90 protein-coding genes and 3 pseudogenes (2 of these 93 running past the window's edge) are annotated in these 115,343 nt (G+C 72.0%); 40 read left to right on the forward strand and 53 right to left on the reverse strand.

Annotation, left to right across the window (positions count from 1 at the left end; all coding sequences use genetic code 11):
* From ACIQ6R_RS28650 to ACIQ6R_RS28675, 6 genes are all read left to right on the forward strand, one after another.
* A protein-coding gene (locus tag ACIQ6R_RS28650) for a SulP family inorganic anion transporter (protein WP_404224416.1) crosses the window boundary here: on the forward strand, positions 1-603 show its 3' portion. Its footprint begins 888 nt before the window's first position; the window shows 603 of its 1,491 coding nt (coding positions 889-1,491); its start codon lies off the left edge, out of view; it ends in the stop codon at positions 601-603.
* Between the two features lie 106 nt (positions 604-709).
* Complete coding sequence (locus ACIQ6R_RS28655; RefSeq protein WP_404182075.1) at positions 710-1,510, forward strand: slipin family protein; 801 nt, start codon at positions 710-712, stop codon at positions 1,508-1,510.
* Between the two features lie 88 nt (positions 1,511-1,598).
* On the forward strand, positions 1,599-2,990 hold the full coding sequence (locus ACIQ6R_RS28660) for a PhoX family protein (protein ID WP_404224418.1): 1,392 nt from the start codon (positions 1,599-1,601) through the stop codon (positions 2,988-2,990).
* A gap of 64 nt (positions 2,991-3,054) precedes the next feature.
* Positions 3,055-4,590 carry an FAD-dependent oxidoreductase gene (locus ACIQ6R_RS28665; RefSeq protein ID WP_404224420.1) on the forward strand — a complete coding sequence of 512 codons (1,536 nt, stop codon included), beginning with the start codon at positions 3,055-3,057 and terminating at the stop codon, positions 4,588-4,590.
* A gap of 98 nt (positions 4,591-4,688) precedes the next feature.
* The gene (locus ACIQ6R_RS28670; RefSeq protein WP_404224421.1) at positions 4,689-5,546 is read left to right on the forward strand and encodes a polysaccharide deacetylase family protein; all 858 of its coding nucleotides are present in this window, start codon (positions 4,689-4,691) and stop codon (positions 5,544-5,546) included.
* Positions 5,547-5,564: 18 nt separating this feature from the next.
* Positions 5,565-5,762 (forward strand): hypothetical protein, encoded by a 198-nt coding sequence (locus tag ACIQ6R_RS28675; RefSeq protein WP_404182063.1) that lies wholly within the window; start codon positions 5,565-5,567, stop codon positions 5,760-5,762.
* A 44-nt stretch (positions 5,763-5,806) separates the two neighbouring features.
* Here the strand turns inward: ACIQ6R_RS28675 and ACIQ6R_RS28680 are convergent.
* Positions 5,807-6,027: pseudogene (locus ACIQ6R_RS28680) on the reverse strand (ABC transporter ATP-binding protein); the annotation flags it as partial.
* Between the two features lie 61 nt (positions 6,028-6,088).
* On the opposite strand from ACIQ6R_RS28680, the gene ACIQ6R_RS28685 reads away from it, so the two are divergent.
* The 5 genes from ACIQ6R_RS28685 to ACIQ6R_RS28705 all read left to right on the forward strand — a co-directional run bounded on the left by ACIQ6R_RS28685 (position 6,089) and on the right by ACIQ6R_RS28705 (position 11,580).
* Positions 6,089-6,808: a peptidyl-tRNA hydrolase gene (locus tag ACIQ6R_RS28685; protein WP_404182060.1), complete on the forward strand. Its 720-nt coding sequence runs from the start codon at positions 6,089-6,091 to the stop codon at positions 6,806-6,808.
* A gap of 65 nt (positions 6,809-6,873) precedes the next feature.
* A complete protein-coding gene (locus tag ACIQ6R_RS28690) occupies positions 6,874-7,446 on the forward strand; it encodes a GNAT family N-acetyltransferase (protein ID WP_404182057.1) in 573 nt (190 codons plus the stop codon).
* A 122-nt stretch (positions 7,447-7,568) separates the two neighbouring features.
* Positions 7,569-8,936: a DUF692 domain-containing protein gene (locus ACIQ6R_RS28695; RefSeq protein ID WP_404224714.1), complete on the forward strand. Its 1,368-nt coding sequence runs from the start codon at positions 7,569-7,571 to the stop codon at positions 8,934-8,936.
* Positions 8,937-9,053: 117 nt separating this feature from the next.
* Positions 9,054-9,848, forward strand: coding sequence for a TIGR04222 domain-containing membrane protein (locus ACIQ6R_RS28700; RefSeq protein ID WP_404224423.1), 795 nt, complete (start codon positions 9,054-9,056; stop codon positions 9,846-9,848).
* 115 nt (positions 9,849-9,963) lie between these two features.
* Positions 9,964-11,580: an alpha/beta hydrolase gene (locus ACIQ6R_RS28705; RefSeq protein WP_404224425.1), complete on the forward strand. Its 1,617-nt coding sequence runs from the start codon at positions 9,964-9,966 to the stop codon at positions 11,578-11,580.
* A gap of 60 nt (positions 11,581-11,640) precedes the next feature.
* On the opposite strand, the gene hemQ is transcribed toward ACIQ6R_RS28705, so the two are convergent.
* Entirely contained in the window at positions 11,641-12,372 is a 732-nt protein-coding gene (hemQ, locus tag ACIQ6R_RS28710) for a hydrogen peroxide-dependent heme synthase (protein WP_404182048.1), read from the reverse strand.
* A gap of 4 nt (positions 12,373-12,376) precedes the next feature.
* On the reverse strand, positions 12,377-13,855 hold the full coding sequence (hemG, locus tag ACIQ6R_RS28715) for a protoporphyrinogen oxidase (protein ID WP_404224427.1): 1,479 nt from the start codon (positions 13,853-13,855) through the stop codon (positions 12,377-12,379).
* A 188-nt stretch (positions 13,856-14,043) separates the two neighbouring features.
* On the opposite strand from hemG, the gene ACIQ6R_RS28720 reads away from it, so the two are divergent.
* Positions 14,044-15,033, forward strand: coding sequence for a DUF4349 domain-containing protein (locus ACIQ6R_RS28720; protein ID WP_404224429.1), 990 nt, complete (start codon positions 14,044-14,046; stop codon positions 15,031-15,033).
* Positions 15,034-15,060: 27 nt separating this feature from the next.
* Complete coding sequence (locus ACIQ6R_RS28725) at positions 15,061-16,494, forward strand: FAD-dependent oxidoreductase (RefSeq protein ID WP_404224431.1); 1,434 nt, start codon at positions 15,061-15,063, stop codon at positions 16,492-16,494.
* A 33-nt stretch (positions 16,495-16,527) separates the two neighbouring features.
* On the opposite strand, the gene ACIQ6R_RS28730 is transcribed toward ACIQ6R_RS28725, so the two are convergent.
* The gene (locus tag ACIQ6R_RS28730; RefSeq protein WP_404224433.1) at positions 16,528-16,890 is read right to left on the reverse strand and encodes a hypothetical protein; all 363 of its coding nucleotides are present in this window, start codon (positions 16,888-16,890) and stop codon (positions 16,528-16,530) included.
* Positions 16,891-17,024: 134 nt separating this feature from the next.
* On the opposite strand from ACIQ6R_RS28730, the gene ACIQ6R_RS28735 reads away from it, so the two are divergent.
* Entirely contained in the window at positions 17,025-17,843 is an 819-nt protein-coding gene (locus ACIQ6R_RS28735) for a rhomboid family intramembrane serine protease (protein WP_404182033.1), read from the forward strand.
* 18 nt (positions 17,844-17,861) lie between these two features.
* Here ACIQ6R_RS28735 and ACIQ6R_RS28740 read toward each other — a convergent pair whose 3' ends face one another.
* From ACIQ6R_RS28740 to ACIQ6R_RS28760, 5 genes are read right to left on the reverse strand one after another with little or no spacing between them, the layout of a single operon-like run.
* Complete coding sequence (locus tag ACIQ6R_RS28740; RefSeq protein WP_404182030.1) at positions 17,862-19,070, reverse strand: MFS transporter; 1,209 nt, start codon at positions 19,068-19,070, stop codon at positions 17,862-17,864.
* On the reverse strand, positions 19,070-19,639 hold the full coding sequence (locus ACIQ6R_RS28745) for a GNAT family N-acetyltransferase (protein ID WP_404224435.1): 570 nt from the start codon (positions 19,637-19,639) through the stop codon (positions 19,070-19,072). Before ACIQ6R_RS28745 ends, ACIQ6R_RS28740 begins: the two co-directional genes overlap by 1 nt.
* Positions 19,632-20,864: a type III PLP-dependent enzyme gene (locus ACIQ6R_RS28750; protein ID WP_404224437.1), complete on the reverse strand. Its 1,233-nt coding sequence runs from the start codon at positions 20,862-20,864 to the stop codon at positions 19,632-19,634. Before ACIQ6R_RS28750 ends, ACIQ6R_RS28745 begins: the two co-directional genes overlap by 8 nt.
* 8 nt (positions 20,865-20,872) lie before the next feature.
* Positions 20,873-22,198 (reverse strand): DUF6271 family protein, encoded by a 1,326-nt coding sequence (locus ACIQ6R_RS28755; RefSeq protein ID WP_404224439.1) that lies wholly within the window; start codon positions 22,196-22,198, stop codon positions 20,873-20,875.
* Positions 22,180-23,289, reverse strand: coding sequence for a phytanoyl-CoA dioxygenase family protein (locus ACIQ6R_RS28760; protein WP_404224441.1), 1,110 nt, complete (start codon positions 23,287-23,289; stop codon positions 22,180-22,182). Before ACIQ6R_RS28760 ends, ACIQ6R_RS28755 begins: the two co-directional genes overlap by 19 nt.
* A 443-nt stretch (positions 23,290-23,732) precedes the next feature.
* Here ACIQ6R_RS28760 and ACIQ6R_RS28765 point away from each other — a divergent pair.
* Positions 23,733-24,118: pseudogene (locus tag ACIQ6R_RS28765) on the forward strand (glycoside hydrolase family 3 protein); the annotation flags it as partial.
* Positions 24,119-24,270: 152 nt separating this feature from the next.
* Here ACIQ6R_RS28765 and hemE read toward each other — a convergent pair.
* The gene (hemE, locus tag ACIQ6R_RS28770; protein WP_404182015.1) at positions 24,271-25,338 is read right to left on the reverse strand and encodes a uroporphyrinogen decarboxylase; all 1,068 of its coding nucleotides are present in this window, start codon (positions 25,336-25,338) and stop codon (positions 24,271-24,273) included.
* Positions 25,339-25,488: 150 nt separating this feature from the next.
* Here hemE and ACIQ6R_RS28775 point away from each other — a divergent pair, with 150 nt between their 5' ends.
* The 5 genes from ACIQ6R_RS28775 to ACIQ6R_RS28795 all read left to right on the forward strand — a co-directional run bounded on the left by ACIQ6R_RS28775 (position 25,489) and on the right by ACIQ6R_RS28795 (position 32,191).
* Positions 25,489-26,166, forward strand: a complete 678-nt coding sequence (locus ACIQ6R_RS28775; RefSeq protein WP_404182012.1) for a DUF3000 domain-containing protein — start codon at positions 25,489-25,491, stop codon at positions 26,164-26,166.
* A 367-nt stretch (positions 26,167-26,533) separates the two neighbouring features.
* Positions 26,534-27,196, forward strand: a complete 663-nt coding sequence (locus ACIQ6R_RS28780; RefSeq protein WP_003972894.1) for a response regulator transcription factor — start codon at positions 26,534-26,536, stop codon at positions 27,194-27,196.
* 178 nt (positions 27,197-27,374) lie between these two features.
* Positions 27,375-28,661 (forward strand): HRDC domain-containing protein, encoded by a 1,287-nt coding sequence (locus ACIQ6R_RS28785; RefSeq protein WP_404182009.1) that lies wholly within the window; start codon positions 27,375-27,377, stop codon positions 28,659-28,661.
* A gap of 183 nt (positions 28,662-28,844) precedes the next feature.
* Positions 28,845-30,062, forward strand: a complete 1,218-nt coding sequence (locus ACIQ6R_RS28790) for a thiolase family protein (RefSeq protein ID WP_404182006.1) — start codon at positions 28,845-28,847, stop codon at positions 30,060-30,062.
* Positions 30,059-32,191: a 3-hydroxyacyl-CoA dehydrogenase NAD-binding domain-containing protein gene (locus ACIQ6R_RS28795; protein WP_404224444.1), complete on the forward strand. Its 2,133-nt coding sequence runs from the start codon at positions 30,059-30,061 to the stop codon at positions 32,189-32,191. Before ACIQ6R_RS28790 ends, ACIQ6R_RS28795 begins: the two co-directional genes overlap by 4 nt.
* A 119-nt stretch (positions 32,192-32,310) precedes the next feature.
* Here ACIQ6R_RS28795 and ACIQ6R_RS28800 read toward each other — a convergent pair whose 3' ends face one another.
* From ACIQ6R_RS28800 to ACIQ6R_RS28810, 3 genes are read right to left on the reverse strand one after another with little or no spacing between them, the layout of a single operon-like run.
* A complete protein-coding gene (locus tag ACIQ6R_RS28800) occupies positions 32,311-33,819 on the reverse strand; it encodes a hypothetical protein (protein WP_404224446.1) in 1,509 nt (502 codons plus the stop codon).
* Between the two features lie 46 nt (positions 33,820-33,865).
* A complete protein-coding gene (locus ACIQ6R_RS28805) occupies positions 33,866-35,383 on the reverse strand; it encodes a hypothetical protein (protein ID WP_404224448.1) in 1,518 nt (505 codons plus the stop codon).
* A 42-nt stretch (positions 35,384-35,425) separates the two neighbouring features.
* Complete coding sequence (locus tag ACIQ6R_RS28810) at positions 35,426-36,886, reverse strand: hypothetical protein (RefSeq protein WP_404224450.1); 1,461 nt, start codon at positions 36,884-36,886, stop codon at positions 35,426-35,428.
* A gap of 71 nt (positions 36,887-36,957) precedes the next feature.
* Between ACIQ6R_RS28810 and ACIQ6R_RS28815 the strand changes: the two genes are divergently transcribed.
* Positions 36,958-37,866, forward strand: coding sequence for an endonuclease/exonuclease/phosphatase family protein (locus tag ACIQ6R_RS28815; protein ID WP_404224452.1), 909 nt, complete (start codon positions 36,958-36,960; stop codon positions 37,864-37,866).
* A gap of 151 nt (positions 37,867-38,017) precedes the next feature.
* Here the strand turns inward: ACIQ6R_RS28815 and ACIQ6R_RS28820 are convergent, their stop codons facing one another.
* On the reverse strand, positions 38,018-41,974 hold the full coding sequence (locus tag ACIQ6R_RS28820; RefSeq protein WP_404224454.1) for a CDP-glycerol glycerophosphotransferase family protein: 3,957 nt from the start codon (positions 41,972-41,974) through the stop codon (positions 38,018-38,020).
* A gap of 371 nt (positions 41,975-42,345) precedes the next feature.
* Here ACIQ6R_RS28820 and ACIQ6R_RS28825 point away from each other — a divergent pair, with 371 nt between their 5' ends.
* Entirely contained in the window at positions 42,346-43,434 is a 1,089-nt protein-coding gene (locus tag ACIQ6R_RS28825; protein ID WP_404224456.1) for an LCP family protein, read from the forward strand.
* Positions 43,435-43,459: 25 nt separating this feature from the next.
* Here the strand turns inward: ACIQ6R_RS28825 and ACIQ6R_RS28830 are convergent, their stop codons facing one another.
* Complete coding sequence (locus ACIQ6R_RS28830; protein WP_404224458.1) at positions 43,460-44,584, reverse strand: hypothetical protein; 1,125 nt, start codon at positions 44,582-44,584, stop codon at positions 43,460-43,462.
* Positions 44,585-44,704: 120 nt separating this feature from the next.
* Positions 44,705-45,727 (reverse strand): hypothetical protein, encoded by a 1,023-nt coding sequence (locus tag ACIQ6R_RS28835; RefSeq protein ID WP_404181981.1) that lies wholly within the window; start codon positions 45,725-45,727, stop codon positions 44,705-44,707.
* 79 nt (positions 45,728-45,806) lie between these two features.
* Between ACIQ6R_RS28835 and ACIQ6R_RS28840 the strand changes: the two genes are divergently transcribed.
* Positions 45,807-46,199: an NTP pyrophosphohydrolase gene (locus ACIQ6R_RS28840; RefSeq protein WP_404224460.1), complete on the forward strand. Its 393-nt coding sequence runs from the start codon at positions 45,807-45,809 to the stop codon at positions 46,197-46,199.
* A 79-nt stretch (positions 46,200-46,278) separates the two neighbouring features.
* On the opposite strand, the gene ACIQ6R_RS28845 is transcribed toward ACIQ6R_RS28840, so the two are convergent.
* The 9 genes from ACIQ6R_RS28845 to ngcE all read right to left on the reverse strand — a co-directional run bounded on the left by ACIQ6R_RS28845 (position 46,279) and on the right by ngcE (position 58,423).
* Complete coding sequence (locus tag ACIQ6R_RS28845) at positions 46,279-47,820, reverse strand: amino acid permease (RefSeq protein ID WP_404224462.1); 1,542 nt, start codon at positions 47,818-47,820, stop codon at positions 46,279-46,281.
* Positions 47,821-47,957: 137 nt separating this feature from the next.
* Positions 47,958-49,880, reverse strand: a complete 1,923-nt coding sequence (dxs, locus tag ACIQ6R_RS28850; RefSeq protein WP_404181972.1) for a 1-deoxy-D-xylulose-5-phosphate synthase — start codon at positions 49,878-49,880, stop codon at positions 47,958-47,960.
* 268 nt (positions 49,881-50,148) lie between these two features.
* The gene (locus ACIQ6R_RS28855) at positions 50,149-51,441 is read right to left on the reverse strand and encodes a sugar ABC transporter permease (RefSeq protein WP_404181969.1); all 1,293 of its coding nucleotides are present in this window, start codon (positions 51,439-51,441) and stop codon (positions 50,149-50,151) included.
* Positions 51,438-52,229, reverse strand: coding sequence for an ATP-binding cassette domain-containing protein (locus ACIQ6R_RS28860; RefSeq protein WP_055419686.1), 792 nt, complete (start codon positions 52,227-52,229; stop codon positions 51,438-51,440). Before ACIQ6R_RS28860 ends, ACIQ6R_RS28855 begins: the two co-directional genes overlap by 4 nt.
* Before the next feature lie 162 nt (positions 52,230-52,391).
* On the reverse strand, positions 52,392-53,495 hold the full coding sequence (locus ACIQ6R_RS28865; RefSeq protein WP_404182228.1) for a sugar ABC transporter substrate-binding protein: 1,104 nt from the start codon (positions 53,493-53,495) through the stop codon (positions 52,392-52,394).
* A gap of 133 nt (positions 53,496-53,628) precedes the next feature.
* Entirely contained in the window at positions 53,629-54,840 is a 1,212-nt protein-coding gene (locus tag ACIQ6R_RS28870; protein WP_404181966.1) for an ROK family protein, read from the reverse strand.
* 194 nt (positions 54,841-55,034) lie between these two features.
* Positions 55,035-55,958, reverse strand: coding sequence for a carbohydrate ABC transporter permease (locus tag ACIQ6R_RS28875; RefSeq protein ID WP_404224464.1), 924 nt, complete (start codon positions 55,956-55,958; stop codon positions 55,035-55,037).
* A gap of 4 nt (positions 55,959-55,962) precedes the next feature.
* Positions 55,963-56,889 carry a carbohydrate ABC transporter permease gene (locus tag ACIQ6R_RS28880; protein ID WP_404224466.1) on the reverse strand — a complete coding sequence of 309 codons (927 nt, stop codon included), beginning with the start codon at positions 56,887-56,889 and terminating at the stop codon, positions 55,963-55,965.
* Between the two features lie 85 nt (positions 56,890-56,974).
* Complete coding sequence (ngcE, locus tag ACIQ6R_RS28885; RefSeq protein WP_404224469.1) at positions 56,975-58,423, reverse strand: N-acetylglucosamine/diacetylchitobiose ABC transporter substrate-binding protein; 1,449 nt, start codon at positions 58,421-58,423, stop codon at positions 56,975-56,977.
* A 392-nt stretch (positions 58,424-58,815) separates the two neighbouring features.
* Between ngcE and ACIQ6R_RS28890 the strand changes: the two genes are divergently transcribed.
* Together ACIQ6R_RS28890 and ACIQ6R_RS28895 are read left to right on the forward strand one after the other, a co-directional pair.
* The gene (locus ACIQ6R_RS28890; protein ID WP_404224471.1) at positions 58,816-62,622 is read left to right on the forward strand and encodes a GH92 family glycosyl hydrolase; all 3,807 of its coding nucleotides are present in this window, start codon (positions 58,816-58,818) and stop codon (positions 62,620-62,622) included.
* 231 nt (positions 62,623-62,853) lie between these two features.
* A complete protein-coding gene (locus tag ACIQ6R_RS28895; protein ID WP_404224473.1) occupies positions 62,854-63,783 on the forward strand; it encodes an FG-GAP repeat domain-containing protein in 930 nt (309 codons plus the stop codon).
* Between the two features lie 73 nt (positions 63,784-63,856).
* On the opposite strand, the gene acnA is transcribed toward ACIQ6R_RS28895, so the two are convergent.
* A complete protein-coding gene (acnA, locus tag ACIQ6R_RS28900; protein ID WP_404181948.1) occupies positions 63,857-66,574 on the reverse strand; it encodes an aconitate hydratase AcnA in 2,718 nt (905 codons plus the stop codon).
* A 339-nt stretch (positions 66,575-66,913) separates the two neighbouring features.
* On the opposite strand from acnA, the gene ACIQ6R_RS28905 reads away from it, so the two are divergent.
* Positions 66,914-67,111 (forward strand): DUF4236 domain-containing protein, encoded by a 198-nt coding sequence (locus ACIQ6R_RS28905; RefSeq protein ID WP_404181945.1) that lies wholly within the window; start codon positions 66,914-66,916, stop codon positions 67,109-67,111.
* Between the two features lie 75 nt (positions 67,112-67,186).
* Positions 67,187-68,716, forward strand: a complete 1,530-nt coding sequence (locus ACIQ6R_RS28910; protein WP_404224475.1) for a helix-turn-helix domain-containing protein — start codon at positions 67,187-67,189, stop codon at positions 68,714-68,716.
* A 120-nt stretch (positions 68,717-68,836) separates the two neighbouring features.
* Here the strand turns inward: ACIQ6R_RS28910 and ACIQ6R_RS28915 are convergent, their stop codons facing one another.
* Together ACIQ6R_RS28915 and ACIQ6R_RS28920 are read right to left on the reverse strand one after the other, a co-directional pair.
* Positions 68,837-69,295, reverse strand: a complete 459-nt coding sequence (locus tag ACIQ6R_RS28915) for an ArsI/CadI family heavy metal resistance metalloenzyme (protein WP_404224477.1) — start codon at positions 69,293-69,295, stop codon at positions 68,837-68,839.
* A 26-nt stretch (positions 69,296-69,321) separates the two neighbouring features.
* Positions 69,322-70,677 (reverse strand): NAD(P)-binding domain-containing protein, encoded by a 1,356-nt coding sequence (locus ACIQ6R_RS28920; protein ID WP_404224479.1) that lies wholly within the window; start codon positions 70,675-70,677, stop codon positions 69,322-69,324.
* Between the two features lie 482 nt (positions 70,678-71,159).
* Here ACIQ6R_RS28920 and ACIQ6R_RS28925 point away from each other — a divergent pair, with 482 nt between their 5' ends.
* Complete coding sequence (locus ACIQ6R_RS28925; RefSeq protein ID WP_404181900.1) at positions 71,160-71,525, forward strand: ArsR/SmtB family transcription factor; 366 nt, start codon at positions 71,160-71,162, stop codon at positions 71,523-71,525.
* A gap of 51 nt (positions 71,526-71,576) precedes the next feature.
* Here ACIQ6R_RS28925 and ACIQ6R_RS28930 read toward each other — a convergent pair whose 3' ends face one another.
* From ACIQ6R_RS28930 to ACIQ6R_RS28945, 4 genes are read right to left on the reverse strand one after another with little or no spacing between them, the layout of a single operon-like run.
* Positions 71,577-72,638: an ArsO family NAD(P)H-dependent flavin-containing monooxygenase gene (locus ACIQ6R_RS28930; RefSeq protein WP_404224480.1), complete on the reverse strand. Its 1,062-nt coding sequence runs from the start codon at positions 72,636-72,638 to the stop codon at positions 71,577-71,579.
* Complete coding sequence (locus ACIQ6R_RS28935) at positions 72,635-72,805, reverse strand: hypothetical protein (protein WP_404224482.1); 171 nt, start codon at positions 72,803-72,805, stop codon at positions 72,635-72,637. Before ACIQ6R_RS28935 ends, ACIQ6R_RS28930 begins: the two co-directional genes overlap by 4 nt.
* The gene (gene arsB / locus ACIQ6R_RS28940) at positions 72,805-73,914 is read right to left on the reverse strand and encodes an ACR3 family arsenite efflux transporter (protein WP_404224484.1); all 1,110 of its coding nucleotides are present in this window, start codon (positions 73,912-73,914) and stop codon (positions 72,805-72,807) included. Before arsB ends, ACIQ6R_RS28935 begins: the two co-directional genes overlap by 1 nt.
* Entirely contained in the window at positions 73,911-74,219 is a 309-nt protein-coding gene (locus ACIQ6R_RS28945; RefSeq protein ID WP_404181894.1) for an ArsR/SmtB family transcription factor, read from the reverse strand. The genes arsB and ACIQ6R_RS28945 overlap by 4 nt, the downstream gene beginning before the upstream one ends.
* A 92-nt stretch (positions 74,220-74,311) precedes the next feature.
* Between ACIQ6R_RS28945 and ACIQ6R_RS28950 the strand changes: the two genes are divergently transcribed.
* Together ACIQ6R_RS28950 and ACIQ6R_RS28955 are read left to right on the forward strand one after the other, a co-directional pair.
* Positions 74,312-74,725 (forward strand): arsenate reductase ArsC, encoded by a 414-nt coding sequence (locus ACIQ6R_RS28950; protein WP_404224485.1) that lies wholly within the window; start codon positions 74,312-74,314, stop codon positions 74,723-74,725.
* 130 nt (positions 74,726-74,855) lie between these two features.
* Positions 74,856-76,130 carry an APC family permease gene (locus tag ACIQ6R_RS28955; protein WP_404224486.1) on the forward strand — a complete coding sequence of 425 codons (1,275 nt, stop codon included), beginning with the start codon at positions 74,856-74,858 and terminating at the stop codon, positions 76,128-76,130.
* Positions 76,131-76,256: 126 nt separating this feature from the next.
* On the opposite strand, the gene ACIQ6R_RS28960 is transcribed toward ACIQ6R_RS28955, so the two are convergent.
* On the reverse strand, positions 76,257-76,562 hold the full coding sequence (locus tag ACIQ6R_RS28960; RefSeq protein ID WP_404181885.1) for a PadR family transcriptional regulator: 306 nt from the start codon (positions 76,560-76,562) through the stop codon (positions 76,257-76,259).
* 215 nt (positions 76,563-76,777) lie between these two features.
* Positions 76,778-78,280, reverse strand: coding sequence for a SulP family inorganic anion transporter (locus ACIQ6R_RS28965; protein ID WP_404224488.1), 1,503 nt, complete (start codon positions 78,278-78,280; stop codon positions 76,778-76,780).
* A gap of 405 nt (positions 78,281-78,685) precedes the next feature.
* On the opposite strand from ACIQ6R_RS28965, the gene ACIQ6R_RS28970 reads away from it, so the two are divergent.
* From ACIQ6R_RS28970 to ACIQ6R_RS28985, 4 genes are all read left to right on the forward strand, one after another.
* A complete protein-coding gene (locus ACIQ6R_RS28970) occupies positions 78,686-79,108 on the forward strand; it encodes a MerR family transcriptional regulator (RefSeq protein WP_404224490.1) in 423 nt (140 codons plus the stop codon).
* A 67-nt stretch (positions 79,109-79,175) separates the two neighbouring features.
* Positions 79,176-79,511, forward strand: coding sequence for an ArsR/SmtB family transcription factor (locus tag ACIQ6R_RS28975; protein ID WP_404224492.1), 336 nt, complete (start codon positions 79,176-79,178; stop codon positions 79,509-79,511).
* Positions 79,511-80,203 (forward strand): cation transporter, encoded by a 693-nt coding sequence (locus ACIQ6R_RS28980; RefSeq protein ID WP_404224494.1) that lies wholly within the window; start codon positions 79,511-79,513, stop codon positions 80,201-80,203. The genes ACIQ6R_RS28975 and ACIQ6R_RS28980 overlap by 1 nt, the downstream gene beginning before the upstream one ends.
* A gap of 489 nt (positions 80,204-80,692) precedes the next feature.
* Positions 80,693-81,544: a hypothetical protein gene (locus tag ACIQ6R_RS28985; protein ID WP_404224715.1), complete on the forward strand. Its 852-nt coding sequence runs from the start codon at positions 80,693-80,695 to the stop codon at positions 81,542-81,544.
* Between the two features lie 128 nt (positions 81,545-81,672).
* On the opposite strand, the gene ACIQ6R_RS28990 is transcribed toward ACIQ6R_RS28985, so the two are convergent.
* A complete protein-coding gene (locus tag ACIQ6R_RS28990; protein WP_404224496.1) occupies positions 81,673-82,116 on the reverse strand; it encodes a DUF6299 family protein in 444 nt (147 codons plus the stop codon).
* A gap of 239 nt (positions 82,117-82,355) precedes the next feature.
* On the opposite strand from ACIQ6R_RS28990, the gene ACIQ6R_RS28995 reads away from it, so the two are divergent.
* Positions 82,356-82,565 carry a DUF5999 family protein gene (locus tag ACIQ6R_RS28995; RefSeq protein ID WP_404224498.1) on the forward strand — a complete coding sequence of 70 codons (210 nt, stop codon included), beginning with the start codon at positions 82,356-82,358 and terminating at the stop codon, positions 82,563-82,565.
* Between the two features lie 29 nt (positions 82,566-82,594).
* Here ACIQ6R_RS28995 and ACIQ6R_RS29000 read toward each other — a convergent pair.
* The 3 genes and pseudogenes from ACIQ6R_RS29000 to ACIQ6R_RS29010 all read right to left on the reverse strand — a co-directional run bounded on the left by ACIQ6R_RS29000 (position 82,595) and on the right by ACIQ6R_RS29010 (position 85,267).
* Positions 82,595-83,459, reverse strand: a pseudogene (locus ACIQ6R_RS29000) (alpha/beta fold hydrolase).
* 42 nt (positions 83,460-83,501) lie between these two features.
* Positions 83,502-83,900: a RidA family protein gene (locus tag ACIQ6R_RS29005; protein ID WP_404181861.1), complete on the reverse strand. Its 399-nt coding sequence runs from the start codon at positions 83,898-83,900 to the stop codon at positions 83,502-83,504.
* Positions 83,897-85,267, reverse strand: a complete 1,371-nt coding sequence (locus tag ACIQ6R_RS29010; RefSeq protein ID WP_404224499.1) for an acyl-CoA dehydrogenase family protein — start codon at positions 85,265-85,267, stop codon at positions 83,897-83,899. The genes ACIQ6R_RS29005 and ACIQ6R_RS29010 overlap by 4 nt, the downstream gene beginning before the upstream one ends.
* A 77-nt stretch (positions 85,268-85,344) precedes the next feature.
* Between ACIQ6R_RS29010 and ACIQ6R_RS29015 the strand changes: the two genes are divergently transcribed.
* The 3 genes from ACIQ6R_RS29015 to ACIQ6R_RS29025 all read left to right on the forward strand — a co-directional run bounded on the left by ACIQ6R_RS29015 (position 85,345) and on the right by ACIQ6R_RS29025 (position 88,899).
* Positions 85,345-87,051 carry an AMP-binding protein gene (locus ACIQ6R_RS29015; RefSeq protein WP_404224717.1) on the forward strand — a complete coding sequence of 569 codons (1,707 nt, stop codon included), beginning with the start codon at positions 85,345-85,347 and terminating at the stop codon, positions 87,049-87,051.
* A gap of 28 nt (positions 87,052-87,079) precedes the next feature.
* Entirely contained in the window at positions 87,080-87,925 is an 846-nt protein-coding gene (locus ACIQ6R_RS29020) for a PaaX family transcriptional regulator C-terminal domain-containing protein (RefSeq protein WP_404224500.1), read from the forward strand.
* 83 nt (positions 87,926-88,008) lie between these two features.
* Positions 88,009-88,899, forward strand: a complete 891-nt coding sequence (locus ACIQ6R_RS29025) for a sulfotransferase family protein (RefSeq protein WP_404181852.1) — start codon at positions 88,009-88,011, stop codon at positions 88,897-88,899.
* Here ACIQ6R_RS29025 and ACIQ6R_RS29030 read toward each other — a convergent pair.
* The gene (locus ACIQ6R_RS29030; protein WP_404181849.1) at positions 88,887-91,292 is read right to left on the reverse strand and encodes a bifunctional salicylyl-CoA 5-hydroxylase/oxidoreductase; all 2,406 of its coding nucleotides are present in this window, start codon (positions 91,290-91,292) and stop codon (positions 88,887-88,889) included. The two genes, ACIQ6R_RS29025 and ACIQ6R_RS29030, sit on opposite strands and share 13 nt — an antisense overlap.
* Positions 91,293-91,296: 4 nt before the next feature.
* Complete coding sequence (locus ACIQ6R_RS29035) at positions 91,297-92,124, reverse strand: enoyl-CoA hydratase family protein (protein ID WP_404181846.1); 828 nt, start codon at positions 92,122-92,124, stop codon at positions 91,297-91,299.
* A gap of 341 nt (positions 92,125-92,465) precedes the next feature.
* On the opposite strand from ACIQ6R_RS29035, the gene ACIQ6R_RS29040 reads away from it, so the two are divergent.
* Positions 92,466-92,906 (forward strand): ATP-binding protein, encoded by a 441-nt coding sequence (locus tag ACIQ6R_RS29040; protein WP_404181843.1) that lies wholly within the window; start codon positions 92,466-92,468, stop codon positions 92,904-92,906.
* Here ACIQ6R_RS29040 and ACIQ6R_RS29045 read toward each other — a convergent pair.
* The 7 genes from ACIQ6R_RS29045 to ACIQ6R_RS29075 all read right to left on the reverse strand — a co-directional run bounded on the left by ACIQ6R_RS29045 (position 92,863) and on the right by ACIQ6R_RS29075 (position 101,844).
* Positions 92,863-94,305, reverse strand: a complete 1,443-nt coding sequence (locus tag ACIQ6R_RS29045; RefSeq protein WP_404224502.1) for an amino acid permease — start codon at positions 94,303-94,305, stop codon at positions 92,863-92,865. The genes ACIQ6R_RS29040 and ACIQ6R_RS29045 overlap by 44 nt on opposite strands.
* 106 nt (positions 94,306-94,411) lie before the next feature.
* Entirely contained in the window at positions 94,412-95,419 is a 1,008-nt protein-coding gene (gene argF / locus ACIQ6R_RS29050) for an ornithine carbamoyltransferase (RefSeq protein WP_404224503.1), read from the reverse strand.
* A 100-nt stretch (positions 95,420-95,519) separates the two neighbouring features.
* A complete protein-coding gene (locus tag ACIQ6R_RS29055; protein WP_404181834.1) occupies positions 95,520-96,743 on the reverse strand; it encodes an arginine deiminase in 1,224 nt (407 codons plus the stop codon).
* 64 nt (positions 96,744-96,807) lie between these two features.
* Positions 96,808-99,108, reverse strand: a complete 2,301-nt coding sequence (locus ACIQ6R_RS29060) for an aKG-HExxH-type peptide beta-hydroxylase (RefSeq protein WP_404224505.1) — start codon at positions 99,106-99,108, stop codon at positions 96,808-96,810.
* Positions 99,109-99,214: 106 nt separating this feature from the next.
* A complete protein-coding gene (locus ACIQ6R_RS29065) occupies positions 99,215-99,454 on the reverse strand; it encodes a hypothetical protein (RefSeq protein ID WP_404224507.1) in 240 nt (79 codons plus the stop codon).
* A 117-nt stretch (positions 99,455-99,571) separates the two neighbouring features.
* Positions 99,572-100,687 carry a caspase family protein gene (locus ACIQ6R_RS29070; RefSeq protein WP_404224509.1) on the reverse strand — a complete coding sequence of 372 codons (1,116 nt, stop codon included), beginning with the start codon at positions 100,685-100,687 and terminating at the stop codon, positions 99,572-99,574.
* Positions 100,684-101,844, reverse strand: coding sequence for a hypothetical protein (locus ACIQ6R_RS29075; protein ID WP_404224510.1), 1,161 nt, complete (start codon positions 101,842-101,844; stop codon positions 100,684-100,686). The genes ACIQ6R_RS29070 and ACIQ6R_RS29075 overlap by 4 nt, the downstream gene beginning before the upstream one ends.
* Before the next feature lie 178 nt (positions 101,845-102,022).
* On the opposite strand from ACIQ6R_RS29075, the gene ACIQ6R_RS29080 reads away from it, so the two are divergent.
* Positions 102,023-103,342 carry a cation:proton antiporter gene (locus tag ACIQ6R_RS29080; protein WP_404224511.1) on the forward strand — a complete coding sequence of 440 codons (1,320 nt, stop codon included), beginning with the start codon at positions 102,023-102,025 and terminating at the stop codon, positions 103,340-103,342.
* Between the two features lie 154 nt (positions 103,343-103,496).
* Here the strand turns inward: ACIQ6R_RS29080 and fxsT are convergent, their stop codons facing one another.
* From fxsT to ACIQ6R_RS29110, 6 genes are all read right to left on the reverse strand, one after another.
* Positions 103,497-108,155: an FxSxx-COOH system tetratricopeptide repeat protein gene (fxsT, locus tag ACIQ6R_RS29085; protein ID WP_404224512.1), complete on the reverse strand. Its 4,659-nt coding sequence runs from the start codon at positions 108,153-108,155 to the stop codon at positions 103,497-103,499.
* Positions 108,156-109,280 (reverse strand): MoxR family ATPase, encoded by a 1,125-nt coding sequence (locus tag ACIQ6R_RS29090; RefSeq protein ID WP_404224513.1) that lies wholly within the window; start codon positions 109,278-109,280, stop codon positions 108,156-108,158.
* Positions 109,277-110,821 carry a hypothetical protein gene (locus tag ACIQ6R_RS29095; protein ID WP_404224515.1) on the reverse strand — a complete coding sequence of 515 codons (1,545 nt, stop codon included), beginning with the start codon at positions 110,819-110,821 and terminating at the stop codon, positions 109,277-109,279. The genes ACIQ6R_RS29090 and ACIQ6R_RS29095 overlap by 4 nt, the downstream gene beginning before the upstream one ends.
* A gap of 145 nt (positions 110,822-110,966) precedes the next feature.
* Complete coding sequence (locus ACIQ6R_RS29100; protein WP_404224517.1) at positions 110,967-113,570, reverse strand: polynucleotide kinase-phosphatase; 2,604 nt, start codon at positions 113,568-113,570, stop codon at positions 110,967-110,969.
* Positions 113,567-115,036, reverse strand: a complete 1,470-nt coding sequence (locus tag ACIQ6R_RS29105; protein ID WP_404224518.1) for a 3' terminal RNA ribose 2'-O-methyltransferase Hen1 — start codon at positions 115,034-115,036, stop codon at positions 113,567-113,569. Before ACIQ6R_RS29105 ends, ACIQ6R_RS29100 begins: the two co-directional genes overlap by 4 nt.
* Before the next feature lie 159 nt (positions 115,037-115,195).
* Positions 115,196-115,343: the 3' end of an LLM class F420-dependent oxidoreductase gene (locus ACIQ6R_RS29110; protein WP_404224519.1), read on the reverse strand. It continues 776 nt past the right edge of the window; only the last 148 of its 924 coding nucleotides appear in the window; its start codon lies beyond the right edge, outside the window — the gene reads right to left on this strand; the stop codon is at positions 115,196-115,198.

The following is a 115,343-nucleotide window of genomic DNA, read 5'->3' on the forward strand; positions in this document are numbered from 1 at the left end:
GCACTGCCGATGACCGCGGTCATCGTGCGCAGTTCCGCCAACGTGAGCGCGGGCGCGCGGACCAAGGCGTCCCGGGTCATGCACGGGGTGTGGCTGCTGCTGTTCGCCGCGCTGCTGCCGTCCGTGCTGGCCCTGATCCCGCTGCCCGCGCTGGCGGGCATCCTGGTCCACGCGGGCTGGAAGCTGATCCCGTTCCGCAGCATCGTGCCGCTGTGGCGCGATCACCGGGGCGAGGCGCTGATCCTGGTGGTCACGGCCGTGTCGATCGTCGCGGTCAACATGTTCGAAGGCGTGCTGATCGGTCTGGCCCTGTCCGTGGTCAAGACCGCCTGGGAGGCCTCCCACCTCAAGCTGGAGGTCGTCGACAAGGGCGCCGGTCCCGTCCAGGCGCACCTGTCCGGCAACGCGACCTTCCTGCGGCTGCCGAAGATCCTGGAGAGCCTGGAGGCGCTGCCGCAGGACCGCCCGGTCGAGCTGGACCTGTCCGGACTGCACCACCTGGACCACGCCTGCCGCACCGCGCTGGAGAACTGGGCCGAGCGGCACAGCGCCACCGGCACGGACCCGGTGAAGGTCACCGAACCGGCGACGGCGGCGGTGTAGCCCCGTCGATGTGCCGGAGGTCCGGTCCGGGGCATGGCCTCGGACCGGACCTCCGGCATATCGTGGCAGAAGTAGGCGAAACGATCCTCAGGGCGAGGAGGTCGCCATGCTCCAGGAGCTGCTGACCGCGGCTGCCGCCGCCGGAAGCGCCGGGGTGCTGTACGTCGCCTCGGCGGCGCGGATCGTCAAGCAGTACGAGCGCGGGGTCGTCCTCCGGCTCGGCAGGCTCGCCGGTGAGGTGCGACAACCCGGCTTCACCATGATCGTTCCGGTGGTGGACCGGCTGCACAAGGTCAACATGCAGATCGTGACGATGCCGGTGCCCGCCCAGGAAGGCATCACCCGGGACAACGTGACCGTCCGCGTGGACGCGGTCGTCTACTTCAAGGTGGTCGACGCCGCCTACGCGCTCATCCGCGTCGAGGACTACAAATTCGCCGTGTCCCAGATGGCCCAGACATCGCTGCGGTCCATCATCGGCAAGAGCGACCTGGACGACCTGCTGTCCAACCGGGAGAAGCTGAACCAGGGCCTGGAGCTGATGATCGACAGCCCCGCCGTCGGCTGGGGCGTGCAGATAGACCGCGTCGAGATCAAGGACGTGTCGCTGCCCGAGACCATGAAGCGCTCGATGGCCCGGCAGGCCGAGGCGGACCGTGAGCGGCGGGCCCGGGTGATCAACGCCGACGCCGAGCGTCAGGCGTCCAAGGTGCTCGCCGAGGCCGCGCGCGAGATGTCGGAGACGCCGGCCGCGCTGCAACTGCGGCTGCTGCAGACGGTGGTGGCGGTGGCCGCGGAGAAGAACTCGACGCTGGTACTGCCCTTCCCGGTGGAGCTGCTGCGGTTCCTGGAGAACCCGCAGCGGGTGCCGTCGGACCGGCCCCTGGAGCGGCCGGCCGACATGTGACGCGTGTAGCGCGCGTGGTTCCCGGGGAACGTGCCAGGTGATAGACACAGCGGGTCACAGTCCTGTCCGCCAGCAGGAAGGTAACCCCATGTCCGCAACCCGACGCCAGGTACTCGCCCGCACGGGAGCCCTGGGCGCAGGCATCGCGTTCACCGGAGCCCTCTCCGAACTCTTCGCCGGCACCGCCGCCGCGCAGTCCCTGGGCCACACCGGCTACGGCCCGCTGGTCCCCGACCCCGACGGCCTGCTCGACCTGCCCAAAGGATTCCGCTACCGGGTCCTGTCCCGCGAGGGCGACGAGCTGCGCTCCGGTGAGGGCCCGGTCCCGTCCAACCACGACGGCATGGCGGCCTTCGCCGCGCGTTCCCGGGACCGTCATGGGGGCCGCCACGGCGGCGTCCACCTCGTGCGCAACCACGAGAACCGTGCCAACGGCAAGGTCCCCGTCCCCACGGTGAAGGGTCTGACCTACGACCCGGAGGGCAAGGGCGGCTGTACGGCCCTGACCCTGGACTCCCGCAACCACGTCCGGGACGAGCGGGTCGCGATCGCCGGTACGGCGGTGAACTGCGCGGGCGGGCCCACCCCGTGGCACACCTGGCTGACCTGCGAGGAGACCGAGGACAAGGCCGGCACCAACGGCTACACCAAGGACCACGGGTTCATCTTCGAGGTCGACCCCGCCGACCCGCACCGCACCGGCGCGGTGCCGCTGACCGCGATGGGCCGCTTCCAGCACGAGGCGGTCGCCGTGGACCCGAGGCGGGGCGTCGTGTACGAGACGGAGGACGCGTTCGAGCGTCCGTTCGGTCTCTTCTACCGGTTCCTGCCCGAGAAGCCGCTGGGCGGGACCGGCTCGCTGCGGGCCGGCGGCCGGCTCCAGGCGATGCGCGTGCCGGGCGTGCCCGACCTGTCCTCGATCCAGGAGACCGGCGCCTGCTTCGACGGCGTCGAGTGGGTGGACGTACCCGACCCGCTGGCCGCCGAGACCCCCATCCGGCACCAGGACTTCGGCCGGGGCGGCATCACCCACGCGCAGAAGCTGGAGGGCTGCTACTGGGGCGGGCGCAGCGTCTACTTCGTGTCGTCCTTCGCTCGCAGCGCGGAGGGCTCGGCGGGCGACCACTACGGGCAGATCTGGCGCTACGACCCCGAGCGGCGCCGGCTCACCCTGGTGATCGTGTTCGGCCCGGACACCGACGTGCGGCTCCCCGGGGAGTCCCCCGACAACATCTGCCTGGCCCCCAGCGGCGGCCTCATGGTCTGCGAGGACGGCAACGGCGCCCAGCACGTCTACGGCGTGACCAGGCGCGGCGAGGTGTACGCGATGGCCCGCGGCGCCCAGAACATCGGGACGCCCCAGGAACCGGAGTGGGGCGAGTTCGCCGGGGTCACCTTCTCCCCCGACGGCGACACGATGTACGTCAACTGCTACACGCCCGGGACGACGTTCGCGGTGACGGGCCCCTGGCGCGGGTAGCGCCCCTGGGGGCGGGCGCACCGCCCGGTCACTGAAGCCGCGGCTACGGGGTACTCGGGGCCGCATGACGGAGAAACCGCAGGTCAACGGCTCGTACTGGCTTCAGACCGCACCGGGCGGTGCACCACGCCCCGCCCTCGCGGAGGACCTCGACGTCGACGTCGCCGTGATCGGCGCCGGCGTCGCCGGTCTCAGCACCGCCTGGGAACTGGCGCGGGCCGGACGCAGTGTGGCGGTGCTGGAGGCCGGGCGGGTCGCCGCCGGCGTCACCGGCCACACCAGCGCCAAGCTGACCGCCCAGCACACGCTGATCTACGACAAGCTGCGCCGCACCCGCGGCCCCGAGGGCGCCCGCCTGTACGCCCGCTCGCAGTCCGAGGCGATCGAGCACGCCGCCGGGATCGTGGCCGAGCTGGGCATCGACTGCGACTGGGAGACCCGCAGCGCGTACACGTACGTCTGCGACGCGGGCCGCGTGGACGAGCTGCGGGCGGAGGCGGCCGCCGCGAAGGAGGCGGGACTGCCCGCCTCGTTCGTGACGGAGACGGCGCTGCCGTTCCCGGTCGCGGGCGCGGTCGAGGTCACCGGGCAGGCCCAGTTCCATCCGCGCAAGTACCTGCTGGCCCTCGCCGAGGACCTGGAGGCGCACGGCGGGCGGATCTTCGAGAACACCACCGTCCACGGCCTGGACGAGGGCGAGCCGTGCCGCGTGTCGACCGGGGCGGGAGCGAGGGTCACCGCCCGGGACGTGGTGGTCGCCACCCACTATCCGATCTTCGACCGGGCCCTGCTCTTCGCCCGCCTCTCCCCGCGCCGGGAGCTGGTCGTCGCCGGGAGCATCGAGGCGGACCGCGATGTCGACGGCATGTACATCACGCCGGACGAGAACACGCGCTCGGTCCGTACGGCACCCCTGGCCGACGCGGACGACGGCTCGGCCCGCCGGCTGCTCGTCGTCACCGGGGAGCACTTCACGCCCGGCACGGGCGACACCCGGAAGCGCTTCGACCGCCTGTCCGCCTGGGCCGGCGAGCACTTCCCCGGCGTCGACCTCACCCACGCCTGGGCGACGCAGGACATCGACCCGACCGACACCGTGCCGATGGTGGGCCCGCTGCACCAGGGCGCGCACCACACGTACGTCGCCACCGGTTTCGGCGGCTGGGGGCTGAGCGGCGGCATGATGGCGGGCCGGCTGCTCACCGCGCAGATCACCGGCGAGGAGTGCGCGTGGAGCGAGCTGTACGATCCGCGCCGGCTGCGCACGGCGGTGCGTGAGGCGCCGACGTTCCTCAAGACGCAGGCCGAGGTCGCCCGCCACTTCGTCGGCGACCGGCTGCGGCCCGTGCCGCCGGTGGACGCCCTGCCGCCGGGTGAGGGCGCCGTCGTCCGGGCGGGCGGCGACCGGCTCGCGGTCTACCGGGACGAGGCGGGCGCGCTGCACGCCGTCTCACCGCGCTGCACCCATCTCGGCTGTCTGGTCGACTTCAACGCGGCGGAACGCGCCTGGGAGTGCCCCTGCCACGGCTCCCGCTTCGACACGGACGGCAAGGTGATCGAGGGTCCGGCGACGAAGCCCCTGGAGCAGCGGGACATCTGACCGGCGCCGCCGAAGCGTTCTGACCCGAGAGGGTGACCCTCAGGCACGTCACCCCTCATAGTCGTACATACCGAACAACACACTCATACGTTCGTACGGTGATCACTCTCGTACGAAGCGCAACCGCCCTGTGTGTTCTGGGCGCCGCCCTCGCCGCCTGCGGGACCGCCGAGGCCCCGCAGGCCCCGCGCCCGGCACCGACCGCGTCCTCCGCCGCCCCGTCGAAGCCGGCCCCGTCCAGGCCTCCGACGCTCGCCCCCGGCCCCGCGGGCCTGACCCCCGTCTTCGAGCACGGTCCGCGCGCGGACGGCAAGACGGTCGCCCTCACCTTCGACGCCGACATGACCGCCGACCAGGGGCCGCGTGCGGCGGCGGGCGAACGGTTCGACAATCCTCGGCTGATCGCGGCCCTGCGGGAGCTGAAGGTGCCCGCCACGGTGTTCATGACGGGCCGGTGGGCCGAGGAGTACCCGGACGAGGCCCGGTCCATCGGCCGGAACCCGCAGTTCGAGATCGCGAACCACTCGTACAGCCACTACGCCTACACCGACGACTGCTACGGCCTGCCGAACGTGTCCGAGGAGCGGATGCGCTCGGACGTGGAGCGGGCGTACGCGGCCTTCCGCGAGGCCGGGGTGCGGGACGCGATGCCGTACTTCCGTTTCCCCGGCGGCTGTTACGACAAGGCGGCCCTCAGGGAGCTGGCCGCCACCGGCGTCACCGCCGTCCAGTGGGACGTGGTCAGCGGGGACGCCTTCGCGACGGACGCCGACGCGGTGACCCGTCAGGTGCTGGACGGGGTGCGGCCGGGGTCGGTCGTCGTCATGCACTGCACCCGCAGCGCCGCTCCGGTGACCGAAGAGGTGGTGCGGAAGGTCGTGCCCGAGCTGCGCCGCCAGGGCTACCGCTTCGTGAAGGTCTCGGAGCTGATCGGCGCCGCGAACGGCCGCGCCTGACGGGCCTACCCTGGAGAGATGAGCAGCGACGAGGACGCCGGTCCCGACGACTACTGTCTGATCGACGCGACCCGGCCGCCCAAGGCCGACGGCCCGCCGTACGCGGAGTGTGTGCTGTGCCGGGAGCCGACGGAGTACCCCGAGTCGTACAAGGGCATCACCTTCTGCCCGGTCTGCGAGTGGCAGGAGGCCCAGCGCACGGCCTGCTCAGGCTGATCGGCGCGAGCCGAGCGCACAGGCCGCGGCGGCCACGGCCAGTGGAGGGCGGGCGGGAAGCGCCCGGGGACGTACGCCGTGCGCGGGCGGCCGGTGACCCGGCGCTCGGTGGGTGCGTCGGTCCCGGCGGGCAGGCGCAGCAGGGGCGACTTGCCGGTGCCGTTGGTGCCCTCGACGCGGACGAGGTGCCGGGCGTCACGCTCAGGTCGACGCGGCGCAGTGCCCACGGCCCACGCGGACCGTGCCGCCGGCCGGCGCCGTCCAGCCGTAGCTCGGTTGCCCGGGGTCGTCCTCTCGCGTGCCCGGGACTTGGCAGACTGGTGGGCGTGAGCAACGAGCCGACGACTCCCGTCCCCGACAGCCCCTTCCGCCCCGAGCCCGGCGACCGCGACCTCGCGCCGCAGTTCGTGCTGCCGCTGGTCGTCCGCATCGAGCGGGCGGCGCCGCCGCCCCGTACCGACGCGCTGGAGACCGCGGCCCGGGCGGTGCTGGTGATGCTCGGCGACGAGCGGTCGACCGGCGAGGGCGAGTGGGCGCGGGCGATGCGGGACTGGCAGGACGCGCGCATCCGCAAGGTCGTGCGGCGGGCGCGCGGCGCCGAGTGGCGGCGGGCCGAGGCACTGCCCGGCATCACGGTCACCGGCAAGACGGCCGAGGTGCGGGTCTTCCCGCCGGTCCCGCTGGACGGCTGGCCCAAGGACCTGGCCCGCCTCCAGGTCTCCGGCACCGACCTCGACGACCCGGAGCCGCCGGTCGACGCCGACCTCGCCGCGCCGGTGCTGTGGATGAACCCCGACCTGGACATGTCGGCCGGCAAGGCGATGGCCCAGGCCGGACACGGCGCCCAGCTCGCCTGGTGGGAACTGGACGACGCCGCTCGGGCCGCCTGGCGGGACGCGGGCTACCCGCTGGCGGTGCGCAGCCCGGACCCGGCCCGCTGGCGCGGCCTCACGACGAGCGGCCTGCCGGTGGTGCGCGACGCGGGGTACACGGAGATCGCCCCGGGGTCGTGCACGGTGGTGGCGGACCATCCGGCGTTGCGGTAGCCGGCCGGTCCGTCGGGGCGGGCGAACCGGGGGCGTCGGCCTGTGCGCCGTGCCATCGTGGGGCCATGACCATCGACGTTCGCCCGGCCTCGGTCTTCGAGGACGTCCGGACCCTGCTCGGTCCCAAGTCGCCGACGTCCGACGTCTGCTGGTGCCTGAGCTACCGCGTCCCCTCGAAAGTCAACAAGGAGCTGCGCGGCCCGGCCCGGGGTGCCTACGTCGCCGAACTGTGCCGTACGGGACCCCCTCCGGGAGTGCTCGCCTACGACGGTGACGAGCCGGTCGGCTGGGCCGCGGTGGCGCCGCGTGCGGACACCTCCTTCGCGCGCAACCGCAAGATCCCGCACGTGGACGACCTGCCGGTCTGGTCGCTGTGGTGCGTCCGCGTGCGGCCCGGTCACCGGAAGAAGGGGATCTCGCACTCCCTGATCGCCGGGGCGGTCGACTTCGCCCGCTCCCAGGGCGCACCGGCGATCGAGGCGTATCCGCTCGACAACGGGGACACCAGGGTCGACCTGACCATGGCGTACGCCGGGCTCCGGAGGAACTTCGAGCGCGCGGGCTTCGTCCACGCCGCCGACACCACCTCGGTGCTGGCCGGTCATCCCCGGGTGCTGATGCGACTCGACCTGCGCTGACGGTCCGGCGCCGCCGCGAACCTCAGATGTTGCTCTGAACATGCCCGGCCCGGGGTTCGGGCCGGGCCGGGCGGGCGATATCCCCGGCATGTTCGCAGGAGGGGGACGGAACCATGGAGCGAATGACGCGTACGGCGCGGCTGGGGACCGGCATCGGATGGCGTCCGGAGATCGCGGACGTCGTCGAGCGGATGCCCGGCATCGACTGGGTCGAGGCCGTGTCCGAGAACCTCTGCCCCGGGCATCTGCCCGACTCGCTGCTGCGGCTGCGCGAGCGCGGGGTGACCGTCGTGCCGCACGGCGTCTCGCTCGGGCTCGGCGGCGCCGAGCGGCCGGACGCGGGAAGGCTGGCGGCGCTGGCCGAGCGGGCGGAGGCACTGGAGTCGCCGCTGGTCACCGAGCACATCGCGTTCGTCAGGGCGGGCGGGCCGCTGACCGCCTCCCCGCTCCTGGAGGCGGGGCACCTGCTGCCCGTGCCGCGCACCCGCGACGCCCTCGACGTGCTCTGCGAGAACGTGCGCATCGCGCAGGACGCGCTGCCCGTGCCGCTCGCCGTGGAGAACATCGCCGCGCTCGTCTCCTGGCCGGACGAGGAGATGACGGAGGGGCAGTTCCTGTACGAGCTGGCCGACCGGACGGGGGTGCGGCTGCTGATCGACGTGGCGAACCTGCACACCAACCACGTCAATCTCGGTGAGGACCCGGCCGAGGCGCTCGGCGAACTGCCCCTGGAGGCCATCGCGTACGTCCATGTCGCGGGCGGCTTCGAGCGGGACGGCGTCTGGCACGACAGCCACGCCCACCCCGTTCCGCGGCCGGTGCTCGACATCCTGACCGACCTCGCCTCGCGCGTGGCGCCGCCCGGTGTCCTGCTGGAGCGCGACGAGAACTTCCCCGAGGGCGAGGAGCTGGCGGGCGAGGTGGAGGCGATCCGCGACGCCGTCGCGAAAGGGCGAGCGGGTGAGGTGCCCACGGGCACGGGCACGGGCACAGGCACGGACGCGGACACGGACGCGGACGCGGACACGGACGCGGCGACGCGCCGGGCCACGCCCGAGGGGGCCGGCGCCGGCGACACCGAACGGCAGCGGCTCGGCCTCGCGCAGGCCGCGCTGCTGTCCGCGCTGGTCGCCGGGACGCCCGTGCCCGAGGGGTTCGACCGGGCGCGGCTGGGGGTGCAGGCGCGGGCGCTCGCCGGGAAGCGGGCGGACGTGGTCGCGAAGGTCGCGCCCGAGTTGCCGGTGCTCCTCGGCGCGGGGTACCGGCCGGCCTTCCTCTCCTATGCCCAGAGGCGTCCGATGACCGGTGGCTACCGGCGGGACGCCCTCGACTTCGTCGAGCACCTGATGCGGAACGGCCGTCCGCAGGACGCCGGTGTGCGCGGCGCGTTGCGGAAGTGGTGGCTGGAGCGGTCAGGGCCGGTGCCGCGGTCGGAGCGTGCCGGGGCGCGGTGGGCCCGTGCGACCAGGCGTGTTCTGCTGCGCCGCTGAGCCGATCACGACCTCGCCGGGACATCACCAAACGGAACGTCACATACCCACAACACTGCGTCCCGAAATGTGAACAGGGCATGGCGCCGGCGAAAGCCTTTGGCATAGAAGTACGGCATGTTCTGGGTCCTTCTGCTCCTGTCGGCCTGGGCCGTCGCCGGCCTGGCGTGCCTGCGGCTGTGTCTGGCCACCGTGCGCGCGGCGGCCGTCGACGCGCACGCCGTCGGCCGTGCGCACGCGCTCACGTTGTACGAGGCGGCGTTCCTGTCCGGTGGCCCTCGCAGGGTCGCCGACCTGACGCTGGTCTCCATGGCGCGCCAGCGCAGGCTGCTGCTCGCGCACACCGGCTGGGCGACCGTCGTGGACCCGTGCGGGCGGGACGAGATGGAGCGGTCGGTCATAGGGGCGATAGGGCCCGGAGGGCAGTCCCGGATAGCGCCGGTACGGACCACCGCGGCCACCGCGGACGCGGTGCGGAGCCTGGCCGACCGGCTGGTCGGCGCGGGCCTCGCCGTGCCGGACGGCGCCCGCGGCGTCGCCGCCGGAGTGCGGCGGGTGCGGGGCGCCGCGGTGGCCGTGTGCGCGCTGGGCGGCGCCGCCCTGGCGCTGCCCCTTCCCGCGGAGCAGCCACGCCTGCTGATCGCCCTGTGGTTCGCGCTGCCGCTCACTCTGACCCTGGGGTGCCTCGCCATCACGCGGATGGAGGTCCACCCGTACTCGGACTGGGCCTCCCCGGCCGGGCAGCGGCTGATCGGCGCCCTCGTCCGGCACGCCGACGGCTCGGCTGACGACCGTACGTACCTCACCTCGGTCGCCGTACGGGGCGTCCACGCGATCGGCGAACCGGACCTGCGCGCGGCCTTCGCCCACCGCGAGGAGTACGCCGAGGACTACTGGGAGCGCCGGGCCTGACCCGCCGGGGGGCGTACGGAGGCACTCGGCGACGACACCCGCGGGCGGTGCTTGCCCTGCCCTGCGGTCGCACCAAACATCCCTTGTGTCACACCGTGCACCGAAGGGATACGCGATGCGAGCTGCCGTCCTCTACTCGGCCGCCGGGTCCTTGCTGCTGACCACCCTGGCGGCCGCGCCGGCCCCGGGAACTCCGGGCGGCCCCGGGGACGCCGAGGCGCGCGGCACCGCCGTGGCCGCCGAACGCGCGGCGGCGGCCGGCGTCGAGTTCGGCAGCTGCCCGGAGGCGGGGGACCTGCCGGGCGCCATGCGCTGCGGCACGGTCGCCGTGCCCCTGGACTACGCGCACCCCGAGGGGAAGCAGATCCGGCTCACCGTGAGCCGGGTGCGGGCCACGCACAAGGACCCGGACAACAGCAAGCGCAAGGTGCCCCGGCAGGGCGCGCTGCTCTACAACCCGGGCGGTCCGGGAGCCTCCGGTCTGTACTTCCCGCTGGTCGGCATGGTCCCCCAGTGGAAGCGGATCGCGGCAGCGTACGACCTCGTCGGGTACGCCCCGCGCGGGGTCGCGCCCTCCGCGCCGCTGTCCTGCCAGGACCCCGGGGAGTTCTTCAAAGGGCCCCGGCCGGCGCCCACGCGGCCCTCGGACGCGTACAAGAAGGAGCGTGCCGCCGAGGCCGAGGCGTACGCGCGCGGCTGCGCCGAACGGGCCGGGGACGCGCTGCGGCACTACCACTCCCTCAACAACGCCCGTGACCTGGAGGTCGTACGGGCCGCGCTGGGCGAAAGGCGGCTCACGTTCATGGGCGCGTCGTACGGCACCTACCTGGGGGCGCTGTACGCCGAACTGTTCCCGTCGCACGTGCGGCGGATGGTGTTCGACGCGGTGGTGAACCCGGACCCGGACCAGGTCTGGTACCGCAACAACCTGGACCAGTCGGCGGCGTTCGAGGACCGCTGGACGGACTTCAAGGAGTGGATCGCCGAGCACGACGCCGTGTACGGGCTCGGGGACACGCCGCGCGCGGTGCAGAACAGCTACGAGGAGGCGAGCGCGCGGCTCGCGGCGGAGCCCGCGGGCGGGACGGTGGGCCCCGCGCAGTTGCAGGGGGCGTTCCTGAAGGCCGGGTACTACGACGACTACTGGCCGCACCGCGCCGAGGCGCTGTCGGCCTACCTGAAGGGCGATCCGCGGCCGCTGATCGACCAGGCGGGGACGCGGACCGGGGAGGGGGCGGTCGGGGCGGAGAACTCCAACGCCGTGTACACGGCCGTCGAGTGCAACGACGCGTCCTGGCCGACCGACTTCGAGGTCTGGGACCGGGACAACACGCGGCTGGCGCGCCGGGCGCCGTTCGAGACGTGGGACAACGTGTGGACGAACCTGCCGTGCGCCTACTGGCAGGCGCCCCGGCAGCGCCCCCTCGACGTGCGCACCGGTCCGGGTGAGCTGCCGCCGACGCTGCTGCTGGCCGCCGAGCGGGACGCGGCCACTCCGTACGACGGCGCGCTGGAGCTGCACCGGCGGCTGTCGGGCTCGGTGCTGGTGACCGAGCGGGACGCGGGGACGCACGGCATCGCCGGCGGCCCGAACGCATGCGTCAACGGCCACCTGGAGGCGTACCTCCTGGACGGCCGCCTCCCGGCGCGGGACGCGTCGTGCGCCCCCCGCCCGGAGCCGAGGGCGACGGCCGAGCCGCGGGCCGGGTCAGCCGCGGCACCGGCGGCCTGATCGAGCGAGCCCTGATCGAGCAAGGCCTGATCGAGCGAGGCCGGATCAGGCGAGGCCGGATCAGGCGAGCCCGGCCACCAGCTCGCCGATGTCCTTGCGGCGCCCCGTGTAGAACGGGACCTCCTCGCGGACGTGCATGCGGGCTTCGGAGGCGCGGAGGTGACGCATGAGGTCGACGATGCGGTACAGCTCGTCGGCCTCGAAGGCGAGGATCCACTCGTAGTCGCCCAGCGAGAAGGAGGCGACCGTGTTGGCGCGCACGTCCGGGTAGCCGCGGGCCATCTTGCCGTGGTCGGCGAGCATGCGGCGGCGGTCCTCGTCGGGCAGCAGGTACCAGTCGTAGGAGCGCACGAACGGGTAGACGCTGATGTAGTCGCGAGGCGTCTCGTCCGCCAGGAAGGCGGGGATGTGCGCGCGGTTGAACTCGGCGGGGCGGTGCAGCGCCATGTTCGACCAGACCGGCTCCAGCGCGCGACCCAGCCTGGTGCGGCGGAAGAGGTTGTACGCGTCCTGGAGCTGGTCGGCGGTCTCGGCGTGCCACCAGATCATGAGGTCGGCGTCGGCGCGCAGGCCGGACACGTCGTACGTGCCGCGGATCGTCACGTCCTTGGCGGCGAGCTGGTCGAACAGCTCCTGGACCTCGTCGGCGTAGCCCGCGCGGTCCTCGGGGAGCACGTCCTTGAGCTTGAAGACGGACCAGAGCGTGTAGCGGATGACCTCGTTGAGGTCCTTGGCCAGCTTGCCCTTGTTGGGGATCCGGTCGGCAGCGGGGGTGGAGGCGTCGTCACTCATGACCCTATTCTCCCGCTCCGCCGTGCAGGCTCTGCACCGGGTGGGCGGTGAGCTCCTCCACACCCCGCGGGTCACCCCGGAGCTGGTCCACGGCCGCGTACGCGCTCGCGATGCTCGCCGGAATGCCGACGCCGTCGTAGGCGGCGCCGCACACCGCGAGGCCCGGGAGCTTCGCGACGTGTTCGCGTACGCGGGCCACGCGCGCGTGGTGGCCGACGGGGTACTGGGGCAGGCCGTCCTGCCAGCGGGTGACGCGGGTGGCGACGGGCTCGGCGGCCAGGCCGGTGGCCCGGCCGAGGTCGTGCCGGGAGACGGCGACCAGGCCGGCGTCGTCGCGGCCGAGGATCTCGGTCTCGCCGTACCGGCCGACGGAGGTGCGCAGGACGACCAGGTCGGGGTCCTCGTCGGCGATCCAGCCCCACTTGCGGGAGGCGAAGGTGGACGCCTTGATGGTGCGCCCCTCGACCGGCGGTACGAGGAAGCCGCTGCCCTCGGGAAGCGCGGCCGTGTCGGAGCGGCGGTAGGCGAGGGAGATCAGGGCCATGGAGGCGTACTCCACACCGGCCAGCTCGGCCGCGGCGGCCGGGGCCTCGGCGCGCAGCAGCTCGGCGGCGGGGCGGGCGGGGACGGCGACGACGACCGCCCGGGCGTGCAGCTCCCGGTCGCCGGCGACGATCCGCCAGCCGTCCGTGGCCGTGCGGCGCAGCTCCGTCACCGGCGCGTGGGTGACGATCTCGCCGCCCCGCACACGCACCGACTCCGCGACCGCGAGCGGGAGGGTGCCGATGCCGCCCTCGATGCCCATGAACACCGGGCCGGTCGAGGGGGAGGTGGCCGTGCGGCCCTGGAGGGCGCGCACCGCCTCGGTGAGGGAGGTGTGGGTGCGGGCGGCCTCGAAGAGCTGGGGCACGGCCGAGCGCAGGGAGATGCGGTACGCGTCGCCCGCGTAGACGCCGCCCAGCAGTGGTTCGACGAGGCGGTCGACGACCTCGCGGCCGAGGCGCGCCGCCACGTACTCCCCCACGGCCACGTCGTCGCCGACCTCGGTGCGGGGCAGTTCGGCGTCCCGCTCGATGCGGGCGAGGCCCTCCTCGGAGAGGACACCGGTCAGGGCGGCGGCGGTGCCGGGGACGCCCATGACGTGGCCCTTGGGCATGGGGCGCAGGGCGCCGCGGGTCCACAGGGAGGCCGACGCGGTGGACGGCGGCTGGAGGCGGTCGGCGAGACCGACCTCGCGGGCCAGGCCGACGGCCTCGGGGCGGCGGGCCAGCATCGACTCGGCGCCGAGGTCGACGCGTACTCCGGCGATCTCGCCGGGCAGCAGCTTGCCGCCGACGCGGTCGGAGGCCTCCAGCACGGTCACCCGCACGCCGCGCTCCAGCAGCCGGTGGGCGGCGGCCAGTCCGGCGATTCCGGCTCCGATGACGACGACATGCCCCGTGTCCGCGGGAAACTCGCCCGCGGGGCTCTCGCTTGCGCACATGCCCCCAGCGTCTCAGACGGCACCGGCACCGCCGCCGGGCCGGGTGACCCCGGCGGTCGTGCCACGGCGCCCCGGCGGTGCCCCGCGAGTCGAGACCGTGACCTCTTCGGAACCGTTCCGCGCCAACGTCCGCGCCCCTCCCCGCGTCGAAGGAGCGTCAGTCGTCACGAACCCCGGGGGTACCCGCCATGCGCGCACGACGATCAACCCGACGATCGGCACCACGATCGGCACGACGTCCCGCACCGCCCGCCCGCGCCCTGGCCGGCCTGCTGCTGGCCGCGGCCCTCGCCCTCACCGGGTGCACCGGTTCGGGCGGCGGCTCAGACTCGGGAGGCGGCGCCAAGGAGGCCGCGGCCCAGGGCGACTCGCGGGCGGACGGCCCGGCGGCCGAGGACCGGGCCGGTGCCGCGGGCGGCGAGGCCGACGGCGCCAAGGCGACCGCGCCGCCGAAGCTCGCCCCGGCCCACATCATCCGCACCGCCTCCCTGACCGTGCGGGTCGAGGACGCGCCGAAGGCCCTCGACGCGGCCCGCACCGCGACCGAGAACGCGGGCGGATACGTCGGCGAGGAGACCACCACCCGGGACGAGGAGGGCCACGAACGGACCGAGGTCGTCCTGCGCGTGCCCGTGGAGCGCTACGAGGAGGTGCTCGACGAACTGGAGGGCGCCGGGAAGCTCCTCGAACGCAGCGCGAAGGCGCAGGACGTCACCGACCAGGTCGTGGACGTGGACAGCCGCGTCAAGTCGCAGCGCGCCAGCGTGGCCCGCGTCCGCGAACTGATGGACCGGGCGACGAAACTGAGCGACGTGGTGACGCTGGAGGGCGAGCTGAGCACCCGTCAGGCGGAGCTGGAGGCGCTCCTCGCCCGGCAGGCGGCGCTGAAGGACCGCACGAGCCTGGCCACGATCACCCTCTCCCTGTCCGAGGCGCCCGTGGAGCGGGCGGAGGGGGACGACGACCCCGGGTTCACGGACGCGCTGGCGGGCGGCTGGGACGCGTTCCTGACGATGCTGCGCTGGCTGGCGGTGGCGCTCGGCGCGGTGCTGCCGTTCGCCGTGGTGGCGGCGCTGCTGGTGCTGCTGTGGCTGCGGCTGGTACGGCCCCGGCTGCCGCGCCGCCCGGCGGCGGCATGCGCCGAGGAGGCCGCCGAGGAGCCCGGTGGGCAGGACTGAAATGCCCCGCCCCCGTAGCGTGTTCGCATGGGCATGAACGCTGCGAGCGGTGAGAGCGGTACGGGCGGTAAGGGCGGGGCTGAACGGGCGAGAGAACGACTGGTCGTGGTCGGCGGTGACGCCGCGGGGATGTCCGCGGCGTCGCAGGCACGGCGCCTGAAGGGACCGGACGAGCTGGAGATCGTGGCGTTCGAGCGCGGCCACTTCAGTTCGTTCTCGGCGTGCGGCATCCCGTACTGGGTCGGCGGTGACGTGACCGACCGGGACCAGCTGATCGCCCGGACGCCCGAGGAGCACCGGGCCCGTGACATCGACCTGCGGATGCGGACCGAGGTCACGGAGATCGACGTCGCCGGCGGACGGGTACGCGCGCGTGACGTCGATTCGGGGGCGGAGTCCTGGACGTCGTACGACAAGCTCGTGATCGGGACCGGTGCCCGCCCGATCCGTCCGGAACTGCCGGGCATCGACGCGCCCGGCGTGCACGGGGTGCAGACGCTGGACGACGGGCAGGCGCTGCTCGACACGCTGGAACGCACGCGTGGCCGCCGCGCGGTGGTCGTCGGCGCCGGGTACATCGGCGTGGAGATGGCCGAGGCGCTCATCAACCGCGGCTACGAGGTGACCGTCGTCAACCGCGGCCGGGAGCCGATGTCCACGCTCGATCCGGACATGGGCCGCATGGTGCACGAGGCCATGGAGGGCCTCGGCATCACCATGGTGAACGGCGCCGAGGTCACCAAGGTGCTCACCGGGGACGACGGCCGGGTGCGCGCGGTGGCCACCGAGGACGCCGAGTTCCCGGCGGACGTGGTGGTGCTCGGCATCGGGGTACGCCCGGAGACCTCGCTCGCCGAGGCCGCCGGTCTGCCGATCGGCGCCCACGGCGGGCTGCTCACCGACCTGGCCATGCGGGTGCGCGGGCACGAGAACATCTGGGCCGGCGGCGACTGTGTGGAGGTGCTCGACCTGGTCTCCGGGCAGGAGCGGCACATCCCGCTCGGCACCCACGCCAACAAGCACGGGCAGGTCATCGGCACCAACGCGGGCGGCGGTTACGCCACCTTCCCGGGCGTGGTCGGCACGGCGGTCAGCAAGGTCTGCGACCTGGAGATCGCACGGACCGGGCTGCGTGAGAAGGACGCGCTGCGGGCCGGGCTGCGGTTCGTGACGGCCACCATCGAGTCCACCAGCCGCGCGGGCTACTACCCGGGCGCCTCCCCCATGACGGTGAAGATGCTCGCCGAGCAGCGCACCGGACGGCTGCTCGGTGTCCAGATCGTCGGCCGCGAGGGCGCGGGCAAGCGGGTCGACATCGCCGCGGTGGCCCTCACGGCAGGGATGACGGTGGAGCGGATGACGGCCCTGGACCTGGGCTACGCGCCGCCCTTCTCACCGGTGTGGGACCCGGTGCTGGTGGCCGCCCGGAAGGCGGCGAGGGCGGTGGAGCGGCAGGCCTGAACAGGGCCGCCGCACCGCCCGCCACCCCGCCCGCTACGCCGTGCCGTTGATCCGGTCGATGGCCTGCCGTGCCTGCTCGGCCGGGGGCCGCGCCGGCAGGGACGACACCGACGCCGGGGTGGTCACGCGGGCCGGGGCGGCCGCGGTCCCCGGTGCGCTCACCGCGGGCGGCTGCTCACCGGGCGGCTTGGCGTGCGCCGCGCCCCGCGCGGAGCGCAGCCGGTGGCTCACCGCCTCGTCCAGTGTCACCGGCCGCTGCATCTGCGCGGCCAGCCGCCCGGCCTCCTGCCCGAGCCGGGCGACGTCCTCCCACGGCAGGCGCAGCACGAGGGCGACCTCGGCCTCGCCGTCGGGCAGGGCGTGCATCGCCGGAGCCGGTGTGACCCGTTCGTTCATCGCCTGTTCCTCACGTCGTCCCCGCGTCCCGCCTTCCCCGGACCGCGGGCGGTTGAGAGGACATACGCGGACGCCGACGCGGGCGTTCAGGGGACGTACCGATTCACCGTCCGGCGGGCGGGCAGTAGTGTCTCGTGGTCATCCCCGTCCATGACGTGAATCCCGCGCGCCGTACCCCCTGGGTGACGTACGCCCTGATCCTCGCGAACGTCCTGGTCTTCCTGTTCACCCCCGGCGTGGCCGGTTCCGTGACGGGCGAGGCCGGTCTCGCCCAGTTGTGCCGTCTGGAGGCCTTCCTCGACCAGTACGCGGCGGTGCCGCGGGAGTTGCTCCAGCACCGGTTGCCGGGACTGGTGCCGACGGGTGACACCGGGGTCGGGCCGCAGGGGCCGGGCTGCGTGGTCGGGCCGCCGGACTACGACAAGTCCCCCGAGCTGAGCGTCCTGACGGCGATGTTCCTGCACGGCGGCTGGCTGCACCTGCTGGGCAACATGCTCTTCCTCTGGATCTTCGGCAACAACGTCGAGGACCGGCTGGGCCACGTGCGCTACCTGCTCTTCTACGGCGTCTGCGGCTACGCGGCGACCTACGGCTTCGCCCTCCTGAACTTCGGCTCGGGCGCCCCGCTGATCGGCGCGTCGGGCGCGATCGCCGGGGTGCTCGGCGCCTATCTGGTGCTGTATCCGAAGGCCCGCGTCTGGGTCCTCGTCCCCTTTCTCATCTTCTTGCCGCTGCGCCTGCCAGCCTGGATCGTGCTCGGTTTCTGGTTCGGGCTCCAGGCGGTCTACTCGTCCGGCGGGGCCGTCTCCGACGCGGGCACCGTGGCGTACGTGGCCCATGTCGTCGGCTTCGTCGTCGGCATGGTGATCGCCTGGCCGCTGCGACGCGGCACCCCGCCCCCGCCCGAACCACGCGGGCTGCTGTTCGGGCGGCGGGCGCGGCCGGGGTGGTGACCGTCGGCGGGGTCGCCGTCAGGCGTGGGAGGGTTCTCCCGTGGCCGCGGGTTCCGGGGTCCAGCGGATGCGGGTGCTGCACAGCGACACGGCGACCGCCGACGCGGCGACGGCGCCCATGCCCCACGCCAGGTCGCTCGCGCCCGCGATGAAGCCGATGAGCGGCGGGCCGGCCAGCAGACCGGTGGTCCCCATGGCGGCGACCAGGGTCAGCGCGTCCGAGCCCTGCCGCGCGGCGGCGGCGTAGACGCAGGGGGTCACGGCGGCGATGCCCAGCCCCATGCAGGCGAACCCGGCGAGGGCGGGTGCGACGCCGCCGCTGACCAGGGCGACGGCGAGGCCCGCACCGGCCACCGCGCTGCCCAGCAGGACGACCCGGCCGTCTCCCCAGCGGGCCCGCCAGCCGTCGGCGAAGAGGCGGGCGACGACCATCATTCCCGAGACGACGGCGATGCCCAGGGGGGCGAGTTCCGCCGACGCCTCGGCGACGTCCTTCAGGTAGAGGGCGGACCAGTCGTTCATGGCGCCTTCGGCGACCGTGCCGAAGACCATGGCACAGCACATCCACAGGGTCAGGCGGGAGGGGACGGTCCAGCGGCGGCGGCCCGGCCGCTGCTCCGCCCGTTCGGCGGGAGCGGTGGGGTCGGCGGGTGCCTCGTCGTCGAGCAGTCCCGTCCGCGCGGACGCCCCCAGCGCGACGAGGAGGGCGGCGGCCACCCCGAAGTGCGCTCCGACCGACCCGGTCGCGGCGGTCATGCCGGAGGCGAGCAGAGCCGCGAGCAGCGATCCGGCGCTGAACGTCGCGTGCAGCCTGGCCATGGTGTTGCGCTCGTGCCGTGTCTCCAGGGCGGCGCCCTGCGCGTTCATGGCCACGTTCAGGCAGCCCACGAGGACGCCGTCGACGCACATCACCAGCAGGGCCACCGGGTAGTTCGGGGCCGCCGCCAGGGCGAGCAGCAGCAGGGCCAGGCCGAGCTGGGACAGCAGGGCGAGCCGCCGCGAGCCCAGGCGTCGCATCAGCCACGCCACCATGGGGAAGGAGACCGCGGCGCCGACCCCCGCGGCCATCAGGAGCACCCCCACCTCGGCCGCGGTCAGGTCCAGGTCGGACTTGACGGCCGGGATCCGCGCGGCCCAGGTGGCGTACTGGAAGCCGAGGGACAGGAACAGCGCGGCGATCGCCAACTGGCCGCGGAGGAAGGGATCGTGGAGACGGGACACGCGCATCAGCTCACTTCGCGCAGGGACGGGGGCTGGGGTGGGGGCGGGAACGGGCGTCCGGTCCGGTCGGTCGCCGGTACCGGCCTGGACATGTAGACGGCGTCCGCGCCGTAGTCGCCGGCGGCCACCACCCCGGGCCGGGGTACGAAGCCGCGCGCCGACCAGAACCGCTCGGTGCCGCCGACGGCGATCAGGGAGATCCGCTCGTCCCCGCGTGTGCGGGCGACGCCGGTGAGATGGTGCAGGAGGTGCCGCGCCAGCCCTCTGCGGCGCAGGCCGGGCGCCACGACGATGTCGTGCAGATGGAGGTTCCCGGGCGGGAAGGCGGTCGCGGGCTCCTCCGCCCGCTCCAGGTCCGGGTAGCGGTGGAGCGGGTAGGGCAGCGACAGCACGTAGCCGGCCGTGCGGTGGCCGACGTCCAGGACGAAGCACGTGTCCGGCGACGCCGCCGCCCGGGACCGCAGCGCCGCCCGGCCCTCCGACAGGCCCAGTCCGCTGTAGGCGTCCCGTTCCAGCGCCACGACGGCGTCCCAGTCCCCGTCGTCGATACGGCGTACGCGCACGGTGTCATCCATCGGCGGCGCCCCCGTCCGGGCGGTCCGCCCAGGCGTACGGAAGCGGGGCGAAGCCGTTGAAGCCCAGGGTGGTGTAACTGGTCGCGTAGGCGCCGCTGGACAGTACCCAGACCGGGTCGCCCGAGGTCAGCGCCTCGGGCACCGGGACCAGTGCCTCCTCATGGGAGTAGGCGTCGTCGCTGTCGCAGGTGGGTCCGGCGACGACGGCCGCCACCCGTGGTCCGTCCGGGTGGCCCGGGAAGACCAGCCGGTACTGCAGCGCGTCCATCTCGTACAGGCCGTTGAACTTGCCGCAGCTCAGATACAGCCAGTACTGCCGCTCGCCGCCCGCCCCGCGGCGCTCGGTGAGGCGGGCGACGTGCGCGCGGATCGCCCCGTGGTCGGCGACGAGGTGCCGTCCGGGTTCGATGACGAAGTCCAGGGGACCGCCGTGGATCCGGCGCAGTGCGTCCGTCCCCTCGCGGATCACCGCGAAGATCTTGTCCAGCGGTGGATCGAGGGGGGTGCCGTGCCGGTCGCGGTAGCCGAGCGCGGGCAGGCCGCCGCCGAGGTTGACGTGGTCGACGCGGATGCCGCGCCGGCCCAGGGCGCGCAGGGTGTCGCCCAGGTCCTCCAGGGCGGCGTGCCATGCCTCGCCCGTCATCTGCTGGGAGCCGACGTGCACGGACAGCCCCGCCGGGACCAGCCCCGCGTCCCGGGCCCGCTCCATGACGTGGACGGCGTCGCCGGGCGGGCAGCCGAACTTGTGGCTCAGGCCCCATACGGCGCCCGTTCCGCCGGTCGCGACCCGGCAGAAGACGCGGGCGCCGGGGGCGTGGGCGGCCAGGGCGGCCACGTCCTGGAGGCTGTCGGTCGCGAAGGTGCGGATGCCGAGCCGGTGTGCGTCGGCGATGTTCCGGTCGGACTTGACGGTGTTGCCGTAGTGCGTGCGCGCGGCCGGCACCCCGGCCCGCAGCGCCTGCTCCACCTCACCGGGGCTCGCCGCGTCGACACCGGCGCCCCTGCGCGCCAGGGCGCCGAGGACCTCGTCGACCGGGCAGGCCTTCATGGCGAACCGCACCCGCACACCGGGCAGTTCGCGGCACAGGGTGTCGTAGCGCCGCTCGATGCCGGCGAGGTCGTAGACGATCCGGTCGTCCGTCGCGGCGGCGAGGGCGGCGGCCAGGGGCCCGCTGAGCCCCGCGCTGATCTCCGTACGGGTCGCCGTGCTCATCTCCGTACGCATCGCCGCGCTCACCCCGTCCGCCCGGGCGGGAGAGCGAGGGGCGTGGCCTTGGCCGCGCCGATCAGGTCCTCCCACGCCTCCGTCAGCAGCGCGAAGTCCGCCATGTCGCCGCGCGCCTCGTCCAGGAGTCGCTCGCGCCGCGTGGCCAGGAGATCGGCGAAGTCCGCGTACCGGCCGCCGAGTCGCCGGTAGGCGGTGTCGAGGGCGTCGAGCCGGTGGACGTTCTCCGCCGGGTCCAGTCCGGTGCTCCGGCGGGCCAGGGCGGCGACTGCGGCGGGGCGGGCCCGGCCGTGCCGGTCCAGCAGCGTGTCGCCCGCCTCGGCCATGCGGTCGTAGACGAAGTGGAAGTGGAGCATCGACAGGAGGAACTTGGCGAAGCGGTTCTGGTAGGCGAGGAATCCCGGCCCGGTCCTGCGTTCGCCCGTGTGGTAGTTGACGATGTTCCGGTTGTGCAGCACGCCGGGCAGACCGGCGTCGTGCACGAGGTGGATGAGGAAGTAGTCGCTGCCGATGGTGTCCCGGGCGGGCGGCAACGGCACCCGTTCGCTGACGCTGTCGCCGTGGAAGGCGATGTTGCACATGTCCACCCGCATGGGGTCGACCAGCGTCAGCAGCGAGTGGTCGGCGGCGAAGGGGGCGGTGCCCGCGCCGCGGAAGGACTCCTCGACCAGTTCCCGTTTCCGCTCGGCGGACCAGTGTCCCGGCGCCCAGAGGGAGACGACGTCGTGGTAGACGCCGGGGTCGGTGTCGCGGATCCGCGCGATGTCCACGGAGAGTTCGCCCACGAAGGAGCCGCCCACCATGGCGACCCGCCGGTCGGCCAGGGCCGCCGGCAGGGTCGACTCGGTGACGACGGGCACGGCGTCCGCGGCGCGTCTGCCGATCGACAGCAGCTCATGGTGGACGGGGAAGACCGTACGGCCGTCCACGCTCTGGTACCGGCTGTCCGAGTCCCTGCGGTGGACGGACTCGCAGCCGAGCGCCGCCGCGATCAGGAAGGCGCGGTTGGTGCAGGCGCCGTAGGACAGGCCGTCCGGGAGCATCAGGTCGAGGAGCAGGTCGGGCTTGGCACTGCCGGAGTGTGCCGTCACCCGTTCCAGGAAGTCGCGCTGGGCGGCCTCGTCGAGGTGGTGCGCCGTGATCCGGGGGTGTGCGGGCAGGCGCCGTACGGCCTCGGCGTGGGCGGCGTGGGCCGGTGGCGGGCAGGAGTCGAGGACGAGCAGGTGGACCTCGACGTCGAAGTGGTCGGCGGCGTAGGCCGCTTCCGCACCGAGGGCGGCGATGGTGTCCGGGCAGGGCCGGTCGGTGGGGAGGGTCAGGCAGACACTGCGCATGCGGCTTCCCCGGTGGCCTCGTCGGTCGCCTCTTCTGTCGCCACGGTGCTGTCGGCGTCGGCGTCATCACCGGCGTCCGCGTGCCAGGACTTCAGGCCCAGCAGCCTGGCGCCGAGTTCGTTCAGCTCGGCGGGTCCGTAACGCTCGGACTCGTGCCGGTGGACGTCACCGAGGAGCGTGGCGTTCCAGTCGGGGGTGGCGAGGGTGCGCCAGGAGTCGACGCGGGAGTCGCGCAGGGTCCGGTGGGTTTCCAGCGCCGGCATCATCGACAGGTACTGGACGGCGCGCACGCCCTCGCCGGAGACGTTGGGGGCGACACCGTGGGCCAGCAGGCCGTTCCAGATGAGCAGGTCGCCGGCCTCGAGGTCGGGCCGTACGACGGGCATGTCCTCGCGGTCGATCGCGGGGCGGATCGGGTCGCGGTCGTCGGGCTGGAGGGCCTTCCAGCGGTCGAAGCGCCGGAACAGGTCGGGGCAGCACTGGAAGCCGCCGTGGTCCGGCTTGGTGTCGTTGAGGGCGATGATGCCCTGGACCCGCTGGGGCAGGACGCCGAGGGAGGTGTCGACGTCCCAGTGCAGTTCGATGTCGAAGCCGCGGTCCGGCTTGTCGATGAGGGCGCGGTCGCGGTTCCCGGTGTTGGGCGGGTTGAGGTTGAGCCGGTCGAGGGTGACCCACAGCTCCTCGCAGTCCCAGACGTCGACGAAGGCGTCGTAGACGCGCCGGGTCTGTCGGCTGTCCCAGATGAGCTGGTGGTGGTACGCCTCGACGAAGCCGTAGATGTGCAGTTCCCGGTCGAGGTCGGAGCGGTACGGGCGGTCCTGGTACCAGGTGTCGGGGCGGTCCGGGTCGAGCCCCTGGAACTCCCATGCGAAGTCGAGCAGTCGGCGGGCGGAGGCGGCGGGTATCGCCTCCTTCACCACTACGTATCCGTAGGTCTGCCAGTGGGTGAAGTCCTCCTCGGACAGCACCCGCAGCGGACGTGTCTTGCGCAGGTCGCGCAACTGGGTGCGGGCCAGGTAGGTGTCGGCGTCCGCGCTGAAGTAGGGGAGGTCCGACGGGGCTCGGTGGAGGTAGGAATCGGGCGTCGCCATGTGGTGCTCCAGATCCTCGCCGTGGCCTCGTGCGGGCGACGGCGGTGTGCGCGACGGAGGTCGGGCCGTCGCACATGAGGTCGGTGGGGGCAGCGGGTCCGCTCGCGCTCGGGGCGGAGCGGGGCGACGAGGGCGTCTCGGAGGGACGGGGTCGACCCTGGCCAGGGGGTTGCCCGGTCCGCGCCCTCGTCCGGAATGGTCGTCTCGTCCGGGGTGGTCGTCACGGAAGCGGAAGTCGTCCGGCGTGGAAACGGGCGTCACAGGTGCCCCTCGCCGAACTTGGGCCTCACAATGGACTAGACCAAGGGAGGGTGTCAACACCCGTCCTGACAGGCCCAGTTGTTACTTCCGAGTTCGGCGACGCTCCCCTTGACACGTCTGGTTAACCTGAGCGCGTACCCCATTGGTATATACCAAGAGCCACCATGTGAAAGGCGCGGTCGATGGCCTCCAGCAAGCACAGCGGCGAGTCGCGTCGACTCGCGCTCTCCGTCCTGGAACCGGGCTTCGTGGGCACCGAGGCACCCGACCGGGTCCTGCGCGACATCGGGGACGGACCGGCCTCCGGCGTGCTCTTCTCCCGGATGTCGTCACCGTCGAGCAGGTCGCCCGGCTGACCGCGCGACTGCACGACTGCGCGACTGCGCGACTGCGCACGGAGAACCCGGAGTTGGTCGTCGCCATCGGCGAGGAGGCGGGCGACGCCACGCGCATCGAGTCCGCGACCGGGTCGACCCGGCCCGGTGACGTCGCCCTCGGCACCGTCGACGACGCGGAGCCGACCGAGACCGTCGCCGTCGGCCTGGGCCGGCAGTCGCGCCGGTTCGGCGACGTACTGCTCGCCGAGGCGAGGCCCGGCCCGCCCCGGCGCCTACGCCCCTGCCTCGGTACCGCGGGACGCGGAGGCGGCGCCGGGCGTCGGGCGAGACCCCCGGCACCCGTGGGCGCCGGGCGGCCCGGTGGTCGGTGTGTCGGACGCGGTCAGCGTGCGGTCTGGGTGTGCACGTACTCCACGAGGCGGGTCAGCGCGTCCGGGTCGGTGTCGGGCAGGACGCCGTGGCCGAGGTTGAAGACGTGGCCCTCCAGGTCCGCCGCGGCGTCCAGGATCTCACGGGTCTTGGTCTCGACGGCCTGGGGGGTGGAGAAGAGGAGGGCCGGGTCCAGATTGCCCTGGAGCGCCTTGCCGGGGCCGACGCGGCGGGCGGCCTCGTCCATCGGGACGCGCCAGTCGACGCCGACGACGTCCGCGCCGGCCTCGCCCATGAGTCCGAGGAGTTCGCCGGTGCCGACGCCGAAGTGGATGCGCGGCACGCCGTACCCGGCGACGGCCTCGAAGACCTTGCTCGACGCGGGCATCACCGAACGGCGGTAGTCCTCGGGAGACAGCGCGCCGACCCAGGAGTCGAAGAGCTGGACGGCACTCGCGCCCGCCTCGATCTGCACCTTGAGGAAGGCGGCGGTGATGTCGGCGAGCCGGTCCAGCAGGTCGGCCCACAGCTGCGGGTCGCCGTACATGAGCGCCTTGGTGTGCTCGTGGTTGCGGGACGGGCCGCCCTCCACGAGGTAGCTCGCGAGGGTGAACGGCGCACCGGCGAAGCCGATCAGCGGGGTGGCGCCGAGCTCGGCGGTGAGCAGACCGAAGGCCTCGGTGACGTAGGAGACGTCCTCGGGGGTCAGGTCGCGCAGCTGTGCCAGGTCCGCGCGGGTGCGGATCGGGTTCTCGACGACCGGGCCGACGCCCGGCTTGATGTCGAGGTCGACGCCGATGGCCTTGAGCGGGACCACGATGTCGCTGAAGTAGATGGCCGCGTCCACGCCGTGCCGGCGCACCGGCTGGAGGGTGATCTCCGTGACCAGTTCCGGCCGCATGCAGGACTCGAGCATCGGGATGCCCTCGCGCACCTTGCGGTACTCCGGCAGTGAGCGCCCGGCCTGCCGCATGAACCACACGGGGGTGTGCGGCACCGGCTCACGCCTGCACGCCTTGAGGAAAGCGGAGTCGTACGTGGCGGTCGGCTGCTTGCCCGCGGGGCTCTGGTTGGCACTCACACCGGCAAGTCTCGCATGTCGCCGTGACAGCGCCCGACCTCGGGTGGGGCGGCTCCCGCGCGCCCCGCAGGACCGCGTGATCCGGACATCGCGTCCGCACGCGGGTGTCCCTCCCTGCGCCGAGGCGCCGTTCCCCTTAATCTTCCCCGCATGGCTGCGGCTCAGGGACGACTGTCGGACGGCGCTGGCGGAATGGACGAACCGAAGGGTACCGAGGAGGAGGCCCGGCATACGGGGAGTACGGCACCGCCGGCTTTCACGGCCGCCGTGGAGGCGCTCAGGGCCGCGCGGCTGCGGCCGCAGATCGAGGTGGAGGCGGTGCCTGCGCCGAAGCGGCTCGCCCCGTACGCGTACGCCCTGGAGGCCGCGGTCGTCGACGGGGACGAGGACCTGGCGGACGGGCGGCTGGTGCTGCTGCACGACCCGGCCGGGCACGACGCCTGGCACGGCACCTTCCGGCTGGTGACGCTGGTGCGGGCCGAGCTGGAGGCGGAGATGGCCGCCGACCCGCTGCTGCCGGACGTGTGCTGGTCCTGGCTCACCGGCGCGCTCCAGGCGCGCGGGCTGACGTACGGGGAGCCCAGCGGCACGGTCACGCGGGCGAGCTCCCACTATTTCGGGGGGCTCTCGTCGCGCCCGTCCGCCTCGCAGATCGAGATCAGGGCGTCCTGGACGCCGCGCGAAGGGCTGGGCGGTGTCCCGGACACCGCGGCGCACCTCGCCTCGTGGTGCGATCTGCTGGCCCAGGTCGCGGGCCTGCCGCCGGCCGCGCCGGGCGACGCGTCGATCGTGACGCTGCCGCAGCGACGCGGCCCGCAGTCTCGCTGAGCCCAGCCCCTTCCGCTTTCTCTCTCACCGGCGCCCATCCGGTTTCTGTCCCACCGGCACCCATCCGGTTTCTGTCCCACCGGCACCCATCCGGTTTCTGTCCCACCGGCACCCATCCGGCCCGGGAAACGTTCCGTCACTTTGTCGACACGGCCACTTTCGGCCCCGTATCGACAAAGTGCGAAACCGTTCGGTCTTCGAATGATCGACCGCGTGTCCGAATTGCTCGGATTGTTACTCACCAGATCGTGATCATTCTCTAAAGGCGGGCGGCTTCGGTGCCGAAGACGACTGTGACCTTGAAAGCACGGTTCGTCCCGGCTTCACCCCCCACGAGCCGGCCCCGTCCCGCCCCCCAGGAGGCCTGGTGTCCGTTCTCCTCGAGCAGCCTGCAAGCCTGGTCGCCTACCGCCCGAACAAGCCGACCGCCATGGTGGTCGTGGCCGACCCGCGCGTCCGTTCCACCGTCACCCGCCATCTGTGGGCGCTCGGTGTGCGCGACGTCATCGAGGCCTCGTCCGTCGCGGAGGCTCGTCCCCGCATCGGCAACCCCCGCGACATCTGTGTCGCAGACGTCCATCTCCCCGACGGCTCCGGCCTGACCCTGCTGTCGGAGACCCGAGCCGCGGGCTGGCCCAACGGCCTCGCCCTGTCCGCCGCCGACGACATCGGCGCCGTACGCAACGCCCTCGCCGGCGGTGTCAAGGGCTACGTCGTCACCGGCACCCGTACCAACGTCGGGCTTCCCACCCGGCCGGGCGCCGCCCCCATCGGCGCCGCCGCCGCACGCCTGCACCGCCGCCCCCCGGGCGCCCCGAGCCACCCGGGCGGCTACCGCGAGCTCTCCGGCCGCGAGGTGGAGGTGCTCCGACTGGTCGCGGAAGGCCAGTCGAACAAGGCGATCGGCGTCTCGATGGGACTGTCCGCCCTGACCGTGAAGAGTCATCTGGCCCGCATCGCCCGCAAGCTCGGCACCGGCGACCGCGCCGGAATGGTCGCCGTGGCCCTGCGGACCGGCATCATCCACTGACCGCTGCCGATCCCCGACCGCTTCCCCGTCCCTCCCCACCTCCCCCCACCCCTACCCCGACTCTCCCGCCTCCCCCACAGCCGATCTCTCACCGACCTGACTGGTTTACGACCCCCCGGCGCCCGCCGACGGAACGTTCCGTCGGCGGGCGCCGTCGATCCACCGATACCCTTGACAGGTGACCGACGCCCACGAAACCGCAGCAGACCCTTCACTGCGAACCACCGGAGGCGCCCCTCCGGACGACGCCGGATCTTCTGCGAGTCAGGCGCCGACCCCTTTGCTCGAACCACGCGAGGGCATTCCGCAGGTGATCGCCGACGCGGCCGCCCTCGCCGAGGTGACCGCCGCCTTCGCGGCCGGCCGCGGCCCCGTCGCCGTCGACGCCGAGCGCGCCTCCGGCTACCGCTACGGCCAGCGCGCGTATCTGGTGCAGCTGCGCCGGGAGGGCGCCGGGAGCGCGCTGATCGACCCGGTGGCCTGTCCCGACCTGTCCGGCCTGGGTGCGGCGCTCTCCGACGTGGAGTGGGTGCTGCACGCGGCGACCCAGGACCTGCCGTGCCTGCGCGAAATAGGGATGGTGCCCACCCGCATCTTCGACACCGAGCTGGCCGGCCGGCTCGCCGGGTTCCCCCGGGTCGGCCTCGGCGCGATGGTCGAGAACGTGCTGGGCTTCGTCCTGGAGAAGGGCCACTCGGCCGTCGACTGGTCCACCCGCCCGCTGCCCGAGCCGTGGCTGCGCTACGCCGCGCTCGACGTCGAGCTCCTCGTCGACCTGCGCGACGCGCTGGAGAAGGAGCTGGACCGGCAGGGCAAGCTGGAGTGGGCCCGGCAGGAGTTCGACGCGATCGCGTCGGCCCCGCCGCCCGAGCCCCGCAAGGACCCCTGGCGCCGTACGTCCGGCATGCACAAGGTGCGCCGGCGCCGGCAGCTCGCCGTCGTGCGGGAGCTGTGGCAGACCCGGGACCGCATCGCGCAGCGCCGCGACGTCTCCCCCGGCAAGGTGCTCGGGGACGCGGCCATCGTCGAGGCGGCGCTCGCCCTCCCGGTCAACGCGCACGCGCTGGCCGCGCTGAACGGCTTCGGACGGGTCAACCGCAGGCAGCTGGAACAGTGGCAGGTGGCGGTCGACCGGGCCAGGGGCCTGTCCGAGTCGCAGCTGCCGCAGCCCGGCCAGCCGGTGACCGGTCCCCCGCCGCCGCGGGCGTGGGCCGACAAGGACCCGGCCGCCGCGGCCCGGCTCACCGCCGCGCGGGCGGCGGTGACGGCGCTGGCCGAGCGGCTGAACATGCCGCAGGAGAACCTGATCACGCCGGACACGGTGCGCCGGGTCTGCTGGGAGCCGCCGACGCCGGTCGACGCGGAGTCCGTGGGCGCGGCCCTCGCCGGACACGGGGCCCGGCCCTGGCAGGTGGAGCAGGTGACGCCCGCGCTGGTGAAGGCGCTGTCCCAGAGCGTGTCGTAGGAGGGACGGCGGCGAGATCCGGCCAAGATCCAGGGGTGGAGCGGCGACCCGGCGGTGTGACGTTCGCCGCTCCGACCGGGGGGACTGGGCAGCTACGTTACCCACAAGTAGCATGGGCCTGAGCGCGCGCTCAGTACCTGCGTGCCGCAGCAGTGCCATCCCGCACCCTGGAGGAGAGCCATCGTGCCTCGTACCGTCAGGGACGTCGTCTTCGTAGACGGCGTCCGCACCCCGTTCGGCAAGGCGGGCCCGAAGGGCATCTACCACGAAACCCGCGCCGACGACCTGGTCGTGAAGGCGATCCGGGAGCTGCTGCGCCGCAACCCCGGTCTCGACCCCAAGAAGATCGACGAGGTCGCCGTCGCCGCGACCACCCAGATCGGCGACCAGGGCCTGACCATCGGCCGCACCGCCGGCATCCTGGCGGGCCTGCCCACCTCGGTCCCGGGCTACTCGATCGACCGCATGTGCGCGGGCGCCCTGACCGCCGTCACCTCGGTGGCCGGCTCCGTCGCCTTCGGCGCGTACGACGTCGCCGTCGCCGGCGGTGTCGAGCACATGGGCCGGCACCCGATGGGCGAGGGCGTGGACCCGAACCCGCGGTTCGTCAGCGAGAAGCTGGTCGACGAGTCCGCCCTCTTCATGGGCATGACCGCCGAGAACCTGCACGACCGCTACCCGACGATCACCAAGCAGCGTGCCGACGCGTACGCGGTGCGCTCGCAGGAGAAGGCCGCCAAGGCGTACGCCAACGGCAAGATCCAGGCCGACCTGGTGCCGGTCTCGGTGCGCCGCACCAACGAAGAGGCCGGTGAGACGGGCTGGGGTCTGGTCACCGCCGACGAGCCGATGCGTCCGGGCACCACCATGGAGAGCCTGGCGGGCCTGAAGACGCCGTTCCGCGTGCACGGCCGGGTCACCGCGGGCAACGCGGCCGGTCTGAACGACGGCGCCACCGCCTCCCTGATCGCGAGCGAGGACTTCGCCCGCGAGAACAACCTGCCGGTCAAGATGCGCCTCGTCTCGTACTCCTTCGCGGGCGTCGAGCCGGAGGTCATGGGCTACGGCCCGATCCCGGCGACGGAGAAGGCCCTGGCCCAGGCCGGCCTGTCCATCGACGACATCGGCCTGTTCGAGATCAACGAGGCCTTCGCCGTCCAGGTCCTCGCCTTCCTGGAGCACTACGGCATCGCCGACGACGACGCGCGCGTCAACCAGTACGGCGGCGCCATCGCCTTCGGCCACCCGCTCGCCTCGTCGGGCGTCCGCCTGATGACGCAGCTGGCCCGCCAGTTCGAGGAGCAGCCGCACGTCCGCTACGGCCTGACCACCATGTGCGTCGGCTTCGGCATGGGCGCGACGGTCGTCTGGGAGAACCCGCACTTCGAGGGGGACAAGTGAGCACCACCACCGCAGAGCTTCTGAAGGGCGCGGCCGAGCTGTTCCCGGGCGAGGTCGTCACCCAGGCGCACGTACGCCACTTCGACCTCCCCCTCGGTGCCGGGCGCTTCGCCCTGATCACCCTGGACAACGGTCACGACCACACCAAGCCGACCACCCTCGGCCCCCAGTCGCTGGCGAACATCGACGCCGCCATCGACCAGGTCGAGAAGGAGGCCGCGGACGGCGACATCGTCGGCGTCGGCGTCACCGGCAAGCCGTTCATCTTCGCGGTCGGCGCCGACCTCAAGGGCGTCGAGCTGCTCAAGCGGCACGAGGACGCGCTGGCCATCGGCAAGGGCGGCCACGACGTCTTCAAGCGGCTGTCCCAGCTGGCCGTGCCGACCTTCGCTTACTACAACGGTGCCGCGATGGGCGGCGGCGTGGAGATCGGCCTGCACTGCGCGTACCGCACGGTCTCGGCCGCGCTCCCCGCCTTCTCCCTCCCCGAGGTCTTCCTCGGCCTGGTCCCCGGCTGGGGCGGCTGCACCCTGCTGCCGAACCTGATCGGCGCCGACAAGGCCGTCTCGGTCATCATCGAGAACAGCCTCAACCAGAACAAGCAGCTCAAGGGCAAGCAGGTCTACGAGCTCGGCATCGCGGACGCGATCTTCGAGGGCGCGGACTTCCTGGAGCAGTCGCTGATCTGGACGGCGTCCGTCCTCAAGGGCGAGATCGCCGTCGAGCGTCCGGCGATCGACCGCGGCGAGGCCTGGGACCAGGCCGTCGCCAAGGGCCGCTTCGTCGCCGACTCCAAGGTGCACGGCGCCGCCCCGGCCGCCTACCGCGCGCTGGACATCATCGCCGCCGCCAAGAACGGCGACCTCCAGCAGGGCTACGACGCCGAGGACCAGGCGCTCGCCGACCTGATCATGGGCGGCGAGCTGCGCTCCGGCATCTACGCCTTCAACCTGGTGCAGAAGCGCGGCAAGCGCCCCGCGGGCGCCCCGGACAAGTCGCTGGCCCGCCCGGTCACCAAGGTGGGCGTGGTCGGCGCCGGCCTGATGGCCTCCCAGCTCGCGCTGCTGTTCCTGCGCCGCCTGGAGGTGCCGGTCGTCCTGACCGACATCGACCAGGAGCGCGTCGACAAGGGTGTGGGCTACGTCCACGCCGAGATCGACAAGCTGCTCGGCAAGGGCCGCGTCAACCAGGACAAGGCGAACCGGCTGAAGGGCCTGGTCTCCGGCGTCCTGGACAAGGCCGAGGGCTTCGCGGACGCGGACTTCGTCATCGAGGCCGTCTTCGAGGAGATGAGCGTCAAGCAGAAGGTGTTCGCGGAGGTCGAGGCGGTGGCGCCCGCGCACGCGATCCTCGCCACCAACACCTCGTCGCTCTCCGTCTCGGAGATGGCGTCGAAGCTGAAGCACCCCGAGCGGGTCGTCGGCTTCCACTTCTTCAACCCGGTCGCGATCCTCCCGCTCCTGGAGATCGTCCGCGGCGAGCAGACGGACGACGCGTCGCTGGCCACGGCGTTCGGCGTCGCCAAGAAGCTGAAGAAGACCGCGGTCCTCGTCAAGGACGCCCCGGCGTTCGTCGTGAACCGCATCCTGACCCGCTTCATGGGCGAGATCCAGAACGTCATCGACGAGGGCACCCCGGTCGAGGTCGCGGAGAAGGCGGTGGAGCCGCTCGGCCTGCCGATGTCGCCGCTGGTCCTCCTCGAACTGGTCGGCCCGGCGATCGGCCTGCACGTCTCGGAGACCCTCAACCGGGCCTTCCCCGAGCGCTTCACGGTCTCCCCGAACCTCAAGGCGGTCGTCGAGGCGGGCAAGCGCGGCTTCTACGTCTACGACAGCGGCAAGCCCGAGCTGGACCCGGAGGTCGCCGCGCTCCTCAAGCAGGGCGACTCCGTCCTGACCGAGGAGCAGGTCCGCGACCGCGTCCTGGACGCGGTGGCCCAGGAGATCGGCCTCATGCTCGACGAGGGCGTCGTCGCCGAGGCGCAGGACATCGACCTCTGCCTGATCACCGGCGCCGGCTGGCCCTTCCACCTGGGCGGCATCACGCCGTACCTGGACCGCGAGGGCGTCGCCGAGCGGGTGAACGGGAAGCGGTTCCTGGAGACGGGCGTGGCGAGCGTGCCCGCGTAGTCTCCGCCCGCGTCGTCTCCGTACGACGAGGAGAGGGCCCCCGCCGCGCGGCGGGGGCCCTCTCGCGTGCCGTGGGGCGGGACAGTGGCCGTGGGACCGGTCAGTAGCCGTGGGGCCGGTCAGTAGCCGTAGGGCGTCGCGCCCGCCGTCACGTGCGCGACGGCGAAGGGGACCAGCGTGGCGGGGGACTCGTTACCCACCGCGTCCACGGCGAACACCTCCACCGTGTGCCGCCCCTCCTGCCACGGCCAGCCGGAGTCCCAGGCCCAGCGTCCGTCGACCGCGACCGGACTCCCGCCGAGGAGGGTGCCGCCCGCCCTGAACCCCACCTGGGCCGCGCCCTGGGCCAGGCCGGTGAAGCGCACGGCCGACGATCCGATCTGCTCGTACGCCACCGGGGACTGGACCGTCGGCGCCGGCAGGTGACCGCCCAGGGGGGCCGCGTCGAAACGCGCCGTCGGCTGGGCCGGGATCGCGGTACCGGCCGCTGCCGCGGCGCCGGCCACGGTGGTGAACGGGACGAGGACACCCTTGGTGTGGCCTCCGGCGGCGTCCCAGGCGACGGCCTTCACCTGGTGCTTGCCCTTGCTCCAGGGCTTGCTCAGCTTCCAGGACCAGGTGCCGTCCGCGGCCACCGAAGGCGAGCCCAGGAACTTGCCGTGCTCCCACAGGCTCACGCGTACGGCACCGTGGGCGATCCCGGTGAAGTACACACCGTCGGTGGGCAGTTCGGAGTTCGCCACCGGGTGGGTGACCACCGGCAGGGCGAGGGCGGAGGGCTTGTCCCGGGAGGTGTCGGAGAGGTACGCCGTGATGGCCGAGGTGTCGCGGTCGGGTTCCTCGTACCCGTTGCGCACCAGGCCGAGCCGCGGCGGCAGCCCGTCGGCGAGCATGTTGACGAGGCCCATCAGGAAGGGGACGTTGCGCCTGGTGACCTCGGAGTGCTTGGTGATGTAGGGCGACTCGCTGTAGACGAAGTTGAAGTTGTCGTAGCCCTGGAAGAGCCCGATGAACGGCTCGACCTGCTCCGTGTACTGCTCGTCCTGCGGCGAGGAGAGCAGGTAGATGTTGGCCTGCCGGGCGACGCCCGAGCGCACCAGGTCCGGGATGATCGCGTCGAGCGTCCGGACGTGTCGCTCGGGCGTTCCCTCCCCCAGCATGAAGCGGGCGGTCTTCGGGTGGACGGTGCTGATGTAGGTGCCGATGAGGAACTGCGGCACGATGGAGACGATGTTGCCGAACCCGTAGCGCATGCCGAAGTAGAGGGCCGCGCTCCCGCCCTTGGAGCCGCCCCACAGCGTGACGCGGTCCGGGGTCAGGTCGAGGGCGTTCATCACCTTGGAGATGACGCCGATCACGGACTGCTCCAGGGAGAAGTCCATCCCCTCGCACAGGTAGTAGCTCCGCATGCCGTTGAACCGGTCTCGGATCCACAGGATGTTGGCCCGCACCGGGTTGAGGACGCCGTTCGACCAGCCGTAGTCGTCGGTGACGCCGAAGTTGGCGAAGACCACGACGAGATGGCGGTTGCCGCCCTTGGCATGCGTGAAGCGGTACTCGACGGGATAGGCACCGGAGGTGTCGATCCCGTTGATCAGTTCGCGTGCTTGCGACGGTGCTTTGGGCATGTGTGGCTTCCACTCATGAGTTGTTCGGCGGCGGTCGCGGCGGTGGTCAGTACCGCGGCGTGAAGTAGTCGGCCGGTGCGGCCGCGGGGGCGACGGCGAAGGGGACCTGGGCGGGCACGGACTCCGCGCCGTCGGCGTCCACCGCGACGACCTCGACCAGGTGCGGGCCCTGCGGCCACGGGCCGCCCGGCTCCCAGGCCCAGGTCCCGTCCGGCCGGACGCGGTTCGCCCCCAGCAGCACGCCGCCCGCGCGAAAGCGGACCTGCACCGCGCCGGGGGCGATGCCGCGGAAGCCGACCGCCGTCCCTGGCACCTGCTGATGCGCCGCTGGCAGGGACACGACGGGCGGCCGCACGCCCGCGGCCACGGGCCCTGCCGCCGACGCGGCCGGGCCGGGGCCGCCCGGCGTCGGCATGGTGCCGGGCCCGGTGCCGGGCGTCGCCGTGAAGCGGAGCTCCGTCGTCGCCGAGTGGAAGCCCGCCGGGTCCACCGCGAAGATCTTGACGCGGTGCTCGCCCTCGGCCCACGGTCCGGCCGGCGCCCAGGACCAGGTCCCGTCGGCGGCGACCGGCGGCGAGGCCAGGAACTTGCCCTTCTCCCACAGGCTCACCCGTACCGCGCCCGGGGCGAGCCCGGTGAAGGGCGAGCCCGTCCGGGGCAGCTGTCCACCGGCGGCCGGGACGGTCACCACGGGCGGCAGGAACGCCGTGCTCTCCTTGACCTTGGCGGTCGAGCCGAGGAAGTCGTCGATGGCCGACGTGTCCCGCTCCGGCTGCTCGTAGCCGTGCCGGGTCAGACCGAGCCGCGGGGTGATCCCCTCGACCAGCAGGTAGGCGATCCCCATCAGGAGCGGCACGTTCCGCAGGGTCACCTGGTTGTGTTCCCTGATGAACGGGGACTCGCTGTGGAGGTAGTTGAAGTTCGGGTAGCGCCGCAGCAGTTCGAGGAAGGGCTCGACCTGGTCCCGGTACTGCTCGTCCTGCGGCGACGACACGAGGTAGATGTTGGCCTCGGGACTCGCGCCCGCCCTCAGCAGGTCGGGCAGGATCGCGTCCAGGACCCGCGCGTTCTCCTCGGGGAGCCCCTCGCCGAGCATGGAGCGGCCGACCTTGGGATAGACCTCGCGCACGAAGGTGCCGATACGGAACTGGGGCACGCACGCGACGATGTTCCGGAAGCCGTAGCGCAGCCCGAAGTAGAGGGCCGCGCTGGCACCCTTGGAACTGCCCCAGAGCGTCACGTCGTTCGGGGTCAGGCCGAGGGCCGACACGACCTTCGCGATCAGGTCGATGACGGACCGCTCGACGGAGAAGTCCATCTCCCGGCACAGGTAGTACGTCAGTCCACCGTCGAAGCGGTCGCGGATCCAGAGGATGTTGGACCGCAGGTCGTCGAGGGTGCCGGTGGACCAGCCGTAGTCGTCGGGTGCCGCGAGGTTGGCGAAGACGACCGTCAGATGGCGGTTCCCCTTCTTCGCGTGGGTGAAGCGGTACTCGACCGGGCGCGCACCGGACGTGTCGATCCCGGTGACGATCTGACGCGCCTTCGACGCTGCTTTGGGCATGGGCGGCTTTCCACTCGTGGAGTCGTTGTGATCGGCGGGTGCTCAGTACCGCGGCGGCAGGTGGCCGACGGGCACGGACAGGTCCACGACCGTGAAGGCGGCCGGGGCGGGAGCGGACTCCACGCCGTTCGCGTCCACCGCGACGACCTCGACCAGGTGCGGTCCGGCCGGCCACGGCCAGCCCGGGTCCCAGCCCCAGATCCCGTCCGGCGCGACGGCCGCCGCGCCCAGGAGCACGCCGTTCTCCCGGAAGCCCACCTGGGTCGCGCCCGGCGCGGTGCCGTGGAAGGCGACGGACGTCCCCAGTTGCTGCTGCGGGGCCGGCACCGAGACGGCCGGCGGGGCGGGCGCGGCCGGGCCCGCGGCGGGGGCGTCCACCACCGTGAAGGGGACCTCGACCCGGCTGGAGTGGAAGCCCGCCCGGTCCACCGCGAAGATCTTCACCAGGTGGTTCCCCGTGGCCCACGGCTTGGCCGGCTGCCAGGACCAGGTGCCGTCGGCCGCGACCTCCGGGGACGCCAGGAACTTGCCGTCGCGCCACATGCTCACCCGCACCGCGCCCGGGGCGAGCCCGGTGAAGAAGAGACCGGTGGCGGGAGCCTCGCTGTTGAAGCCCGGGGAAGTGACCACCGGCGGCGCGAAGGCGTCGGCGCCCTGGACCTTGGAAGTGGCGGAGAGGTAGGCCTCGATGCCCGACTGGTCGCGGTCGAACTCCTCGGCGGCGTGGCGCACGAACCCAAGGCGGGGGGCGTAGCCGTCGGCCAGCAGGTTCAGCAGGCCGACCAGGGCCGGGACGTTCCGCCGCGTCACCGTGGCGTGGCCGGTGATGGTGGGCGATTCGCTGTACATGAAGTTGAAGTTCTCGTAGCCCTGGAACATGCCGAGGAACGGCTCCACCTGCACGGCGTAGTGCTCGTCCTGCGGCGAGGAGAGCACGTAGATGTTGGCCCCGGGGTTGGCCCGGCTGCGCACCAGGTCCGGCAGGAGCGCGTCCAGGACCCGGGCGTTGTGCGCGGGCGCCCCCTCGCCGAGCATGTAGGCCGAGACCTTCGGGTGCCGCTTCTCCAGGGCGTCGCCGACGAGGAACTGCGGGACGATCCCCACGATGTTCCGGTAGCCGTACCGCAGTCCGAAGTACAGTGCGGCGCTGCCGCCCTTGGAGCCGCCCCAGAGGGTGACCTGGTCCGGGGTGAGCCCCAGCGAGCGCATGACGTTCGAGATGAGGTTCTGCACCGAGTCCGCCAGGCCGAAGTCCATGTTCCGGCACAGGTAGTAGGCGTTCATCCCGTCGAAACGGTCGCGGATCCACAGGATGTTCGCGCGTACGTTGTCGAAGACGCCGTTGGACCAGCCGTAGTCCTCGGGCGCCGAGAAGTTGGCGAACACGACGACGAGGTGGCGGTTGCCGCTCTTGGCGTGGGAGAACCGGTACTCGACCGGGAACGCACCCGACGCCTCGATCCCGTTGAACAGCTTTCGCCCGCTCGAGGGTGCTTTGGACATGTACGGAACTCCAGTTTCGGGGACAGATCGTCGGATTGGCTCCGAATCATCTGATCGGACATGATGTCGTGATGTCTCTCGCGGCCCCTTCGCTCCCGCCCGGCCTTCGCCGGCGTCGCGGGCTGATCGTCTTGGCCTCGGTGCTCGCGCTGTCGGCCGTCCTCGCCGCGGTGCTGGTGCGGGCCGCCACGGGCACGGCCCGGTCCCTGACCGCCGACCGCGCGCTGACGGTGGCGACCTGGAACATGTGCGGCGTCGAGCAGTGGGGCTGCGCGGACACCGGCAGCGCCTCGGCCAAGCGGCTCGCGGTGGAGCGGTTCGTCGACGCCGGGGCCGACGTCGTGCTGCTCCAGGAGGCCTGCGCCACGCACGCCGAGTCGGTGCGCGAGGCGCTCGGCGGTTCCTGGCGGCTGTCCTTCCGGCCCTACACCTGGCGGGACAGCCGCGGGCGCGGCGGAACGATCGACTGTGCGGGAGGCGGCCGGGGCACGGCCGGGCTCGCGGTCCTCTCGGCCCACCCGCTGTCCTCGGTGCGGTCGGTGGCCACGCGCCAGCCCGAGGTGGGACTGCGGCGGGGTGTCCTGTGCGCGACCGTCGCGGCGTTCGACGTCCGGGTGTGCAACGCCCATCTGAGCCTTCCCGGCAGCGACCGGGCGCACCCCGACCGGGAGTACCGCGACGACCAGTTGAAGGCGCTGGTCGCGGCGGTGCCCGGACGGCGCACCGTGTTCGGCGGCGACTTCAACCTGAAGCCGCCGGGTGCCCGCAATCGGTCCGGCTGGGTGTGGCCGTCCGCCGCCTACGGTGCCTTCCGGGAGTGCGACCAGGCTTCCGGCGCCGACCGTTCGGGCCGTCCGACCCATGTGTCCGGTCACAAACTCGACTATCTCTTCACCGGGTTGCCGCGGTCCTCCTGCACGGTGCGCGACACCGGGGTCTCCGACCACCGGGCGCTGCTGATGCGGGTGGACGCCGGCTGAGCCGACGCCGAAGGGGCGCCCGGCTCCCCCACCGCGGACGGGGGGCGGGCCGGGCGCCGGGGAGGCGGACGACGGTGCGGTCATGGGGCGCCGGTGCCTTCCGGCGCGGCCGCGAGCGCCCCGGTACCGCCGCCCGGCCGGGCCGTCGGCGTCATACGATCGCGCCTTCGTAGGTCCGGCCCTCGGGGGCCGGTGCCTGCGCAAACGTTTCGGCGGGCCGGTCGGGCTCCGCCGGCATGAGCTGCGGCAGGTACGGCTGCTCCTGCGCCAGGTGCGCCTGCTGCGGCGTGGTGGTGTGCGCCGGGCCGGGCTGCGCGGGCACCGAACCGACCTGCCGCCCGGCGGCGGCGGGCTCGGGTTGCGCCGAACGGCGCGGTGCGGTGAACCAGTTCCCGGCACTCCCCTGGACCGGTGTCATGGGGCGCCCGGTCTGCCGGGTGTCGACGGTCCCGACGGCCGGGGCCTGGGCCTGCCCGGGCGCGAGGTCACCGCCCGCCACCAGCATCCGGTCGGCGAGCCGCGCGGCGGCGTACCCGTCGTCCAGGTCGCAGAACTCGCGCTGGAACCAGCGGTACCGCTCGGCGTAGGCGTCCTGGATCCGGTCGATCTGCTCGACGGCCGACACCAGGTCCTCGGAGGTGTCCAGGAGGGGGCCCGGGGCGCTGCTCGCGAAGTCGAAGTAGAAGCCGCGCAGGGTGTCGCGGTAGTGGTCCAGGTCGTAGGTGAAGAAGAGGATCGGGCGCCCGGTGTTGACGTAGTCGAACATCAGGGACGAGTAGTCCGTGATCATCACGTCGGTGATCAGGGAGAGGTCGGCCATGTCGGGGTAGTCGGAGACGTCGAAGACGAATCCGTCGCCGGCCCCCGGCACCGGGTCCACGACGTTGGGGTGGCGGCGGACCAGGAGTACGTGCTCGGCGCCCAGCCTGGCGCGGGCGTCCTCGAGGTCGATGCGGAAGTCCAGCTTGTACTTGCCGGGCGCGTAGTACTGGTCGTCGCGCCAGGTGGGCGCGTACATCACGACCCGCTTGCCCTCGGGCAGGCCGATCCGGCGCCGGATCTCCTGCTCCCGCCGCTCGGTGCCGGGCAGACGCAGGATGTCGTTGCGCGGGTAGCCCGACTCCACCATCTCGCCGGGGAAGCCGAAGGCGCGCTGGAGGATCGGGGTGGAGAAGCTGTTGGGCGAGACCAGCATGTCCCAGTTCCGCACCTCCTTCTCGACCCGCTCCAGGTAGCGCTGGTCGGCGAAGTGGATGGACTCGATGTCGTGGCCGATCTTCTTCAGCGGGGTGCCGTGCCAGGTCTGGACGACGGTCTGGCCGTCCCGCTTCTGGAACCAGTCCGGGAGGTGGTTGTTGGCCACGACGTAGCGGCTGGTGGCGAGGGCCTCGTACCACTCGGGCGACCACATGCGGATCGGGATCGCGGTGGGCGGCACCTCCACCTGGTCGTCGCGCACCACCCAGAGCTGTTCGAGGTCGGTACCGCGCCGGAGCAGTTCCTCGTGCAGCGCCCGGGGGCTGTCCGAGTACTGGGTGCCCTTGAAGGCGTCGAAGAGGACGGCGGGGCGCACGCGCTGCCGGCGGGCCGCCGGGTACGCCTTGGTGCGCAGCAGCTTCTGACGGTACGGGCCGCGGGCGTGGTCGGGCATGGCCGAGTGGACCAGCAGGGACAACCGGTCGTACGCCTCGGCCTGGAGGTCGTAGCGCCGCTCGTTCTCCTCGTGCTCCTGGGGGAGGGCGTCGATGATGTCCTGCTCGGTCTTCACCATCAGGTCCTCGAGGCGGTCCTCGCGGGCCACCGCCGAGAGGTCCTGCCGACGCAGGAAGAAGTCCCAGCGGCCGGCCGCGAGCGGGATGTCCCCGGCCAGCGTCCGCATGGCGGCCGGGCTGAGCAGGCAGCGGAACTCGTTGCCGTTCCACTCGATCGGGATCTCGCGCTCGGCGCCGTGCGCCCGCGAGCGGACCACCAGGTGCGCGTCCTGGTACTCCCGAGGCGAGAGCCGGTCAGCGGCCAGGTACCGGCCGTGGATCTCCAGCGAGCCGTCCTCGCGCCAGGCGAACGCCGTCGCCGTGGGCAGGGTGGCCCGCTCGAAGAGCACCAGGTAGCCCGAGCCGTTGCGGTGGACGACGACCTCCCGGTCGCCCTCGCGGGTCTGCAGGGAGGCGGGCATGCGGTAGTGCCCGTCCGGGGTCTCCTCGGCCATGACCGGGTAGATGGCCGCCTTGCGGCCCTCCACGTGGAGGGTCGTCTTCCAGCCGTTGCTGCCCATGCTCCAGGACTGCGGGATGTCCGTGTCGGCCTGGGCGTCGGCCCGGAAGGCCGGCACCAGCGAGCGCAGTGGCAGCCTGGCCGCGAAGGTGCACCAGCCCTCGCCGCCCGGGGTGAAGTACACCCGCCCGTCGTGCTGGCCCGAGCCGCTCAGGCTGGTGACGCGCAGTTTGCCCCACTCGGGCACCTTCGGGCCGAGGTACACCCCGCGCAGCTCCAGCTGGTCCCCGACCACGCGGTGGCCGGTGATCCGGCAGCGCACGATCTCCACCCGCAGCTTCAGCTTGCCCTGGAGGAAGACCGGGAGGATGCGGGTGTTCTTGTCGACGTACCGGTACGGGGGGTTGGCGGCGCTGCCCGCGCCGCCCCGGTCGATGCCGCGGTAGCGGAACAGCCCCCGGCTGAGGACACCGGCGGCCACGTCCCAGGTGCCCTCGACCCACTGGCCCTTGCGCTTGAGGCGGGTCGTGTCGATGCGGGCGTCGAAGCCGGCCCAGTCGTAGCAGTAACGATTCTGGTTGGAGGACTCGGTGGCCTGCGGCGCGTAGGTGGTCTTCGCCGTGGTGATCACCATGCGGCCCTGCTTCTTGTTCCGCAGAGCGATGGCCTTCACCGACATGTGCCGTTTGTGCACGTTGATGTAGCGCACGTACGCGGTCCCGGTGAGGGTCAGCAGGTGGCCGTTGGTGCTCCAGCGGGCCCCGCTGAGCGAACCGTGCAGGGAGAGTTCCTTGTCGAGCCGGAACGCCTTCTTGTCGAGGCCGACCCCGCGGTCCCCGAGGTAGGGGTACTTGAGATAGCGGTGGAAGCGCCGCTGGACCGGCATCGGGCCGCCCCGGCGCTCGAACTCGATGACCTCCATGAGTTCGGGCAGTCGCCACTCGCGCACCAGGAGCCACTTGACCCGGGCGTCCGCGGGCAGTTCGTCGATGATGGTGAGGTCGGTCTCGTCGAGGAACTCGTTGGCCCACTGCATGAACGACTGCCGGTACTCCTCGTCCGCGTCCGGCAGCACCTTGAGGTGCAGCATCAGGTCGGACTTCAGGCAGGCGAGGTCGTACTTGCGCTTGCTCTCCTCGTACTGCCGCGAGCGCCGCTCCGCCAGGAAACGGCTGACCGACCGCACCGCCGCGACCCGGTCGCGCAGGTTGGACAGCTCGGTGTGGCGCTGGGTGATCGACGGCGCGGCCCCGCCCTCGCGCCGGCGCCAGAAGTAGACGATGTCGGTGATGACGTCGACCTTGGCGGCGCGGAAGTGGGCGTACATGTTGACCCAGGAGTCCTCGTACATGACGCCCTCGGGGAACGCTATGTAGTGGTAGTCCCAGAAGGTCCGCCGGAACATCTTGTTCCAGACGGTGCGGTCGTAGATGAGCGCCTCGAACCTGGTGATGTGCGTGCCGCGCCGGTTCTTCTGCATCGGGCCCTTGTGCAGCGGCGACTGCCACTTCTTGGTGGAGTTCATCATCTGCACGTTGCCCGAGACGAAGTCCGAGTCGGACCCCTCCAGGGTGCGGACCAGCAGTCCGTAGGCGTACTCGGGGATGACGTCGTCACCGTCGACGAAAGCCAGGAACTCGCCCTGGGGGTGCATGGCGCGCAGCCCGGTGTTGCGCGCGTGCCCCGGGCCCTGGGGCTCCTGGCGGATCATGCGGAAGCGCGGGTCGGCGGCGCAGAAGTCGGCGGCGATCCGCGAGGAGCCGTCGGTGGAGCCGTCGTCGACGAGGATCACCTCGAAGTCGCGGAACGACTGGCGCGCGATCGACTCCAGGCATTCGGCGAGATAGGCCTCGACGTCCTGAAAGGGCACGACGATGCTCAGACGCGGACGATCCACCAACTCGTACTCCTACCAAGACATTTCGCCCAGCGGGCTCACCAACAGTCCCTACTGGACACCCCACCCCTACCTGGTGCACCCGCGGCCCCCTCAACCGCCTCGGCCTCACCGGCACCCCTGACCGTCGGCGAAGCCCCCCTCACCACGGTTCACAGGCCCGCCACATCTTATGTCACCCTTAAGGTTGGTCAAGGCCAGTTAATGTGGTGTCCATCGCTGTAACGCGCTATGGTTCCGCGCTCGCAAATTCCGTAGGAGTAGGCGCATATAGTTCTCGCACCGACATGACCGCATAGTGGACCGGCTTCCCCCCACCCGGGCCCTGCGACTCCGCCGCGCGGAGCCCGTGAGGAGAGGAACCGAACACCATGAGCCACAGCGCCACCACGGAGCCCCGGCGTGCCCGCCGGGCCGCGCCAGGCGGCGGTCGCCGAGCGCCACGCCGCCGCAGGCGCTGGGGACGGATCGTCCTGCTGTCCCTCGTCGTTCTCCTGCTCGCCTCCGGCGGCACCGGCTACTGGCTCTACAGCGGCCTGAACGGAAACATCGACGGGGTGGACCTGAACAAGGCCCTCGGTGAGGACCGCCCCGAGAAACTGCCCACCTCGGGACAGAACCTGCTGGTCCTCGGGTCGGACTCGCGCGCCGGAGCCAACGCCTCGCTCGGCACCGGCAAGGTCTCCGGCGCCCGTTCGGACACCGCCCTGGTGGTGCACATACCCGAGGGCCGCAAGCAGGCCGTCGCCGTGAGCATCCCCCGCGACACCCTCGTCACCCGCCCGGAGTGCGCCAAGTCCGACGGCTCCGCCCTCCCGGAGGCGAAGCGCGTGATGTTCAACTCCGTGTACTCACTGGCGGGACCGGCCTGCGTGGTCAAGACGGTGGAGAAGATGTCCGGCGTCCGCATGGACCATTACGTCGAGATCGACTTCGCCGGCTTCAAGGGACTGGTCGACGCGATCGGCGGCGTGCCCGTCACCATCGACGAGCCCATCAAGGACAAGGCCAGCGGCCTGGACCTGAGCGCCGGCACCCACACCCTGGACGGCGCCGAGTCCCTGGCCTTCGTACGGACCCGGCACGGGGTGGGCGACGGCAGCGACCTCGGCCGCATCGGGCTCCAGCAGGAGTTCCTGATCGCGCTGCTGAGCGAGGTCAAGAAGCAGGACCTGCTGGGCAGCCCCACCAAGACGTACAAGATCGCCGACACGCTGACCTCGGCGCTCACCACCGACTCCGAACTGGCCTCGCTGACCAGCCTGGCGGACTTCGCACGCAGCATGAACGGGGTCGACCCCGCCACCATGGAGACGATCATGCTGCCGGTGGCGTACGACAAGACCGACCCGAACCGGGTCGTCGCCGCCGAGCCTCAGGCGACCGAACTGTGGAAGGCCGTCCGCTCGGACTCCGAGATTCCCGAGTCCGCGAAGAAGTCGCCCGCGACGGGCGGCTGACCTCGGGCGCCACGGCGCCGGCCGCTCAGTGCCCGAGGGTGTGCCACCGGGTGAAGGAGAGGCCGGCGCCGTCGTCCTGACGGGCCACCTTCGGTGCACCCTCGGGTCCGATCAGCGCCATCACCACCCGCCCGCGCCCGTCCCGGGCGAGAGCGGGTACGCCCTGGCAGGACTCGGCCAGCGCGTACCACCAGAACCCGCCGGCCTCGTTCTCGGTGCCGCCCATGCCGAGCACCACGGAGCCGTCCCGGTCTCGGTGGGCGAGTACGACGCAGTCGTAGCCGTCGACCGCCGTGCGCAGCGACGCGTACCCCTGCCCGGCCGGCGATCCGCCCAGCACGGCGGGCCAGTCGCCGTCCCGCCACGCGGCCGCGCCACCGCTCTCGGCGTCGGTCCAGAAGAACGTCGCCCGCTCCGGCCCCGTCTCCAGTGCGCTGACCGTCCCCGGCACGGGACGCAGGGCGAAGCCGCGGGGGCCCGCGAAGTCGCCGCCGGCCGCCGTCTGGCGCCAGACGAGGACACCCGACGCGGACGCGGCGCAGACCTCCAGCCGTCCCCCGGAGAGGGCGACCGGCGCCGGCAGGTCGTCGGTCTCGGCGCCCCGCAGGTCCTCCCAGGCCCGCCACTTGCCGTTCGGGGACTCGCGACGCAGCGACAGACCACCGAGCGCGTTCCGTACGAAGACGTGCACCGTGCCGTCGGCCGCGACGGCCCCGACCGGCGGCCCCAGTTCCCGGGCCTGCTCACGGTCGCGGTGCGGATTGCCGAGCGAACGCCATTCGGTGAAGGCCAGTCCCGTCTGGTACTGGATCGCGTGCACGACGTCCAAGCCGAGCCCGCCGTCGGCGCGTTCGCGCTCCCTGCGGCCGAGGAAGTGGACATAGGTGTCCGCTCCCTGCACCACCGTCAGATGGGTCAGTCCCGCCACGGGCACGAAATGCGGCCCGCTCCAGTCGGGGCCGCCCGCGACGGTCTCCGTCCAGCGCACCAGACCGCCGTCGGCGGGCACGTAGAGGCTGAGCCGGCCGTCCCTGCCGAGGGTGAGCCAGTCGCCGTGGGCCGGTCCGGACGCACCGCCCCGTGTTCCCTCCACGGTGCCGGGCCCGACCTGGCGGGCGGCGCCGTCGGGGCCTGCCGACCTTCTCCGCATGGCCTGCTGCACCTTCCTGAAACCCGCCGTGTCACGGACAGGGACCCTCGAACGCGGAACATCATATGCCGTTCGTTCACCCGTTCCCCATGGCTCGGCCACCGGGCCGTCGAGGGCCCGTCAGACGGCGTGCCAGGGACCGAGCGCGAGGCCCGGTTCGTCCTTGCGGCGGGTGAGGCGGAGCTGTCCGGTGGACGGGGAGAGCGTGGCCGCCACCAGCCGGCCGTCGGCGTCCAGCGCCAGGGACACCACCGCGTCGGCCGGCAGCTCCGGACCCGACTCCGTCCACGCGGCGCCGAGCGCCTCCTGCTCCGAGGGGTACGCCGCGAAGGCGACCCGGCCGCTCGTTGCCGAGCGCTGGGCGACCAGCGTGCAGTCGTGGCCGTCGATCTCGCAGCGGACGGCGGAGACGGGGCCGGGGCCGGCCGCGGTCACCAGCGGCATCGGCTTCTCGCCGGGGCGCCAGGCGCACAGCTCACCGGTGTCGTCGTCGGTGAAGAGGACGGTGGTGGACCGCTCGGAGGTGGCCAGCGCGCGCAGGGTGCCCGGACGGACCGCCGCGTCGACGCCCTCCCCCGGTACCGGCCGCGCGCCCGGCTGCTCCTGCCGCCAGTGCCGGATGCCGCCGGTGACCGCCGCGTAGAGCTCGACCCTGCCGGACTCCCCCGTCACAGCCGCGGGCGCCTCCTGGACGCCGCGTCCCTTCAGGTCCCGCCACGGCTCCCAGCCGCCCTTCTCCTTCTGGGCCACCATGCTCATGCCGCCGCCCCCGTTGCGGACGAAGACGTGGGCACGTCCCTGCGCGTCGACCGCGACGGCCGGTGTCCCGGTGCGGTCGCCCTGCTTGTTGGGGTGGCCGGCCGGCTGCCAGTCGAGGGGCGCGAGCAGCGGCCGGAAGTGCGTGGTGTGCACGAGGTCGGACCGGCCGGTCCCGACGGGCCGCCAGGCGGCCAGATGGGCGTAGCCGTCGGGGCCCCGGCCGACCGCGAGGCCGGGGTGCAGTTCCTGGTCGCCGCCGAGCCTGCGCGGCGCCTCCCAGGGCCCGGCGGGCGCGCGTTCGGCACGCCACAGGGCGGCACCGTCCGACGGGAGGTAGACACAGAGGCGGCCGTCGCGGCCGAGGAGAAGCCAGTCGCCGTTCACCGCTTCACTCTAAGCGGGGCCGCCGGGTCCGCGTCGATCGGGTACGGCCCGCGCGACGGTGCCGTGCGACCCTGACGGCATGAACGACGACGGCGTGGACGACCACGCTCCCCTGCTCGTGATCGTCGACGCCGCGAACGTCGTCGGGTCGGTGCCCGACGGGTGGTGGCACGACCGGCGCGGGGCGGCGGAACGGTTGCGGGACCGGCTGGCGGCGGACGGTGTGCCGGGGCGTACCGGCCCGGTGGAGGTGGTCCTGGTCGTCGAGGGCGCGGCCCGAGGGGTGGACTCCGTGCCCGGCGTACGGGTGGAGTCGGCACCCGGCAGCGGGGACGACCACATGGTCGACCTGGTCGCCCGGGCCACCGGCGACCGCCCGGTCCTGGTCGTGACGGCCGACCGCGAGTTGCGCCGCCGGGTGAGCGAGCTGGGCGCGGAGGTGGCGGGGCCGCGGACGGTGCGGCCCGCGTGACGGCGCCCCCATCGGCGTACGCGGACCGGCCCCGCGGCCCCCGGGCGGGGGTGCGGGGCCGGAGCGGAAGCCGACGGGCCTACGGGGTGTCTCCGCCGGACGGGCCGGACGGGCCGGTCGTGCCGGGCGTGCCGGCCGGTGCCTCCTCGCCGCGGGCCATGCGGCTGTGGGTGCGGCTGTAGAGGAAGTACACGACGACGCCGATCGCCATCCAGACGCCGAACCGCACCCATGTCTCGGCGGGCAGGTTCAGCATCAGCCACAGCGAGGCTCCCACCGACACGATCGGCAGCAGCGGCACCAGCGGGGTGCGGAAGGCGCGCGGCAGGTCGGGGCGGGTCCGACGCAGGATGATCACGCTGAGGGCGACGATGACGAACGCGAACAGCGTGCCGATGTTCACCAGCTCGGCCAGCTCGCTCAGGCTGGTGAAGCCGGCGACGATCGCGATGATCACGCCGAGCAGGATGGTCGGCCGGTACGGCGTCCGGAACTTCGGGTGGACGCGGGAGAAGAAGCGCGGCAGCAGCCCGTCGCGGCTCATCGCGAAGAACACCCGGGTCTGGCCCAGCAGCAGGATCATGCACACCGTGGTCAGGCCGACGGCGGCGCCGAAGCTGATCACACCGGCGAAGAAGGGGTGCCCGGTGGACTTGAAGGCGTCGGCGAGCGGGGCGTCGATGGACAGCTCGCTGTAGTGCTGCATGCCGGTGACGACGATCGACACGGCGACGTACAGCGCGGTGCAGATGAACAGGGAGCCGAGGATGCCGCGGGGCATGTCGCGCTGCGGGTTCTTGGTCTCCTCGGCGGCCGTGGCGACGATGTCGAAGCCGATGAAGGCGAAGAACACGACCGAGGCCGCGGTGAAGATGCCCATCACGCCGAAGTTGGCCGGCGCCCACCCGAACATCAGCTGGATCAGTGGCGAGTCGAGGCCCGCTCCCGCCTCCACCGGCTGCGCCTTTGGGACGAAGGGGTCGTAGTTGGAACCCTTGATGAAGAAGGCACCCGCGATGATCACGATGAGGACGACGGTCACCTTGATGGCGACGACGACCGAGGTGACCCGTGCCGACAGCTTCATGCCGAGGACGAGGATGCCGGTGAGCACCAGCACCAGGACGGCGGCGAGGATGTCGAAGCCGAAGCCCTCGGCGCCGTCCCGGCCGCCGAGCGAGGCGGGCAGCTGCCAGCCCGCGTTGTCCAGCAGTGAACGGATGTAGCCCGACCAGCCGACGGCCACCACCGCCGTGCCGAGCGCGAACTCCAGGACCAGGTCCCAGCCGATGATCCAGGCGGGCAGTTCACCGAGCGAGGCGTAGGAGAAGGTGTACGCGGAGCCGGCGACCGGGACCGTCGAGGCGAACTCCGCGTAGCAGAGCGCGGCGAGCGCGCAGACGACACCGGCGACGACGAAGGCCAGCGCCACCGAGGGCCCGGCGTTGTTCTTGGCGACCGTGCCGGTCAGTACGAAGATGCCGGTGCCGATGATGACACCGACACCGAAGACGGTCAGATCCAGAGCGGACAGGGATTTCTTGAGCGCGTGCTCCGGCTCCTCCGTGTCCCGGATGGACTGCTCGATCTTCTTGGTCCTGAAGAGACTGCTGTTGCTCACGGGTACCTCCGAGCTTGTCGTCCCCGACATGATCGAGAGGGGGGCGTACTGCGCATGCCCCGGCGTGAGCGGATTCACGCGGACGGGCGGGTTTCACCACCGCAACGAGTGGTGAAACCTGCCCATCCGGTGGTACGTCAGTCGCGCGCGGCCTCCACCGAGTCCACCTCGGAGCGCTCGTACCGGCCGTCGAGCTTGGCGACCAGACCGGTGACCTGGCGGGCGATGTCGGGGGCGGTGAGCCCGATCTCGGCCATCACCTCGGCGCGGGAGGCGTGGTCGAGGAAGCGCGGCGGGATGCCGAAGTCGCGCAGCGGTACGTCGACGCCCGCGTCGCGCAGGGCCTGGGCGACGGCCGAGCCGACACCGCCGACGCGGGAGTTGTCCTCGACGGTGACGACCACGCGGTGCCGCTCGGCGAGCGGGGCCATGGCCTCGTCGACGGGCTTGACCCAGCGCGGGTCGACCACGGTGGTGGAGATGCCCTGCTTGTTCAGCAGGTCCGCCACCTCCAGGCACATCGGCGCGAGTGCGCCGACGGAGACCAGGAGGACGTCGGGCGTGTCGGTGCCGGGGGCGCGCAGGACGTCCATGCCGCCGACGCGGCCGACGGCGGGTACGGCGGGGCCGACGGCGCCCTTGGAGAAGCGCACCACGGTCGGCGCGTCGTCCACCTCGACGGCCTCGCGCAGCTGGGCGCGGACCTGGTCGGCGTCGCGCGGGGCGGCGAGGCGCAGGCCCGGGACGACCTGGAGGATCGACATGTCCCACATGCCGTTGTGGGAGGCGCCGTCGGTGCCGGTGACACCGGCGCGGTCCAGCACGAACGTCACGCCGCACTTGTGCAGGGCCACGTCCATCAGCACCTGGTCGAAGGCGCGGTTGAGGAAGGTGGCGTACACGGCGAAGACCGGGTGCACCCCGCCGTGGGCGAGGCCCGCCGCGGAGACCGCGCCGTGCTGCTCGGCGATGCCGACGTCGTAGACGCGGTCCGGGAAGGCCTTGGCGAACTTGTCGAGGCCGACCGGCTGGAGCATGGCGGCGGTGATGGCGACGACGTCCTCGCGCTCCCGGCCGAGCTTCAGCATCTCGTCGCCGAAGACGGAGGTCCAGTCGGCGCCGGAGGTGGAGATGGGCAGGCCGGTGTCGGGGTGGATCTTGCCGACGGCGTGGAAGCGGTCGGCCTCGTCCGCCAGGGCGGGCTGGTAGCCGCGGCCCTTCTCGGTGAGGCAGTGCACGATGACCGGGCCGCCGAAGCGCTTGGCGCGGGTGAGGGCGGACTCCAGGGCCTCGAGGTCGTGGCCGTCGATCGGGCCGACGTACTTCAGGCCGAGGTCCTCGAACATGCCCTGCGGGGCGATGAAGTCCTTCAGGCCCTTCTTGGCCCCGTGCAGGGTGTCGTAGAGCGGGCGGCCGACGACCGGGGTGCGCTCCAGGACCTCCTTGGTGCGGGCCAGGAAGCGCTCGTAGCCGTCGGTGGTGCGCAGGGTCGCCAGGTGGTTGGCGAGGCCGCCGATGGTGGGGGCGTAGGAGCGCTCGTTGTCGTTGACGACGATGACCAGGGGGCGGTCCTTGGCGGCGGCGATGTTGTTCAGCGCCTCCCAGGCCATGCCGCCGGTGAGGGCTCCGTCGCCGATCACGGCGACGACGTGGTCGTCGCGGTCGAGGACCTGGTTGGCCTTGGCGATGCCGTCGGCCCAGCCGAGGACGGTCGAGGCGTGGCTGTTCTCGATGACGTCGTGCTCGGACTCGGCCTGCGAGGGGTAGCCGGACAGGCCGCCCTTCATCTTCAGCTTCGAGAAGTCCTGACGGCCGGTGAGCAGCTTGTGCACGTAGGACTGGTGGCCGGTGTCCCAGAGCACCTTGTCCTTCGGCGAGTCGAAGACGCGGTGCAGGGCGAGGGTGAGCTCCACCACGCCGAGGTTGGGGCCGAGGTGGCCGCCGGTCTTGGAGACGGCGTCGACGAGGAAGGTGCGGATCTCCTCTGCCAGGCCGCCCAGCTCTTCCAGGCTGAGCCGGTCCAGATCGCGCGGTCCCGTGATGCGGGTCAGCAGCGGCACCCGTGCCTCCTTGCAGTAGAGCTGTTGCCGGGCCTGCCCGAGTCTAATGTTCCGCCGTGGCGGAACGTGTCCGGGCGGTGCGTCGTACGTCACGCGTTCGGCCTTACCCATCGGCGGTCCGTTCTACGACAGCCCCGCCGGCCGTCGTCCTCGGCACCCTGACACGCGTGGCCGTCCGCGCGGCGCCCTCGGGCAGCCCACCGCCCGCCCGAGGGCTCAGCTCGGGCGGGCGGTGGGGTGGTGCGCCCGGGGCGGGCGGGTGGTGCGCCTAGGCGCGTCCCGCCGTCTTCTGGGTCTTGCGGGTGACCGCGTCGATGACGACGGTCGCCAGCAGCACGCCGCCGGTGATCATGTACTGGACCGGCGAGGCGATGCCCTCCAGGGCGAGGCCGTACTGGATCGAGACGATGACCATCACACCGAGCAGCGCGTCCCAGGTGCGGCCGCGGCCACCGAAGAGGGACGTGCCGCCGATCACGGCCGCGGCGATGACGTTCATCAGGAACTCACCGGTGCCCGCGCCCTGGTTGGCGGACGCGATCTTCGACGCGACGAAGAGTCCGCCGATCGCGGCGAAGGTGCCGGCGATCGCGAAGACCGAGATCCGGACCAGCTCCACGTTGATACCGGCACGGCGGGACGCCTCGACGCTGCCGCCGAGCGCGAAGACCTTGCGGCCGTAGGACGTGCGGCGCAGCACGAAGTCCGTGAGCAGCAGGAACCCGAGGAAGATCACCACGGCCAGCGGCAGGCCCTTGTACTGGTTGAAGACGATCGCCACGACGAAGGCCAGGACAGCCAGCAGCACCGTGCGGACGATGATCTCGTTCAGCGGCCGGGACGGCACGCCCGCGGCCTCGCGGCGGCGGTTGTCGAAGAAGGCGGAGAGGAAGTACCCCGCGGTCACGACGATCGCCAGGCCGTAGGCGGCGGCCACATCGCTGAAGTAGTAGCTGGTCAGCTTGACGACTATGCCGTCGGAGTTCAGGTTGATGGTGCCGTTGCTGCCCAGGATCTGCAGCATGAAGCCCTGCCAGAACAGCAGCCCGGCCAGCGTCACCGCGAAGGCCGGGACACCGATGCGGGCGAAGAAGAAGCCGTGGATGGCGCCGGCCACCGTGCCGGTGAGGATGGCCAGCACCAGGGCCAGCACCTCGTTCATCCCGTGCGTGATGTTCAGCACCGCGAAGGTGGCGCCCGCGACACCGCTGACCGAGCCGACGGACAGGTCGATCTCGCCGAGCAGCAGGACGAAGACGATACCGACGGCGATCATGCCCGTGCCGACCATGGCGACGGACATGTCGGAGAAGTTGCCGGCGGTGAGGAAGTTGGAGTTCAGGCTGGTGAAGATGGCCCAGATGACCAGCAGACCGACGACGACCGGGATCGACCCGAGGTCGCCGGCCTTCATCTTGCGCTTGAACTCGCCGAGGTAGCCCGCGAAGCCCTGCTCGCGGACCAGCAGCCGGGGGTCGACCACGGTGGTCGCGGCGGCGGGTGCGTCGGGGTTCTCCACCGTGTGGTCCTCGGCGGGTGTGGAGGTCTTGTCGATGCTCACTTCTTGATCTCCCCATTGGTGCGCGCCGCACGACGGGTCACGGCGTTCTCCGTGGCGCCCGTGATGGCGGAGATGATCTCTTCCTGCGAGGTCGACTTGACCTCGAAGACGCCGTTGTTGCGCCCGAGGCGCAGGACGGCGACCTTGTCGGCCACCGCCTTCACATCGGCCATGTTGTGGCTGATGAGGATGACGGCGTGGCCGCGCTCGCGCAGCCGCTCCACGAGGTCGAGGACCTGGGCCGTCTGCTCGACGCCCAGGGCGGCGGTGGGCTCGTCGAGGATGACCAGCTTGGGCTCGCCGAGCATCGACCGGGCGATCGCCACGACCTGGCGCTGACCGCCGGAGAGCGAGGCGATCGGGATGCGGACGCTGGGGATGCGGATGGACAGCGTGTCCAGCAGCTCGCGGGAGCGGCGCTCCATCTCCACCTCGTCCAGGACGCCGCGCTTGATGATCTCGCGCCCCAGGTAGAGGTTGCCGACCACGTCGATGTTGTCGCACAGCGCGAGGTCCTGGTAGACGGTCGCGATGCCCAGGTTCTGGGCGTCGTGCGGCCTGTTGATCGAGACGGCCTTGCCGTCCCATTCGATGGATCCCTCATCGATGGGGTGCACGCCGGCGATCGTCTTGACCAGCGTGGACTTTCCGGCTCCGTTGTCGCCGACCAGGGCGACCACCTCACCGGCGTGGACCTCAAGCTCTACGTCGGTGAGCGCCTGGACGGCACCGAATCGCTTGGAGACCCCGCGCAACGCCAGCACGGGCGTAGCGGACACGTGAACCATCTCCTTCGCCGCCTGACCCGGCGGGAGGTTGTGCAGAAGTTTTCGGGGGGGGGTTCCGTCCGGCGCCCCGCCTAGCTTGCGGGGCTGTTGGCGCGGGGCGCCGGAGGAAGCTGCGTGCAGCCGGTCCCGTACGCGCTCAGGCGGTACGGGAGGCGGGGCTGCTTACTTGAGACCGATCTTGTCGCACGCCGCCTTGTACTTGCCGCCACAGATCTCGTCGATCGTGTAGAAGCCCTCCTTGACGACGGTCTCCTTGATGTTGTCCTTCGTCAGCGAGACGACCGGGACCAGCGTCGTCGGGATGCCCTTGGTGGTGGCGCTGTCGGCCTTGTCCTTGGCGATGGAGTCGAGCGACTTGCCCTGGGCGAGGGCGACGGCCATCTCGCCGGCGACCTCGGCCTCCTGCGGGTAGGACTTGTAGACGCTCATGTACTGCTCACCGGTGACGATGCGCTGCACGCCCGCGAGTTCGGCGTCCTGGCCGGTGACCGGGATGTCGGCGATGCCCGCGCGCTTGAGGGCGGTGATGATGCCGCCCGCCATGCCGTCGTTGGCGGAGTAGACGCCGATGATCTTGTCCTTGCCGAGCGCCGAGATGGCGGCCTGCATGTTGGAGTTGGCGTTCTCCGGCTTCCACTCCTTGGTGTCGTAGGAGCGGCCGATGTTCACCTTGCCCTTGAGGACGGACATCGCGCCCTCCTTGAACTGGGCGGCGTTCGGGTCGGTGGAGGACCCGTTCATCATGACGATCTGGCCGTCCTTGGCCTTGTCGCCCAGCGCCTTCAGGAGTGCCTCGCCCTGCGTCTTGCCGACGGTGACGTTGTCGAACGAGGTGTAGGCGTCGATCGGGCCCTCGGCCAGGCGGTCGTAGGCGACGACCGGGATGTTGGCCTGCTCCGCCTTGGTGATCGAGCCGGCGATGGCCTTGGAGTCCACCGCGTCCACGATCAGCACGTCGACCTTGTTGGTGATCATCGTGTCGACCTGCTGCGCCTGCAGCGTGGCGTCCTGCTTGGCGTTGGCGTAGACGACCTCGCCCTTGTTGTTCGTGAGCTCCTTGACCTTCTTCTCGATCAAGGGCTTGTCGAACTTCTCGTAGCGCGCGGTCTGGTTCTCCGGAAGGAGCAGACCGACCTTGATGTCGTCGCCCTTCTTCTCGGCGGAGCCCGAGGAGTCGCTGTTCCCGTCCGACTCCGCGGCGCTGCCGCAGGCGGCGAGCGAGACCGCCATGGCGGTGGTGGCAACGGCGACGGCGGCACGACGCATACGCGTGTTCACTTCAGAAACCTCCCTGACGAGGCCGCGTCGTTGCGGCCGAGGTGGCTGGAAGTCAACTCGGCCACACGTGCGACGTCAAGAAGTAAATCCTTAACGAGATGACAACGGTGCCATCCGTGCTCTAAGTGAAGGCAGGGGTGGCCGCCGACAGAGCGCCGGTCGCACTTCCGTCCAAAAGCGTCGAATCACCCATCTCGCTGAGGGCGAGGGCGAGCGCCCCGAGTACCTCCGCACGCCCCCCAAGTGCCCCGGGCAGAACGGAGAGTTGACGCGCCGCACTGGGGATCGCGTAACGGCCGACGGACTCCCGGATCGGGCCGAGCACCAGCTCGCCGGCCTCGGCGAGATCGCCGCCGAGGACGACGCGGCTCGGGTTGAGCAGGTTGCAGAGGTTGGCGACTCCACTGCCGATGTGGCGGCCGACGTCGGCGATCACCCGACGGCAGCCCGGGTCGCCGTCCCTCGCCAGCCGCACGACGCCTTCCATCGTCAGGTCGGTGCCGTGGCTCGGCTGGAGCAACGGGAGCACGTAGCGTGCGGCGGCGAAGGTCTCCAGGCAGCCCCGGTTTCCGCAGCGGCAGACGGGACCGGCTTCGTCGAGTGTAATATGTCCGATTTCACCGGCGGTGCCGCCGGGACCGCGGTAGATCTTCCCGCTGATCACCAGCCCCGCGCCGACGCCGCTGGCGACCTTGATGTACGCCAGGTCCCGCACCCCCCGGCCGCTGCCCCAGACCAGCTCGCCCAGGGCGCCCAGATTGGCGTCGTTGTCCACGTGCACCGGCACGCCGAGCCGCCCCCGCAGCTCCTCGGCGGGCCGGGTGCCGCCCCAGCCGGGCAGGATGGCGGTCGAGCCCAGGGTCCCGGACTCCACGTCGATCGGGCCGGGAACGCCGAGGCCCACTCCGGCGATCTTCGTGCGGTCGATGCCGGTCGCCGCGATCAGCCGGTCGACCAGCTGCTCCGCCCGGTCGAAGCCCTGCGCCGCGGACGCGTCGACGTCCAGCGGCTCGGACTCCTCGGCGAGTACCTGGTGGGCGAGGTTCCCGACCGCGACCCGCAGATGCGTGTGCCCGAAGTCCACGCCGATGACGATGCCAGCGTCCCCGCTCAGCGAGACGCTGCGGGCCCGGCGGCCGCCCGCCGAGGTGGGCGTGACCTCGACCGTTCCGCCGTCCTTCAGTTCCCGGACGATGTTCGAGACCGTCGCCGCGGACAGGCCCGTCGTCCTCGCGATCTCCGCCTGCGTGAGCGACCCGGCGAGCCGTACCGCTCGTACGACCCGTTCCAGGTTGGCTCGGTGCAGCGACGACTGCGACCCGGGAGTCTCCACGACGACCTCCTGCGCGAGGGGCCGCTTCGATGAGGCCCCTTCCATGTCCAACTAGTGAACTCTAAGCTGAGCCGTTCGGGTCGCCTCCCGTCAAGAGGTTGAACCGCATCCGGGTGCCCGCCACACATATCGGCACACACGTGTGCGTGCCGCTCCGGGATGCCCGGAGCGGCACGCGGACCAGTGCGGAGGTGCTACTTCAGGGCGCCCGCCGTGAGCCCCTGGACCACCTGGCGCTGGAAGATGATGTACGCGGCCAGGACCGGCAGCATCGCCATCACCAGGCCCGCGAACAGGCCCGACCAGTCGCCCTTGTAGCCCTGGCTGACCGCCAGCTGCACCAGGCCCTGGGTGAGGACGTGCTTGTCCGGGTCCGTGTTCAGCACGGTCGGCAGCATGTACTGGTTCCACTGCCCCAGGAAGTTGAAGATCCCCACGCTGATCAGGCCCGGCTTGGCCATCGGCAGCATGACCTGGAAGAACGTCCGGGTGTGCGAGGCCCCGTCCACGAACGCGGCCTCCGCCACCGAGCTGGGCAGGGTGCGGAAGAACCCGGTCAGGAAGAACACCGTGAAGGGCAGCGAATAGGCGATGTAGACCAGGATCAGCCCGTGGATGGTGTTCAGCATCCCCATGTTGTCCACCACGTAGAACAACGGGACCAGCGCGAGCATGATCGGGAAGCTCATGCCGGCGATGAACAAGTAATAGATGAACCGGTTGCCCGGAAAGTCGAACCGGGCCAGCACATAGGCCGCCATGGAGCCCAGCACCAGGGTGCCGACGAGCGAGCCGCCCACCACCATGACGGTGTTGAGGAAGTAGTCGCTCATGTGGGCCTGGGACCAGGCCCGCGACCAGTTGTCGAAGTTCAGCTTGTCGGGGAGCGACCAGGGCGAGCCGAAGATGGAGGCGTCGTCCTTGAAGGAGGTCATCACCGCCCATACCAGCGGCATGCCGACCATGATCGCCCAGATGACGAGGACGCCGTGGGAGAAGACGTTGAGGGGGGTGCCCTCCTTCTTCCCCTTGCGTGGTCCGCTGGGCGGTGCGTCGCTCTTGCGGACGGGCGCGCCGGACTCGGCCGGTACGGGGGCGGGGGTCTCGGTCGTCTTCATCTGATCAGTACTCCAGCCGCTCGCGCCGGCCCAGCCGCATCACGACGGCCGCGAAGGCCAGCGTGACGACGAGCAGGGCGACGCCGATGGTGGTGGCGTAGGCGGCCTGACCGTCCCGGAACGCCTTCTGGTACACGTACAGGACCATCACGGTGGTCGAGTAGTCGGGTCCGCCGGGCCCGGTCGTCATGATCTGCACGACCGCGAACGACTCGGCGCCGAGCGCGAGGATGCCCATGTAGACCCAGCCGGACTGCACGGTGTCCCACAGCAGCGGCAGGGTGACCTTGAAGAAGGTGGTGGCGCGGTTGGCCCCGTCGAGCAGCGCGGCCTCGTACAGCTCCGCGGGGATGGAGGCCATGCCCGCGGAGAAGAGGACCACGAAGAAGCCGACGGTGGACCAGACGAGCACCGCCATCACGCACCACAGGGCGATGTTCGGATCCCCGAGCCACAGCGGCTGGACGGAGTCCAGGCCGATGCCGCGCAGCAGGGAGTTGATCGCGCCGCTGTCCGGGTTGTACGCGAACTGGAACAGCAGGGCGACGATCGCGATGGAGAGGACCTGCGGGAAGAAGTAGACGATCTTGTAGAAGCCCGACCCGCGGACCCCCGTGATCGCCGGGCCGCCCCGGCGGCGGCGTCCGCCCACGTTGATCATGAAGGCGAAGAAGAGCGCCAGGCCGAGGGTGACCAGCGGCACCAGCAGGGCGAACATCACGCTGTGCTGCAACGACTTCCAGAAGATGTCGTCGTCGAGCATCCGCGAGTAGTTGTCGAAGCCGACCATCGAGAACTCGGGACTCAGGCCCGTCCAGTCCGTGAACGAGTAGTAGATGGACTGGATGAACGGCCAGATGACGAAGAGCGCGTACAGCCCCAGGGGGGCCGCCAGGAACCCCACGATGAACCGGTACTTGCCGTGCTGCATTGCTACCGACCCCGATCTGCGCGCGGGTGGCGCCGCCAGGGCCTGTCCGGCGCGGTGGCGCCGGACAGGCCCTGGTGACGCGTCCTCACTGGTGCTTGTAGTGCTTGATCGACGAGTCCTTGGCGGCGTCGTCGGCGTAGCCCTGGATCTTCTTGATGGTCTCGGCCGGGGTGAGCCGGCCGGCCATCATCTCGCCCAGGCAGGAGACGCCGATCTTCTCCTTCTGGAGCTGCACGTACCAGTCCTGCATACGCGGGTTCACCACGTTGTCGCCGGCCAGTTCCAGCGCCGCGACGCCGGACTTGAGACCCGGGGTCAGCTCGATGCCGTCGGTGCCGCCGTTGTAGGCGCTCAGCGACTTCACCTTGCTGGTGAAGTTCTTCGAGGAGGCCTCGCTGAGCATGATGCGCAACTGCTCCATGCCGCCGGCGCCGTTGGCCGCCTTGGCCGGGACGATGAAGGGCTCGCCGCCGGACGCCCAGATGGTGCCGAAGGGCATCTTGTCGCTGTCGTCGATACCGGGCGGGGCGGAGACGGTGAGCTGGAAGTCGGCGGGGATGACCTTGGCCGACTCGTTCTCCACCCAGGAGCCGTTGGGGATGAACAGGGCGTCGCCCTTGGCCCAGGCGGTCTGCGACTGGATGTGGTCCAGGCCCGGGGTGCCCTTGAGGATGTAGCCCTTCTTGAACAGCTCGTACCAGGCCTCGAAGACCGTCTTGACCGCCGGGTGCTTCCAGGCGTTCGGCTCCAGGTTGTCGATGGCGTTCAGCACCTCGACGCCGCCGACCTTGGCGATCATCGGGGACATCGAGAAGGGGATGTAGTACGGGTACTTGCCCGCGTACGTCCAGCCGGCCATGCCCTTCTTCTTGGCCTTCGCGCAGACCGCGAGCATCTCGTCCCAGGTCTTGGGGTACTCCGCGTCGAGGGAGTCCAGGGCCTTCTGCGAGTACCAGTTGCCGTACACCGTGTACGCGTAGTACAGGATCCAGACCGGGTCCCCGTCGAACTGGCCCATCTCCACGATGCCGGGCCGCAGCGTGTCGCGGACCTTCTTGTCCGGGTCGTCGTAGGACGGGGCGTCCAGCAGCGGGGTGAGGTCGGTGAGCTGCTTCTTGCCGACCAGGACGCCCATGTCCATCTGCTCGGCGCCGGAGTTGTCGACGAGGTCGGGCGGGTTGCCGCCGTTGAAGCGCGGCTGGAGGGTGGACTGGATCTTCTGCGTGGCGGAGAACTTCACCTTCGCCTCGGGGAAGGCCTTCTCGTACAGCTTCACGGCGTCCTCGGCGTACTCCTTGCCGAATCCTCCGTCGAAGAGGACGAACTCCATCTGGGCGCTGTCGTTGACCGCGAGCGGGTTCTCGGCCGACTTCTTGCCCGCCTCGGCCTTCTCCTGGTCGTCCCCGCCGCCGCTCGCGCAGGCGGAGAGGAAGCTCATGGTCGGTACGGAGATCAGGCCGAGCGCGGCGGAACGCTTGATCAGATCGCGGCGGCCGACGCCATTACCGTTGTTCTCGGCGGAAGTGGATCCCATGCTCAAGTCCTCGCCTTCTCCAGGACTCAGGCGGTGAACCGGATCCTCCCCGGCACCGCGATCGGGTCACGCTGGGTCGTGCAGGAAGTGCTGTTCGGACGCTTGGGAGGTCCCGAATTCGCGGTTCCCCCCTGAACCCCCGATGGCCGACAGGTATAGTCCACTTCCCGCCAGCTGAGCAAGATCGAATGCAAGGTTGGCGGTACGTCTTTTCCGAGTTGAGACCTCCCGGAAATATGAGTGGCCTGCGCATCACTTGCCGGAAGAATCCCCGGCATAAGCCCCGAACGCCACATCCAACGCCCTTGACATCACATGCCACTTGACCCCTACTGGTCCTTGCGCAGTTGAGTTGACAACGTTGTCCCCAGCGCAGGGAGGGTGGCCAGGGCATGCAGTACAGAGTTCGGCACAGATGGGGTCCGGCGGTCGTGATGACGACCGCCTTCGCTTTGGCGGTGGGTTCGCAGGGTGCGGCGGTCGCGCTGCCCGCCGCGCCCGCCAAGGCCGACCGGGAGTTCGCTTCGTCGTTCGAGGCGGACGACCCGGTTCCGGACTGGCTCAGCACCGTGGACACGGGCCCGGACGGCGGCAAGCGGTCCGCGGGCGTGGACGGCGGCTACAGCACCGGCATACCGGGCAACGTGACCGACCACGTCACCGATGTGCGGGCCAGCGCCGAGAACACGGGCGGCGGGGAGGTGAAGGAGAACCTCGTCGACGGCGAGCCGGGCACCAAGTGGCTGGCCTTCGAGAAGACCGGCTGGGTCGAGTTCGACCTGGACGAACCCGCGAAGATCACCAGATACGCGCTCACCTCGGCCAACGACCACGACGAACGCGACCCCGCGGACTGGACGCTGAAGGGCTCGACGGACGGCGAGAACTGGCAGACGCTGGACACCCGCTCCGGGGAGTCCTTCGACGAGCGGTTCCAGACGAAGACGTACGACCTCGCCGAGGCCGCCGAGTTCCAGCACTTCCGGCTGGAGATCACCAAGAACAACGGCGCGGACGGCGTGCTCCAGCTCGCCGACGTCCAGCTGGCCACCGCGGCCACCGACACACCCGTCCCCGAGGACATGCTCTCCCTCGTCGACCGCGGCCCGAGCGGCTCGCCGACCGCCAAGGCGGGCGCCGGCTTCACCGGCAAGCGGGCCCTCAAGTACGCGGGCCGGCACACCGCGGACGGCCGGGCCTACTCGTACAACAAGGTCTTCGACGTCGATGTGAAGGTCGACCGCCGCACGGAGCTGTCGTACAAGGTCTTCCCGTCGATGGCGGACGGCGACCTCGACTACGACGCCACGAACGTCTCCGTCGACCTCGCGTTCACCGACGGCACCTACCTGAGCGACCTCAAGGCGACGGACCAGCACGGCTTCCCGCTGACACCGCGCGGCCAGGGCGACGCCAAGATCCTCTACGTCAACCAGTGGAACAGCGTGAGGTCGGGGATCGGGTCGGTCGCGGCCGGCAAGACCGTCGACCGGATCCTGGTGGCGTACGACTCCCCCAAGGGCCCGGCGAAGTTCCGCGGCTGGCTGGACGACGTGGCCATCGAGCGCGCGAAGCCGGAGCGGCCGAAGGCCCACCTGTCCGACTACGCGCTGACCACCCGGGGCACCAACTCCAGCGGCGGCTTCTCCCGCGGCAACAACTTCCCCGCGACCGCCGTGCCGCACGGCTTCAACTTCTGGACGCCGGTGACCAACGCCGGTTCGCTGAGCTGGCTGTACGACTACGCGCGCGGCAACAACGCGGACAACCTGCCGACGCTCCAGGCGTTCGGCGCGAGCCACGAGCCGAGCCCGTGGATGGGCGACCGACAGACCTTCCAGGTGATGCCGTCCGCCGCCTCCGGCACCCCGGGCACCGGCCGCGAGGACCGCGAGCTGGCCTTCCGCCACGAGAACGAGACCGCCCGGCCGTACTACTACGGCGTGCGGTTCGAGAACGGCCTGAAGGCCGAGATGGCGCCGACCGACCACGCGGCGATGATGCGCTTCACCTACCCCGGTGACGACGCGAGCGTGATCTTCGACAACGTCGAGGACAAGGCCGGCCTGACCCTGGACAAGGAGAACGGCACCTTCAGCGGCTACTCGGACGTCAAGTCCGGGCTGTCCACGGGCGCCACCCGCCTCTTCGTGTACGGCGAGTTCGACAGCAAGGTCACCGGCGGCGACGCCGAGGGCGTCAAGGGCCACCTGCGCTTCGACGCTGGCAGGGACCGCACCGTGACGCTGCGCATCGCGACCTCGCTGATCGGCGTCGACCAGGCGAAGGACAACCTGCGCCAGGAGATCCCGGAGCGCGCCTCCTTCGAGAAGGTCAAGCGCGACGCCCAGCGGCAGTGGGACCGCATCCTCGGCAAGGTCGAGGTCGAGGGCGCCACGCAGGACCAGCTGACCACGCTGTACTCCAGCCTCTACCGGCTGTACCTGTACCCGAACGCGGGCCACGAGAAGGTCGACGGCACGTACAAGTACGCCTCCCCGTTCTCCAAGGCGGTCAAGGAGGACACCCCGACCGAGACCGGCGCCAAGATCGTCGACGGCAAGGTCTACGTCAACAACGGCTTCTGGGACACGTACCGGACCACCTGGCCCGCGTACTCCTTCCTGACGCCGTCCAAGGCCGGTGAGCTGGTCGACGGCTTCGTGCAGCACTACAAGGACGGCGGCTGGACCTCCCGCTGGTCCTCCCCCGGCTACGCGGACCTGATGACCGGCACCTCCTCGGACGTGGCGTTCGCCGACGCCTACGTCAAGGGCGTCGACTTCGACGCGAAGGCGGCGTACGACGCGGCCGTCAAGAACGCCACCGTCGTGCCCCCGTCCTCGGGCGTGGGCCGCAAGGGCATGGCGACCTCGCCGTTCCTCGGCTACACCAGCACCGAGACGCACGAGGGCATGTCGTGGGCGCTGGAGGGCTACCTCAACGACTACGGCATCGCGAAGATGGGCGAGAAGCTCTACAAGGAGACCGGCGAGAAGCGGTACAAGGAGGAGTCGGCGTACTTCCTGAACCGCGCCCAGGACTACGTCAACATGTTCGACGCGAAGGCCGGCTTCTTCCAGGGCAAGGACCTGGCGGGCGACTGGCGCGTGGACTCCGAGAAGTACGACCCGCGCGTGTGGGGCTACGACTACACGGAGACCAACGGCTGGGGCTACGCCTTCACCGCCCCGCAGGACAGCCGGGGCCTCGCCAACCTCTACGGCGGCCGGGACGGCCTCGGCGACAAGCTCGACGAGTACTTGTCCACCCCCGAGACGGCCTCACCGGAGTTCAAAGGTTCCTACGGCGGAGTCATCCACGAGATGACCGAGGCGCGGGACGTCCGCATGGGCATGTACGGGCACTCCAACCAGGTCGCCCACCACGCCCTGTACATGTACGACGCGGCCGGGCAGCCCCACAAGACGCAGAAGAACGTCCGCGAGGTGCTCTCCCGCCTGTACACCGGCAGCGACATCGGCCAGGGCTACCACGGCGACGAGGACAACGGCGAGCAGTCGGCCTGGTTCCTCTTCTCCGCCCTCGGCTTCTACCCGCTGGTGATGGGCAGCGGCGAGTACGCCATCGGCTCCCCGCTGTTCACCAAGGCGACCGTCGAGCTGGAGAACGGCCGCAAGCTGGTCGTCAAGGCCCCGAAGAACAGCATGAAGAACATCTACGTGCAGGGCCTGAAGGTCAACGGCAAGCGCTGGAACTCGACCTCGCTCCCCCACTCGCTGATCGCGAAGGGCGGCGTCCTGGAGTTCGACATGGGCTCGAAGCCCTCCTCGTGGGGCACCGGCAAGAACGCTGCGCCTGTGTCGATCACCAAGGACGACGAGGTGCCGACCCCGCGCGCGGACGCCATCGAGGGCGAGGGCGCCCTGTTCGACGACACGTCGGCGACGGAGGCGGCCGTGACGTCGGTGGACCTGCCGGTGTCCCAGAAGGGCACCGAGGCCCTCCAGTACACGCTGACGTCGCCGGCGGACCACGCGAAGGCCCCGACCGGCTGGAAGCTCCAGGGCTCGGCCGACGGGACGACGTGGCGGACGCTGGACCAGCGCTCCGGCGAGTCCTTCGCCTGGGACCGGCAGACCCGGGCGTTCTCGGTGAAGTCGCCGGGGACGTACGCGAAGTACCGGCTGGTGCTCGACGGCGAGCACACACTGGCGGAGGTGGAGTTGCTGGCGTGAGGGTGAGGGTGACCGTGTAATGACGGTGCGGGGTACGCCGGGTGACCGGCGTACCCCGCAAAAGGTTGTACGCCCCACGTTGCGCTTGCGTACCTCTTCTGTACCGCTCCTGTCCCCCGCCGTAAATCTGATTGACGCGTGAACGTCATGTGTAAGGATCACGAAGTACCCGGGGATCATGCGGTCTTACCCGTCCGCGATCCCTTCCACATGACCAAATGGAGGACTCACGTGGCCAAAAGCTCCGGCCTGAACACGCGTCGCGCCCTGGCGCGTGCCACGGCTGCGGCGCTCACCGCCGCTCTGGTGGCGACCGGCGCGGGCAGCGCCGTCGCTGCGGACAACCCCGGGCGTTCCGCCTCCGAGGCACCTGTCGACGTGAAGCCGTCGGACGCATCGAAGTTCGGCGCAAGCGCCGCCGAGGACGAGTACGCCCCCGTCAACGCGCTGTACGGCGTGGACGGCGCGGGCGACCTCTGGGCTTACGTGCCCAACGGAGAGGGCGGCCTCGACTCTCGTATCGACAACGGCTGGGGGTGGGAGACCTCCACCTTCCTGACGCAGGTAGACCACGACGACGACGGCTCGTCGGACGGCCTGTGGGACGTCACAAGCGGCACGCTGTCCTACTACGGCTGGCTCGAGGACGGGGTGACGGTCGGCAAGGGCTGGGGCATCTACGACCGCCTCACCTCCGCCGGCGACCTCGGCGGTGCCGCCGCGGACGACCTGCTCGCCCGGGACAAGTCCGGTGTGCTGTACCTGTACCTCGGCTACGGCAACGGCAAGCTGACCCAGCGCTACAGGGTCGGCGGCGGGTGGAACGCCTACACCCACATCACCGGCAAGGGCGACCTCACCGGTGACGGCAAGGCCGACATCGTCGCCAAGGACAAGTCGGGCGTCCTGTGGCTCTACAAGGGCACCGGCGACTACAAGGCGCCGTTCACGTCCCGCTCCCGGATCGGTGGGGGCTGGAACGCGTACAACAACATCGTCTCCGTCGGCGACATCGACATCGACGGCATCACGGACCTGGTCGCGCGCGAGAAGAACGGCGCGCTGTACCTGTACAAGGGCACCGGCAACGCCGCGTCCCCGTACAAGTCCCGCGTGAAGATCGGCAGCGGCGGCTGGAACACGTACCGCCTGCTGTTCTGACAGGCGAGCAGCAAGGGCGAGGGCCGCACCCCCGGCGACGGGGGTGCGGCCCTCGGCCGTCGTGCGGTGCGGCCTACTTGCGGATCAGGCTGCGCAGCACGTACTGCAGGATGCCGCCGTTGCGGTAGTAGTCCGCCTCACCGGGGGTGTCGATGCGGACGACCGCGTCGAACTCGACACCGGTGTCGGTGGTGACCTTCACCGTGCGCGGGGTGGTGCCCTCGTTCAGCTCGGTGACGCCGGAGACGGAGAAGGACTCCTCGCCGGTCAGGCCGAGGGAGGCCGCCGACTGGCCCTCCGGGAACTGGAGCGGCAGGACGCCCATGCCGATGAGGTTCGAGCGGTGGATGCGCTCGTAGGACTCGGCGATGACGGCCTTGACGCCGAGGAGCGCGGTGCCCTTGGCCGCCCAGTCGCGGGACGAGCCGGAACCGTACTCCTTGCCGGCCAGGACGACGAGCGGGATGCCCTGCTCGATGTAGTTGCGGGAGGCGTCGTAGATGAACGACACCGGCCCGTCGGCCTGCGTGAAGTCGCGGGTGTAGCCGCCCTCGGTGCCCGGCGCGATCTGGTTGCGCAGGCGGATGTTGGCGAACGTGCCGCGGATCATGATCTCGTGGTTGCCGCGGCGCGAGCCGTAGCTGTTGAAGTCGCGGCGCTCGACGCCGTGCTCCGTGAGGTACTTGCCGGCCGGGGTGTCGGCCTTGATGGCACCGGCCGGGGAGATGTGGTCGGTGGTGACCGAGTCGCCGAGCTTGGCGAGCACGCGGGCGCCGGAGATGTCCTCGACCGGGGCCGGCTCCATGCCCATGCCCTCGAAGTACGGGGGCTTGCGCACGTAGGTGGACTCGGCGTCCCACTCGAAGGTGTCGCCGGTCGGGATCGACAGCGCCTGCCACTGGGCGTCGCCCGCGAAGACGTCGCTGTAGGACTTGGAGAACATGTCCTCGCCGATGGCGCTGGCGACGACCTCGTTGACCTCGGCCTCGGTGGGCCAGATGTCCTTCAGGTAGACCGGGTTGCCGTCCTGGTCGGCGCCCAGGGCCTCCTTGGTGATGTCCACCTTCATGGAGCCCGCGAGCGCGTAGGCGACCACCAGCGGCGGGGACGCCAGGTAGTTCATCTTGACGTCGGGGTTGATCCGGCCCTCGAAGTTCCGGTTGCCGGAGAGGACCGAGGTGACCGCGAGGTCGTGGTCGTTGACGGCCTTGGAGACCTCGTCCGGCAGCGGGCCGGAGTTGCCGATGCAGGTGGTGCAGCCGTAGCCGACGAGGTTGAAGCCGACCTTGTCGAGGTAGGGGGTCAGGCCCGCCTTCTCGAAGTAGTCGGTGACGACCTTGGAGCCCGGGGCGAGGGTGGTCTTGACCCACGGCTTGCGGGTCAGCCCCTTCTCGACCGCCTTCTTGGCCACCAGGGCGGCGGCGACCATGACGTACGGGTTGGAGGTGTTGGTGCAGGAGGTGATGGCCGCGACCGTCACCGCACCGTGGTCCAGCTCGTAGGTGGTGCCGTCGGGGGCGGTGACCGGGACCGGGTTGGACGGGGCGCCGTTGGGGGCGACGGCCGGGGCGTCGGAGGCCGGGAAGGACTCCTGGCCGGCCTCGTCCACGCTGTCCACGTAGTTGCGGACGTCCTGCTTGAACTGCTCGGCGGCGTTCGCGAGGACGATGCGGTCCTGCGGACGCTTCGGGCCGGCGATGGAGGGGACGACCGTGGAGAGGTCCAGCTCCAGCTTCTCGGAGAAGTCCGGCTCGGCCTTCGGGTCCAGCCACAGGCCCTGCTGCTTGGCGTACGCCTCGACGAGCGCGACCTGCTGGTCGCTGCGGCCGGTCAGGCGCATGTAGTTCAGCGTCTCGTCGTCGATCGGGAAGATCGCGGCGGTGGAGCCGAACTCCGGCGACATGTTGCCGATGGTGGCGCGGTTGGCGAGGCTCGTGGCGGCCACACCCTCGCCGTAGAACTCGACGAACTTGCCGACGACGCCGTGCTTGCGCAGCATCTCGGTGATCGTGAGCACGAGGTCGGTGGCGGTGGTGCCGGGGGTCAGCTCACCGGTGAGCTTGAAGCCGACGACGCGCGGGATCAGCATGGAGACCGGCTGGCCGAGCATCGCGGCCTCGGCCTCGATGCCGCCGACGCCCCAGCCGAGGACGCCGAGGCCGTTGACCATGGTGGTGTGCGAGTCGGTGCCGACCAGGGTGTCGGGGTAGGCCTTGCCGTCACGGGTCATGACGACGCGGGCCAGGTGCTCGATGTTCACCTGGTGGACGATGCCGGTGCCGGGCGGTACGACCTTGAAGTCGTCGAAGGCGGTCTGGCCCCAGCGCAGGAACTGGTAGCGCTCCTTGTTGCGGCCGTACTCCAGGTCGACGTTCTGCTGGAAGGCGTCGTTGGTGCCGAACTTGTCCGCGATGACGGAGTGGTCGATGACCATCTCGGCCGGGGAGAGCGGGTTGATCTTGTTCGGGTCGCCGCCCAGCTCCTTGACGGCCTCGCGCATGGTGGCGAGGTCGACGACACAGGGCACGCCGGTGAAGTCCTGCATGATCACGCGGGCGGGCGTGAACTGGATCTCCTGCGACGGCTGGGCCTGCGAGTCCCAGCCGCCGAGGGCGCGGATGTGGTCGGCGGTGATGTTCGCGCCGTCCTCGGTACGGAGCAGGTTCTCCAGCAGCACCTTCAGGCTGTAGGGAAGGCGCGCGGAGCCCTCGACCTTGTCCAGCCGGAAGATCTCGTACGACTCGTCGCCCACCTGCAGCGTGCTGCGGGCGTCGAAGCTGTTCGCCGACACGACAGTCTCCTTCATTTATGTGCGCGTACCACCGCATCCTGCCGCCACGCCGCCCTGGCCGATCCGCTAAGGTGGGGCTAAGTTAGGTAACCCTTACTACCGGACCCGATAGCGGCCTGCGGCTGCGGTGCGCCTCGGCAGATATCTCGATGTCGAGATAACTCTAGTACATAGGGGCGGACTGGTCATGCCCGGGCGCGGTGTGGCGTACGCCCCACCCGGCACCCGTCCCGGGTGACCCGTACGGTCACCACTACGCGGAACCGCGGCCATCACCGCGCGGAACGGGGGTATCCGACTTGCGCCGGGAACGCCCGGCGCGACTCGGAAGGAGGCGCGATGCCCCTCACGTTCCGCAAGAGCTTCCGGATCCTCCCGGGAGTACGACTGAACATCAACAAACGTTCCTGGTCCATCACGACCGGCGGCAGGAACGGCCCGCGGCACACTCGCAGCAGCACGGGACGTCGTACGACATCAATGGATTTGCCCGGACCTTTCGGATGGCGGCGCACCCGCTCGACCAGGCATCGCTGATGCGGTGTTGACGGCCCGTCACTCCAACGGACCCCCCGAGAGGTGCCATCTCATATCTGAGATAGCCTCAACCTCATGGCAGACGACTACCTCGTACGCATCGGCAAGCTCATCCGTGACGCCCGGCAGCACCGTGGCTGGACGCAGGCCCAGCTTGCCGAGGCGCTCGGCACCAGTCAGAGCGCCGTCAACCGCATCGAGCGCGGCAACCAGAACATCAGCCTTGAGATGATCGCCCGCATCGGCGAAGCGCTGGACAGCGAAATCGTCTCTCTCGGCTACGCGGGCCCGATGCACCTGAGGGTGGTCGGCGGCCGGCACCTCTCCGGCGCCATCGACGTCAAGACCAGCAAGAACGCCTGCGTGGCACTGCTGTGCGCCTCGCTGCTCAACAAGGGGCGCACGGTGCTGCGCCGGGTCGCCCGCATCGAGGAGGTCTACCGCCTCCTGGAGGTGCTGAACTCCATCGGCGTACGCACCCGCTGGATCAACGACGGCACCGACCTGGAGATCGTGCCGCCGGCCGAGCTGGACATGGAGGCCATCGACGCCGAGGCCGCCGTCCGCACCCGCTCCATCATCATGTTCCTCGGCCCGCTGCTGCACCGCATGGACCGTTTCCGGCTGCCCTACGCCGGCGGCTGCGACCTCGGCACCCGGACCATCGAGCCGCACATGATCGCGCTGCGCCGGTTCGGTCTGGACGTCGCCGCGACCGAGGGCCACTACCACGCGGTGGTCGACCGTCAGGTGCGCCCGGACCGCCCCATCGTGCTGACCGAGCGGGGCGACACGGTCACCGAGAACGCCCTCCTCGCGGCCGCCCGCCACGACGGTGTCACCGTCATCCGCAACGCCTCCTCCAACTACATGGTCCAGGACCTCTGCTTCTTCCTCGAAGCCCTGGGCGTCCGCGTCGAAGGCATCGGCACCACCACCCTCACCGTCCACGGCATGCCGGTCATCGACGCCGACGTGGACTACTCCCCCTCCGAGGACCCGGTAGAGGCGATGAGCCTGCTGGCCGCCGCCGTGGTCACCGAGTCGGAGCTGACGGTCCGCCGCGTCCCCATCGAGTTCCTGGAGATCGAGCTGGCGGTCCTGGAGGAGATGGGTCTCGACCACGACCGCACCCCGGAGTACTTCGCCGACAACGGCCGCACGCGCCTGGTGGACCTGACCGTCCGGCCGTCGAAGCTGGAGGCGCCCATCGACAAGATCCACCCGATGCCCTTCCCTGGCCTGAACATCGACAACGTGCCCTTCTTCGCGGCCATCGCCGCCTCCGCCCAGGGCCAGACCCTCATCCACGACTGGGTCTACGACAACCGCGCCATCTACCTGACCGACCTCAACCGCCTCGGCGGACGCCTCCAACTCCTGGACCCGCACCGCGTCCTGGTCGAGGGCCCCACCCGCTGGCGTGCCGCGGAGATGATGTGCCCGCCGGCCCTGCGCCCCGCCGTGGTGGTCCTGCTGGCGATGATGGCGGCCGAGGGCACGTCGGTGCTGCGCAACGTGTACGTCATCAACCGCGGGTACGAGGACCTGGCCGAGCGACTGAACTCGATCGGGGCGCAGATCGAGATCTTCCGGGACATCTGAGCGCCGGGGCCGCCGTCGCGGGCACCGATGGTGGTCGTCACCGGCCGCGCGATGCGAGGCCGTGACCGGTCCCCCGTGCCGGTCACGGCCTCGCTGGTGTGGCGGTCGGTCATCGGTGGATCAGCAGCATCCGTCCGCGGCGGCGGGCTCCTTCGCCTCGGCTCCGTCCGCGCCTGTGCGGCGGGTGGCGCCCCGCTGCTTGGTGAGGGTGTCCGCGTCGGCCTTGACGACGTACACCTCCCAGGGCTCCCGGCCCGGGCCGTGGACCCAGACCTTGTCCTGGAGGGCGTAGCAGCAGGCCGTGTCGTTCTCCTCGACCGTGGCCAGGCCCGCCTCGCCGAGGCGGGTGGTGGCGGCGTGGACGGCCTCCGCGCTGTCGACCTCGACGCCGAGGTGGTCCAGGTGGGTCGTCCCATCCGCCTCGCCTTCGATGAGGACGAGCTTGAGCGGGGGTTCGACGATGGCGAAGTTGGCGTAGCCGTCGCGGAGTTTGGCGGGCCCGGTGCCGAAGAGCTTCGTGTAGAAGGCTACGGAGTCGGCGAGATCGGGGACGCGGAGGGCGAGTTGTACGCGGGACATGGCGGACCTCCTTGCGTGGGAGAGGGTCAGCAGCCGCCGGATGCGGCCGGGGCGCCGGCGCCGATCTGGAGGGTGGCCGGGGCCGCGCAGCAGCCGCCGCCCTCGTCGCTCTGCGCGGCGTCGGGCTCGTCGAACAGGCCGGCGCCGCCGCAGACGCCGGTCTCCGGCAGGGTCAGCTCGACGCGCTCGGCCGCCTCGTGGTCGCCGGCCAGGGCGGCGGTGATCGAGCGGACCTGCTCGTAGCCGGTCATGGCGAGGAACGTGGGGGCGCGGCCGTAGGACTTCATGCCGACCAGGTACACGCCCTGTTCCGGGTGGGACAACTCCTTCACGCCGTGCGGGTAGACCGTGCCGCAGGAGTGGGCGTTCGGGTCGATCAGCGGGGCGAGCGCGGTCGGTGCCTGGAGCCGCTCGTCGAGACCGAGGCGGAGTTCGGAGAGGAAGGAGAGGTCGGGGCGGAAGCCGGTCAGGACGATGACCTCGTCGACCGCGTCCAGGCGGCGGCTGTCCTCGGCCACGAGAACCAGCCGGTCGCCGTCCCGCTCGACGGCCTCCGTGCGGAATCCGGTGACGGCACTCGCGTGCCCTGCCTCCACCGCCGCCTTGGCGCGCAGGCCGAGGGCGCCGCGGGCCGGGAGCTGGTCGGCCTCGCCGCCGCCGTACGTGGCGTCGCCGATGCCCCGGCGCAGGATCCACACCGCGTGCGTGTCCGCCTCCTCCCCGGCCAGGTCGGCGAGCAGGGCGAGGGCGGTGAAGGCGGAGGCGCCGGAGCCGACGACCGCTGTGCGCTTGCCGGCGTACCGGGCCCGTACGGCCGGGTCCCTCAGGTCCGGGACGCGGTGGGCGATGCGGTCGGCCGCCGCCCTCTCGCCGAGGGCGGGGAGGCCGTCGGCGCCCATCGGGCCGGGTACGGACCAGGTGCCGGAGGCGTCGATGACGGCTCGGGCGGTGATCCGCTCCTCGCCGCCGTCCGAGGTCCGGAGGTGCACGGTGAAGGGCTGCTCCTCCCGGCCGGCATCGACGATCCGGTCACGGCCGGCGCGGGCCACGCCGGCGACCCTCGCTCCATAGCGAACCTTGTCGCCGAGGACGTCGGCGAGCGGCTGGAGGTAGCGCTCGGCCCAGTCACCGCCGGTCGGGTAGGTCGTGCCTTCGGGGCGAATCCAGCCGGTCGGGGCGAGGAGCTTCTCGGCGGCCGGGTCGGTGACCTCGGCCCATGTCGAGAACAGGCGGACGTGCGACCAGTCACGGACGGCACTTCCGGCGGACGCGCCGGCCTCCAGAACCAGGGGTTCCAGGCCGCGTTCGACGAGGTGTGCGGCGGCGGCCAGGCCGATCGGGCCGGCTCCGATGACCACGACGGGCAGGTTCTGCTTCTCCATGGCGGATGGTTCCTTCGATTCCTCGCGGGGCGGGGTGGGAGGGGGTGGAGACGCCGTGGATCCGGGCGGCGGCCACCTTTCGTCTCCCTGTTTTGATATTCGTCAATGGCTTGTGCGGCCAGCATGGCACCTGTTTCGATGAGCGTCAAGATAGACGTTTATCGAATCTGGAGGTCGAGATCCGTGGAGCACGTCGATGTCGCAGTGATCGGAGGAGGGCAGTCCGGGCCGGCCGCCGCTCACGCACAGCGCGGGCGGGGACTGGAGCCGGTGATCCTGGAGGCGGGGCAGGCGTCCGGGTCATGGCCGCGGTACTACGACAGCCCGACCCTGTTCTCCCCGGCCGGCCACAGCTCGCCGCCCGGCCTGCCCCCCTGCGCGGGGTCGGCAGGGACGCCGCTCGCGTCGCCGACCGGCTCGCCGTTCATCTCCGGGCCCGCCGAACCCGGGCACACTGGTTCGACGTGTGTCAACATAGACGTATGTCGAATGTCAAGGCGCTGCCGCTTCTGGAACCCGAGGCCCCCGAGGCCGCGGTGCCGTGCTGCCCCCCGCTGAGCGAGCGCCCCTTCACCGCCGAGGAGGCCGAGCGGACCGCGCGGATGTTCAAGGCACTCGGGGACCCGGTACGGCTGCGACTGTTCTCGGCCGTCGCCTCGCACGAGGGCGGTGAGGCGTGCGTCTGCGACATCTCCGACGTCGGCGTCTCCCAGCCGACGGTCTCCCACCACCTGAAGAAGCTCAAAGAGGCCGGGCTGCTCACTTCCGAGCGGCGCGGAACCTGGGTCTACTACCGCGTCGAACCGTCGGTGCTGGCGGCCATGGGGCAGTTGCTGGCCGTCCGGTAGTCCGGCAGTCCGCTCGGCCGCACCGCCCCGCGCTCCGCGCCCCCGGACGGATCATCGTTCGGCGAGGAGTTCGGCGATCGCACGGGCGGCGTCACGAGCCGGTCGTCCGACGCCGATGAGCGTGGCGGAGGCGGGGCCCGTCCAGTCGCCGTAGCCGAGGAGATGCAGCCGAGGCTCCTGCGCGGACCGGGTGCCCTGGGTGACGATGTGGCCGCGCGGGCCGCGCAGGCCCAGGGGCGCCAGGTGGGAGAGGGCCGGGCGGAAGCCGGTGCACCAGATCACCGCGTCGGCGGGCACCCGCGTGCCGTCGGCCCGGACGGCACCCTCGCGGTCGAGGCGTTCGAACATGGGCGACGCCTTGAGCCGCCCGGCATCGCGAGCCTCACGGACCGGCGGTACGGCGACGATGTCGCCGAGCGAGGCGACGCCTCCCGTGTCGGCGCGGCCGGCATCGAGGGCACGGCGGCGGGCGGTGGCCGCGTCGAAGAGGGCGCGGCCGTCGATGTCGTCGGCGAGGTAGCGGGGCGGGCGCTGGGTCACCCAGGTCAGTTCGGTGTGGTGGGCGAGGTCGGCGGCGATCTGGGCGCCGGAGTTGCCGCCTCCGACGACGATCACCCGCCGGCCCGCGAAGTCCTGCGGGCTCCGGTAGGAGACGGTGTGCAGGTGACGGCCCGCGAAGTCCCCGCGGCCGGGTACGGCGGGCAGGAACGGGCGCCACCAGGTGCCGGTCGCGCTGATCACCGCGCGGGCGTGCCAGGTGCCGGAGTCGGTCTCCACCCGCAGCAGCCGGCCGTCGTCGTGCACGCCGAGGACCTGAACCGGCCGCTGCACGGGAAGGTCGTACCGCTTCTCGTAGTCGCTCAGGTACGTCACCACGTGCCCGGCGTCCGGGTATTCCTCGCCCGGCTGTGTGGGCATGAGGCGGCCCGGGAGGGAGGAGAAGGCGGCCGGGGAGAACAGGCGCAGGGAGTCCCAGGTGTGCTGCCAGGCCCCGCCGGGGGTAGCCTGGGCATCGAGGACGACGAAGTCCAGGCCCTGGCGGCGCAGGTGGTAACCGGCGGCGAGCCCTGCCTGGCCGCCGCCGATCACCACCACGTCGGCGTGCTGGGTCATGCCGCCCGCGCCGCGACGTGCGTGGTGCAGGTGGTGCACGCCGTGCACCGCACGGTGCGGGCCGTCGCCTCGTCGGACTGTCCGAGGAGCCGCCCCCGGCGCACGGCCCCGTGCGCCACGAGCGTCTGGTCGTGGCAGACGGCGGAACCGCGGTCGCGGCAGCGCATCAGTAGTCCCTCCCGGCGGTCGTGACGGCGGACGGGGCGAACCTCTTGCGCCAGGCCAGGGACACGTAGACCAGGCCGATCAGGACGGGAACCTCGATCAGCGGTCCCACGACGCCGGAGAGGGCCTGGCCGGAGGTGACGCCGAAGGTGGCGATGGCGACGGCGATGGCCAGCTCGAAGTTGTTGCCGGCGGCGGTGAAGGCGAGGGTGGCCGTGCGGTCGTAGGCGAGGCCGATGGCCTTGCCCAGCAGGAAGGTCCCGGCCCACATGACGGCGAAGTACACCAGCAGGGGCAGCGCGATGCGTACGACGTCGAGGGGCTGGGAGGTGATGGTCTTGCCCTGGAGGGCGAAGAGGATGACGATCGTGAAGAGCAGGCCGTAGAGCGCCCAGGGGCCGATCTTCGGTAGGAACCTCTGCTCGTAGCTCTCGCGGCCCATCCTCTTCTCGCCGATGCGACGGGTGAGGAAGCCGGCGAGGAGCGGGATGCCGAGGAACACCACGACGTTGAGCGCGATCTTCCACACGGACACGTCGAGGCCCTGTCCGTCGCCGAGGCCGAGCCACTGGGGCAGCAGGTCGAGGTAGAACCAGCCGAGCAGACCGAACGCGATGACCTGGAAGACCGAGTTGAGGGCGACCAGCACGGCCGCCGCCTCACGGTCGCCGCACGCCAGGTCGTTCCAGATGATGACCATGGCGATGCAGCGGGCCAGGCCGACGATGATCAGGCCGGTGCGGTACTCGGGCAGGTCGGGGAGGAAGATCCATGCCAGCGCGAACATGATGGCCGGGCCGACCAGCCAGTTGATGACCAGCGAGGAGACCATCAGCTTGCGGTCACCGGTGACGGCGTCGAGCTTGTCGTAGCGGACCTTGGCCAGCACCGGGTACATCATGACCAGCAGGCCCAGGGCGATCGGCAGGGAGATGCCGCCGACCTCCAGGTGGGCCAGGGCGTCGTTCATGCCCGGGATCAGGCGCCCCAGGCCGAGCCCGACGGCCATGGCGATGAGGATCCAGACGGCGAGGAAGCGGTCGAGCGTCGACAGCTTCGCGACGACGGAGGACTCCTCGGCGGTCGTCTCGGGTGCTTCGGTGCGGGTCACGGACAGGCCCTTTTGTTCTCGGCGGCGGTACGGGCGGACTCGGCCAGGTCGGCGAACCGGCCCGCGAGCGAGGCGATGACGTCCGGGCGCAGCCTGTAGTACGTGTAGCGGCCGCACGGCTCCGTCTCGACGACACCGGCCTCGCGCAGCACCCTCAGATGGTTGGAGAGGTTGGTCTGCCGGGCACCGGTCTCCTCCACGAGGTGGGTGGTGCACAGCGTCTCTTCGGCGAGCAGGGTCACGATCCGCAGCCTGAGCGGGTCCGCCAGAACCCGGATCAGGTCAGTGTCGACTGACGTCATCATGTACTGATACTTTCACATCAGTGGTGGCTGACACCACCGGGTGCTGAAGTCATCGGCGCCTGATGCCGTCGCGAGACAAGAGAGACCTCCTGATGTCCGACAAGCCCTCCGTGCTGTTCGTCTGTGTCCACAACGCCGGCCGCTCGCAGATGGCCGCCGCGTGGCTGACCCACCTGGCCGGGGACCGCGTCGAGGTCCGCTCCGCCGGCTCGAACCCGGGCGAGAACGTCAACCCCGCCGCCGTCGAGGCGATGCGCGAGGTCGGCATCGACATCTCCGCCGAGGTGCCGAAGATGCTGACCGTGGACGCGGTCAAGGAGTCCGACGTCTGCATCACCATGGGCTGCGGCGACACCTGCCCGGTCTTCCCCGGCAAGCGGTACCTGGACTGGCGGCTGGAGGACCCGGCCGGCCAGGGCGTCGAGGCCGTCCGCCCGATCCGCGACGAGATCAAGGTGCTGGTCGAGGGCCTGATCAAGGAGATCGCGCCGGATCCGCGGTCATGAGTACGGCGATTGAGGTCCGCGCCGTCGTCACCGTCGCGGCCTGCTCCTGGGGGACTCTCGGCGACTCATATATCGTCTTCCGATATCGGGGGCCGTAAAGTACGGACCTCGGTCGCCGAGGAGTGTGCCCATGAGCAAGCCATCGACCGCCACCGGTGTACCGGACGGGCTGCGGCGCCGGCTCGGCGTGCCGGACGCCGTGGTGATCGGCCTCGGATCGATGATCGGCGCGGGGATCTTCGCCGCGCTCGCCCCGGCGGCCCAGGCGGCCGGTTCCGGTCTGCTGCTCGGCCTGGCCCTGGCCGCCGTGGTCGCGTACTGCAACGCGACCTCCTCCGCCCGGCTGGCCGCCCGCTACCCGGCCTCCGGAGGCACCTACGTCTACGGCCGTGAACGCCTGGGTGACTTCTGGGGCTACCTGGCCGGCTGGGGATTCGTGGTCGGCAAGACCGCCTCCTGCGCGGCGATGGCGCTCACGGTCGGCTCATACGTGTGGCCCGGCCAGGCGCACGCGATCGCGGTCGCGGCGGTGGTGGCGCTGACGGCCGTGAACTACACGGGCGTGCAGAAGTCCGCCCTCCTCACGCGCGCGATCGTCGTGGTCGTCCTCGCCGTGCTCGCCGCCGTGGTCGTCGCCGCCCTCACCTCCGGCGCGTCGGACGCCGGGCGGCTGCGGATCGGCTCGGACGCCTCCTTCGGCGGGGTGCTCCAGGCGGCGGGCCTGCTGTTCTTCGCCTTCGCCGGGTACGCGCGCATCGCCACGCTCGGCGAAGAGGTCCGCGACCCCGCCCGCACCATCCCCCGGGCGATCCCACTCGCACTCGGCATCACCCTGATCGTCTACGCCGTCGTCGCCGTGGCCGCTGTGACGGTGCTCGGCACGAAGGGACTGGCGGACGCAACGGCGCCGTTGTCGGACGCGGCAGAGGCCGCGGGCGCCGGCTGGCTCGCGCCGGTCGTACGGGTCGGCGCCGCGGTCGCCGCGCTCGGTTCGCTGCTCGCGCTGGTCCTCGGCGTGTCCCGCACCACTTTGGCCATGGCCCGCGACCGGCACCTGCCGCACGCGCTCGCCGCGGTCCACCCGAGGTTCAAGGTGCCGCACCGGGCCGAGCTGGCAGTCGGCGCCGTAGTGGCCGTGGCCGCGGCGACGGTGGACGTGCGGGACGCGATCGGGTTCTCGTCCTTCGGCGTGCTGGCCTACTACGCCGTCGCCAACGCCTCCGCCTGGACCCTCGGGCCCGGCGAAGGCCGCCCGCACCGCCTGGTCCCCGCCGTCGGCCTGGCCGGCTGCCTGGTCCTGGCCTTCGCCCTGCCGTCGGCCTCGGTCGTCTCCGGAGCCGCGGTGCTGGCCGTCGGCGGCGCCGCCTACTGGATACGCCGGTCGATCGCCGCCCGCAGACCGTAGCGCCGGTCGTTCGGATCATGCCGGCGTCGCGGGGCGTGGCTCGCACATCTGCCGCGTTGTCGTCGGTTACCAGGGCTCCGGACGGGTGCGGCCGCGGCCACGCCCCGTCGACTGCCGACGGGGCTCCTACGGCAGCTCCGCGCCGAGGACTTCCCGGGCCAGCTCCGCCAGGGCCCTGCGGTCCTCGGCGAGGGCCTGCTTCCCCGCCTCCGTGGCGCGGTAGACCCGCCTGGCCCGCCCGTCGACGACGCGCTGCTCGGAGACCAGAAGCCCGGCGCCCTCCAGCCGGTGCAGTGTCGGATACAGCGTGCCGGGGCTGATCCGGTAGCCATGACGGGCCAGTTCCTCGGTCATCCACGCGCCGTGGATGTCCTCCTCGGCCGCGTGGTGAAGGATGTGCAGCCGCACCGCGCCCCGCTGGAACTCCCGCACCCTGGCCCACCTCCGGCAGTGACGAAGCCGATATCGGGGCCCGATTCTACGCCCGGGGCCGCCGCCCTGGCGGACCTCCCCGCACGGCACGGCTCCGCTCGGGGCACGGCCGCCGGGGCACGACCGTCGCTGCGGCCGCCGTCGGGGCACGGCCGCCGTCGCGGCCACCGTTGGGACACGGCCGCCGTCGCGGCCATCGGCGGCGGCCTCGACGCTCAGTGGCCGCCGGTGAGCTGTCCGGCCAGCCGCTGGTGCATGTCGGCGCTGGGTTCGTTGAGGCCGGTGATGGTGACCTTCTTGCCGCGCTGGGCGTACTTGGTCTCGATGGCGTCCAGGGCGGCGACGGAGGACGCGTCCCAGATGTGGGTGCCGGACATGTCGATGACGACGTCGTCGGGGTCGTCCTTGTAGTCGAACTGGTAGACGAGGTCGTTGGAGGAGGCGAAGAACAGCTCACCGGTGACCGAGTAGACGACCTGCTTGCCGTCGGGGTCGACCACGCCGGAGACGTTGGCCAGGTGGGCGACCCGCTTGGCGAAGATGATCATCGCGGTGACGGAGCCCACGACGACGCCGATGGCGAGGTTGTCGGTGGCGACCACGACGACCACCGTGGCCGCCATCACGATGGTCTCGCCCAGCGGCATGCGCCTGAGGGTCCCGGGCTGGATGGAGTGCCAGTCGAACGTACCGACCGAGACCATGACCATGACGGCGACGAGGGCCGCCATGGGGATGTCGGAGACGACCGGGCCGAAGACGATGCACAGCACCATCAGGAAGGAGCCGGCCAGGAAGGTGGACAGGCGGGTACGGGCGCCGGACACCTTAACGTTGATCATGGTCTGGCCGATCATGGCGCAGCCGCCCATGCCACCGAAGAAGCCGGTGACGATGTTGGCGACGCCCTGGCCGACGGACTCGCGGGTCTTGTTCGAGCGGGTGTCGGTGATGTCGTCGACGAGCTTGGCCGTCATCAGCGACTCCATCAGGCCCACCAGCGCCATGGCGAGGGCGTAGGGCGCGATGGTCGTCAGCGTGTCCATGGTGAAGGGGACGTCCGGCAGGCCGGGCACCGGCAGCGAGGAGGGCAGCTCGCCCTTGTCGCCGACCGTGGGGACGGCGATACCGGCCGCGACGGTGATCACGGTCAGCACGATGATGGAGACCAGCGGCGCCGGGACCACCTTGGTGACCTTGGGGAAGAACACCATGAGGGCCAGGCCGGCCGCGATGAGCGGGTAGACGGCCCAGGGGACGTCGTGCATCTCCGGCACCTGGGCCATGAAGATCAGGATGGCCAGGGCGTTGACGAAGCCGACCATCACCGAGCGGGGAACGAACCGCATCAGCTTGGCCACGCCGAGGGCACCCAGGATCACCTGGAAGACACCGGCCAGGATGACGGCGGCGACCAGGTAGCCCAGCCCGTACTCATGGTTGAGGGGGGCGATGACCAGCGCGACCGCGCCGGTGGCGGCGGAGATCATGGCCTTGCGGCCGCCCACGACGGAGATGACGACCGCCATGGTGAAGGAGGCGAACAATCCGATACTGGGGTCGACACCGGCGATGATCGAGAAGGAGATCGCCTCGGGGATGAGCGCCAGGGCCACGACCAGGCCGGCCAGCACTTCGGTGCGCAGGACCTTCGGGGAGGCAAGCCAGTCGGGCTTGGACATGCGGAACCTGGGAGCTGCGGACAGCGGTGAGGACATGCAACCGTTCCTGTTCGGGCGCACGCGTCCGTTGTCGCTGGACACGCGCGCAGGGTGTTCGTGATCCCACGAGAGGTGCGGAATCCCCCGGCAGCCCGGCCACCTCGGCGAGGGCCTTGCCGGACAGGGCGGCAACCCCTCGGTCGCCGGTCGGGCATCATTGCCTGGAAGTCTTCGGTGCCGCCAGGGGCCCGTCGGGGCCTGTGCCGCGGCGGTTCGACCCCTGCCGCGCACTGAGCAGCGGGGGCGAACACGTCCGGAACTCTACCCTAACGTGAGGGAAGAGTGCGAGCGGCGGCTTGTGACGCACAGGCAAGCAGGCGGGAGTTCCCGTGAGGGTTCTCACGCAGGCTGGCGCGCTCGACCAATTCGAAATCAGGCCGACGACAGGAAGATGGCGAAGCGATGACGGAACACCGGCAGATGCAGATCGGCGAGGTGGCCGAGCGGACCGGTTTGTCGTTGCGCACCATCCGTCATTACGAAGAAGTCGGCCTGGTTATTCCCTCGGCCCGCAGCAAGGGGGGCTTCCGGCTGTACACCTCGGCGGACGTCGACCGGCTGATGGTGATCCGCCGCATGAAGCCGCTCGATTTCTCCCTGGACGAGATGCGGGACCTGCTGGACATCACCGACCGGCTCGCCGCGTCCGACGACGCTCCCGCCGGAGAGGACAGGGAGCGGCTGCGGGAACGGCTGGACGCCTACCGGGAGATGGCCGACGCGCGCTGCGAAACGCTGCGCGCCCGGCTGGCGATGGCCGAGGACTTCGCCGCCACGCTCCGGCAACGACTGGAGAACGAGCCCGGGAGACCGACTCAGCGGTAGCGGGCCTCGCCGCCGCACACCATCATCCACACTTTCCTGAATTCACGTTTCCCTGTACTGTCATGCCGTGCTGACCGTTGCCTCCGACATCGACGTGCTGGCCCGTTTCGGCCGCGCGCTCGCCGACCCCATCCGCTGCCGCGTCCTGCTCGTCCTGCGCGAGGCGCCGGCCTACCCGGCGGGCCTAGCGGAGGCCCTCGGCGTCTCCCGTACCCGTATGTCGAACCACCTGGCCTGTCTGCGCGACTGCGGCCTCGTCGTCACCGTCCCGGACGGGCGCCGCACCCGTTACGAACTCGCCGACGAGCGCCTCGGCCACGCCCTGGAGCACCTCCTCACCGCGGTGGTCGCGGTCGAGTCGGACAGGACCTGCCCCGACGCCGCAGACCAGGGATGCTGCTGATGACCGCGACATCCCTGGGTCCGTCACCGGCCCGCCGGGACACGCTCACCAGGCGGATACGGCTACTGGTCGCCGCGACGATCGCCTACAACGTCGTCGAGGCGATCGTCGCGATCACCGCGGGCACCCTCGCCTCGTCGACCGCACTGGTCGGCTTCGGCCTCGACTCCGTCATCGAGGTCTCGTCCGCCGCCGCGGTCGCCTGGCAGTTCTCCGCCCGCGACCACGCCCTGCGCGAGGCACGCGAGAAGACGACCCTGCGGATCATCGCCGTCTCCTTCTTCGCTCTCGCCGCCTACGTCGGCATCGACGCCGTCCGCGCCCTGGCCGGCACCGGCGAGGCCGACCGCTCCGTCCCGGGCATCGTCATCGCCGCCCTCTCGCTCGCGACCATGCCCTTCCTCTCCGCCGCCCAGCGCCGCACCGGACGCGAACTCGGCTCCGCCAGCGCGGTGGCCGACTCCAAGCAGACCCTGCTGTGCACCTACCTCTCCGGCGTCCTCCTCGTGGGGCTGATCCTCAACGCCGCCCTCGGCTGGTCCTGGGCCGACCCCGTCGCCGCCCTCGTCATCTCCGCCGTCGCCGTCAAGGAAGGCCGCGACGCCTGGCAGGGGAAGGGCTGCTGCGCGCCCACAGCCCACCCGGCGGTGGACGCGTGCGGCTGCGGGCCGGGATGCGCCTGTTGCTCGTGACCCCCTGCGAACCCCCGTGAACCCCGCACCACCGCACCCCGCACCCCGCACCCCGCACCACCGCACTCCGCACTCCGCACTCCGCACGCGGCATTTCCCGCTTTTCGTACAGCGCTACTTTCGAGCCGGTGTGAATTCGGGATTGGGTAAGTATCGCAGAAACCGTTCACTCGACTGCCGCGCATCCGACGGAGTAGGCAGACGTTACTTCGGATATGACAGAGGAATACGGGGAATTGGTGACGCTTGGCCCCTACATTTACAGGCCCGGCAGAAACCACTGTCCGTCACCGAGCGACGGAACTCTGACCAGAGGCGGGCTCCCCGTCCCGCTCCGTGTGACCGAGCCGGTACTGCAACGCTTCCTGGATGTCATGACCGAACTGGAGACCAGCCTCGCCGAGCGGTGGAGGCGGTCCCAGGGGTCCCTGAGCCGCACCCGGGCGGAGTGAACCGGGCGTCGTGCACGAGGAACAGACCCACCACCACATGCCCTACGGCGAAGGCGCGTTCCGATCGACGGGTGGCACCGGACGGCACCGGGCGCCCGAGGAAGCGTTCCAGGAGACCCTGGTCCCGCCGGACCCCGGCTGGGACCCGGCCGAAGAACTCGCGTTCCTGCTCCAGGACGCGATGGAACAGCGGACCACCGTCGTGCACGGGACGACGGAGACGTCGGCGATCGCCCCGGTGCCGGGCACGCCGCTGAGCAATCTGCAGGAAATCACGGCGGAACTGCCACCGTTGAGAGAATCCCCCGCGAGCCACCGCAGAGTCCGCAAGGGGAAGGTGAGCCGGCTGCGCGCCGCGAGCCTTTTCGTCGCGGCGCTCGCCGCGGTCATCGCGGCCTCCGTGAGCCTGTTCGGCGGCATGGTGGCATACGAACCGCTGCGCCTGGCAGCCGTGACCCGCACTCGCGGCAGCGTCGTGTCCTGGTGGCCGCTGCTGGTGTACGGACCCTGGCTGGTGGCGTCGCTGGCCGTCCTGCGGTCCGCGTTGCACCAACGCCGCGCGGTCCACTCGTGGGCGGTGGTCCTGCTGTTCTCGGCCATCGCAATGCTGCTGTGCATCGCCCAGGCGCCCAGAACGGTCAGCGACGGTGCGGCCGCGGCCCTGCCGGGACTGGCGTCGCTGGTCTGCTTCCAGCAGATCGTCCGCCAGATCACGCTCACCCGTCCGCCCCGGCGAGCGGTGCCGCGCCACCGCCAGCGCCCCCCGTCCTCGTCTGATCCGGGCGACGACGCGGGGAAGGCCGCGGCCCCGGATGCGGTGTCCCTGCCCAACCAGCGGCGGCCTCCCCCGCACTCGTCGCGGTCCGACGGGGCCCAGGAGCGGCCCTGAGCGGGAGACGGCGCCCGGTTCCTCCGCAATCGGCGCCGTCGGTCCGCGCGGCCCGATGTCCCCTGCGCCCGGGACCCCGAAGCCGGCCGGCCCCCGGTCCGGGGCCCGCCGGCTTCGGCCGGTCGGGGTCAGCCCTCGGTCAGGGTCACGTCCTGGCCGTGCCGTGCGTGGAAGCTCGGGAGCGGCAGACCGCCCAGGGGCCGCAGTTCCATCAGGGTGGCCTCCACGTGGGCCGCGCCGGGCTTCAGGGCGTTGCCGGAGGGCGTGCCCGTGTTGACCCAGCGGTGCTCCAGACCGTCGCAGACCGCACGGGTACCGCCGATGCCGTGCCGGACCGACGGGTCGCTCTGGCTCACGGTGGAGCTGACGAAGACGGGGCCGGTGCCGGCGGTGCACCGGTAGGTGCCGGAGAGGGTGACGGTGCCGTCCGCGGCGAGGCGTCCGGTCGGGTCGACCGTCACCGACTCCGCGACGAAGCGGGCGTCGTGGGGGGCCGCGGTCGCGGCGGGGGCGGCCAGCAGGAGCAGGGCGGCGCCGGCGGCCGTGGCGAGGGCTGCGGATCGTACGGGCATGGGGTACCTCCCGGTCGGTCGGAATGGGGGGTTCCACTGGTACCGGGCGGACGGGCCGACGGCGGTGACCGTCACCCCTTCGGTGGCGAGTCCGCGTCGGCCGTCGTGGAACCGTCGCCGGGTTGTCCGGGTGTTGTCACGCTTGCCGTCCGGGTATTGGCGATGACTTCCCGCCGGGCGCACGGTCTTCTCATGCGACGGTCCCGACGACGGGACGGTCTCCGACGTGGAGGTGCGCCATGTGTACCCACCGGCCTTCCTGCCCCGCGGTCGACTCCCCCGCCGCGCGGGGCGTGACCGCACACGTCGTCGCCGCCCATCCCGAGCAGGGGTGGAACCTGCTGTGCGACGGCACGATCGTCTTCGACGACACCGGTGAGCTGCGACCCGACGGCCGGGCCGTCGCGCCGCACCGGTTGTCCGCGGGGCGCCTGACGATGGCGGCCTGACCGCCCCGGACCGCCCCGCCGGGCGCCGCTCAGCCCTTCTCGGCGATGAACTCCCGCAGCAGGGAGGCGAGCAGTTCCGGCTGGTCCTCGGCGATCAGCGTCCGGGCGTCCTCGACCTCCACCAGCCGTCCCTGCGGGAGTAGTTCGGCCAGGCGGCGGCCGTGGGCACGGGGCATCATCAGGTCCTCCAGGGCCCAGACGACGAGCGCCGGCCGGTCGAACCGCCGCAATCCCTGGGCGGCCTCCAGGAGTTCGTCGCGGCGGACGTGCGTGCCGTAGTGCCGGAAGTCGCGCCGGATCGCCGGGTCGGTGCGCAGCGGGCGCAGCCAGCCGTCGACGATCTCGTCCGGCACGGGCCGCTTGGTGAGGGCGCCGATGCCGACGGGCAGGCGGCGCAGCGGCTTCAGCCCCAGGGGGCGCACCAGCAGGGACACGCCGCCGGGCACCCGGCAGGCGGCGCCGATCATCTTCCCGGGCAGTCCGGGCGGGTAGTTGTCGAACGCCTCGCACGCCACGAGCGCCAGCCGCGCGAGGCGCTCCGGATGCCGCGCCGCCACCGTCTGGGCCCGTCCGCAGTCGTTCTCGACCAGGGTGACGTCTGTCAGGTCGAGGCGGTCGAGGAACTCCGCGACCAGTTCGTTGACGAGGTCCGGCGTGGGCGGCCGGGACATGGGCCGGCGGTGGGCGCCGTAGGGCAGGGTCGGCGCGATGACCCGGTGGTCGGCGCGCAGGTCGGCGAGGACCCCGCGCCAGACGGTCGCGATGGGGGCACCGCCCGCGCGAGCGAAGCCGAGCGTGGGGGAGGACGAGGCCGTGGAGGAGGACGACGACCGGGCCGTCACCGCCGGTGTCCTCGTACTCGATGGTTCCCGCGCTCAGTTCGATGTCCGGCATGGCGGAACTCTAGGGCGGGCACGGGATTTACGGCAGTGGGGCCTACGGCAGTACGGCGAATCCGTCGAGTTCCACCAACGCCCGTTCGTCCCACAGGCGTACGACCTCCACGACCGCCATCGCCGGGTAGTCGCGGCCCGCCAGCTCTCGCCAGGTGCGGCCGAGGTCGGCGGCGTGGGCGCGGTAGGCGGCGACGTCCGTGGCGTAGACGGTGACGCGGGCGAGGTCGGCGGGGGTGCCGCCGGCGGCGCGCAGGGCGGTCAGGAGGTTGGTGAGGGCCAGTTCGAACTGGGCGTGGAGGGTGTCTCCCGTGACCTTGCCTTCGGTGTCGAGGGCGGTCTGGCCGGCCAGGAACACGACGCGGGTGCCGGTGGCGACGACGGCGTGGGAGAAGCCGGTGGGCGGGGAGAGTTCGGGCGGGTTCACCCGTTCGGCGGTCATGTCCCGGCCTCCTTCGTCGTCGCGTCCAGCGTTCGGTACAACTCCTTGGCGATGATGCCGCGTTGGACCTCGCTCGCGCCCTCGTAGACGCGGGGGGCGCGCACCTCGCGGTAGAGGTGTTCGAGGAGGTGGCCGCGGCGCAGGGCGCGGGCGCCGTGCAGTTGGACGGCCTGGTCGACGACGTACTGGGCGGTCTCGGTGGCGAGGAGTTTCGCCATCGCGGCGCGCCGCGGGACGTCCGGTGCGCCCTCGTCGTACGCCGTCGCCGCCGCGTACACCATCAGGCGGGCCGCCTCGGTGCGCAGGGCCATCTCGGCGACCTGGTGGGAGACGGTCTGGAGGTCGCGCAGCTTGCCCCCGAAGGCGTCGCGGGCCGTGGTGTGCGCGAGGGTGGCGTCCAGGGCGGCCTGTGCCATGCCGACCGCGAAGGCGCCGACGCTGGGCCGGAACAGGTTGAGGGTGTCCATGGCGACCCGGAAGCCGCGGTCCGGCTCGCCGAGCACGTCGTCCGCGGTGACGGGCACGCCGTCGAAGGCGAGGGCGCCGATGGGGTGCGGGGAGAGCATGTCGAGGGGGGTGCCGGTGAGGCCGGGACGGTCGGCGGGCACGAGGAAGGCGGTGACGCCGCGGGCGCCGGCGCCCGGAGTGGTACGGGCGAAGACGGTGTAGAAGTCGGCCTCGGGGGCGTTGGAGATCCAGCACTTCTCACCGGTGAGCCGCCATGCGGCGGAGCCGTCGCGGTCGGCGGCCAGAGGTCCGGGAGCCCGGGAGGCGCCCGGCCGAACGCCGGGCTGTGGCGGCTGCCCGGCGGACCCGGCGGAGGGCCGCGCCGCGTCCGGGGCCGGTGGATTCGGCTCACCGCCGTGCCCGGCGACTCCCGATGACCCGCCGTGCCCGGCGCCACCCGACACCCCGCGGCGCCCCGCGTCACCCGACGCCCCGCCGGCAGCCCGCCCCGTGTCCGGTTCCGCGCTCAGCCTCAGCGCCGCCGCGTCCGAGCCGGCGTCGGGCTCGCTGAGGGCGAAGGCGGCCACCGCGCTGCCGTCGCTCACCCGGGGCAGCCAGTGGGCGCGCTGGGCCTCGGTGCCGTGGGCGTGCACCGGGTGGGCGCCGAGGCCCTGGAGGGCGAGGGCGGTCTCGGCCTCGGTGCAGGCGTGGGCGAGGGACTCCCGCATCAGGCACAGGTCGAGCGCGCCCGAGGTGAACAGGCGGGGCAGCAGGCCGAGGGCGCCGAGTTCGGCGAGGAGGGCGCGGTCGACGCGGCCCGGTTCGCTCTTCCCGGCCAACGGGCGCAGCCGTTCGGCGGCGAGGGCGCGCAGCTCGGCGCACCAGGCGAGTTGTGCCGGTTCGAGCGAGAATGCGGTCATCGCCGGTCCCTTCCCCTGCTCCCCTGCCCGGCTCCCGTGCCCGCTGGGCCACGCTCAAGGTTATCGCGCACCGTTGACTGTCGTCACCAACACGATACGCTCGTTGCGCGAGCCCACCACGACAAAGGGGGCGAACCGCCATGGCAGATCCGCACCGCGCGGACCCGCACCGTTCCGCCCACGTCGACACCTTCGCGCGCGAGCACCTCCCTCCCCCGGACCAGTGGCCGGAGCTCCGCTTCGACCTGCCGGAACTGCGCTACCCCGCCCGGCTGAACTGCGCCGCCGAGCTGCTCACCGGCCCGCCCGACGACCGCCCGGTCTTCCGCACCGCGTCCGGCGGCGACTGGACCTACGGGCAGCTGCGGGCCCGCGTCGACCGGCTCGCCCATCTCCTCACCGGCGACCTCGGCGTCGTCCCGGGCAACCGGGTGCTGCTGCGCGGCCCCACCACCCCGTGGCTGGCCGCCTGCTGGCTGGCGGTGCTGAAGGCGGGCGCGGTGGCGGTCACCGTGCTGGCCCAGCAGCGCCCGCACGAGCTGCGCGCCATCTGCGAGATCGCCCGGGTGCGCCACGCCCTGTGCGACGTCCGGGCCGTGGACGACCTCGCCAAGGCGGAGATTCCAGGGCTGCGGATCACCGCGTACGGCGGGGACGCGCCCGACGACCTGCTGACCCGCGCGGAAGACGGCACGGCGCCGGACGCCCCGTACACGGCCGTGGACACCGCGGCCGACGACGTGGCGCTGATCGCCTTCACCTCGGGCACCACCGGGCGCCCCAAGGGCTGCATGCACTTCCACCGCGACGTGCTGGCGATCGCCGACACGTTCTCCCGGCATGTCCTCAAGCCGCACGCCGACGACCTCTTCGCGGGCAGTCCGCCGCTCGGCTTCACCTTCGGGCTCGGCGGACTGGTGGTCTTCCCGATGCGGGCCGGGGCGAGCGCGTTGCTGCTCGAACAGGCGGGTCCCAGGCAGCTGTTGCCGGCCGTCGCCGAGCACCGGGTGTCGGTGCTGTTCACCGCGCCGACGGCGTACCGCGCGATGCTCGACGAGCTGGACGCGTACGACGTGACATGCCTGCGCCGCTGCGTCTCGGCGGGCGAGAACCTGCCCGCGGCCACCTGGCGGGCCTGGCACGAGCGCACCGGCCTCTCCATCATCAACGGCATCGGCGCCACCGAGCTGCTGCACATCTTCGTCTCCGCGGCCGACGGGGACATCCGGCCCGGCACGACGGGTGTTCCGGTGCCGGGGTGGCACGCGCGCGTGCAGGACGAGAACGGCGCGCCGGTGGCCGACGGGGAGCCCGGGCTGCTGGCGGTGCGCGGACCGGTGGGCTGCCGGTATCTCGCCGATCCGCGGCAGCGGGAGTACGTGCGCGGTGGCTGGAACATCACCGGGGACACCTACGTCCGCGAGCCCGACGGGTACTTCCGGTACGTGGCCCGCGCCGACGACATGATCATCTCCGCCGGGTACAACATCGCCGGACCGGAGGTGGAGGACGCGCTGCTGCGGCACCCGGACGTGGTGGAGGCGGCCGTGGTGGGCCGGCCCGACGCGCACCGCGGACAGGTCGTGGTGGCCCACGCCGTGCTGAAAGAGGGCGCCGAGCGGGACGCCGACGCGCTGCGCGCGTTCCTCCGCGCCGAGCTGGCGCCGTACAAGTGCCCGCGCGAGATCGTCTTCCTGGAGGCGCTGCCGCGCACGGCGACGGGCAAGCTCCAGCGTTACCGGCTCCTGACCCCACCCGATCGTCCCGGGGGCGACCAGGGGTAAAGCCGAGGACATAAGCCGAGGACATAAGATGATCAACGTGTCCGACCAGCACGCGCAGCACGCCCCGAGATCCCTGATCGTCACGCTCTACGGCGCGTACGGCCGTTTCGCGCCGGGCCCGGTGCCCGTCGCCGAGCTGATCCGGCTGCTGGCCGCGGTCGGGGTGGACGCCCCCTCCGTGCGCTCGTCGGTGTCCCGGCTGAAGCGGCGCGGGCTGCTCCTGCCCGCCCGTACCGCCGAGGGTGCCGCCGGGTACGAGATCTCCACCGAGGCACGGCAGTTGCTGGAGGACGGCGACCGGCGCATCTACGCCACGGCACCCTACGAGGACGAGGGCTGGGTGCTCGCCGTGTTCTCCGTGCCCGAGTCGGAGCGGCAGAAGCGGCACGTGCTGCGCTCCCGCCTGGCCGGCCTCGGCTTCGGCACCGCGGCCCCCGGCGTGTGGATCGCCCCGGCCCGCCTGTACGAGGAGACCCGGCACGCGCTGAGCCGCCTGGGCCTGGACTCCTACGTGGACTTCTTCCGCGGTGAGCACCTGGGCTTCACGCCGACCGCCGAGGCGGCGGCGCGCTGGTGGGACCTGGCCGCGATCGCCAAGGAGCACGAGGCGTTCCTCGACCGCCACGCGCGCGTGCTGCACGACTGGGAACGCCGGACCGACACCCCGCCCGAGGACGCCTACCGCGACTACCTCCTCGCCCTGGACTCCTGGCGCCACCTGCCCTACGCCGACCCGGGGCTGCCCGACCGGCTGCTGCCCGAGGACTGGCCGGGCAGGCGCTCGGCGGCCGTCTTCCGGGCCCTGCACGAGCGGCTGCGCGACGCGGGCGCGGCCTACGCGGCGCCCGGGGCGCCCACGAACCCCGGCGAGTGACTCACATCACACTTGTCCGCGATCAGGGAACCCTCAGCCTCCTCAGACCCTCTTCTCAGGTTTCTCACCTACCGTGCGGACCCATGAGTCTCGCGCGCAACTTGAACCGGGCCCTCACCGCCACCACCGGCCTCCAGGTACGGAGAGCGCCCCGGGCGGCGAAGGGGAAGAGGTCCGCCCCGCCGGAACCCGCGGAGCGGCCCACGGTCACGTACCGATGTCCGTCGGCCGGGGAACTGGCGACCGAACGGCTGCTGCGGCAGCCCGTCTTCATCATCTCGTCCATCCGCTCCGGCTCCACCCTGCTGCGCATGATGCTGGGCGCCCACCCCCGGCTGCACGCCCCGCACGAGCTGCACATCGGCCGGCTGGAGGTCACCTGCACCAACTGGTTCTCCGAGCGCGCGATGGGCGCCCTCGGTCTGGAGCGAGGTGACCTGGAGCACCTCCTGTGGGACCGCGTGATGCACCGTGAACTGGTCAAGGCGGGCAAGGACTTCATCGTGGAGAAGACCCCGGCCAACGCGTACATGTACCGGCGCCTCAAGGACGCCTGGCCCGACGCGCGCTTCGTCTTCCTGCTGCGCCACCCCGAGTCGATCGCCCGTTCCTGGCACGAGACCGACCCCGTCAAACGGCCGCTCGACACCGCCGTCACCGACGTACTGCGCTACATGACGGCCGTCGAGGAGGCCCGCACCGCCGACCCGGACGGCTTCGCCGTGCGCTACGAGGACATCACCGCCGACCCCGAACGGGAGATGCGCCGCCTGTGCGCGTTCCTCGGCGTCGACTACGCGCCGGCGATGCTGAACTACGGCAGGAGGACCGGCCGCGAACTGGTCCGCGGGCTCGGCGACTGGCGCGACAACATCCGCACCGGCACCGTGCAGCCGGGGCGCGCGCTGCCGAAGGAGGACGAGATCCCCGAGCGGCTGCGCGCGATGTGCGCGGCCTGGGGCTACACGTCCTGACGCGGGCCGTGCAGCGTGAGCCGGGGTTTGGGGACGTCGGTGCGGCCGGTCACCGGGCGGCGGCTGCCCGCCCGGTACGGCGCGGGCCACACGACACCCGGCCCCGCGTAGCCCTGCTCGGCCGCCGCGTGCAGCGTCCAGTGCGGATCGTAGAGGTGGGGCCGGGCGAGTGCGCACAGGTCGGTGCGGCCGGCCAGGATCAGCGAGTTGACGTCGTCCCAGGAGGAGATCGCGCCCACGGCGATCACCGGAACGCCCGCCTCGTGCCGGATACGGTCCGCGAACGGCGTCTGATAGGACCGCCCGAACTCCGGCCGTTCCTCGGCCACGACCTGCCCCGTGGACACGTCGACGGCGTCGGCGCCGTGCGCCGCGAAGGCGCGGGCGATCCGCACGGCCTCCTCGGCGCTCGTACCGCCCTCGGCCCAGTCGGTGGCGGAGACGCGGACCGTCATCGGCCGCTCCCGGGGCCACACACCGCGTACGGCGTCGAAGACCTCCAGCGGGAAGCGGAGCCGCTTCTCCAGTGAGCCGCCGTAGGCGTCGGTGCGGAGGTTGGTGAGCGGGGAGAGGAAGCCGGAGAGCAGATAGCCGTGGGCGCAGTGCAGTTCGAGCAGGTCGAAACCGGCCCGGGCGGCCCGGACCGCGGCTGCCGTGAACTGCTCCCGGAGGTCCGTCAGCCGCGCCCGGGACAGCTCGCGCGGAATCTGGCCGCCGGGCTTGTACGGCAGCGGGGAGGCGGCGACGAGGGGCCAGTTGCCGTCGGGGAGCGGTTCGTCCATGCCCTCCCACATCAGCCTGGTCGACCCCTTGCGGCCGCTGTGCCCGAGCTGCACGCCGATCGCGGTGCCGGGCGCCTGCGCGTGCACGAAGTCCGTGATCCGCTTCCACGCCTCGGCCTGCCGTCCGGTGTACAGGCCCGCGCAGCCGGGGGTGATGCGGCCCTCCTCGCTGACGCACACCATCTCGGTCATCACCAGCCCGGCGCCCCCGAGGGCCCTGGCCCCCAGGTGGACCAGGTGGAAGTCGCCGGGCACGCCGTCGGTGGCCGAGTACATGTCCATCGGGGAGACGACGACGCGGTTGCGCAGGGTCAGGCCGCGCAGCCGGAACGGGGTGAACATCGGGGGGGTGCCGGGCGGGCAGCCGAACTCGCGCTCGACGGAGCCGGTGAAGCGGGCGTCGCGCAGCCGCAGGTTCTCGTGGGTGACGCGGCGGCTCCGGGTGAGCAGGTTGAAGGCGAACTGGCGGGGCGGCTGTCCCAGGTACCGGGAGATGTCCTCGAACCACTCCAGGCTGGCCCGGGCCGCCCGCTGGGTGGAGGCGACGACGGGGCGCCGCTCCGCCTCGTAGGCGGCGAGTGCCTCGGGGAGCGACGGCCGCTCCTCCAGGCAGGCGGCGAGCGCGAGGGCGTCCTCCACGGCGAGCTTGGTGCCGGAGCCGATGGAGAAGTGGGCGGTGTGGGCGGCGTCGCCGATCAGGACGGTGTTGCCGTGCGACCAGCGTTCGTTGACCACCGTGCGGAAGGTGGTCCAGGCCGACTTGTTGGACCGCAGCGGCCGGCCGCCGAGGGCGTCGGCGAAGATCTTGGCGCAGCGGGCGGTGGATTCGGCTTCGTCCAGTGCGTCGAAGCCGGCCGCCCGCCAGACCTCCTCGCGCATCTCCACGATGACGGTCGAGGCGTCGGCCGCGTACGGATAGCCGTGCAGCTGCATCACGCCGTGTTCGGTCTCGGCGATCTCGAAGCGGAAGGCGTCGAAGGCGAAGTCGGCGGCCAGCCAGACGTAGCGGCAGCGGTGGCCGGTGAGGGTGGGCCGGAACGCGTCGCGGTAGGCCTCGCGGGTGGCGCTGTGCACCCCGTCGGCCGCGACGACGAGGTCGTAGGCCTCCGCGAGCCGGGCCGGGTCCGGGGCCTCGGCGCGGAAGCGCAGCTCGACGCCGAGGGCGTGGCAGCGCTCGTGCAGGATCTCCAGGAGGCGGTGGCGGCCGAGGGCGGCGAAGCCGTGCCCTCCGGAGGTGTGGCGGGTGCCTCGGTGGACGATGTGGATGTCGTCCCAGCGGACGAAGTCGGCCCGCAGGGCCGCGTAGACCGCCGGGTCGGCGTGTTCGATGCCGCCCAGGGTCTCGTCGGAGAGGACGACGCCGAAGCCGAAGGTGTCGTCGGGGGCGTTGCGTTCCCAGACGGTGACCTGGCGGTCGGGGTCGAGGCGTTTGAGGAGGGCGGCGGTGTAGAGGCCGCCGGGGCCGCCGCCGATGATCGCCGCGTTCAGGGGGTGGCTTGTCCTCGCGTGCGGCTGCGGCGCCGTTGTGGTGGCTCGCGCCCCGCGGCGGAGCCGCTGATCGACACCGCCCCGCGCCCCTGGGTCGGCTGCACTTGCCCGGGTCGAGAGCATCCGCCTACCTCCCTCGCCATTTCGGGGGGCGCTTCTCCGTGAAGGCGGCGTGGAATTCCGCGTAGTCCTCGCCGTTCATCAGGAGGGCCTGGGTCGCGGCGTCCAGTTCCACCGCTGCCGCCAGCGGCATGTCCAGTTCCGCGGTGAGGAGGGCCTTCGTCTGGGCGTACGCCAGGGCCGGGCCGTCGGCCAGGCGGCGGGCCAGGGCGTGGGCGGCCTCGTCGGCGCGGCCCTCGTCGGTCAACTCGCTGATCAGGCCGATCCGCTCGGCCTCGGGCGCCCGGACCGGTTCGCCGAGCATCAGCAGCCGGGTGGCGTGGCCGAGGCCGACGACGCGGGGCAGCAGATAGGCGGCGCCCATGTCGCCGCCGGACAGGCCGACGCGGGTGAAGAGGAAGGCGAAGCGGGCGGACGGGTCGGCGACCCGGAAGTCGGCGGCCAGGGCGAGGACCGCGCCCGCCCCGGCCGCGACGCCGTGCAGGGCCGCGATCACCGGGAACGGGCACTCCCGTACCGCCCGCACCACCTGGCCCGTCATCCGGTTGAAGTCCAGGAGCTGGGCGGTGTCCATGGACAGGGTGGCGCCGATGATCTCGTCGACGTCACCGCCGGAGCAGAAGCCGCGTCCCTCGCCGGCCAGCACCAGGGCGCGTACGGATCTCGACCGCGACAGCTCGGCGAGGAGGTCGCGCAGGTCGGCGTAGGCCTCGAAGGTCAGCGCGTTGAGCTTGTCGGGGCGGGCGAGGGTGACGGTGGCGACGCCGTCGGTGAGATCGACGCGCAGGTGCCGCCAGTCGGGGGTGGGGGCGGCGGAGCCGGTGAAGGGACTCATGACGGGCGGCCTCCTAGGGCGGGCACGGCCTCGGCCTCACTGAGCGCTACGTCTGGCTGCATGTCGATACGACTCGAAGCTATCACCTCTTCGTGACTGTCGTCACGAGTGCGCGATAGCCGGGTCCGCCGGAAGTCACCGGACGTCAATAGCGCGGTAACAGCGGGAGCATCCGTGCGGGGGACGGCGTTCACCTGGGTAGGCAGCCCGGTATCGGCAGCCCGGTACCGGGGCCGAAGGTCCCGCGAGGTGCCCGTCGAACGGCTCTGCCGGGCGGCGCCGTACCATTCCTAAGGTTGAAAGCAGGACAGGACGACAGCCTGCTCCGGAACGGACCAGCCGTGCACGATCGCTCCCATGCCCCCGCCTCCTGGCGCATCGCACTGCCGCACTCCGCCGCGGCCGTGCCGGTGGCCCGTGCCCTGGTCCGTACGGCGCTGGCCGAGCTGGAGCACACGGCCGACGGCGACACCGCGGAGCTGCTCACGGCGGAGCTGGTCGCCAACGCCGTCGAGCACACCGCCGGCGGGTCGCCGATCGAGCTGGTGGTGGAGCTGATGCCGACCGGCTGCCAGGTCGAGGTGCACGACCCGGACCCGGTACCGCCCGGCGACCTCACCCTGCCCGGCGTGGAGCCGCCCGACCCCTGGCAGGAGCACGGGCGCGGTCTCCTGCTGATCCGCGCCCTGAGCTCGTCCTGCGGCCACCGGCCCACCGGGTCCGGCAAGGCCGTCTGGTTCAGACTTCCCGCGGTACCCGCTCAGCGTCGCTCTCCGGAGTGACCTCCGCCCGGGCGAGGCGGGAGTGGCGGCGCCCGTAGGCGGTGTACACCAGCAGGCCCACCGCGAGGAACACCGCGAACTGGAGCCAGGTCGCCGCGCCCGTCTCGTAGATCAGGTACAGGCAGAAACCGACCCCGAGCAGCGGCGTCACCGGGTAGAGCGGCACCCGGAAGGTGCGGGCGAGGCCCGGCTCGCGGCGGCGCAGCGCGATCACGGAGACGTTGACGGCGGCCATGGTGGCGAGGGTGCCGATGGTGCACAGGTTGACCACCGCGTCCAGCGGGGCGAAGGCGGCCGGGAGGGCGAAGACCACGCCGACGATGAGCGTGCCGGCGACGGGGGTCGCGGTGCGCGGTGAGACCTTCTCGAAGACGCGGGGGATCAGGCCGTCGCGGGACATGGACATCAGGATGCGGGTCTGGCCGTACATCACGGCGAGCACCACCGAGGCGATGGCGACGACCGCGCCGAAGGCGACCACGCCGCCACCGACCGTGGAGCCGGTGACCTCGTTGACGACGTACGACAGCGCGGCGGGCCGGTCGCCGACCGCGTCACCGCCGACGGCGCCGATCGCGGCGACGGCGACCGCGCAGTAGAGCAGGGTGACCAGGCCGATGCAGACCAGGATGGCGATGGGGATGTCCCGGCGCGGGTTCTTGGCCTCCTCACCGGCGGTGGTGATCGCGTCGAAGCCGATGTACGAGAAGAAGGCGGCGGTGGTGCCGGCGCCGATGCCGCCGAGACCGGCCGGGGAGAACGGGCTGAGGTTGCCGTCCTTGAAGGCGTAGAAGCCGACGGCGCAGAAGGCGATCAGGACGGCCAGTTTGAGGACCGCCATCGCGGCCGTGGCCCGGGCGCTCTCCCGCACGCCGCGCACCAGCAGCACACAGGCCAGGGCGATGACGATCACCGCGGGCAGGTTGACCGCCCCGCCGTCGCCGGGACCCGCGGAGAGCGCGTGCGGCAGCTGGATACCGAGGACGCTGTCGAGCAGTTCGTTGACGTACTGACTCCAGCCGACCGCGACCGCGGAGACGGACACGCCGTACTCCAGGAGCAGGCACCAGCCGACCAGGAAGGCGGTCCGCTCGCCGAGTCCGGCGTAGGCGAAGGAGTACGAGGAGCCGGAGACCGGGATCGCGCCGCCCAGCTCGGCGAAGGCGAACGCGGTGAACACGCAGGTGATCGCGGCGAGGATGAAGGAGACGACGACGGCGGGGCCGGCTTCGGCGACCGAGTCGGACAGGCCGACGAAGATGCCGGTGCCGACGATCGCGCCGACGCCGAAGCAGACGAGCTGGAACAGTCCCATGGTGCGCTTCAGGCCATGGCCTTCGCGGTCGGCGCCGGATTCGGCGACGAGGAGGTGGGGGGACTTGATGCGGGAAGCGGGCATTGCGGGTGGTGCTCGTTTCTGGTGGTGCGGGGGGCGCGACGGTGGTCGCGGCCGACGGCACCGGAAGGGGTGGCTCCGGGGCCGCCGGTCAGAATAGCCGGGCTGGTCAGGCCAGCGTGGCGACCAGGACCGCCTTGATGGTGTGCAGCCGGTTCTCCGCCTCGTCGAAGACGACCGAGTGCGCGGACTCGAAGACCTCGTCCGTGACCTCCAGGGAGTCGAGCCCGTGGGCCTCGAAGATCTCCTGGCCGACCTTGGTGCCCAGGTCGTGGAAGGCGGGCAGGCAGTGCAGGAACTTCACGTCCGGGTTGCCGGTGGCGCGCAGGACGTCCATGGTCACCGCGTACGGGGCGAGGGACTTGATCCGCTCGTCCCAGACCTCCTTGGGCTCACCCATGGAGACCCAGACGTCGGTGACGACGAAGTCGGCGCCGCTTACGCCCTCGTCCAGGGTCTCGGTGAGCGTGATGCGCGCCCCGCTCGACTCGGCGAGCGTCTTCGCCCGGTCGACGACCTCCTGGGCGGGCCAGTAGGACTTCGGGGCGACGATGCGTACGTCCATGCCGAGCAGGGCGCCGGTGACCAGGTAGGAGTTGCCCATGTTGAAGCGGGCGTCGCCGAGGTAGGCGAAGGTGATCCCGGTGAGGGGCCGGTCACTGTGCTCGGTCATGGTCAGCACGTCGGCGAGCATCTGGGTGGGGTGCCAGTCGTCGGTCAGGCCGTTGTAGACGGGGACGCCGGCGTAGGCCGCCAGTTCCTCGACCTTCTGCTGGCTGTCGCCGCGGTACTCGATGCCGTCGAACATGCGCCCCAGCACGCGCGCGGTGTCCTTCACGGACTCCTTGTGACCGATCTGCGAGCCGGCGGGGTCGAGGTACGTCGTCGAGGCACCCTGGTCGGCGGCGGCGACCTCGAACGCGCAGCGGGTGCGCGTCGAGGTCTTCTCGAAGATCAGCGCGATGTTCCTGCCCTGGAGATACCGTGTCTCGGTCCCGGCCTTCTTCGCCGCCTTCAGCTCCGCGGCCAGCTCGACCAGGCCGCGGAACTCGTCCGCGGTGAAGTCGGTCTCCTTGAGGAAATGGCGGCCGGCGAGGGCGGTCGGGACTGTCGCCATGGGGGCGCTCCAGAGGTACGGGTCGGGGACTGACTGTTGGAAGTCTATACGAACTTCTGAATTTATATACAGCCCGCTGGGCAGTCCGCTGTGCTGCCCGCTATACCGGCTCCCGCTCCACCGGGCAGCTCATGCAGCGCGGGCCGCCCCGGCCCCGCCCCAGCTCACTGCCCGGGATCTCGATCACCTCGATGCCCTGTTTGCGCAGGTGGGTGTTGGTGGTGGCGTTCCGCTCGTAGGCGACGACGACGCCCGGCTCGACGGCCAGGACGTTGCAGCCGTCGTCCCACTGCTCGCGTTCGGCGGCGTGGACGTCCTGGGTGGCCGTCAGGACCCGGATCTCCCCACGGCCGAGCGCGGCGGCGATCGCGCGGTGCATGTGCTCCGGCGGATGGTCGGTGACCTTCAGGTCCTTCTCCCCCGCGCCCGGCTCGATCGTGTACGAGCGGAGCATGCCGAGCCCGGCGTACTGCGTGAAGGTGTCGCCGTCCACCATGGTCATCACGGTGTCCAGATGCATGACGGCCCGCCGCTTGGGCATGTCGAGGGCCACGATCGTGCGCGCGGAGCCCGCCGCGAACAGTTTGTGGGCGAGCATCTCGACGGCCTGCGGCGTGGTGCGCTCGCTCATGCCGATGAGTACCGCGCCGTTGCCGATGACGAGGACGTCGCCGCCCTCGATGGTGGAGGGGTAGTCGGCCTGTCCCTCGGACCACAGGTGGAACGTCTCGTCGCGGAACAGCGGATGGTGCCGGTAGATCGCCTCGAAGTGGACCGTCTCGCGCTGCCGGGCGGGCCAGCGCATGGCGTTGATGGAGACGCCGTCGTAGATCCAGGCCGAGGTGTCCCGGGTGAAGAGGTGGTTGGGCAGCGGACCGAGCAGGAAGTCGTCCAGCTCCATGGCGTGGAAGCGCACGGAGGTCGGCTCCGGGTGCGCGTCGAGGAACTCCCGCTTGGTCATGCCGCCGACCAGGGCCTCGGCGAGTTCACCGGCGGGCAGGGTCTCGAAGGCGGCCCGGAGATGGTCCGTGGCCAGCACTCCGTACTCCTTCTCGTCGAAGACCCGGTCCAGGACGAGCCGCCGGGCCGCCGGGACGTCGAGGGTCTCGGTGAGCAGGTCGCCGAAGAGGTGCACGGCCACTCCGCGGTCGCGGAGCACGTCGGCGAACCCGTCGTGCTCGGCGCGCGCCCGGCGCACCCACAGCACGTCGTCGAAGAGAAGGGCGTCCTTGTTGCTCGGGGTGAGCCTTTTGAGCTCGAGATCCGGCCGGTGCAGGATGACGCGGGTGAGCCGCCCGGCTTCGGAATCGACTGTGAATCCCATGCCTCCATCCTGACCATTCGGGCGCCTGTTCACCCCCTGCTCGGGCAGACCCGTGCGCCCGGGTTCAGCCGCCGGGCCGCGGCTGGAGCAGTTCCGGGCGGGCGAGCGGACGGCGGGTGGCGTGGCCCGGGTCCAGGGCCGCGCGGGCGACGATCCAGCCGGACAGCGCCCGGGGGTCGGCCGGGTCACGGGCGAGATCCTCGGCGTAGCCGTCCAGCGCGGTGGCCGGGTCACCGGCGGCGAGGTGCTCGTCGGGGGTACGGGGTGCGGCGGGGCGGGTGGCGAAGGCGTGGGTACGGGGGTCGGGCCAGAAGCCGCGGTCCGGGCGGAACCGGAGGACGCCGTCCGGCCCGGCCGACGCGGCTACGTTGCGCAGCCGCCACTGGGTGCGGTGCAGGGAGGCGGCGGTACGCGCCCGGAACAGGGCGGCCGGGTCGACGGGGACGCGCAGCCAGCCGTCCAGGGTCCGCGCGAGGCCCTCGACGAGACGGTGTCCCGGCGCGGTGAGCCGGGCACTGGTCAGCAGGGTCCGCACGACCAGCCGGCTCTGCAGCCGGCGCAGCGCGAAGTGGTAGGCGGCGGCCTCGGCGTGCTCCGGCTCGGCCAGCCGGTCCCGCCAGAAGCCGGTGACGCCGGTGAAGGCGTACGCGCCGTGCAGCAGCCCGGTGAGGTGGCGCGGGTCCGCGCGCCAGGGGGCGTAGAAGCGCTCCTCCCGGTCGTCGTCGAGGAGGGGGAAGAGGTGGAGGAGTGCGGCGAGCTTGCTGTGCTGGAACTCGTGGACCAGGGTCTCGGCGAGGGCGAGCGGGGATCCGGGACGGGATATCAGCATGGCGCCGAAGGAGTCGCCGCTGGAGGCGGAGACGGCGACGGCCGCTGGAGCGGGCGGGGTGAGGGCGGTACGACCGCAGGGCACGACGGCGCGTATCAGCGCCGGGTCGAGCCGCCCCGGACCCTGGCCGCCGCCCGCCCGGGCGAGTATCCCGACGGCGCCGTCGAAGACCCGCTGCCACTCCGCCGCCTCGTCGTCGTCGAGCCGGCCGGGCGGGACCGGGTCGTCGAGGTCGCGGTAGGGATCGAGGTCGTCGAGCGGTATGGCCACGGGGCCGGCGGGGGTGGCGTGGGTGAGTGTGCGCAGGGGGAGCCAGGGGATGGGCGTGGGGGCGGCTGCGGGAGCGGGGGTGGCTGCGGGGACCGCTGTGGAGGCGGGGGTGGCTGCGGGCGCCGCCGTGGAGACCGGGGTGGCTGTGGAGACGGGGGTGGCTGCGGAGGCTGCATCCGAGGCGGGGGTGGCTCCGGGAACTGCTCCCGAGCCAGGCACGGGGTCGACGACGACCGCTCCCGAGGCAGACGCGCCCGCAGACGCCGTAGCCGAGCCGGTCTTGCGGCTGGCGACCGCACCCGAGCCGGGGGTGGGGCCGGCGACCGCCCACGAGACGGACACGCCCGCGGACGCCGCACCCGAGGCAGACGCGCCTGCGAAGGAGGGCGCCGCTCCGGAAGCGGGCGCCGATGCGGAAGCGGGCGCTCCCGAGGCGGGCGCCGCTCCGGAAGCGGCTGCGCCTACCGAGGCAGGCAGCGTTGGGGGGCCGGGCCTGTATCCGTCCCGAATGGGGCCGGCCGGCCGCATGCCCGGCCTGGGTCCCGCCGGCCGGGGTTCGGTCGGCCGGGGACCCTCCCCCCGGGGTCCCGCCGGCCCGGGCCCCTGCGCCCGAGAGCCCTCCACCCGAGGTATTTCCGCCCGGGTTCCCTCACCCCGAAGCCCCCCTGCCCCCCACCCGTCCGCCGGTGCCGTCGTCGGGCGGCACGTCACGGTGGGGCGGGTGCCGTCGTGGCCCGGTGGGCCGGTGAGGGTCAGTTCGCCCGCTCTCGTCGTCGCCCGTGCGACGGTCGGACCCGATGGCGTGGCCGGGACGTGGAGCAGGCCCAGGTGCGGCAGTTGGAGACCGCCGTCGGCCAGGGGGACCGTGAGGGACGTGTCCGTACCGGCGTGCAGGGCCGCGGTGATCGCCAGGACGTTCAGCCGGCCGGCCTCCACCCACAACGGCGGCCCGGTGGCGGTGCCGTGCACCCGGCGCAGCATGTGGGCGATCCAGCCACCGGTCGTCGGGGCGAGCAGCAGCCGGTCGACCGCCTCGGGCGCCCGCTCGGCGGCCCCCTTGAACGTGGCCCAGGCGTCGGCGACCGGTGTGAGGGGCGTGGGCAGTTCCGCGAGCCGGTCCAGCAGCGTCCGCAGCAGGAGCAGCCGCCGCGCCCGCTCCCCCCGTTCCAGGAAGGCGACGGCCTCCGCGGAACCGCCTCCGGCGGCCAGTTCCGCGAAGAGCCGGTCGGGCACGCGGAACGGGGCGGGGCGCGGCTCGCTGGTCATGGGCGGGGACCTCCGGTCGGGGGCGGGCATGCGGGGGCCCCGGCGGGCGCGTGGCCTCGTCGGGGCTCCGTCGTCGGGGCGGCTCTGTCCTCGGGTGCGGCGGCGGCTATTCGGCCCGGGCGCCGCCCCCGCCGCCCTCGCCGCCGCCTCTGATGCTGCCGCGTGCGCGCAGGACCTCTTCGAGAAGGCGGGCGGTGGGGCGGAGCGGCGTGAGGCCGTCCACAGCGGTCAGGGGCAGCGCCGCGACGTCCGCCAGATCCGACTCCCAGACATCGGTACGCCCGAGGGCGACCTGCCGTTCTCGGGTGGCGGCTTCGGCATGGCGCAGAGCGGGCGGCTGGTCCAAGATGCTCCCCCTTCTCGCACGGTGGCACTCGATGCCCCGTGTCCTTTCCATCATGGCCATTGCGACCCATGTCGAAAACCGTACGATCACGCCACCCGATCTTCCCCGGGTGCGCGGTCACCTCTTACGGTCGCCCAACTCCCGTAGCGCGGCAGCGAGTTCTTCTCCTCTTTCCGGGTCGTCGTCGACGGACACCACGGCGTCGAACAGTTCCCACAATGCCTGCGGGCTGCGCCGGGCGAGCCCGTTGAGGATGTTGGTCGCGTCCGTACGCGCCTTGGTGTGGCGGGGCAGTATTCCGGTGACGCGTGGGTCGAGCGTGGCGACCACCGTCTGCCGCTCGGCCGGGTCGCTCATCAGCGGATAGGCGAGGAGGGCGTCCACGGCCCGCAGCAGCGGGGAGACCTGCCGTTCGCGGCCGTTCGGCGCCGCCGGGGCGAGGATCTCGGTGCGTTCGGGGCTCTGCAGCCGGATCTCGGGATACTGCAGAGTACGACCCGCGTCCCTGAGGGCAGCGATACGCGCTCGTACGGCCGGAAACAGTTCCTCCGCATCGGGCGGGGCCGGCAGTACGGCCGCCCGGTCGGCCAGCAGGGCGAGCAGGACGTCGGAGAACAGGCCCGTGGCACGCACCGGGTCGTTGGCGGCGGCGCGGCCCCGTCCGGCGGCCCGGAGCAGGGTCTGCCGGTGTGCGGTGCTGCGCCGCCCCACGGGCAGCGCGTCCGGTGGCAGCGGCTCCCGGAAGGCGAGCGCCTCCTCGAAGGTCTCGCAGGCGTCCACGATCCACAGCTGGTCGGCGAAACCGGACACGGCGTCCCCGGCGTACCGTTCGAGCGCGGAGTCCAGGTCGATGCCGAGCTTGTCGTCGGTGGTGGCGTCCGCGCAGAACAGCCGCAGGTGCCCGGACCGGTCGAGGACGCCGTGGCCGCCCCACCAGACCCAGAGCACATCGCCCCGGGCGACGGAGAGTTCACGGACGAGCACCCGGCGCAGCGTGGCGTGGTCGGCGGGCGCGTACGGCACTTCGGGGACGTACGGCGCCAACGGAGCCAGGTGCAGCCGGATGTTGGCCTCCGGTACTCCGGCGGCGCGCAGCAGGCGGTAAAAGCGGACGGCGTCCCGGGCGGGCCCGGGCAGGTCCCAGCCGGTACCGGCGTCATAGGCCTCGACGCCGACGACGAGCGCGTGCACGCGCGCCGGGTCCACGCCCGGGGCGGGGAGCGGGCCGGTCACGGGAGCCGGTCCACGATGTGCCGGTACACGGCCGGGTCGGTCCAGTAGGCGCTGTGTGCGGCCGGGAACGGCTGACGGCTGTCGACCGCGATGTCGGTGACGCGGCCGGGGAACAGGTCGCCGCCCAGGTAGCCGAGCAGGTCGCGGGGGTCGTACAGGTTCAGCCAGTCGGGGAAGTGGGCCGGCAGGGGTGCGGGGTGTTCGAGGGAGGGCAGGGACCCGGACTCGTACAGGAACGGTCCCTGGGAGCCGGCGGTGACCAGCAGCCGGACCTGGGGCAGCGGAGTGAGGATCAGGGTGTCCAGGGCGATGATGCCGCCGAGGCTGTGGGCGACGATCGCGACGGGCGGCGGCAGCCCGGCCAGCAGGGTGCGCAGTCCCGCGCGGACCGCCTCGCCGCGGCTGAGGTAGCGCAGGACGTCTCCGGCGGCCGGGTGGGCGGCTTCGGTGAGGGCGCGGCGACGGCGTACGACGGCCCGGGAGGCGGCCGAGCCCGCGACCCTCAGTGCCAGCGAGCGCACGCCCCGTTCCGTGCCCGGAGCCGGTGCGCCGAGGGCGCGGGCGAGCCGGTCGGTGACGGCGTCCCGGGTCGCGCCGACCGGCACGAGGGGTGCGTCGGAGTCGAGGGCGCCGGCGATGACCTGGGCGGTCAGGCTGCGGGCGACGAGGCCGGGAAGGCCGTCCGGGTGGAGGGCGGCGGCCGCGGCACCGAGCAGCGGGTGGGCGGCCAGGTCGGTGGCGGCGCGGGCCAGTCCGGGGCCCAGGTCGGCCGCCGGTGCGTCGCCCTCGGCGGCGAGCGCGGCCAGCCGTGCCCGGATCCGCTGGTCCGGTGGCGGGGAGCCCGGTGGCAGTTCGGCCGCGGGGGCGGATCCGGCGGCGGCGAGGGCGAGTTCGGCGTACGGGTCGACGTAGAGGGCGGCCCAGAGGGCCGTGTCGTCGTCGGCGTCCGGTGCGGCGGGGCCCCGGCTGGTGCCGGTGGCCGGCGGGAGGCTCGCTCCGCCGGCGGCGAGCGTGGCCCCGTGCTCGCCGCCCCAGTAGTACGGCACGACGCGCAGTCCATCGCGCAGGGCCGTCACTCCGGCGGAGAAGCGCCCCGCGAGCGCAGAGAAGCCCGGTTCGCGAACGCCTGTGCCGTGGATGAAGACGACCGCCGTCATGTGCCCCCCGTGACCCTGGTGAAAGTTCGTGTACGACTTTCGATGCTCCGTCACATCGCTTCTATTCTAGGAACGTTGGAGCTCGATCGCGGCGGACGATCCGAACCCGGAGCCGCCGGACAGCGGACCGTCGAACGGGCCTGCCACCGGGCGGCCACCGGACCAGCGGGGAGACACCATGAGCCCGGACGCGGTGATCACGCACTTCGTGGGTGCCTCGGCTCTCGTCCTGGTGGTCGCCCACGCGGGCGGCTGGCTGGCCCGTCGGCTGAAACAGCCGTACATCGTGGGTCAGCTGTCGGCGGGCATCGCGCTCGGCCCCTCCCTGCTCGGAGCGCTGGCACCGGACGCGTACGCGTCGCTGTTCCCGCAGGAGATCGGCCCGGCGCTGACCGGCTTCGCACAGTTCGCTCTGGTGGTCTTCCTGTTCGCGGTGGGCTACGAACTGGACCTGAAGATCCTCGGTGACCGTGCCCGCACCTCGCTGACCGTGGCGCTGGCCTCGTTCGTGGTGCCGATGGCCGTGGGCTGCGGGGGCGCGCTGCTGTTCCGGGAGCAGTTGCACGGCCTGGGCATGCCGCGGGACCCGTCCACCGCGATGGTGGTGTTCGCCGGGATCGCCCTGTCGATAACGGCGGTGCCCGTGCTGACGGCCATCGTGCGGGAGAACGAGCTGTCCCGGTCCGTGCCGGGTGTGGTGGCGGTCTCCGCGGCCGGGGTGCTGGACGCGGTCTGCTGGACGGTGCTCGCCGCGGCGCTGATGGACGGCGGCGGCTCGGGGACGGCGTTGGACTGGCCGTGGCGGGTGGCGCTCGCCGTCGGCTTCGTCACCGTGATGGCGGTCGCCGCCCGGCCGGTGCTGCGCCGGCTGCTGTGGCGGACGCGGCTGGAGCCCTCACTGCGGCTGGCGCTGCTGATCGGCTTCGCCCTCGGGTCGGCGTGGGTCACGCACTCCCTCGGACTGCACGTGATCTTCGGTGCGCTGCTCGCCGGGGTGGTGGTCCCGCGCGAGGAGGGTGGCACGCTCGACCCCGACCTGCTGCGGCCGCTGCACGACGTCAGCTCGCTGCTGCTGCCCTTCTTCTTCGTGATCTCGGGTCAGTCCGTGGCGCTCAACAGCATGGACGGCACGGGCTGGACCGTGCTGCTGGTGGTGACCGTGCTCGCCGTCACGACGAAGGTCGGCAGCGGGACCCTCGCGGCCCGGCTCGGCGGTCTGGACCGGCACGACGCGCGGACCGTCGGCGTACTGCTCAGCGCGCGCGGCCTCACCGAGCTGATCGCCCTCAACGCGGGCCTCCAGGCGGGCCTGCTGAGCGCCCAGCTCTACACGGTGCTCGTCTTCATGGCCCTCGCCACGACCCTGTTCACCCAGCCGCTCCTGCTCCTCACCCGTCGCCTGGCCGAACGGGACCGGGCGTCACGGCCCTCCCCCGGCCCCACGGCGCCCCCGCCCTCCCAGGACGGGACGACGACGGCATCGGCGGACGTGGGCTAGGAGGCGCCGTTCGCACCCTGCCAGGGTCGCGGGGCCTGGCGACGGACCGTGCCGCCGACGCCGGGACCGCACGCCGGTCCGCACCGATGAGGTGCCGTGACTCCGACAGGACCGCCCCGCCGGGCCGGGCGCCCGGCCGCCCGGCCGTCGGAGGCTACAGCGGCATCGGGGCCATGTCGCACTCGATGCGGCGGCGCTGGCGCGCCGCGGCGAGCCAGGGGTGGTCGGCGCGGACGACCCCGGCGAAGCCCTCGACGGCCCGGCGCTGCAACTCGTCCGCCTCCGCGCCGCGGCCCAAGCCGCGCAGGTCGAGGGAGAGGTTGGCGGTGCAGGACAGGGTGAGCGGGTGGTCCTCGCCGGCGACCTCCGCGAGCAGCGGCAGGTTGGCCTCGTCGATCTCGCGGGCCCGTTCGAAGTCCAGCCGGGCGTAGGCCGTGTTGGCCTGCCCGATGGCGGTCGTCAGCGTGGTCACGTGCCGCTCCCCCACCGTCTCGGCCAGACGTCGCGCCGCCTCGTCCTCCTCTTCCCGCGCGCTGTCCAGCGCCCCGAGCGTCCGCAGTGTGGCCGCCAGATTGGCCCGGGTCAGCAGGGTGTACAGGTGGTTCGCACCGAGCCGCTGCTCGTAGCGCCGCACGGTGTCCTCGGCCAGTTGCCGGGAGCTTTCGAGGTCCCCGGCCAGGCGCCGGTCGACCGCGAGGTTGGTCGCCGTCGCCAACGAGTCCGAGTGGTCGCTGTCGTAGCGGTTGACGAAGCGCCGCAGCGTCTCCTCGGTGAGCTTGGCCGCCTCGGCGAGCGCGCCGTCGCGGCGCCGGCACACCGCGAGATTGCGGGCGATGCGCAGGGTGAGCGGGTGCTCGTCGCCGAACGCGGTGCGCGCTCTGCGGTACACGTCCTCCTGGAAGTCGCGGGCGCCCGGGTAGTCACCGCTCTCGCGCATGTCGATGGCCAGGCCGTTGAGCGTGTTCAGGGTGAAGAAGCTCGCCGGGCCGAAGAGCAGGTCGCGCAGCCGGGCGTTCTCCTGGTCCAGCGGCAGCGCCTCGCGGAACTCACCGACCAGTCTGAGGTCGACGCCCCACGAGTGCGTGGCGCGCAGGGTGGCGGGGTCGTCGGAGCCGAACAGGGACCGGGCCAGCTCGGTGGCCTCCCGGCTCACGCTCCGCGCCTCCTCCATCCGGCCCTGGTAGCGGCGGGCGTCGGCCATCTCGCACAGGGAGTCGATCAGTTCCTCGGGTTCCACCTCCAGCCGGCGGGAGGTCTCCAGCGCCTTCTCGATCAGCGGGATGGACTCGGACACCTGCCCGGTCTGCCGCAGCAGGAACGAGAAGCTCTTCGTCATGCGGATGACATGGATGTCCTCCTCGCCGGAGGCCGCGAGCCAGCGGCTCCAGGCCTCCCGCGCGTAGTCCGCGGCGCCCTGGTGGTCTCCCCAGTAGTAGAGGAACCAGATGGTGTCGGCGACCAGGTCCCGCACCCAGGTGTCGGAGCTGGTCACGGCCTGCGAGGCGAGTACGTGGGGCAGCAGCGCCTGGTAATCGGGCCATTCCAGGGAGGATCCGTAGGCGCCCGGCTTGGCCGCCGACAGCAGCTGGTGCGCGGCGCCGCGCATCCGCTCGCGTTCGTCCTCGCCCAGCTTGGCCAGGAGCACGGTCTGCAGCAGGCGGTGCATCTGCAGGGTGTCGGCGCGCGGGTCGACCCGGATCAGGGAGAACTGGCTCAGGTCGCGCACCGCGCGGTTCAGCCGGATCGACTGGCGCAGCAGCGGGTCGACCTCGGGCGTGATGCTCACGCCCCGGCTGCCCCGCAGGATCGAACGCGGAATGGGCTCGGGGGCCATGCTGGCGCAGATGTCGAGGAGCTGCCGGGCGCCCGGGTTGTTCCGCTGGATGCGCTCCAGCGAGAGGTCCCACGCGGCGGCGACGGAGACCGGGTAGTCGGGCGTCGGGTCGAGTTCCAGGATCTCGGGGCTGCGCTGGGCGAGCAGGTCGAGGTACTCGTCGACGAGCATGCCGGTGACCGCGCGCCAGGCACCGGCCTGCTCGACGGCGAGCGGCAGGTCGCCGAGCGCGTCGGCGAGCCGGTCGGCGTCCTCGGTGCTCAGGTCGGGCGAGCGCCTCTGGAGCAGTTCGATGGACTCGGACCGCTCGAAGACGTTCACGGGCAGGGGCGTGGCCACTCGCTCCCAGGCCCGGTTCCGGGAGGTGACGATGACCTTGCCCGGCCCGTTGGTGGGGAAGTACTGGCGTACCGCCTCGACGTCCTCGGCGTTGTCGAAGACGAGCAGCCAGTCGTTGTACGGCGCTCCGTTGCGCAGCGCCTCCAGTACGGCGGGCACGGCGGTGTTGGCGGTGGGCGCGCCCAGGCGGTCCTGGCTGGAGGGCGCGACGCCGAGCTGGGCGGCGAGGGTGCCCAGCGCGGCCAGGATGAGGCTCTCCCGCTCGGCGGGGACCCAGCAGATCACCTTGTACTCGTGCTGGTGGGTGTAGATGTACTCCAGGGCGAGCTGGGACTTGCCGACGCCGCCCAGGCCGTGCAGCGCGTGCGGCAGCACCGCGGCGGTGTCCTGGGCACTCAGTTGCTCCTCCACGGCCCTCAGCAGCCCCTGCCGGCCGACGAACGAGGTGTTCCGCAGGGGAACGTTCACCAGTAGGGCGGGCGTCGCGGTCGTGGTGCTCTGCATGAGCTGCTCAGCCTCCGGGGCTTCGGGTGGGTTCGCGTCGGTTACCAGGGGCGGCACGTGGTCTCCAGGTTCGTCGGGGTTGCTCGACGCTGGATCACTGCCTTCTCGGCCGCCGGATGATCCCCCGCCGCCCGCAGGGTTCACCTCAGTGGGTGTACCCGCGGGCAAACCGGCGCCCACCCGTTCGGCCGCACCGGGCGGCACGCGCCCGGAGAGTTGGGGTTCGATGCGCCTGGCCCGTTCGGAGTAGGGCCCTGAGAGGGCGCGCATCACGGCCAGTTCGCTGCGCACCCAGCCGCCTTCGGCCGGGTCGGGCAGGGCGGCTCCGGCCGGGTCGTGCAGGGCGGCGCGCAGGGCGACGCCCCGCGGTCCGGCAGCGGGCAGCTCACCCACCATGCTGACCGTGCGCGCCAGTTGGCTGCGGGTCGTGGTGGCGAGCAGGGCCTCGCGGACCCCGTCGGCGAACTCGGGGCGTCCTTCGCCGCCGCTGTTCCAGTCGATCAGCCCGCCCATGAGGATCTCGGCCAAGTGGTCGGGGCCGGTCTCCGGCATCGTGCGCCGCCGCATCTGTTCGACGAGGTCGAACTCGAAGGGAATGGCCGCCAGTTGGGTGGCGAGCCGGCGTGCGGCGGGGGTGGCGAGGGTGAAGAAGCGGCGTACGGCGGCGGTGGCGGCGCGGGGCAGGCGCGGGGCGCGCAGACCGGGCGCGGGCGCGCCCTTGGCGAGGGCGCCGGCGAGGACGACGGGCAGGGACCGGCGTACGCCCCGCTCACCGGTGACGAGGTCGGCCCAGGTGCCGAGGGAGCCGGGCTTGAGGGACAGCACGGGCACCGGTACGGAGCCGTCACCGGCCTCGGGCAGCGGGCGCAGCGGGTCGGGACCGCCGGGCGGCGCCCAGTGCCCGAGGCCGTCGTTGGGCGCGCCGAACCCGCCGGCCTCCAGGACCGCCTGGTACGGGTAGAGGGAGGTGCGGTGACGCAGGTGCGGCGGCAGCAGGTGGACGAGGGCCGTGGGGCCGGCGTGGCCCAGCCGGCCGAGCAGGTCGTCGGCGGCCGGGGACGCCCAGCCGTGGGCGAGCCCGTCGGTGACGACGAGGAAGACCCGGCCGCCCCGGCCGTCCAGGAGTTCGGCGGGGTCGGCGGCGGCGCGGTCGGCGGGCCGGCGCAGGGTGGCGGGGCCGGCCCGCGGCACGTGCACCCGGACGGCCCGGACGCCGCGGAAGGCGCCGCTGTGCTCGGCGGCCTCGGTGAGGCGGGCACAGGTCTCCTGCCAGATCCGCATGGTCGGTGCGTCGTCGACGAGCAGGACGAGGTCGAACGCGGTCGCCCGGGCGGGCCGCAGGAAGGGCAGCCAGAGGCCGTCGGACACGCCCTGCTCGGCGGTGGCCTCCTCGTCCAGTTCCAGGGTGTGGCGGGAGGGGATGCGCCGGGCCAGTCGGTGCAGGGCTCGGGCGAGCAGCGCGGTGGTGCGGCCGGGGCCGGGCTGCGGGCGCTCCTCGGTGGGCAGCAGCGGCCGGCCGACGTGCAGCGCGAAGGTGCCCTCGGCGTCGGGTAACAACCTTGGGCGGGTGGCCTGTTCGGCGGGCGTGGCGCCCGGCGGGTCGGTGGGCGTGGCCCGGTCCGCGGGGTCGTGCGGCGGTACGGGCGCGTCGTGGGAGCCGGTGCCGGGGGCGGTCGGGGGCGGGGCCGGCGCGGGATCGGCGGCGGGTGTGCCGTCGTCGGCCGCGGACGGTTCCGACGGCCCTGCGTCCCCGGCCCCGGTCTCCGTCTCGCACTCCGTCCCGCTCTCCCCCTCGGTCGCCTTCTCCGTCTCGGTCGTGCGGGCGGGCCGCGGGTGCGCGGGGGCGGGGCCCCGTGCCGGTGCCGGGTGATCGCTGCCCGGGCCGCCGTGGCGGTCCCAGTACGCGGCGAGCCAGACCGCTTCGGCGACCTCCCGCCAGTGGGCGTCGGACGGCTCCGGACCGTCCGGCGGCGGCTGGTCGCGGGCGGTCGCCACCTGGGCCGGGGCAGCGGTGACCTCCGCTCCGTACCCACTCGCGCCTTCGACGGACTCGGGAAACGCCGACGGAGGCGACGTCCCTGATACGGGATCACCGTCGCCCGGTCCGGATGCGCGCTCCCTGGGAAAGCCGGTCATTCAGCGGCCCTTCGCGAGGTCGCGGAGCAGCATTTCCACGAGCTTACGCCCGTCACCGTTCGCCTGGAAACCACCCGCGGTAGTCATCTGGACGGCGTTGAGCAGCTGGTCCAGGGAGTGGGTGCCGCCGGACCGGATCCTCCCGACGAACTCGTCCACCAGGCGCTCGGTGCCCTCGGGCCGGACGCCCAGGTGGCCTTCCACCAGGGCGAGCAGCTGCTCGCGGCTGGGGGTGCGCAGCTCCAGCGGCAGGCAGCGCCGACGGAAGGCGGCGGGGAACTCGCGTTCTCCGTTACTGGTGATCACCACGACCGGGAACTCCCGGCACTCGACGCGCCCGCCCCGTACCAGCGCCTGGCCCGCAGGGTCGCTGGTGTGGACGCGCGCGGTGTCCACGGCGTCGCGCACCAGTTCCGGGACGTCATAACTTCCGTTCTCCAGGACGTGCAGCAGGTCGTTCGGCAGGTCGATGTCGCTCTTGTCGAGTTCGTCGACAAGGAGCACCCGGGGACGATCGTAGGGCAGCAGGGCGGTGCCCAGGGCGCCGAGAGTGATGAAGTCTCCGAGAACGGGCGGGAGTTGACTGTGTGTTGAGACGACCGCCGGGTTGACGTCGTCCGGTACGGGCGCCGCGCCCTCCTCGTGGGCCGGGGCCGGCCCGGTCCCGGCCGGTTCCCGGGCGGCACCGCCGCGCAGTCCGGCCTGCCAGGCGGCGATGGCCTGGGCGCGGCCCATGGCGTCGTGGACGTACAGCCCGTCCCGCAGCGTGGTCCGGCTGACGATGCTCCACTCCAGGACCCTGCCGAGGCCCAGTTCCCGGGAGATCACGTAGGCGAGCGTGGACTTGCCGATTCCGGGCGGTCCGGTGATCAGCAGCGGCCGGCGCAGCAGCAGCGCGGCGTTGACGGTGTCGATCTCGTCGGGGCCGAGCTGAGGGGTGACGTCGCCCGGGCCCAGCCTGCGTACCGCGGCCTCCGGCTCGTCCGGCGGGGCGGGCTGGGACGGTGCGCCGAGGAACCGGCGCCAGGGCGGCGCCTGGGGCAGCGGGGGTGGGACGACCGGCGGCCGGCCGGTGCCGTGGAACACGCGCCAGCCGTTCGGGGACGTCTGTTCCTGCGTGTTCATGCCGGTGCCTCCTCGCCGGCGAGATCGCCGGGGTCGCTTGTGTGCATGTCGACGATTCGGGTGGGATCATCCCAGAAGAATCCGATGTGCCGCCCCAGGAGCCGGCCGGGACCCTGCTGGTTCAGTTCGGCGTTCTGGCGCAACCGGTGAATGGCGAGCGGTATCTGACCGGGTGTCGGGACCGCGGCGAACACGGCCGTCACCACCTCGCGCCGCTCCTCGGGGAAGGCTCCTCTGCGGTCCCACACCGCCAGCCCGATGCCTTCCGCTATGGCGGCCTTGAGTGCCTCCATGGCGGAGACCCGGGCCGGGGCGTCCAGCACCACGGCCGTGTGCCTGGTGTCCCCCGCGAGTGTCGCCTGCCACGCGTCGAGCCGCCGCGCGTCCGGCTCGCTCCAGCCGTGCACGCCGACCCCGTGCTGCCGCAGCGCGTGCCAGCGCTCCTGCCACTGGTGTCGCACCAGCGCGTCGTCGGTCCGCATCCGCTCCAGGCTCCGTAGGTGCACCCCGTACTTCAGCCCGAGCGGCAACGGTCGCCCGTCGCCGATCCGGTACGTCAAACTCGCCACATCGTGGTTGAGGAGGTCGTACGGAAGGACGAACTCCACGTACGCCGACGGCTGCCTGTGTCCACCGGAGGCCGGCTCACCCGGCCCGGCCCACAGCCGGGCGCCCTGCCGCAGCGCGTCGTCGACGGCCGGGCCGAGCGCGTCCAGGGTGGTCACGGCCGGTGCGCCGGGCTGCGGATCCCAGTGGCCCGGCACGGTGTTGAGCCAGGGGCGCACGACGACGTCGTCGGAGCCGTCCCGGGCGGGCTCGACGGCGACGATCAGGCAGCGCGGGATGTCGGGGTCCCGCACGGCGAGGGCGCGGGCCTCCCGGCGCCGTTTCAGCTCCTGGGCGAGGCCGGCCCGCTTCGCCCAGTCGTCGGCCCAGTCGGTCAGGGCGGCGCGGTGGCCGCTGGTGGCGGCGAGCGGGGCCGCCCGGTCGAGGAGGAGGACGGCGGGCGGCAGCCCGTCCGGCTGGGCGTTCCACGCGAGGACGTGGAGGAAGAGCTGGTCGGGTAAGAGTCCGGTGGGCAGATCCAGGCCGTTGAGTTCCTCGGCGAGGTCGTCGCGCAGCCGGTCGGCGGGGAGCTCGCCCCTGGCGAGGACGGCACGCGCGCCGGTCTCGTCGTCCCGGCCGAGCGGGCCCGGCGGTGCCTCGGGCGCGGCGGGCGGGCCGGGGGTGATCAGCCGGTCCAGTTCGTCGCCGGCGAGGGGCCCTTCGAGGATGCGCACCACCGCGACGAGTACGTGCTCCCCGCCCGCCACGTTCAGGGCGGTGCGGACCAGGGTGACCACGTCCTCGCGCTGTTTGACACCGCGCAGGTCGACGGGGCGGCCCAGCTGGTCCCCGAGCACCGCGGCGAACTGGCCCCGCCCCTGCGGGTCCTCCGTGCAGCTGAGTCCGCACAGCGCCTCGGTCAGCTCCAGCAGCAGTGCCAGCCCTCGCGCATGCCCGGAATCGCCATCTCCGCCGAATCCCGCGCCTGTCTCCACCGACTGTCCCCCATGAGTCGGTACGTCTGCCTGACCGACCTGCGAAGTTAGCACGGGAACTGACGGTTAACCAGGGACGTGTGGGGTGTGCGGATCCGGAGTCCGGCCGAGCCGCCCATCGGGGCGACTCGGCCGGAAACACCCCCTAGAGCCGCGGGTCCACCGGCTCGGACTCCAGTGCGAGGACGCCGAACACCGCCTCGTGCACCCGCCACAGCGGCTCACCGTCCGCCAGACGGTCCAGGGCCTCCAGCCCGAGGGCGTACTCGCGGACGGCCAGGGACCGCTTGTGGTTCAGGAACCGCCCGCGCAGCCGGGCGAGGTTGTCCGGGCGCGTGTACTCGGGGCCGTAGACGATCCGCAGGTACTCGCGCCCGCGGCACTTGACGCCGGGCTGCACCAGACGGCCCTTGTCGTCGCGGACCAGGGCACCGATGGGCTTGACCACCATGCCCTCGCCGCCCCGGCCGGTCATCTCCAGCCACCAGTCGATGCCCGCCGCCACCGACTCGGGGTCGCCGGTGTCGACGTACAGCCTCCGGGTGGTCTGCAGCAGGCCGCTGCCGTCGTGCTCGACGAGCCGGTCGAGGAGGGCGAGCTGCTCGTCGTGGGGCAGTGCGGCCAGGCTGCGGCCCTGCGCGGCCAGGATCTGGAACGGGGCCAGGCGGACGCCGTCCAGGCCGTCGGTGGGCCAGCAGTACCGGCGGTACGCGGCCGTGAACGCGGCGGCGTCGGCGGACCGGGCTCGCTGGCGGTCGAGCAGGTCCCCGACCTCGACGCCGCGCGCGGCGGCGCCCTCCAGTGCTGCCAGTACGCCCGGGAACACCGCGCCGGAGGCGGCGCCCACGGCGGCGTACTGGGAACGCAGCAGCCCGGAGGCCTTGAGGGACCACGGCATCAGCTCGGCGTCCAGCAGCAGCCAGTCGGTGGCCAGTTCCTCCCACAGGCCGGCTTCTCCGATCGCGGTGCGCAGCCGGTCCAGGACCGTCTCCGAGACGCTCGCGTCGTCGAGGAACGGGCGGCCGGTACGGGTGTAGAGGGAGCCGGTGGGGCCTCCCCCGCTCCCGGCTGCGCTCGAGCGTGAGGTGCCCCCGACCCCGAACCGGGCGCGCGCCGCCTCGGCGTCGCGGCAGACCAGCACCACCGCGCGCGAGCCCATGTGCTTCTCCTCGCACACGACCCGCGTCACGCCGTCGGCCGCGTACTGCGCGAACGCCTCCTTCGGGTGCTCCAGGTACCCGTCCACCCCCGAGGTGGGGGTCGGTGCCATGGTCGGCGGGAGGTACGGCAGCAGCCGGGGGTCGGTGGCGAAGCGGCTCATGACCTCCAGGGCCGCCGCTCCGTTCTCCTCGCGTACGGTGATCCGCCCGGCGTGCCGGGTCTCCACCACTCGGCGGCCGTGCACGTCGGCCAGGTCCAGCGGGCGTCCGTCGTGTCCGCCGGGCGCCTCGGTGCGCAGCGGCTTGGCCGGCTCGTACCAGACCCGCTCGGCCGGTACGTCGACCAGTTCGCGCTCCGGCCAGCGCAGCGCGGTGAGCTTGCCGCCGAAGACGGCGCCGGTGTCCAGGCAGAGGGTGTTGTTGAGCCAGCCGGCCTCGGGGACCGGGGTGTGGCCGTAGACGACGGCCGCGCGGCCCCGGTAGTCCTCGGCCCACGGGTAGCGCACCGGCAGCCCGAACTCGTCGGTCTCTCCGGTGGTGTCGCCGTACAGGGCGTGGGAGCGGACCCGGCCGGAGGTGCGGCCGTGGTACTTCTCGGGCAGACCGGCGTGGCAGACCACGAGCCGGCCGCCGTCGAGGACGTAGTGGCTGACCAGGCCGTCGATGAACTCCCGTACCTCGGCGCGGAACTCCTCGCTCTCGCCGTCCATCTGCTCGATGGTCTCGGCGAGTCCGTGGGTGTGCTGGACCTTGCGGCCCTTGAGGTGGCGGCCGTACTTGTTCTCGTGGTTGCCGGGGACGCACAGGGCGTTGCCCGACTTCACCATGGACATCACGCGGCGCAGTACGCCGGGGCTGTCCGGGCCGCGGTCGACCAGGTCGCCGACGAAGACGGCGGTGCGGCCCTCGGGGTGGACGCCGTCGGTGTAGCCCAGCTTGCCGAGCAGGGTCTCCAGTTCGGCGGCGCAGCCGTGGATGTCACCGATGATGTCGAAGGGGCCGGTGAGGTGGGTGAGGTCGTTGTACCGCTTCTCGGTGACGACGGTGGCGTGCTCGGTCTCCGCCGTGCCGCGCAGCACGTGCACCTTGCGGAAGCCCTCGCGCTCCAGGTGGCGCAGGGAGCGACGGAGTTCGCGGGTGTGGCGCTGGATGACCCGGCGGGGCATGTCGGCCCGGTCGGTGCGGGTGGCGTTGCGCTCGGCGCACACCTCCTCGGGGACGTCGAGGACGATGGCGATGGGCAGCACGTCGTGCTTCCTGGCCAGGTCGATCAGCTGACGCCGGGCGTCCTGCTGCACGTTGGTCGCGTCGACGACGGTGCGGCGGCCGGCCGCGAGCCGCTTGCCCGCGATGTAGTGCAGGACGTCGAAGGCGTCGCGGCTGGCGCTCTGGTCGTTCTCGTCGTCGGCGACCAGGCCCCGGCAGAAGTCGGAGGAGATGACCTCGGTGGGCTTGAAGTGGCGCCGGGCGAAGGTGGACTTGCCGGAGCCGGAGGCGCCGATCAGCACGACGAGGGACAGGTCGGTGACCGGCAGGGCGCGGGCCCGCACGGGGGAGCCTGTGGTGTCGGTGGTGCCGGTGGTGGTCATGCGGCCTTCGCCTCCTTCTCCGTCACGGTGCTGGTGGTGAACACGGCCATCTGGGTGGGCGGGCCCACCTCGGGGTCGTCGGGGCCGACGGGGCGGAACTCCACGGTGTACCCGTGCCGTTCGGCCACCGTCCGCGCCCAGGCGCGGAACTCCTCGCGGGTCCACTCGAAGCGGTGGTCGCGGTGGCGGACGTGGCCGGCCGGGAGGGTCTCCCAGCGCACGTTGTACTCGACGTTCGGCGTGGTGACGACGACGGTGCGGGGGCGGGCCGAACCGAAGACGGCGTACTCCAGGGCGGGCAGCCTGGGCAGGTCGAGGTGCTCGATCACCTCGCTGAGCACGGCGGCGTCATAGCCTCCCAGCCGTTTGTCGGTGTAGGCGAGGGAGCCCTGGAAGAGGTGCACGCGCGCGGCCTGCCGCTCGCCCATGCGGTCCAGCTTGAGACGCCGGGAGGCGATGGTGAGCGCGCGTACCGACACGTCCACGCCGACGATCTCGGTGAACCGCGGGTCCTTGAGCAGTTCCCGCACCAGGTACCCCTCGCCGCAGCCGAGGTCGAGGACGCGGGCGGCGGCGTTGTCCCGGAGCGCGGTGAGGATCGCCTCGCGGCGCTGCACGGCGAGCGGGGTCGGCCTCTCCTCCCGCTCGGCCTCCGCCCCGACGGCGTTGTCGATCTCCTCGACGTCGCTGTCGTCGGTCTCGGCCAGCCGGATCAGCTCCAGCCGTTCCATCGCGTCACGGGTCAGGGACCAGCGGCGGGACAGGTAGCGGCTGGTGATCAGCTTCTGCTCCGGGTGGCCGGGCAGCCAGCCCTCGCCGGCCCGCATCAGCTTGTCGACCTCGTCCGGGGAGACCCAGTAGTGCTTGGCGTCGTCGAGCACCGGGAGGAGGACGTAGAGGTGGCGCAGGGCCTCGGCGAGGGTGCGGGTCGCGGACTCCAGTTCGAGGCGGACGTAGCGCGAGTCGCCCCACTCGGGGAACTCGGTGTCCAGCGGGACGGCCTCGACGGTGACCGCCCAGCCGAGCGGCTCGAAGAGGCGGCGTACGAGGTCGGGGCCGCCGCGGGCGGGCAGCGCCGGGACCTCGACGCGCAGCGGCAGCGGCTCGGCCGCGCGCTCGGGGCGGCCCTTGCACACGCCGCGCATCGCGCTGGAGAAGACGTTGCTCAGCGCGACGGCGAGGAGCGAGGAGGCCGCGTAGGGGCGGTCGTTGACGTACTGCGCGAGGGCCGCGTCCGGAGCGCCGCCCCGGCCCTTGCCCTTGCCGCGCCTGACCAGCGCCACCGCGTCGACCTCCAGCAGCAGCGCCGCCGTGCAGCGCTGTTCGTCCGCCTCCGGGTAGAGCACGTGGGCCGTGCCGAAGGAGGTGGAGAACGCCTGCGCGTTGTCGGGATGCTTGTGCAGCAGGAAGCCGAGGTCGGTCGCGGGGCGCTCGGGAGTACCGGTGGTGGTGATGGTCAGGAACATGCGGAGGGCCTCTCCGGCCGGTGGATGCTGACGAGACGCCGTACGCGCGGGAGCCCCCAGGGCGGTTGATCCCGGGGGGCTCCGGCAGGACGACGCCCACACCATCGCACAGGGCGGGTGACCGGCGCCTTCGGTTATTCGAGGGGCGGCGTCAGCGCGTCACGACAGCTGCGACTGCACCTGGGAGGAGATCAGCTCCAGGTGGTCCAGGTCGTCGAGGTCGAGGATCTGGAGGTAGATCCGCTGCGCGCCGGCCTCGGCGTAGCGGCCGATCTTCTCGACCACCTCGGCCGGGGAACCGGCCAGG

This window comes from Streptomyces sp. NPDC096048, assembly GCF_044763415.1.
Classification (GTDB): Bacteria; Actinomycetota; Actinomycetes; order Streptomycetales; family Streptomycetaceae; genus Streptomyces.

Bases quoted from the DNA above. Each gene is read 5' to 3' on its own strand.
- ACIQ6R_RS28655 (WP_404182075.1), top strand. From the start codon at position 710: ATGCTCCAGGAGCTGCTGACCGCGGCTGCCGCCGCCGGAAGCGCCGGG.
- ACIQ6R_RS28660 (WP_404224418.1), top strand. From the start codon at position 1,599: ATGTCCGCAACCCGACGCCAGGTACTCGCCCGCACGGGAGCCCTGGGC.
- ACIQ6R_RS28665 (WP_404224420.1), top strand. From the start codon at position 3,055: ATGACGGAGAAACCGCAGGTCAACGGCTCGTACTGGCTTCAGACCGCA.
- ACIQ6R_RS28675 (WP_404182063.1), top strand. From the start codon at position 5,565: ATGAGCAGCGACGAGGACGCCGGTCCCGACGACTACTGTCTGATCGAC.
- ACIQ6R_RS28690 (WP_404182057.1), top strand. From the start codon at position 6,874: ATGACCATCGACGTTCGCCCGGCCTCGGTCTTCGAGGACGTCCGGACC.
- ACIQ6R_RS28695 (WP_404224714.1), top strand. From the start codon at position 7,569: ATGACGCGTACGGCGCGGCTGGGGACCGGCATCGGATGGCGTCCGGAG.
- ACIQ6R_RS28700 (WP_404224423.1), top strand. From the start codon at position 9,054: ATGTTCTGGGTCCTTCTGCTCCTGTCGGCCTGGGCCGTCGCCGGCCTG.
- ACIQ6R_RS28705 (WP_404224425.1), top strand. From the start codon at position 9,964: ATGCGAGCTGCCGTCCTCTACTCGGCCGCCGGGTCCTTGCTGCTGACC.
- hemQ (WP_404182048.1), bottom strand. From the start codon at position 12,372: ATGAGTGACGACGCCTCCACCCCCGCTGCCGACCGGATCCCCAACAAG.
- hemG (WP_404224427.1), bottom strand. From the start codon at position 13,855: ATGTGCGCAAGCGAGAGCCCCGCGGGCGAGTTTCCCGCGGACACGGGG.
- ACIQ6R_RS28720 (WP_404224429.1), top strand. From the start codon at position 14,044: ATGCGCGCACGACGATCAACCCGACGATCGGCACCACGATCGGCACGA.
- ACIQ6R_RS28725 (WP_404224431.1), top strand. From the start codon at position 15,061: ATGGGCATGAACGCTGCGAGCGGTGAGAGCGGTACGGGCGGTAAGGGC.
- ACIQ6R_RS28730 (WP_404224433.1), bottom strand. From the start codon at position 16,890: ATGAACGAACGGGTCACACCGGCTCCGGCGATGCACGCCCTGCCCGAC.
- ACIQ6R_RS28740 (WP_404182030.1), bottom strand. From the start codon at position 19,070: ATGCGCGTGTCCCGTCTCCACGATCCCTTCCTCCGCGGCCAGTTGGCG.
- ACIQ6R_RS28745 (WP_404224435.1), bottom strand. From the start codon at position 19,639: ATGGATGACACCGTGCGCGTACGCCGTATCGACGACGGGGACTGGGAC.
- ACIQ6R_RS28750 (WP_404224437.1), bottom strand. From the start codon at position 20,864: ATGCGTACGGAGATGAGCACGGCGACCCGTACGGAGATCAGCGCGGGG.
- ACIQ6R_RS28755 (WP_404224439.1), bottom strand. From the start codon at position 22,198: ATGCGCAGTGTCTGCCTGACCCTCCCCACCGACCGGCCCTGCCCGGAC.
- ACIQ6R_RS28760 (WP_404224441.1), bottom strand. From the start codon at position 23,289: ATGGCGACGCCCGATTCCTACCTCCACCGAGCCCCGTCGGACCTCCCC.
- ACIQ6R_RS28775 (WP_404182012.1), top strand. From the start codon at position 25,489: ATGGCTGCGGCTCAGGGACGACTGTCGGACGGCGCTGGCGGAATGGAC.
- ACIQ6R_RS28800 (WP_404224446.1), bottom strand. From the start codon at position 33,819: ATGCCCAAAGCACCGTCGCAAGCACGCGAACTGATCAACGGGATCGAC.
- ACIQ6R_RS28805 (WP_404224448.1), bottom strand. From the start codon at position 35,383: ATGCCCAAAGCAGCGTCGAAGGCGCGTCAGATCGTCACCGGGATCGAC.
- ACIQ6R_RS28810 (WP_404224450.1), bottom strand. From the start codon at position 36,886: ATGTCCAAAGCACCCTCGAGCGGGCGAAAGCTGTTCAACGGGATCGAG.
- ACIQ6R_RS28815 (WP_404224452.1), top strand. From the start codon at position 36,958: ATGTCTCTCGCGGCCCCTTCGCTCCCGCCCGGCCTTCGCCGGCGTCGC.
- ACIQ6R_RS28825 (WP_404224456.1), top strand. From the start codon at position 42,346: ATGAGCCACAGCGCCACCACGGAGCCCCGGCGTGCCCGCCGGGCCGCG.
- ACIQ6R_RS28830 (WP_404224458.1), bottom strand. From the start codon at position 44,584: ATGCGGAGAAGGTCGGCAGGCCCCGACGGCGCCGCCCGCCAGGTCGGG.
- ACIQ6R_RS28840 (WP_404224460.1), top strand. From the start codon at position 45,807: ATGAACGACGACGGCGTGGACGACCACGCTCCCCTGCTCGTGATCGTC.
- ACIQ6R_RS28860 (WP_055419686.1), bottom strand. From the start codon at position 52,229: ATGGTTCACGTGTCCGCTACGCCCGTGCTGGCGTTGCGCGGGGTCTCC.
- ACIQ6R_RS28865 (WP_404182228.1), bottom strand. From the start codon at position 53,495: ATGCGTCGTGCCGCCGTCGCCGTTGCCACCACCGCCATGGCGGTCTCG.
- ACIQ6R_RS28875 (WP_404224464.1), bottom strand. From the start codon at position 55,958: ATGAAGACGACCGAGACCCCCGCCCCCGTACCGGCCGAGTCCGGCGCG.
- ACIQ6R_RS28880 (WP_404224466.1), bottom strand. From the start codon at position 56,889: ATGCAGCACGGCAAGTACCGGTTCATCGTGGGGTTCCTGGCGGCCCCC.
- ngcE (WP_404224469.1), bottom strand. From the start codon at position 58,423: ATGGGATCCACTTCCGCCGAGAACAACGGTAATGGCGTCGGCCGCCGC.
- ACIQ6R_RS28890 (WP_404224471.1), top strand. From the start codon at position 58,816: ATGCAGTACAGAGTTCGGCACAGATGGGGTCCGGCGGTCGTGATGACG.
- ACIQ6R_RS28905 (WP_404181945.1), top strand. From the start codon at position 66,914: ATGCCCCTCACGTTCCGCAAGAGCTTCCGGATCCTCCCGGGAGTACGA.
- ACIQ6R_RS28910 (WP_404224475.1), top strand. From the start codon at position 67,187: ATGGCAGACGACTACCTCGTACGCATCGGCAAGCTCATCCGTGACGCC.
- ACIQ6R_RS28915 (WP_404224477.1), bottom strand. From the start codon at position 69,295: ATGTCCCGCGTACAACTCGCCCTCCGCGTCCCCGATCTCGCCGACTCC.
- ACIQ6R_RS28920 (WP_404224479.1), bottom strand. From the start codon at position 70,677: ATGGAGAAGCAGAACCTGCCCGTCGTGGTCATCGGAGCCGGCCCGATC.
- ACIQ6R_RS28925 (WP_404181900.1), top strand. From the start codon at position 71,160: ATGTCGAATGTCAAGGCGCTGCCGCTTCTGGAACCCGAGGCCCCCGAG.
- ACIQ6R_RS28930 (WP_404224480.1), bottom strand. From the start codon at position 72,638: ATGACCCAGCACGCCGACGTGGTGGTGATCGGCGGCGGCCAGGCAGGG.
- ACIQ6R_RS28935 (WP_404224482.1), bottom strand. From the start codon at position 72,805: ATGCGCTGCCGCGACCGCGGTTCCGCCGTCTGCCACGACCAGACGCTC.
- ACIQ6R_RS28945 (WP_404181894.1), bottom strand. From the start codon at position 74,219: ATGATGACGTCAGTCGACACTGACCTGATCCGGGTTCTGGCGGACCCG.
- ACIQ6R_RS28950 (WP_404224485.1), top strand. From the start codon at position 74,312: ATGTCCGACAAGCCCTCCGTGCTGTTCGTCTGTGTCCACAACGCCGGC.
- ACIQ6R_RS28955 (WP_404224486.1), top strand. From the start codon at position 74,856: ATGAGCAAGCCATCGACCGCCACCGGTGTACCGGACGGGCTGCGGCGC.
- ACIQ6R_RS28965 (WP_404224488.1), bottom strand. From the start codon at position 78,280: ATGTCCTCACCGCTGTCCGCAGCTCCCAGGTTCCGCATGTCCAAGCCC.
- ACIQ6R_RS28970 (WP_404224490.1), top strand. From the start codon at position 78,686: ATGACGGAACACCGGCAGATGCAGATCGGCGAGGTGGCCGAGCGGACC.
- ACIQ6R_RS28980 (WP_404224494.1), top strand. From the start codon at position 79,511: ATGACCGCGACATCCCTGGGTCCGTCACCGGCCCGCCGGGACACGCTC.
- ACIQ6R_RS28985 (WP_404224715.1), top strand. From the start codon at position 80,693: ATGCCCTACGGCGAAGGCGCGTTCCGATCGACGGGTGGCACCGGACGG.
- ACIQ6R_RS28990 (WP_404224496.1), bottom strand. From the start codon at position 82,116: ATGCCCGTACGATCCGCAGCCCTCGCCACGGCCGCCGGCGCCGCCCTG.
- ACIQ6R_RS28995 (WP_404224498.1), top strand. From the start codon at position 82,356: ATGTGTACCCACCGGCCTTCCTGCCCCGCGGTCGACTCCCCCGCCGCG.
- ACIQ6R_RS29005 (WP_404181861.1), bottom strand. From the start codon at position 83,900: ATGACCGCCGAACGGGTGAACCCGCCCGAACTCTCCCCGCCCACCGGC.
- ACIQ6R_RS29010 (WP_404224499.1), bottom strand. From the start codon at position 85,267: ATGACCGCATTCTCGCTCGAACCGGCACAACTCGCCTGGTGCGCCGAG.
- ACIQ6R_RS29020 (WP_404224500.1), top strand. From the start codon at position 87,080: ATGATCAACGTGTCCGACCAGCACGCGCAGCACGCCCCGAGATCCCTG.
- ACIQ6R_RS29025 (WP_404181852.1), top strand. From the start codon at position 88,009: ATGAGTCTCGCGCGCAACTTGAACCGGGCCCTCACCGCCACCACCGGC.
- ACIQ6R_RS29030 (WP_404181849.1), bottom strand. From the start codon at position 91,292: ATGCTCTCGACCCGGGCAAGTGCAGCCGACCCAGGGGCGCGGGGCGGT.
- ACIQ6R_RS29035 (WP_404181846.1), bottom strand. From the start codon at position 92,124: ATGAGTCCCTTCACCGGCTCCGCCGCCCCCACCCCCGACTGGCGGCAC.
- ACIQ6R_RS29045 (WP_404224502.1), bottom strand. From the start codon at position 94,305: ATGCCCGCTTCCCGCATCAAGTCCCCCCACCTCCTCGTCGCCGAATCC.
- argF (WP_404224503.1), bottom strand. From the start codon at position 95,419: ATGGCGACAGTCCCGACCGCCCTCGCCGGCCGCCATTTCCTCAAGGAG.
- ACIQ6R_RS29055 (WP_404181834.1), bottom strand. From the start codon at position 96,743: ATGGGATTCACAGTCGATTCCGAAGCCGGGCGGCTCACCCGCGTCATC.
- ACIQ6R_RS29060 (WP_404224505.1), bottom strand. From the start codon at position 99,108: ATGACCAGCGAGCCGCGCCCCGCCCCGTTCCGCGTGCCCGACCGGCTC.
- ACIQ6R_RS29075 (WP_404224510.1), bottom strand. From the start codon at position 101,844: ATGACGGCGGTCGTCTTCATCCACGGCACAGGCGTTCGCGAACCGGGC.
- ACIQ6R_RS29080 (WP_404224511.1), top strand. From the start codon at position 102,023: ATGAGCCCGGACGCGGTGATCACGCACTTCGTGGGTGCCTCGGCTCTC.
- fxsT (WP_404224512.1), bottom strand. From the start codon at position 108,155: ATGACCGGCTTTCCCAGGGAGCGCGCATCCGGACCGGGCGACGGTGAT.
- ACIQ6R_RS29090 (WP_404224513.1), bottom strand. From the start codon at position 109,280: ATGAACACGCAGGAACAGACGTCCCCGAACGGCTGGCGCGTGTTCCAC.
- ACIQ6R_RS29100 (WP_404224517.1), bottom strand. From the start codon at position 113,570: ATGACCACCACCGGCACCACCGACACCACAGGCTCCCCCGTGCGGGCC.
- ACIQ6R_RS29105 (WP_404224518.1), bottom strand. From the start codon at position 115,036: ATGTTCCTGACCATCACCACCACCGGTACTCCCGAGCGCCCCGCGACC.